Source organism: Streptomyces sp. Ncost-T10-10d (genome assembly GCF_900091955.1).
In the GTDB taxonomy this organism is placed as follows: Bacteria; Actinomycetota; Actinomycetes; order Streptomycetales; family Streptomycetaceae; genus Streptomyces.
The window spans coordinates 1-113,437 of sequence record NZ_FMDF01000049.1; the positions used below are offsets into that span (position 1 = coordinate 1).

The following is a 113,437-nucleotide window of genomic DNA, read 5'->3' on the forward strand; positions in this document are numbered from 1 at the left end:
TGTGGCAGGCAGCCCGGCGAGGTTCGATGCAACAACCCGGTTCCTCCGGCCGCCAACCGCCGGGCGGCGCAGGGACGCCACGCGAGCACCGGCCCTGGCCGGCCCCGCGGCAATGGCACAACCGATTCCTTGCGTGATTGCGCACGCGGTCAGCCGCCCGGGACGGGGCTGGAGTTTCAGCGGGCCGAAGTCGTCCCGGCTGTGGACGACCCCTGGGCTCGCCATGTGGGGTATGCCCTGGGGTCGACGTTTGTGCAGCTGTTCCGGCCGTGGCCGCGGCCGTTGACGGGGATCCTTCCGCTGATGGTTCACGGGTGATCCGACTCCGTTCACCTGCGCTGCCCAGGATTCGCCATGGGCATGTCGTACATCTTCACGGCGTGCCCTTCACCCTGCAGCGATCAGGAAGGACGGCTGCTGATGCGGCCAGCAGAGCGGCGAACACGGCCGGGTGGCAGATCGGGTGGACGACGGCTCGCGGGGGTGGCTCTCACCGCGCTGCTCCTCGTGAGCGGCAACCTGACGACGGCGTACGCCGATACCGGTGCGGAGCAGCACACACCAGGGCGGAGCGGGTCGGCGGTCGGCACGAGCCTGCCGGTCCTCACCCCGGGCGACGGGGCGTATCTGGAGGGCACGGAGAAGGCCGCGGCGACGCCGACGCTCGCCGGTGACTCCGTGACGGGGCTCGCGGTCGACGGGAAGGCGATCGACGCCGAGAGGACGGTCGGGGTGTCCCGGCTCGGCTTCGACGTCGGGTCGAACTCGACGGAGGCCCGCTACCACAACTACGTGCTCGTCAACGGCGAGTACCGGGCCGACATCGGTGACCTCGTCAACGAGCGGGGCACGATCGAGATCCCGAACCAGCACCTGGTCAAGGGCGAGAACAAGATCGAGATCCTGGCCGGCAAGGTCGACAGCTCGTGCGGCACCAATTACGACGACTTCGTCCTGTCCGACATCAGCCTGGACCTGCTCGGCGAGGTCGCGGACGGCGAGGAGAACGAGTACACCTACTCCTTCGGCGACGGCAGCTGCGGTTCCAACACCTCGCTGCTGACGAAGGCCACACTCAGCTTCTTCGTACTGGGCGACCCGCAGGGCACCACCGGCCTCCAAGCCGACCTGGACACGACGAAGTTCGCCAACGGCGAGCACGCCCTCACCACCAGGACCGTCTCGGGCAAGACGGTCAAGAACACCGTGACGGTGAACAACGCCCCGGCGGGCGCCCCCCGGCTGCTGCCCAAGGACGGCACGCTGGTGAAGGGCCGGCAACCGGTTTTCGCCAACTTCCCGGCGGGCGCCGAGGGCGACGTCGAGTCGCTGACCGTGGACGGTGACACGCCCGTCACCGATCCGCACCTCGGCAACGGCGCGGCGACCTTCTCCTTCGACGTCGGGTCGAACTCGATCGACGACCGGAACGACAACTACCTGCTCGTCAACGGCAAGCGCATCGACCTGGGCGGCACCTGGGTGAGTCAGCGGGTCGACATAGCGATCCCGGCGCGCCACCTGGTGCCCGGCGACAACACCATCACGGTCGTCACCGGCTCGTACAAGGAGAGCTGCGGCAACAACCGCGACGACTTCGACATAGCGCGGCTCGCCCTCGCCCTCGACGGCGCGACCGTCACGGGCCAGGACATCGCGGACTCGTACGCCATGGGCGACGGCACCTGCGGCAACAGCGACACCCGCCTGCGCGAGGTGGAACTCCACTACACGATCGACGCCCAGGCCGTCCGAGTTTCCGACACCCTCGGATTCGGCAACGCGACCCTCGGCTTCACCGTGGGCAGCAACTCGATCGAGGCCCGATACCGGAACCACATCCTGGTGAACGGTCAGAAGCACGTGCTGGACAGCGACTTCGTCAGCCAACACGTCGGCCTGACCTTCCCGAACGAGTGGCTGGTCCCCGGCTGGAACACGGTCGATTTCGTCGCCGGTACGTATCCGACCTCGTGCGGGGACAACCGCGACGACTTCGCCGTCTCCGACATCACCCTCACCCCGGCGAACGGCACCGCCACCGGCCGGATGCTCAAGGGCTCGTACAGCTTCGGCGACGGCAACTGCGGCGACAACGTCAATCCGCTGACCGAGGTCGACCTGGAGTTCTTCGTCGAGGGTCCGGCCCAGGGCCTCCGTGCCGATCTCGACACCACGAAGATCGACGACGGAAAGCACACCCTGGCCGCGACATCGAAGACCGGCAGGACCGCGACCCGCGTCCTGGTCACCGACAACTCGGCGCCCCAGGTTTCTGCCAGCACCCCCGCCGCCGGCCGGCGGATCACCGCGTCGGTCGTCCTCGACGTCCGGCTGGGAGACCTCTCCGGCGTGGCGGACGGCCCCGATGTGAAGCTCGACGGGAAACCGATCCAGCTCGGCGCCCCCGTGGGCCCCGGTCTGTCCGCCGGCGAGCACACGCTGTCGGTGTCCGGCACCGACAGCGTCGGCAACAGAGGCACCCGCGAAGTGAAGTTCACCTCCGCCGGTATCCCGGACACCCCCGCCGACCTCACCCCGAAGTCCGGTACGACCGACGCGGGCAGCAATGTCGAACTGTCGGCGAAGGTGGCCGAGCCCGACGGCGGCACGGTGAGCGCCACCTTCTCCGAGGCCGAGATCCTCACTCCCGACCAGGTGTACGTGGGAACGGCCACGTCCGTTCCCACGACGCTCAAGGTCAAGGGCGAGAAGAAGGTGAAGGCCGACGGCCTCGCACCCGCCGACGGCAGGACGCTCGACGCGCCGGCCGCCGAGGATGTCACGTACCAGCGGTTCGACGTCCAGGTGAAGGGCCATGTCGACGCGCCGGTGCTGCGCTGGGAGGGCGTCCTCGACCCCGAGCGGCTCGCCGCGCTGCGCGTGTGGAACACCGGGACGAAGCAATGGGATGTCCTGACCAGCGCCCGCGGCGCCGCCGACAGCGACACCGTCCTGACCGCCGTCGTCGACCGGAAATACGTCGACCGGCAGCAGGTCCACGTCATGGTGACTGGCGAGGACCCGTTCGCCGACGACATCGACGCCGGTGACCCGAACGGGTTCGCCGACCCCGACTCGTACGACTTCTCGATCGTCCACTACACCGACACGCAGTACCTCTCCGAGGGTGCGGTGGAGCAGGAGACGCCCCAGGAGCGCGCGGTCTGGGAGAAGGCGTACGGAGACGTCTCGCGCTGGATCGCGGACAACAAGGACAAGCGCAAGATCGCGTACGTCGCCCATACCGGCGACATCATCGAGAGCAACATCCGCAAGCCCGCCGACGAAGCCACCCGGCGCCAGGTCACCGGCGAGCTGGAGGTGTCATCGAAGCAGCAGAGGATCCTGGACGACGCGGGCGTGCCGAACGGTGTGATCGCGGGCAACCACGACAACCAGTCCGGCACCGAGAACGGTCCGGACGCGATCTACAACCAGTACTACGGGCCCGAGCGCTACCAGGCGCTCTCGAAGGGCTGGGAGCACGCCGAGTACGGAGGCCCCTGGCGCCAGGGCGACAACCAGAACCACTACGACCTGTTCTCCGCCGGCGGCCTCGACTTCGTCGTGGTCGGCCTGTCCTACGGGGTGACGCGCGAGGAAGCCGAATGGGCCGACTCCGTCTTCAAACGCTACCCCGACCGCAACGGCATCCTGCTCTCGCACGACTACCTCGCCCCGAGCAGCAACCCCGACGGACGCGGCGCCCAGTTCTCCGCGCCGGACGGCTCGATGCTGTACAAGACGGTGGTCCAGGACAACCCCAACGTGTTCCTGATCCTCGCCGGTCATGAGCACGGCGTCGGCACCAACGTGAAGCCGAGGATCGGCGAGGTCGGTCACGACGTCGTCGAGCTGCTCGCGGACTACCAGTTCTACACGGTGTCCGCGGACCGGCTCGGGCTCACCGAGATCGGCGGCTACCGGCCCGACGACCAGCTGCAGTTCGGCGCGAGCTTCTTCCGCATGCTCCAGTTCGACGTCGACCGGTCCGAGCTGACCGTGGACACCTACTCCCCGCTGCTCGACGAGTTCGGCGCCACCGAGTACGACACGAACCACCGTTACGACGGCACCGAGGACAACATGGTCCTCCCGATCGACCTCAGTACCCGCAAGACGACCTTCAAGACCGATTCGCTGGCGCTCTACAACCCTGTGAGCGTCATCGGGAAGACCGAGGCCGGCTCCGGTGAGGTCGCCTCGGTGACCTGGAAGGGACTCAAGCCCGGTACGACCCACGCGTGGTTCGTCACGGCACGCTCCACCGGCGGCGGCGTGACCGCCTCCGCGCCGAGCGCCTTCGTGACCAAGGACGCCCACGGCCGGCCCGGCACCTGGGGACCGGACGTGCCCGCCTACCCGTGGTTCACGTCGTCCGCCGACCGGCGGTGACCGGATGACCCGCCGGTAGCACCTGTCCGGCACCCACGCCCGCCGTCCTGGACCCGAGCGGTCCGGGACGGCGGGCCCACCACTGCCCGGCCCTTGACAACGAGAACCGAGACATCCATGCGCCCTGCCCCCTTGCCCCTGCCGGCGCCCCTGCCCTCCTCCTGGCTGTCCCGGCTCCGACGGCGCCGGCTGCCCGCCGCACTCCTCACCACCGTCGCGGCCCTGGTGACCGTGCTCGCCGCCGGCCTCGCCCACCCGGCCCCCGCCGCCGCGCACGACGCGACCTCGACCGCGTACGTCGAGGTGGAGGGCGCCGGAGCCCGCGTCGAGGCGACCCTCGACCTCGAATACGACCTGCTCATGAAGTCGGCCTGGCTGTACGCCGAGGCGTACGAGGCGAAGGGCCGCGTGGAGCAGCTGCGCCAGCTCGACACCCATGCCGAAGCGGTGACCGCGTACGTCACCGGACGCTTCGCCGTCACCCGTGACGGCACCTCCTGCACGCCCCGCCGCGTCGGCGACGCGGACATCCGCACCCGCGGCACCCGGCCGTTCGCCGTCCTCACCCTGGCGTACGACTGCACGGGCGGTGCCGACGGCACCTACACCATCTCCAGCGCCCTGTTCCCCGACGCGGAGAGCTTCGTCCACAGCACGGAGACGATCGTCCACTACGACATCGACGGGCAGCGGGGCTCCCAGGTGCTGTCCGCCGCCGAGCCCGCCCTGGAAACCGGCGGACACCACGAGTCGCACCAGATCGTGGAGTTCTTCCTGCTCGGCACCGAACACCTGCTGTTCGGCCTGGACCACATCCTCTTCCTGCTGTCGCTGCTCATCGGCGCCCGCGGCCTGCGCGACATCGTCCTCACGGCGACCGCCTTCACGGCCGCGCACAGCGTCACGTTCCTGCTGGCGGCCACGGGCGTGGTGAACGTGCCGGGATCGATCGTGGAGCCGGTCATCGCGGCCTCCATCGCCGTCGTGGCGCTCGCGGGCGTCGTCCTTCGCGACCGGGAGGGGAGCGGACGCCGGCGGCTGCCGGCCGTCTTCCTGTTCGGCCTCGTCCACGGTCTGGGCTTCGCGGGCGCGCTCGGCATCGATGAGAGCTGGTCCTGGGAGCTGCTGCTGTCGCTGCTGAGCTTCAACGTCGGCATCGAGGCGGTGCAGTTGGGCATCATCGCCGCAGTGTTCCCGCTGTTGGTCCTCCTTCGCCGGACCCCCGCACACCGCTGGGCCCTGCCCGCGATGACCGCGCCCATCGTGATCGTCAGCCTGTACTGGTTCTGGGACCGGGTAGCAGTCGCGGCGTGAGCCGAGTGTATTGATCAGGAGCGTTGTCGAAACCGGTGGCCCTTGAACATGGTCAAGGCTCCCGATGCGGTGGAGTTGTCCAGGAGCACACCGCACGGAGGCCTTCGTGTCCCACCGCTTTTCCCGCGCGACCGTTCACGGCAGACGGCATCCGTTGACCGCGTGGGTTCAGGCCGGCCCGTTTCGAACTCGCCGACCGCGACCGCCTGCTCGATACGGACCCGGACATCGAAGTGATCGAATCGCCAAAGGCTCGCATCCGCCGGTCAAGCGGGCAGTCGCGGCACGCTCTCGACGAGGCGACGCGTGTACGGGTGCGCGGGAGCGCCCAGTACCTGTGCGGTCTCGCCCTGTTCGACGATGTGGCCGCTCTCCAGGACGGCGGTGCGTTCGCACAGCGAGGCGACCACCGACAGGTCGTGGGAGACCATGACGAGAGTCAGGCCCTGCTCCTGCTTCAACTCGTTGAGCAGGTCGACCACCTTGACACGAGTGGTGACATCGAGTGCGCTGACGGGCTCGTCGGCGAGCAGCACTCGCGGGTCGCACACGGTCGCGCGGGCTATCGCGATGCGCTGGCGCTGGCCGCCGGAGAACTCGTGCGGATAGCGCTCAGCGGCGTCGGCCGGGAGTCCGACCCTCTCCAGGGCGTCGGCCACCTTGGGCCCGGCCGTGCTCCTGCTGTCGATGCCGAGGGAGCGCAGCGGCTCGGACACGATGCTGCCGACGCGCTGACGCGGGTCCAGGGACGAGTACGGGTCCTGGAAGACACACTGCACACTGCGCCTGAAACGCCGCATCTGCTCACTGCTGCGCGGTTTCAGCTCCTCGCCGTCGAACCGGACGGTGCCGGTGGTAGCCCGGGCGAGCCCGAGCAGCAGCCGCAGCAGAGTCGTCTTGCCCGCGCCGGATTCGCCCACGAGGGCGAGGCTCTGCCCGGTCTCGACGGTGAGGGAGATGTCCTCGACGACGGGCGCGGCGTGTCCTCGGTAGCTGAAGGAGGCTTCGTTCAGCTCCAGTACGGGCGTCATCGCGTGCTCCTCAGGTCCAGAGCTGATTCCAGCTGCCGCGCGCTTTCCACCAGCGCCTTGGTGTATTGCTCACGCGGGGTGCGCACGATCTCGCGGACGTCGCCCTCCTCGACGGCGCGGCCGTCCTTCATGACCAGAACGCGATCGGTGACCTTCGCGACGACCGCGAGGTCGTGGCTGACGAAGAGGACGGCCATGTCCCGTTCCCGCACGAGGGTGTCGAGCAGGTCGAGCATGTCGGACTGCACGGTGACGTCGAGGGCGGTGGTCGGCTCGTCCGCGATGAGCAGCTTCGGGTCGCAGGCCAGTGCCATGGCGAGTGCGACGCGCTGGCGCTGGCCGCCGGAGATTTCGTGCGGGAAGGCGCGGGCGATGCGGTCGGGCTCGGGTAGCTGCACCTGCTCCAGAGCTGCTGCGACAGCCCGCTTCAGTCCGGCGCCCTTCAGCCCTTGCCTTCTGCTCAGCGGTTCGGCGATCTGCCTGCCGACGCGCATCAGCGGGTCGAGCGCGGTGAGCGGCTCCTGGAAGACGATGGCGGCGTCCCGGCCGCGCACTCCCGTGAGCTGTTTCTCGCTCGCGCCCACGATCTGGGTGCCGGCGAGCTCGGCGCTGCCGGTGACCGTCATCCCGTCGGGCAGCAGGCCGAGCACGGCGAGGGTGGTCAGCGACTTCCCCGAGCCCGACTCTCCGATGAGGCCCAGGCGTTCGCCGGGGGCCATGGTCAGCGAGAGGCGGTCGACGAGGATGCGCCCGTCAGCCGTACGGATCGTGAGGTCGCGTACGTCGAGAATGTTCATGCGCGCCTCCGCCGGGCCGCGGGGTCGAGGGTGTCGCGCAGTCCGTCGGCGATGAGGTTCACGCCGATGACGAGCAGGACGAGAAGTATGCCGGGGGCCAGCGCCCCTGCCGGGGCCGTCGTGAAGGTGACCTGCGCCTCCTGGAGCATGCGGCCCCACGAGGCGTTGGGCGGCGGCGCTCCCAGACCCAGATAGGACAGGCCGGCCTCGGCCAGCACCGCGAGCCCGAACTGGAGGGCCAGGTTCACCACGAGCGTCGGCCAGATGTTGGGCAGTACGTGCCCGGCCACGATCCGCGGCCACGACGTGCCCGAGGTGCGCGCGGCCGTGATGTAGTCCTGTGCCAGGACCCGCTTGACCAGGATCCGCACCAGCCGTGCCACGACCGCGCTCTGCGCGAGGCCGATCGCCAGCACGGCGGACCCCAGCGTGGCCGAGCGGGCGGCGACGATGAGCATGGCCAGCAGCAGCGTCGGGAAAGCGATCAGGATGTCGAGGAACGCGGAAAGCGTGTCGTCGAGCCATCCCTGCGCGAACGCGGCCAGCACACCCAGCGTGCCACCGAGGGCGGCCGCGATGAGGACCGATCCCAGGCCCGCCTCGAAGGCGATACGGGAGCCGGTCATCAGCTGGGTGAAGAGATCGCGGCCGAGCTTGTCGGTGCCGAGGAGGTGGCCCGCACCGGGGCCCGTGAGCCGTCCGCCGGACGTGTCGTCGGCGGTGTACGGGAGCCAGAAGAGCGAGACCAGCGCAAGCACGGCGATCAGGCCGGCCAGGACGCATCCGACGGTCAACGTGTACGAGCGCTTCGGCGACTGCTTCATCGGGCACCTCCCGAGAGCCTGCCGCGCAGCCGCGGATCGATGATCCGCTGTGCGAAGTCGGCGGTGAAGCCGATGATCAGCACCGCGAGCGTGGAGACGAACAGCACGCCCTGGATCACCGGATAGTCGTGCTGCGCGATGCCGGTCGCGAGCAGCGAGCCGAGACCCGGCAGCGCATACACGGACTCCACGACGACCGCGCCCAGCAGCGTGGACGCCAGTTCGATGCCGAGGATCGAGATCACCGGCACGGAGGCGTTGCGCAGCCCGTGCCGCCACATGGCCTGTCCGAACGATGAGCCCATGGCTCGCGCGGTGCGCAGGTAGTCGCTGCCCAGTACGTCGAGTGCGGCCGACCTGACGTAGCGGATCAGCGAGGCGCTCATCACGAGCGCGATGGTGATGACGGGCAGGGCGAGTGAGCGGATCGCCTCCGCCGGCTGTGACCAGCCGTCCTGGGGGAAGCCGCCCGCGGGAAGCCAGCCGGCGTTCAGGGCGAAGACGGCTATGAGGATCATGCCGAGCCAGAACACGGGTACGGCGATGCCCAGTTGGGACACTCCGTTGAGCAGCGCGCCGTACCAGGTCCGGCGCCGGTGCGCGGCCACGAAGCCGACCGGAACGGCGATGAGCACTGCCAGGACGAACGCGGCCAGGGTGAGCGGGATGGTGACGTTCAGCCGAGAGGCGATCTCGGGCCCGACCGGCAGCGAGCTCACGAACGACGTACCGAGGTCCCCACTCGCCAACTGCCCGATCCAGTGGATGAACTGCTCCGGCAGCGGCTTGTCGGAGCCGATGGAGTGCCGGGCCGCCGCGATCTGCTCGGGGCTGGCGCCCACCGAGGTGAGCGCGTTGGCGGGGTCGCCCGGCAGCATCCGCAGCAGGGCGAACAGGACCACGCTCGCGAGCGCCAGCGAAACCAACAGGAAGGCGAGACGGCGCAGGAGATACCGGCCCATCAGCCCTTCTTGATGTCGTAGGCGAAGAACTGGGAGTTGAGACCGTTGACCGGGTAGCCGGACAGCTTGCTGTTGGCCACGACGATCTGCGGGTACAGGTACAGCCAGTCGCTGGCCGCGTCCTCGGCGGTCTTGCGGTTGACCTTCTTCAGGAGTTCGGTCTGCTCGGAGGTGCTGGACGCCTGCTCGGCCTCCTCGACCCACCGGGTGACCTGCTTGTTGTCGTAGCCCCAGTAGAAGTCGGGGTTGCCGTACCAGACCAGGTCGCGGTCGTTGACGTGCTCCTGGAGCGTGGCCGTGAAGTCGTGGTTCTTGTAGACCTTCGTGTACCACTCGTCCGGCGTGATCGTGTTGATCTTGACGGTGATGCCGACCTTGGCGAGCTGCGACTTGATGAAGGTCGCCGCGGTGGGGTGCGGGTCGTAGTTCGGGGTGTCGAGCGTGAAGGAGAAGCCCTTCGCGTATCCCGCCTCGGCGAGCAGCTTCTTGGCCCGCGCGGTGTCGTAGGCGTTGACCTCGGTGAGGTCCTCGTACCACGGGTCGGTGGGCGGCACCATGGAGCCGATGGGCTTGCCGTAGCCGCCCCAGACGGACTCCAGCAGCTTCTTGTCGTCGATGGCCGAGGAGACGGCCTGGCGGACCTTGACGTCCGTGAACGGCTTGGCCTTGTCGTTGAAGGCGAGCAGCAGCTTGGTCGTCGAGTTGCCGTCGTTGACCTTGTAGTTCTGATTGCTCTTGAACTGGTCGAGGGCATCGGGCGACTGCTCGCTCGTGACGACATCCACTGCGTTGGTCAGCAGCGCGTTGTTCAGCGCCGTGGCGTCCTTGTAGTAGTGGAAGACGACCTGCTTGTTGCTGGCCGCGTCACCCCAGTAGCCGGCGAAGCGGGCGAGGCTGAGAGCGGAGCCGCGGGTCCACTTGTCCAGCGTGTACGGGCCTGTGCCGTCCTCGGTCGTCTTGAGGCCCTTCGCGTCGGAGTTGATGATCCACACGTAGGAGAGGTTGTAGACGAAGGAGATCGACTTCTTCGACAGCCGGACCTGCACCGTGTGCGGATCGGGCGTCTCGACGGATTTGATGACCTCGAGATTGCTCTTGCGCGCGGACTGCGAGTCCTTCGCGATCACCTTTTCGAGGCTGTACTTGACGTCCTGACTGGTGAGCTTCTTGCCACTGTGGAACTTCACACCGTCGCGCAGGGTGAAGGTGTACGTGAGTCCGTCGCCGCTGACCTTGTAGTCCTGGGCGAGCAGATTCTCGACCTTGCCGTTGTCGGTGAGCTTGAACAGCCCCTCGTACACATTGCCGTTGAGTGCCTCGGTGACGCCCTGGCCGCCGCCCGCGGTGTTGTCGAGATTCTGCGGCTCGTAGAGCGAACCGATGTTGACTGTGGCGTTCTTGTCGTGCGCCCCGCCGGCGGCGCCGCCCGCGTTGGACCCCCCGCCGCAGGCTGTGAGGGTCAGGGCAAGGGCGGCGGCGGTGGCTCCGCCGTACAGGGAAGTCTTCTTGATGCTCATGAGGAGTACGCGCTTTCGTGCTGCGAGGCGGGGGAGTGCGGGGTTGAATCAGTGCTACGCGGCGAAGCCGTCCCGGAAGACGGGCCGCTTCTCTCCGGCCTCTACGGGCAGGTGGAAACGGTTCTGCCGCGGCGGCATCGGACAGTTGTACTGGTCGGAGAATCCGCAGGGCGGCACGAAGGCACGGTTGAAGTCGAGCAGCACGCGGCCCTCGCCGGTGTGAGTGACGAAGAGGAAGCGCCCGGCACCGTAGGTGATGTCGCCGTTGGTGGGGTCGCCGAAGACGAGCAGCAGGGTGCCGTCGTCGTCGAAGGCGCTCAGTGTGTACTCCCGGCCGTCCAGGGTGAGCTCGATGTCACCCGGCACGACGAGGTCACGGGTGCCGCCGTTGTCCCGGATGTGCTCGAACCCGACGCGCCTGGCACCCGGCACCGGGGTGTACGAGGCCTCCAGCACCCAGGCCGGGTCGTACGGGAAGACATCGGTGCGATCGAACTTCTGGATCGCGGGGGACTGCGCGTCCCAGAAACGGAGACCGTACTCGGGCTCGCCGGTGACGAAGTCGGTGCGCTCCACTGTGGTGACAGTCACAGAATCCGGCTGTCCGGCACGGGCCGCAGCGAGATCGGGGCGCTCGCCGGCCGGGGCCCAGCGGGTCTCGACGAGGGCGAGATTCCCGGCGGCCGAGGTGACGGAGCGCCGCCGCTCGGCGCGCCATGCCTCCCAGTCCCCGGCGGGGTCGGACGGCTGGTCGGGCACTACAGCGGCGTGGGACACGGCATTACTCATTCACGTAGACGTACGTCGGCTGTCACGCCTCGAATGTCACGCTGCGTGAACTTCAACCCAAAGGACCTTCTTTATCTTTCATAAGGCGAGCTAATGTCAAATTTGGCTGAATAGTGAGACCGGGGCGGGGTCGGTGGCCCGAGCCGGCCGCTGGTGGCCAGGCGGCAGCGCTCGGCCGAGCCGTGTGAAATCGGGCCGCGGCCTGCGCAGCAAGGGCCCGCTGAGCGCTCGCCCTCCTTCTTGTGGCGACGGAGCTCAGCTGGTGGAGTGCACGCACATACGAGCGGCTTCCTGACCTTCTGGCCGGGCTGAACCCGGTGTGCGTGGCGCGAGGCCTACCGGGGCGATGAACCGGCAGTCATGTCGGCGGCGATGACGTCAGGAGCCCGGCCGATTCCGGCATCGTCGCGATGGAGCTGGAGCGCAGCTCGACCGCTGCACAAGAAGACCGGGCGTGCGGAGGGCTGGACAGTCGATTCCCGATGGCGTCGCAGCCTGTGGCGATGTGGGCGTGACCTACCGGCTACGGAGCCGAGAGCGTCAGCGCCTCCTCCGGTTTCGCGAGCGTTGCCGCGTGACCGAAGAGGCTGGGCATACCGCCCGAATGCAGGAAGACCGTGCGCTGCCCAGGTAACACGTCGCCGCCCTCGACCGCCGCGATCAAGCCGGCCATCGCGCGTCCGGTGTGGATCGGGTCGAGCACGATGCCTTCGGTGCGGGCGGTCAGGATGAGGGCGGCCGAGGCGGCTGCGGTCAATGTGCCGTATCCGTCGCCGACCTGACCTCGATCCGTCGACCCCACCCGGAATCACTGGCGGCCGCACGTCGCCTCGGTACAACTCCCTCCTTTCGGGCGGGGCGACGTCCGCCCGTCCGGCATTCATGGTGACGGTGAGCTCATCGGTGTGATGGGTCCTCAGCGGCGACCGGTAGGCGGAGAGTGCGCGCAGATCTCGAACGAGGTGCCCGGCGCCTCATTCGTGGGGTGGTCCCGCCATGGCGATCCAGGTGTTGGCCCAGGCGGTCAGCTCCGGGTCACCCAGGGTGCCGACCCATAAATCGACCCGGTCCGCACCCCGCCCGGCAGGGCGGGGGCCGGCTCCCAGCACGCGTAGACCTGCGCTTCGCGCCGACTCGATACCGGTGAGGGAGTCCTCCACCGCCAGTGCCTCCTGCGGCCGCACGCCGCAGAGATCTGCCGCAGCGGCATAGACGTCCGGATGGGGCTTGGGCCGCAGTGTGTCGCCCGCGACGACGATATGGCCGAAGTATCCCAGCAGTCCGGCCCGGTCCAGGCTGGACTCCACCATGTCCAGGGGGCAGTTGCTGGCAACCGCGAGTGGTAGATGGCGAGCGGCCAGGCGGACCAGAGCTGCCGCGCCCGGCATGGTGACGGGGTCTGCGGCGACCAACGCAGTGAAGTGCTGGAGAAGTGAATGCGTCATGTCGTCGGCGAGGCCAGGCTTTCCGGTCGCCTCGGCCATGAGGCTCCCGCACTCGGTGTAATGCACCCCCTTGGCTCGCTCGGCGAATCCGGCCGGGGGCTTGAGGCCGAACTCTCTGAAGACTCTGTTGCGTGCGTCCTGCCAGTGGCGTTCGGTGTCCATCAGGGTTCCGTCGCAATCGAAGACGATTGCGGCCGGGGACCAGCCAAGGATGCGATGAGCTGTCATTTCTCTGCCGTTCTGGGAGAGTTCGCCGACTCCGTTCTGTCGCCGGGTTCGTGAGATGTCGGACTGCGGGAGAGATGCGCTCGACCGTTCAGCCTGGGATGCCGAACGGTCTTTCTTGACCGCGCGCGAAGGTGGTCGATCCGCCTGCGTGGGGCCCACCGCTCCGGAAAACGTCCGTCTCGTGGGTCGAGCCCGAAAACATCGTGGTCACTACGTTAATTTTGTCCGAAGAGGGACGCAATCACTCCTTCGAGTGTTTGACGGCAGGTCGGTCGCAGTTTAAACGCGAGGGGAGGGGCGGCCGAAGGGCAGCTCTGGAATGCCGTGCGACCGATCAACTCTGTTGTGAGGCAGGTAAGTTGCTGCAAACCCCGCCATAGCGGCCGCTGAGGGCGGTCCCGTTCTCGGAATCATCGGGATTGGGTCGCAAATTTCACCGATGTCACCCACATGCACGCACGGTCGAAGAATAATAAAAGCTCCGCGGTCAGTGGCGCAGTGCCGCCAATGCGCGGGCGCACTACCCCCCTGTACCCAACTCATTGCATGAATGAACGAAGGTGGAACATACGTGCAAGACAGGGCGAGAGCGACCCGGAGATCCCTACTGGAAGCCGCAGCGCAACTTTTTGTCGAACAAGGATACGCAGGCACCAGCATCAATGACATAAGTGGCCGCTCGGGGAAGACCAGTGGAGCCATCTACTTTCACTACTCGAGCAAGGAAAAGCTCGCCCTCGCTGTCGTCGGTGAACAGTTCGCCGCATGGCCGCAATTGGCCCAGCACTACACGGCCCCAGGCATTCCGCCGCTTGAGAAGCTCGTCGCTCTGAGCTTCGAAATCGCCAGAGTCCTGCGCGAGGACGTCGTAGCCCGCGCCGGCGCCCGCCTGTGGGCCGAGCGCCGGGGCATCGACGCGCCCGTACCCGCACCGTTTGCCGCCTGGACCGCGGCCGTCACGAGGCTTCTGGCCGAGGCCCGGTCCAGGGGAGAACTCGCCGAGGGGATCGAGCCGTCGGGCACCGCCACGACACTCGTGTGTGCGCTCTTCGGTCTGTACAGCCTCACCGACGAGGTGGCGAGGGAGCAGGAACTCGGGTCCCGGCTCGACCAGTGGTGGCTCCTGGTCCTGAACGCGCTGCAGGCGCGCCCTGACCCCGCGGCCCTGATCGCACGAGCGCGAGCACGGCTTCCCGTGAACGACCCGCCCGCCCGGGCCGATTGACAGTCCGGCGCCAGGTGGTCGGACTGCATGCTCAGCTGCCTGGTGGACCTGCCTCGTGCTGTGCTTCGGCTCTTCCCGTGTCCACGCAAAGAAGAGGCGAAATTGCAGGCCCGAGCTCCGCGGACCGGGGTGAGCCCGGTCGTGTGTCCAGATTTTGGTTCTCTACTTCTGGCTCCGGGCCACGACTTGGTGTTGCAGATCCTCGATCTGGGTCAAGATGTCCCGGGCCTCCTCGACGTCCGCCGAGTCCACCGCGCCCGTTCCGCGGTTCGACGGTAGGTGGTTCCGGTGGGCGAGCCGGCGGAGGATGTCGGCGTGGTGCTGGTGGATGACGTCCAGGAGGGATGCGGCGCAGCGCTCGGTCGCGGGTTCTCCTTGCGGAACTCCCGGGCCAGGTTCATCGCCCTCGCGGTCGTCTGCGATTGCATGACCAGCGCGTACGCCCGATGGCTGCGGCGCAGATCCTCCGGCTCATCCCCTGGGAACCGTTCCCCGGCCGCCGTGTGCGACGAGCCGAGCACCGCCTTGAGGAAGATCCCGTACGGCAGCTTCTTCCCGTCGCGCCAGTTCGACTCGTTCGCCGCGATGGCCTGTCTCTTCTCCGCGTCGGACAGCTTCTGATACGCCTGCCGGACCTCGGCCAGCGGGACGCGTCCCTTGCTGATGTGTTCCCAACTCGGCGTCCACGTAAAGCCCATGGCAGCCATACGGAGGCGGTTCGGCTGGTCAATCCCGGCCATGGCAGCCCGGATCGTGTTCTTGCCCTCCTTGTTCTCCTGCGGGTCCAGCCGTTTGTACGTATTGATGCCGATCACCACGGCCGTGCTCGCCGTCGCCAGTTCCTTCGCGTCGGAGCCCGCCCACGCCTCGTCGATATAGCGCGAGGCGATGTTCGTTCCACCTCTCCCGGCTGCGCCGCCATATTGACGACGTATCCCGTCATCGCCTCTTTCCCGAGCATGGGAATACGGATGCGGCTCGGGTTCTCGATCGGCTGCCGGGCCTTGGCGAGCTCGACCGACCCCGCCGCCTCTCCGATCTTGTACGGGAACACCTCTCCGCTCAGTGGCACGTTTCCCGTCTTCGCCGTCTCATTGGGACTGACGTTCATCGTGGTGCGGATTTCCTTGTCCTTCTCCGCCCCGGAGAACGACTCGGTGGAAATCGAGAAGCGAAGACCTCTGATCCGGCCGTCCAGACGATCCTGCTGGACCCTTTCGATCCGCCGCCCCGCCGCGATCTTCTGCTCGTAACTCGCGTGCAGATCCCCCGCGTCGTCGGAGCCGCCCGTGTCCCCGCGCAGTTCGGTGAAGGCCTCGTCCACCAGTGAACGGTTGAAAGCGGACAGATCGCGGGCCGCGTACCAGCGCTCGTTCTGCTCGCCCCGGGCGACCCAGCCCCGCCCCTCCTCGGCGGTGGACCGCTTACCGGCCTTCTCGGCGAGGGCCTTCACCCGCCAGGTGGCGCTGCTCTCGACGACGTCGAGCTTGATTCGCACCCCGTCCCGAGACTTCGCCGCGCCCTGCAGCGCCGATTCGAGGTCGTTCCCCCGCACGACCTCGTTCCTGCTCCGTTGCGCAGCCGCATTCCACCCGCGCTCAGCGGCCTGCCGGGCGGCCAGGCGCAGACCACTCGGCGCGTCGGTCCGGTCCTTGTCGCGGTCCTTCTTCTTCGGCTTGTCCTTGCCCTTGAGTTTTGCCCAGAGGGCTTTGCCCTTCTTGGCGATGAAGTCGACGATTTTGTCGATGGCGCGGTTGACGGGTTTGGCGACGGCGTGGAAGACGGATTTGCAGTACTCGGGGCAGACAGTGTTGCCCGTTCGGACAGCGGCGAGTACGCGGCACGTCCTTCTCAGGGGCCTCGTCGTGGTGCGGCAGGCCGGGTCCGGAGCACGCCGCCGTTCAACCGGGCTCCGCAAGGGGGCCGGGGTGCGGAGCGGGCGCGGATCGCGGCACCGAAGTCGCCGCCGCGGCCGGACGAGATGCCGTTCAGTCTCTCCAGCATGCCTGGTCCCGCCGGTGCGGGCCGGGCGGTCTCAGGCCCTGGCGGGCTTCCATGCCGAGGCAGCGGGCCGACAGGAGGGCGAATCGGTGGGGAGCCGCTCTCACGGCAGGCGCACAGACCGATCAGGTGATGTTCTGTCTCAGCCTCCTCTCAGCGGGCGCCGTACAGGCTGGAACCGTCCTCCCGGACCACCGGGCGTCCTTCACCCGAGCTGAGGAGGAGGTTCCCCATGACCTCCCACACCGTGGACCCGCCTGTCGTTCCGGCTGGAGACTTCGCCGACCCGAGCGCTACGAGCACGGCCCGTCGGCTGCACCACTTCTTTCAAGGCGCCTGTGACCGCACACCGTGCGCCGTCGCCCTGGAATGCGACGAGCAGCGTCTGACGTACGCCGATCTCGACGCACGCACCAACCAGGTGGCTCACTACCTGCGCCGTGTGGGCGTCGGTACGGGCACTCGCGTGGCTGTTCTGCTACCGCGTTCTGTGGGCATGTACATCTCGCTTCTGGGCGTGTGCAAGGCCGGGGCGACGTTCGTGCCGCTCGACCCCGCGTCCCCACCCGAACGCATCGCGTACATCCTGGGCGACGCAGGGGCCGGCGTCCTGCTGACCACGGGAGTTCTGATGCCGTGCACCGGGCGTGCGGAGACGGAGGAGCAGGGAGCGTGCCGGGTGATCCGGACCGACGCCTGGGCCGGTGAACTCGCTCGTCTTCCCAGGACACGGCCGCCTGCCGACACGTCCGCCGCGGGCCGGTACGAAGGCGATCCCACCGCGTACATCATGTACACCTCGGGCTCCAGCGGCAGGCCCAAGGGCGTGGAGATCGCCCAATCAAGCATTTGTAACTTCCTCGGTGTCGTGACTCCCGTGTACGCCGTACGCCCCGATGACCGGGTGTTCCAGGGCATGACCATCTCGTTCGACTTCTCCATCGAGGAGATCTGGCCGACCTGGGCGGCAGGCGCCACGCTCGTCGCCGGGCCGAGCGGACCCGCGCGGCTCGGTGACGAGCTCGCCGACTTCCTGGAGACGCGTCGCGTCACGGTGCTGTACTGCGTGCCGACGCTGCTGGCGACGATCCCGCGCGACCTGCCGCGGGTTCGCAGTGTCGTCGTGGGCGGCGAGGCGTGCCCGCAGAGGCTCGTCGAGCGGTGGAGCAGGCCGGGACGCCGCATCCTCAACACGTACGGACCGACAGAGGCCACGGTCACGGCGACCTGGCAGGAACTGCGTGCAAACCGGCCCGTCACCATCGGGCGGCCTCTGCCGACGTACTCGGTGGTGCTTCTGGACGAACAGCGGCGGCCCGTGCCCCACGGTTCGGCCGGCGAGATATGCCTGGGCGGTCCCGGCCTGGCCCGCGGTTACGTGGGCCGGCCGGACCTGACCGCCGACCGTTTCATCGAGCACCCGCTGGCTCCCCGGGGCGGCCGGCTCTACCGCACCGGTGACCTCGGCCGGATGACCGTCGACGGGGAGATCGAGTACCTGGGCCGGGCCGACGCCGAGGTGAAGATCCGGGGATACAGGGTGGCACTCGACGAGATCGACAACGTGCTGCTGGAGGACCCCGGCGTAGCTCAAGCGGTCACCGCGCTCGTCGCAGCGCCGGACACGGGCAGGTCTCCGCTGACCCGGCACGACCTGGACCCGGCCGGGCACAGCGAGACCGAGAGCGCCACGGTGCTCGCCGCCTACGTCGTACGTGCCACAGAATCTCCCGGTCCGGACGCAGCCTCCGACGGCAACCTCGCCGCCCGCCTCCACGAGCGCCTGCAACGTACTCTGCCCGCCTATATGGTGCCGTCGTTCCTGGACATTCTCGACCGCCTTCCCGCCATGCCGAGCGGCAAGGTCGACCGCCGGCTGCTACCCGCTCCGACCGGCCGCCGACTCATGGGGATCGGCCGCATGGTGCCCGTCCGTGGTGAGCTGGAGACGCGGGTGCGGGACGCCTGGGCACAGGTGCTCGGCCTCGCTCCCGACGAGGTGTCGGCCGAGGCGAACTTCTTCACCGACCTCGGCGGCCACTCGTTGCTCGCCGCACAGGCCGTATCGCTCTTGCGCGGCCGCGACGGCGGAACCGGCCCGACTCTGCGCGACCTGTACGAGCACCCGACGGTGCAGGGGTTCGCAGAGCGGATACGCGCCTCGGCGGCCACCATGGCCACCAGTCCGCCCCGCCCGTTCATCCGTCACAGCCGCTGCCGGATCGCGCTCGCCGGACTGGCCCAGGCGGGGGCCTTCTACCTCGTGCTCCTTCTGCTGACGCTGCCTGTGGCCGTCTCGTACACCGCACGCCACGGCCAGGTCTCGGGCGGGGAGGTCGTGCAGCCGACGATCGCCGTCCTGGCCGGCTACCTGGCGGTGCGCTGGATCGTTCCTCTCGCTCTGGCGCGCCTGCTGGAGAACGGCATCGCACCCGGCCGCTACCCACTGTGGGGGCTGACCTATCTGCGCCTGTGGGTGCTGAACCTGCTGCTGGAGATCAGCCCGTTGCGGGTACTCAGCGGCTCTCCCATGATGGCTCCCTACCTTCGGCTGCTCGGTGCACGCGTCGGAGCCCGCGCCACGATCGCCACCGGCCTCATCGGTCTGCCGGCTCTACTGAGGATCGGCAGCGACGCGGCGGTCGGCTACGGCGTTTCACTTCGCCCCTGGAAGGTCGCGGACGGATGGGTCACCGTCGCTCCGATCACGGTGGGCGAGCGGGCCTTCGTCGGTGCCAACGCAGTGCTTGAACCCGGTGCGTGCATGGGGCCGGGGTCCGCGCTCGGTGAGCAGTCCGTGATCGGCCAGGACGCGTCGATGGCGGCCGGAGCGCGCTGGACCGGATCACCGGCGCGCCGGGTCGAGGCCCTCGCCCCGGTTGTCGAGACGATGCTGCGCACACGTGGCGTTGCAGATCACTGGCGGCCGCGACATCTGTTTGCGGCGCTGCTCGGCCTGGTGTTCCTGGAGCTGGCTCCGCTGCTGACGGTCCTGCCCGGCATCGCGTTGTTCTGGTTCGCATGGCTGCGCTGGGGTGCGGGCTCGGGGCTGGCTGCCACCGCGCTGTCCGGCCCGGTCTTCGTGGGTACGGTGTGCTTGGTGGTCGCCGTCGGCAAGCGCGTGGTCCTGCCTGAGGTGCCCGTGGGCATCCACTCGGCGCGCTCCTCGCTCGGCGTGCGCAAGTGGGTCGTGGACAAGCTGATGGAGTACAGCCTCACTTTCACCAACGCTCTCTACGCCACCCTCTACACCGTGCCGTGGCTGCGGCTGCTCGGCGCGCGCGTGGGCCAGGGTGCCGAGGTCTCCACCGTCGCGTACGTCGAGCCGGGCCTGCTGAACCTCAAGGAAAGAAGCTTCGTCGCGGACAATGCGAGCATCGGTGCCGCAGTCTTCGCGGCCGGCCAGGTGGCCATGGGGCCCACCACGGTGGGAAGCCGGGCGTTCGTCGGTAATGCGGCGCTGGTGGCGGCCGGCACGGAGCTGGGTGCGAGCTCCCTGGTCGGCGTGGGTACGGTCCCGCCACCCGACGGTGTGCCCGACGGCACCACATGGCTCGGCTCCCCCGCGTTGCGGCTGCCGGTGCGCCAGAGCAGCGGTTCGTACCCGGAGGAGCTGACGTACCGGCCGACCCGCAGGGCGGTGCTCGTTCGTCTGGGTATCGAGTTCTTCCGTGTCACCATGCCCGCCTCGGTTCTGGCGACCAGTGCCTACCTGTACCTGCTGGCACTGTCCGGCCTCGCCCGTGGTGGCGGCCCGCTGGTCCCGGTGCTGGTGTCGCCCTTCCTGGCCATCGGCGCGGCGTTCGCGGCCATCGCCTACTGCGTGGTGGCCAAGCTCGTCGTCATCGGCAGGTACCGGCCGCGTGTCGAGCCGCTGTGGAGTTTGTTCGTACGGCGTACGGAGTTCGTCACCGGCCTTTTCGAGGCGGCCGCGGTCCCGGCGGGGGTGGGTGTGCTGGTCGGGACTCCGTTCCTGCCGGTGGTACTCCGAATGTTCGGTGCCCACATCGGCCGACGTACCTGGATCGGCACCACCTTCCTCACCGAGTTCGACCTGGTGGAGGTGGGCGACGACGTCGCGGTCGACAGGAACGTCTCACTGCAGACACATTTGTTCGAAGATCGTGTCATGAAGATGTCGACGGTGACTGTTCGGTCCGGTGCGGATATCGGCACCCGGGCCATCGTGCTGTACGACGCGGTGGTGGGCGAGCGTGTCGGGCTCGGGGCGTTGTCCCTGGTCATGAAGGGGGAACACCTGCCGCTGGGGACGAGTTGGCGAGGGCTCCCCGCCGAAGGAGTGACGAGCCGTCCCCGACCGGTTCAGGGGGACCGGTCGTGGTCGACCGCGGTGCGCGACGCATGACCACAACGCGGCGGTGAGGAGGAAGACATGGTTGAGGCCGAGACGCCCGGACCCCGCCCGCTCGCGCTCGTCTACCGGGGACCGGCATCGCTGCCCGGTTGCCCGGAGGCGGTCGCGGACCTGCTCGCCGCCGGCCCGTGGCAACTGGATGTCCGCTTCGCCGGCCCGCGCGAGGCCCTGAAGCTGTCGGCCGAGTCGCTGTCCAGGGCCCTTGTGTACGCCCAGCCGGGTGGCATGTCGCTCCGGCCGGCCTACCGGAAGCTGAGGCGGCAACGTGACGCGATCCGCGGCTTCGTCCATGGCGGCGGACGCTACCTGGGATTCTGCCTGGGCGCCTATCTGGCGGGGGCCACCCCCGGATTCGCCCTGCTGCCCGGCGACACCGACCAGTACATCCGCTCACCGGGATGCACAGTCCACGACACCGGCAACACGCTGGTCGGGGTGATGTGGCGTGGACGGCCCCGCACTGTCTTCTTCCAGGACGGACCGTACTTCGCGCTCGATGCGAACGCGGATGCGATTGTCCTGGCCACCTACGCCAATGGTGCGACCGCTGCGGTCGTGACCCGGTTCGGTGCCGGCCGCGTGGGGGTCACCGGACCGCACCCGGAGGCCGGCGACGACTGGTACACCGACAACCGCCTCCCGGTCCAACACACCCGGGACCTCGCTGTGGACCTCGTGAATGCGGTGATGGAGAGATGACCGCGGTTGAATGCCGTGATGTTGAATGCCGTGATGGAGAGATGACTGCGGTGCCCGCACCGCCAAGCCTCGATCCGACGATCGCGGTGCGACTGTGGCTCGTCCAACAGGTCTGACACGCGGGTTCTCCGTCGACGACGTCGGAACAGGGCCCGTCCCCGCTCAGAACTCGCCGGGCCGGCTGATCGCCGACATCGCGCTCGGCAGGAGCCGCGTCGCGGCGATCGCCGTCCGTCGCCGCTGACTGCGCACGGCGGCCGACCGGGTTCCCCGGCCGACCGCCGTTGCTGCCACCAAGGAGCAGCCGGTGGCTCCGGCTCCTACCTGCCGACCGGGTGGTCGGCGACACGGGAAGTGCGGATCAGGCGCTCACGCGCGTCCTCGATCTCCCTCTCCCGGTCATTCGCGGACCGCCTGTCGTCATCCGGCATCCTGTCCCGGCGCTCCCGCTCGTCACCACGCCGTGCCTGCTCTCGCGTCGTGTCGATCCCGGGTGCATCACGCTCGCCTCGCCGGACCTCATCCCTGTCCCGGCGCCTGTCTCGACTGTCTGTCATGGTTCCTCTCCCTCCTCACCTGCTTGAGGCCTCCAGCGTGTGCTGCGGGCACTGAGAGGACCCTGAGAACCCGCCACGCCCTCAGCGGCTTCTCAGGGGACAGTCCGTACGGTGCGGCACTAGGGTGGATGGAGAGGCTGCCATGCGGATGCTGATCATCGAGGACGAGCGTGGACTTGCCGCGGCGATCGCCGACGGACTCGCTTCGGAGGGCTTCGTCGCCGACACCGCATATGACGGTGTGGACGGGCTCTGGCGGGTTCTCCACGAGCCGCACGATGTCATCGTGCTGGACATCATGCTGCCCGGCCTGTCCGGGTACGAGGTCCTCAAACGGATGCGGGCAGCACATGTGTGGACCCCTGTGCTGATGCTCACGGCGAAGGACGGAGAGTACGACGAGGCGGACGCCCTGGACCTCGGCGCCGACGACTACCTGAGCAAGCCGTTCTCGTACGTGGTACTTGTGGCCCATCTGCGGGCGCTTCTGCGCCGAGGCGCACCACCCCGGCCCGCGGTGCTCGCGGTCAACGACCTCACCCTGGACCCCGCTCGTCGGCGGTGCCGTCGCGGGAGCCATGAGATCGACCTGACTGCAAGGGAGTTCACCCTCCTGGAATTCCTGCTCCGGCGTGCCGGCCAAGTGGTCAGCAAGACAGAGATCCTCACGCACGTGTGGGACGAGAACTTCGACGGCGACACCAACATTGTCGAGGTCTACGTCGGTTACCTGCGGCGCAAGATCGACACCCCGTTCGACCGCCAGACCATCGAGACCGTCCGCGGAGCGGGCTACCGGCTGCGGAGCTGAGGAGGTCAGCGGATGCACGTCGACATCCGGACTTGGTGGTCCCGCCGGTCGCTGCGGTTGCGGCTGACCGTTGCGGCTGCCCTCATGATCGCGTTCGGACTGGCCGGCGCCGCTGTGCTGCTCGTTCTGTGGCTTCAATCAAGTCTCATCAGCGAGCTCGACCAGACCGCACTGCAGGACGCCCAGGTCGTCGCAGCAACCCTTGAGGCCGAACCGCGCGGCACCGAACTGCACAACACCTTCCACGGCGAATCCGCTGTCCAAGTGGTCGACGCCAAGGGAACAGTGCGAGCCAGTTCGGCGAATCTGCGCAACAAACCCCGGTTGTTCGACTTCCCGCCGAACGCATCCGGTACCCCACACGCCCGCACCCTCCACGACGTCCCAGTGGGCGAAAGCGGTGCCTGGCGTGCTGTGGCCGTCCCGGCCGGTACCCACCACGACCCGATGACCGTGTACGTCGCCATGTCCACCGAGGACATCGACCGTGGCCAGGCCAAGCTGACGTTCGGCCTCGCCATCACCGTGCCATCGGTCGTGGCCCTGCTCACCGGCGTCGTATGGCTGCTCACCGGGCGCGCGCTGCGCCCTGTGGATTCCCTGCGCACCCAGACCGCCGAGATCACCGCCTCGGACCTGGGGCGCCGACTCGACGTGCCCCCCGCCGAGGATGCTCTGGGCCGGCTGGCGAAGACCTTCAACGACCTGCTTGGCCGCCTGGAGGCCTCGACCCGGCGGCAGCGAGGTTTCGTCGCCGACGCCGCCCACGAACTGCGCAGCCCTCTGAGTACCCTGCACACACGCCTGGAGGTCGCAGTCAGCCATCCCGAAGCCGCCGACTGGCGATCACTCGCCCCCGCCCTGCTCGAAGAGACCGAACGGCTTTCCCGGCTCGTCGACGATCTTGTACAACTGGCCCGCCTCGACGCTCGCCCACGCCTGCGCAAACGCGCCGTCGACCTGGACGAGATCGTCTTCGCCGAGGTGGGCGAGGCCCGTCAGCGTACTTCACTCGTCATCGACCAGCGCGCCGTCAGCGCCGCACGAGTCCACGGTGACAGGGATGCCCTCGCCCGCGTGGTACGGAACCTGCTGGACAACGCGCTTCGCCATGCCGCCACCCGCATCGACATCCGCCTCTACGTCGTGGACGACACCGCAAACCTGGTCGTGACCGACGACGGGCCCGGCATCCCTGCCGCCGACCGGCAACGCGTCTTCGAGCGCTTCACCCGACTCGACCACGCGCGCGCACGGGACACGGGCGGCAGCGGCCTGGGGCTGGCCATCGTCCGCGACATCGTCACCGCCCATCACGGCAACGCCCACATCGAGGCCAACCACCCAGGTGCTCGGGTCGTCGTGCGGATTCCCGTCGGTGATCGGTAGCGGCCGAGTCAGTGGGGCGCGTCCGTGGATCGTTCGGACGAACTGTGGCTGCTGATCGATCCGTTGTTGCCGCAGCCGCAGCCGCAGCCGCAGCCGCAGCCGCAGCCGGAGCCGGGGCCGAGAGGCCGGAGTGCGGGACCGGCTGCACGTCGTGCTGTCGGCCGGGCTCCGGGGGCATCGGGCGCTGCTCCTGTTGCTCGCCGGGGTAGCCGCAGCCACCTTCCTTGCACGACCCGAGGCATCCGCTTGTCGCGTGACCGCACAGCGGTACCTGGCCGACCGCGGGCCATCCGCGGTCGGCGCGTGGGTCACGGCGCTTGTGCCGCCGATAGCGTTCCTGCCTGCGGCAGGGCTGCGTCGGCTGCCGGGGCTTCGTCAGGAGTTGTGAGGTGAGGGGGCGAGGCCGTACGTGCGAGTTCCTCATCCAGGTCGTCCAGGGCGCGGCGGGCCGTGGCGATGCGCTCGTGAAGTGAGCCGCCGTCCACCGGCCTTGCGGCCACGGAGGGCGATTCCTCCGCTTTTTCCATGTCGCGGGCCTCGTCGAGCGAGGTGATGACCACACCGATCAGGACGTTCACGAGGACGAACGAGGCGAGCAGGACGTACGAGGCGTAGTAGACGATGCTCCAGCGTGAGATCTCCAGGCCCGCGCGAACCGCGTCGCCGATGCCGTCCAGAGTCATCAGGAGGAAGAGCGTGAGCACGGCGCGGCCGATGGAGCCGTAGTGCTCCGGGTCATGGCGGGCGAAGAAGACCCAGCCCACCATCGCGTAGACATACAGCAGCAGTGCTCCGACGAGCAGGAAGCTGAGTGTGCCGGGCAGACTGCGTCCGACCGCCACCAGGACGATCCGCAACTGGGGCAGAAAGCGGGCGGTGCGCAGGACACGGGCCAGGCGCAACAGCCTTAGCACGGTGGTGTTCTCGCGCACGACAGGGAGGAACGCGCTGAGGACGACTGCGAGGTCGAAGAGGTTCCACGGGTCGCGGAAGAAGTCCTTCGGACGGTCCGCGTGGGCAGCCAGGCGCAGCAGGATCTCGACGGTGAAGGCGGCCACGCAGGTGTGCTCGGCCAGGCGTAGCCAGCGCTGCCAGTCGTCGACGACCCCGGTGTACGTCTCGATCCCGAGCAGTGCCGCGTTGGCGAGGATCAGGGTGAACACGGTGACGGCGAACCAGCGCGCCTCCGTGAGGGCGCGGCAGCGCCGCGCCAGGGACAGTCGGGTTGTGGGGATGCCGTCGGTCATCCTGCTCTGTTCCTCCGTGCAGCACACTGCTCCCGGCCAACCGGGCCGGAAGGCGGGCTTGTTGAATGATCACGCTCCAGGAGAGACTTCTACAGCAATGTAGAGGACGATGTGTCACCGGTACGCCGGTCGGCCGCCGTCCGCCCCGGCAGAGAGCAGACCTGATGTTTGGCTTGAGTGAACTTGCCCTGATCCTCCTCGTCGTCGTCGTGGTCCTCGGGATCAAGAAGCTGCCCGAGCTGACGCGTTCGGCGGGCAAGGCGGCCCGGATCTTCAAGAGCGAGACCAAGGCGCTCAAGCGTGACGAGTGACGAGCCGGCCCGCCCGGAGAGGGCGGGCCGGCGCCCGCTGTTGCTCCCGGACACCCTGGCGACTTCGAGGAAGGCCGGGTGAACTGACCCGTGGACGAGGAGACGCAGAAGTTCGGCCCGGCCGACGAGCTTTATGATTCCCGGCATGGCGAAGCGCAAGGTGCGGCGACGGGCACGCGAGATCCTGGGGGAGGATCCCGTGGCTCTGGTCTGGTGCGAGGTCCACAAGCCCATACCCAAGCCGCCTGAGGAGACTCACCGAGCCGCCGGCAAGGGACGGCTCAAGCCGGGACACCACTGGCTGCTGTATGTCGGAGCCGTGGTGTTCTTCTTCGTGGTCGTCCCGGTGATCCTGATCGACAAGCTCGGCGACCGCCTCGTCCGACCGCGGTCGTCGAGGCGGTCGCGGGGACAGCAGCCGGCCGCGGCGGGGACGGCTTCCGGTGCGCGCGGGTCGGCGCGGGGCCACGACCCGGCCATGGATCCGACCAACGGCATCTTCGACGGGAACTGGGACCTGACCGCCGGCCGACTGCTCCTGCGCTGGTACGGGCACTCGCCCAATCCGAAGCGTCTCGTCATGCTGGCCCACGACCGGGTCTGCGTGGCCGCGTCTCCGCGCCGTCGGCTGTCGCCCACGAAAGCGGACGACTTCCGGATCGTCGAGGAATTCCCGTCGCACCAGGTACACGTCGACGGCGAGACCGGTCAGCCACGCGGCTTCGCCACGTTCCGACTGTGCTTCAGCGACGGCTCCTGGCTGGAAGTGGGACGCCTGGCCGAGGCCGAGGACGCCGACCACTTCCTGCGCGCCGTCGGCGCGTGACCCATGCGGGCAGCCGCTGAACACCCGGTGGTGTGCTCAGCCCTCGTCGCCCCCCTCGTCCTCGTCGGCCTCGAAGAAGTCGCCGACCTCGTCGACGACTTCGGCCGCGACCATGCCGCCGACGACACCGACGGCGAGACCCGCCGCACCGGCTGCGACCGCCGTGCCGATGCCCGGGCCCGAGCGGTGGTGGCTGTCGTGATGGTCATGATGGTGTTCTTGGTGGGTGCCGCCGTACGGATCACCGTGTACGTATGCGTCGTGTGTGCCGTACGACGCGCGGTGGTCGATCAACTCGCGGATCCATCCGTCGACTTGGGTGTTCCAGTCGCGGGTGGCGACTTCGTGATGACCGACCGTGAAGCGGGTCAGAGCGTCGTGGCCGGAGGAGAGGAGGCTGCCGCGCTTGTCGGCCTCCAGGACGACCTCCAGGCCGACGGGGGAGGCGAGCAAGGTCAGCTCGATCTCGTTGACCGCGTGCACGTACTGCGCCGACGGGGTCAGCTCGATCTCCTGGTAGAAGGGCAACAGCTGCCCCGTACCACCGATGCGGCCGTATTCGAGGTCGGCCGACTTGAAGCCGAAGCCCAGTTGGCCGAGGGCTTCGAGGATTGCCTCCTGCACGGGCAGGGGGCGCACCGCGAGCGCGTCCAGGTCGCCCTTGTCCTTGGCTCCGGCCACTGCCAGCTCGGTGCGCACGCCGAGCACGATGCCCAGCGGCTGTCCGTACAGCTCGCTGACCGGGGTTTCCCAGGGCAGGGTCACGCTGAACGGGACACTTCGCCGCTCCTCCTCGGCGAGGCGGAAGCCACCACCGACCGTGAACCGTTCGAAGACGACCAAGCCCTCGCTCTCTCCCTCCTCGTGTTCCGCCTCGACCCGGGCGACGAGTTCGAGCGTGATGTGCTCGATCTCCACGGCCGAGGAGCCGCCTTCGAGGTGGACCTGCCCGGACAGCGTGCCGCCGGGCAGCACCGCGCCGCCGGCGAGGACCGTGTCCACCGAGGGGCCGCCTACGCCGATCGCCCCGAGCAGCCGTTTGAACACCATGCTGGTGTCGCTCCTTCACTGATCTGATCACACTGGTTGTTCCGTTGCGGTCGACGCTCGCGCGACCGGCTCCGTCACAACTCCCCGGGCCGGTAAAGAAGTTCCCAAGTCACCTGATCAGGCGAGTATTTTCGGCCACGGGCTGGGAGTCCGGGCGCCCGCTGCGGCGCATGGAGCGCCGGTCTACCGCAGTGGCCGCAGCCCGGCCCGCGCCCGCTCACGGCGCCGGCCCCGAATGTCCTGCCTCGGATAACTGTGGGCATGGTGGGGCTCTGACTTGTGGTGCCTACGGTTGAATGGGACGAGCCCGCTCCTCCTGTTCCGCCGTAGGCAGCTGCCTACGAGGGTGTGCATCGCGAAGGTCCACCGATCGGATCGCCCTGGCTTTCCTGGTGGGGTGAGCCTGCAGGATCGCACTGGGTTCGGGGGCGCCGGTGCGCCGGCCTGAGCCTGCTCGTGCGATCCGGCCCGGCGCACCTGCTGCAGCACCGCCGAGCGCCTGGTGGAGTGTCAGCGCGCCGCGAGGCCGGTCCCTTCCCCCGGGTGCTCAGGAGTGCCGGGGAGTCCGAGATCACCGGATTCGGACTCGGCCGGATGATGCAGCATCCGGGCGGTGATCACCTGCGAGTGACCGGACACGACGACCGGTGCCGGCGGGCGCCCGGACCGGCCGTAGCTGAGCGGGATGCCCACCGGCTGGAACCACGGGTCGCCCCGCGCGAGCTCCGCGATGTCCGCGAGGTGCGTGCTCCGCATCCGGAAAAGAGGCCGTGCGTACGTCTTCACTGAGCTCTGGGGGCGCTGTTACATTCCGGAAAACAAGAATTCATTTCAGTCTGTGACTGGAGGCACCCATGACGGCTGTCCAAGATGCTCCTCACGTGCATGCGCCGGTTCGTCGCGAGTTGCCACCGTCGATGGTCGAGCGGGTGACGCTGATCATGGACGTCTTCGAGGGCCGTACGGCCAGGCTCTCGCTGGAGGAAGTGGCCCGGTCCACGCAGCTGCCCAGGTCGACTGCGCACCGGATTCTCGACCAGCTGGTCCGGCTGCGCTGGCTCGAACACACCGGCCTCGGGTACGGACTCGGGCGCCGCGCCCTCGGCTTCGGCGGAGGGGACGGCGCGCACGGCAGGATCCGCGAGGCCGCGGCGGCCAGGCTGCACCACCTGCAGATCCAGACCGGCCTGGTCGTCCATCTGGCCGTCCTGGACGGGGCGGAGGTGAACTACCTGGACAAGGTCGGCGGCCGCTTCGCCGCGGCCGTCCCCTCCCGGGTCGGCGGCCGGGCCCCCGCCCATTCGACCGCGCTCGGCAAGGCCATGCTGGCCTGGCTCGAACCGGAGGACGTCGAGGCCAGGGCCGCCGAGTCCATCGGCCGCCTGACGCAGCGCACCATCGCCGACGTAGGCACCCTGCACCAGGAACTCAACCGCATCCGGCGCCGCCACGGCCTCGCCTTCGAGCGGGGCGAGTGCTTCCCGGACATCGCCTGCGTCGCCGCCGCCGTCCGCGGGCCCGAGGGGCCGGTCGCCGCGATCTCGCTGGTGGGGGATGCCTGGTCCCCGCTGGAGAAGGTGGCGCCGCTGGTCGTGGACGCGGCGCGGCAGGTGTCCCGCGAGTTGTTCCCCGAGCCGGAGACGCCGGTCAGGGCGGCGCGCCGGCCGGCGGCCGTGCCAGGGGAGACGTGGTCCCCGCAGGCCATGGACCGGCTGCTCGCCGTGGGGCAGTACGGCGACTGGCAGTAGATCCCGCGGAGGAGAGGGGCTCCTGTATACGACCGGGGCCCGCCGCTCCTCACCCCCAGTGGGCGCCCCAGCTCCACGGGTCGACGGGTGCCGCCGGGCTACCGAGGCCGAAGCCGCCGCGGAAGAAGAGCATCGGCTGCCGGTCGGTCACGGTCTCCAGGGCGATGACCCGGCCCACCACCACATCGTGGTCGCCCGCGCCGTGCACGTCGTGGACATCGGCGTGCACCCGGGTCAGGACGCCGGGCAGCGAGGGTGTTCCCCAGCGGGACACCTCCCAGTCCAGCCCCTCGAACTTGCGGCCCTTGCTCGATCCGAACCGGCCGCAGATATCCGCCTGTTCGTCCGTCAGGATGTTCACGGAGAACCGCCCCGACTCCCGGATCCTCGGCCACGCGCGCCCCCGGTGGTCGGCGCAGAACAGCACCAGGGCCGGTTCGAGCGAGACCGAAGCGAACGACTGGCATGCGAAACCGGAAGGGACGCCGTCCCGGCCGATCCCCGTCACCACCGTGACCCCGGACGCGAAGGTGCCCATGGTGCGCCGCATTCGCGCAGGGGTCGGTTCGGTCTCCTCGCACACCTCGGGCGCGGACAGGGACTCTGCGGTCATCGGGTTCACCTCGACGGGGACGGTGCGGTGGTGTGCCCGGGACCGGGCAGGCGGCGAAAGTAGGACAGCGGTCCGAAGCGCCGGGGTCCTGTTCCCGATGAGTGGAACGGTTCCGGGCCGTGGGCCGCCGCAGGCCACCCGTACCCACGTGACCGTACGCATCCCGCTGACCGAGACGTCCGCCGCGAGGCCCGGCGGGCCGTGGCTACGGTCCAGGAACCGATCACACGGCACCCATGGCCGCCCGGAGGGACCACCACCCCGGCCGGCCCACCGGGTCACCAGGTCCACCGGACACCGAGGCCAACCGAGGCAGGGATGATGACGGCGCTGAGCCACGACTCCACACTGCGCGAACTCGCCACTGAACAGGGCGTGCTGCGCTACCACGAGGCCGGAGACGGCCCGCCCCTGCTGCTGTTGCACGGATCCGGGCCCGGGGTCACCGGATGGCGAAACTTCCGGCACAACCTGGGCGCGTTCGCCGAGCACTTCCGCTGTCTCGTCCTGGAGTTCCCCGGATTCGGGGTCAGCGACCCGGCCGACGGTCATCCGATGGTGACGGCGGCCTCGTCCGTGACCCGCTTCCTGGACGGGCTCGGGCTGGACCGGGTCGACATCATCGGCAACTCGATGGGTGGCATCGTCGGCACGCGCTTCGCGCTCGGCCACCCCGACCGGGTGCGCCGCCTCGTGACGATCGGCGGCATCGGCCGCAGCCTGTACAGCCCGAGCCCCGGCGAAGGCATCGAACTGCTCACCGAGTTCACCGACGAGCCGACCCGCGAGGGCCTGGTCCGCTGGCTGAACTCCATGGTGTACGACCGGTCGCTGGTGACCGAGGAGCTCATCGAGGAGCGGTGGAACCACGCCACCGACCCGGAGACGCTCGCCAGTGCCCGCCGGATGTACGGGAGCAAGGCGTTCGCGGCCGGTGCCGCCGCAGCTGCCGCGTCCGACGAGGCGCCGTACTGGGCCATGCTCCACCGGCTCCGCGCGAAGACGCTGCTCACCTGGGGGCGCGACGACCGGGTCAGCCCGGTCGACATGTCGATCGTGCCGATGCGCACCATCCCCGACGCCGAACTGCACGTCTTCCCGGACTGCGGGCACTGGGTGATGATCGAACAGAAGGCCGCCTGGGAGAGCGCGGTTCTCGCCTTCCTCACCCGTGAGGACGCGGCGTGAGCCCCGCGGCCCAGGAGACCTGGGACGAGGAGTTCGACTTCGTCGTGGTCGGCAGTGGCGGAGGCGGCATGGCCGCCGCGCTGACCGCGGCCGACAGCGGCCTGAGCACCGTCGTGGTCGAGAAGGGCCGGAAGTACGGCGGTTCGACCGGCATCTCCGGCGGCGGCATCTGGATCCCCAACAACCCGACGCTGCGGGCCAAGGGACACAACGACAGCCGCGAGTCCGTACGCCGTTACCTCGACCTGCTCACCGAGAACCGGGTACCCGCGGCCCGCCTCGACGCGTACGTCGACCAGGGACCGGCCGCGATGGAACTGCTCGGGAAGAGCCGGTGGATGCGGTTCTACTGGGTCAAGGGTTACGCCGACTACCACCCCGAGTACGACGGGGGACGCCCGCTCGGCCGGTCCATCGAGGCGCTGCCCTTCGATACCCGCAAGCTCGGCGAGGACGAGAAGTACCAGCGGCCCAACAGCCTCAAGGGTCCGCTCGGGCTGTGGATCACCTCGAAGGACTACCGGGACCTCGCCATGGTCAAGCGGACCTGGCGCGGACGCCGGGCCTCCCTGACCGCCGCCTGGCGGGTCTCGTCCAACATGATCCGCCGCCGCCACATGGCGACCGGCGGCCGGGCGCTGGTCGCGCGGATGCGCATGGCGCTGAAGGACGCGGGCATCCCCGTCCGGCTGCGGAGCCCGATGACCGAACTCGTCACCGACGCGAGCGGCAAGGTCACCGGCATCGTCGTGGAACGGGAGGGCAGGACCGTGCGGATCGGCGCCCGGCGCGGTGTGCTCCTTGCCACCGGCGGGTTCGACCACAACCGGGAGATGCGCGAGAAGTACCTGCCCGAGGGCAGTCGCGACGACCACAGCGCCGGAGTCGCCGAGAACGTCGGTGACGGCATCGTCGCCGGTCAGGCACTCGGCGCTGCCCTCGACTTCATGGACGACGCCTGGTGGATGCCGTCCGTGCACCATCCGTCCGGCGCCACCATTCCGCTGGTCTCCGAACGGTGTATCCCACCGTCGGTGATTGTCTCCGGCGACGGCAGGCGCTTCACCAACGAGTCGTCGCCGTACGTGAACTTCGTACACGACCAGATCGAGGGCGGGCACACCACCGCCTGGTTCGTCATGGACGCCAAGGCCCGCGCCCGCTACCCGTTCGCCCAGATCCTGCCCGGCATGCCGTTCCCCAAGGCGTTCTACGAGAACGGCACGGTGCACCGCGCGAAGAGCATCGCGGAACTCGCCCGGAGCATCGGCGTCCCGGCGGACACGCTCACCGAGACCGTCGAACGGTTCAACGGCTTCGCCCGGACCGGCCAGGACACCGACTTCGGGCGCGGCGACAGCGCCTACGACCGGTACTACGGCGACCCCACGATGAAGAACCCCAACCTCGACGAGCTCGTCAAGGCCCCCTACTACGCGATCCGCATCGAGGTCGGCGACCTCGGGACCAAGGGCGGCCTCGTCTGCGACGAGCACAGCCAGGTGCTGCGCGAGGACGGCTCGGTCATCGCGGGACTGTACGCCACCGGCAACACCTCCGCGGCCGTGATGGGCAACGAGTACGCGGGACCGGGGGCCACCATCGGCCCGTCCATCGTGTTCGGCTATGTCGCGGCCCGGCACGCGGCCGCGGCCACCCGCGCCGGGAGCGGGGCCGCCGGAGGCGCACCATGAGCCCGGCGCCGCTGACCGTACGCGTCGTCGAGGTGATCCGGGAGACCGCCGACGCGCACTCGCTCGTCCTGGAGCCGGCGGACGGGGACCGGGCCCGGTTCACCTACCGACCCGGCCAGTTCCTCACCGTCCGGGTGCCCTCCGAGCGCCCCGGCGGGGCGGCCCGCTGTTATTCGCTGTGCAGCTCCCCGGCGCGCGACGAGCACCTGAAGGTGACCGTCAAGCGCACGGCCGGGGGGTACGCCTCCCACTGGATCTGCGACCACATCACCGAGGGCGACACCCTGGAGGTGCTGCGGCCCGCGGGCACCTTCACCCCGGACTCGCTCGACGGCGACTTCCTGCTGTGCGCCGCGGGCAGCGGCATCACCCCGGTGATGTCGATCCTTGTCTCCGCCCTGCACGCGGGGACCGGCGCGGTGACCCTCCTCTACGCCAATCGTGACGAGCAGTCCGTCATCTTCCGCGACGAACTGATCGCCCTGGCACAGGAATACGGAGAACGGCTCACGGTCCTGCACTGGCTGGAGTCCGTCCAGGGCCGGCCCACCGCATCCGGCCTGCGCACCCTCACCGCCGCCTATGCGGGTCGCCCGGCGTTCGTCTGCGGCCCAGGTCCCTTCATGGACCTGACGACCGGAGCGCTCGCCAGGCACGGCGTACCGCCGGACCGGATCACGGTGGAGCGCTTCACCTCACTGACCGGCGACCCGTTCGCGGAACGCGAGCCCGCCCCGGAGCCGGACCGCGCAGGGCCTGTCAGCACGGCCGAGGTGGAGCTGGACGGGGTGCGCCACACCATCGACTGGCCGCGGGACACGCCCCTGCTCGACGTGCTGCTCGCCGCCGGACTGGACGCGCCGTACTCCTGCCGGGAGGGCAGCTGCAGCGCCTGCGCCTGCGTCCTCACCGAGGGCGAGGTGGCCATGGAACACAACGAGGTCCTCGACGCGACCGACCTCGCCGACGGTCTGATCCTCGCCTGCCAGGCACGCCCGCTCAGCGACCGGCTGAAGGCCACCTACGACGGCTGACCCGCCCCTCCCGCACCTGTTCTCCGTTCCCACTCGACCCGGATGAGGTTCGAACCGTGACCAAGGCGACCGCCGCGATCGTCGGATCCGGCAATATCGGCACCGACCTGATGTACAAGCTCCTGCGCTCAGCGGACATCGAGCCGCGCTGGATGATCGGCATCGACGAGCAGAGCCCCGGCCTCAAGCGCGCCGCGGACCACGGCCTGCACACGAGCGCCGACGGTGTCGACGCCCTGCTGGCCGGCCAGGAGCGGCCGGACCTGGTCTTCGAGGCCACGTCCGCGTACGTCCATCGGGCCAACGCCCCCAAGTACGCCGAACTCGGCATCCAGGCCATCGACCTGACCCCCGCCGCGATCGGCCCTGCGGTCGTGCCCGCCGTCAACCTGGGCGACCACCTCGACGCACCGAACGTCTCCCTGATCACCTGCGGCGGCCAGGCCACCATCCCCATGGTGCACGCCGTCTCCCGGGTCACCGAGGTGGCGTACGCGGAGATCGTCGCCAGCGTCGCCTCGCCGTCCGCAGGGCCCGGCACCCGGGCCAACATCGACGAGTTCACGCTCACCACCAGCCGGGGCATCGAGACGATCGGAGGCGCCGCCAAGGGCAAGGCCATCATCATCCTCAACCCGGCCGAGCCGCCGATGCTGATGCAGGACACCGTCTTCTGCGCGATCCCTGCCGACGCCGACCGGGACGCCGTCACCGCGTCCATCCACGAGACCGTCGCCCGGGTCGCCACGTACGTACCCGGCTACCGGCTGCGCACCGAGCCGCAGTTCGACCGGCCGACCGCGGTCAGCGGCGGGCTCGCCCGCGTCGCGGTCTTCATCGAGGTGGAGGGCGCCGGCGACTTCCTGCCGCCGTATTCCGGAAACCTCGACATCATGACCGCCGCCGCCACCAGGGTCGGCGAGGGCTTCGCCCAGCGGATCACCGCCCGCCGCGCCGGCGCCTGACCGCCGCTCACCGAGGAGTACACGAGCCATGCCCTACAGCTCAGAGCTGGACATCCGGGTCACCGATTCGTCCCTCAGAGACGGATCGCATGCCAAGCAGCACCAGTTCACCGTCGCGCACGTCACCTCCGTCGTCGCCGCCCTCGACGACGCGGGCGTGCCCGTCATCGAGGTCACGCACGGCGACGGACTCGGCGGATCGTCCTTCAACTACGGCTTCAGCCACACCCCCGAGCAGGAGCTCATCAAGGCCGCGGTGAAGACCGCCCGCCGGGCGAAGATCGCCTTCTTGATGCTGCCCGGCCTCGGCCTCCAGGACGACATCCGTGAGGCGGCCGGCAACGGCGCCGCGATCTGCCGGATCGCCACCCACTGCACCGAGGCGGACATCTCCGTCCAGCACTTCGGACTGGCCCGCGAACTCGGCCTGGAGACCGTCGGGTTCCTCATGATGTCGCACAGTCAGCCGCCCGAGGTGCTGGCCCGGCAGGCCCGCATCATGGCCGACGCCGGCTGCCAGTGCGTGTACGTCGTCGACTCCGCCGGCGCCCTCGTCATGGAGCAGACCAGCGACCGGATCGCCGCCCTGGTCGCCGAGCTCGGCGAAGACGCCCAGGTCGGTTTCCACGGCCACGAGAACCTCGGCCTCGGCGTCGCCAACTCGGTCCTCGCGGTACGCGCCGGAGCCACACAGATAGACGGATCCACCCGCCGCTTCGGCGCGGGCGCCGGCAACACGCCCGTCGAGGGGTTCGCCGCCGTCGCCGAGAAGCTGGGCATCCGTACCGGCATCGACGTACTGAAGATCATCGACGCGGCCGAGGACGTCGTGCGGCCCGTCATGGACGGCGAGTGCCTGCTCGACCGGCTGTCGCTGACGATGGGCTACGCCGGTGTCTACTCCAGCTTCCTGAAGCACGCCGCCCGTCAGGCCGCCGCCTACCAGGTCTCCGGGGCCGAGATCCTCATGGAGGCCGGCCGCCGCAAGCTCGTCGGCGGCCAGGAGGACCAGCTCATCGAGATCGCGGTCGCCCTTGCGGCGAAGAACCGTTCCGAGAACGCCCAGCACTCCTCGGGGAAGTGAGAACAGCCATGTCCAATCCCGTGCTCGAAGCTGTCGAGGCACGCGCCGACGAGATCCGTGCGCTCGGCCCCGCCAACGAGGCGCTCGGCCGGCTCGACGACCGGGCTGCGCAGATCCTGCGGGACGTCGGGGCGATGCGCATGCTCCAGCCGAAGACGTACGGCGGCCTCGAACTGCATCCGCGCGAGTTCGCCGAGACCGTGATGAGGATCGCGGCCCTGGACGGGGCCAGCGGCTGGGTCACCGGCGTCGTCGGCGTCCACCCGTGGGAGATGGCGATGGCCGACCCACGGGTCCAGGAGGAGATCTGGGGCGAGGACCCCGACACCTGGATCGCCTCCCCGTACGCACCGATGGGCCTGCTGAGACCCGTCGACGGCGGCTACGTCTTCAACGGCCGCTGGCAGTTCTCCTCCGGCACCGACCACTGCCGCTGGATCTTCCTCGGCGGCTTCCTCGCCGACGCCGACGGCAACCGGCTCAATCCGCCGCAGTCCGTTCACGTCATCCTGCCGCGCGCCGACTACGAGATCGTCGACGACTCGTGGGACGTGGTCGGGCTGCGCGGCACCGGCAGCAAGGACGTCATCGTCAAGGACGCCTTCGTGCCGGACTACCGCGTCATCGAGTACAACAAGGTGGTGGACGGTTCCCTGGCCGCGGAGTCCGGGCCGGCCAACCCCGCCTACCGGCTGCCGTTCTCGGCCGCCTTCCCGCTCGGCATCACCGCCGCCGTCATCGGCATCTGCGAGGGCGCACTCGCCCACCACCTCGACTACCAGCGCACCCGGGTGCAGATCACCGGCCAGGCCGTGAAGGACGACCCGTACGTGCTGTACGCCATCAGCGACGCGGCGGCCGAGATCGCGGCCTCCCGCGCGGCGCTGTTGGACAACATCTGCCAGATGTACGACGCGGTCGCCGCCGGCGAGGAGATCAGCTTCGAGCGGCGGGCCGTCGGCCGGCGTACCCAGGCCGCCGCCGCCTGGCGGGCCGTCCGCGCGGTCGACGAGGTCGTCGCCCGCTCCGGTGGCAACGCGATGCGGCTGGACAACCCGATCCAGCGCTTCTGGCGCGACGCGCACGTGGGCCTCACGCACGCCATTCATGTGCCGGGATCCGTCTTCCACGCCTCGGCCCTCACCGAGATCGGTGTCGAGCCGCCGCAGGGCCCGATGCGCTCGATGATCTGAGGCTTTCGTCCGGAGCAGGTTGGTACAGAAAGGAATTCCCATGACGCAGATCCGCGGACTCGGATATCTCCGGGTCCAGACCCGTGACGTCGCCCGCTGGCGCGAACTCACCGTGGACGCACTCGGTTTCGCCGAGGGCTCCGGGCCGGACCCGGACGGCCTGTACCTGCGTATGGACGAGCGCCGCGCCCGGCTCGTCGTCCTGCCCGGAGACAACGACCGGGTGCTGTCGATCGGCTGGGAGGTGCGGGACCAGTTCGCACTCGCCGCCGTCTGCCGCGCCGTGGAGGCATCCGGTACGGCGGTGAAACCGCTCGGTCGGCAGGAGGCCGACGACCGGGGCGTCGAGCAGGGCATCACCTTCGAGGATCCGGCCGGAGTGTCCGTCGAGGTGTTCTTCGCCCCGATCCTCGACCACAGTCCCGTACTGACCAAGCTCGGCCAGCGGTTTGTCACCGGCGGCCAGGGGATGGGACACATCGTCCTGCCCACCACCAGCCCCGACGAGACGATCGCCTTCTACACCGAGGTGCTCGGCTTCCTGCCGCGCGGCTCGATGCGGCTCGGCGGCGGGTCGCCCCGCAGGGTGCGCTTCATGGGCATCAACGAACGCCACCACAGCCTCGCCGTGTGCCCCGCCCCGCACGGCGAGGCGCCCGGCCTCGTGCACCTGATGGTCGAGGTGGACAGCCTGGACGCGGTCGGCCGCGCCCTCGACAACGTGGCCGAGCAGGGCTTCTCGCTCTCCTCCACCCTGGGGCGGCACACCAACGACAAGATGGTGTCGTTCTACGTGCGCGCACCCGGCGGCTGGGACATCGAGTACGGCTACGACGGAATGCGCGTCGACGAAGCGCACTACACCGCCGAGGAGATCACCGCCGACAGCTACTGGGGTCACGACTGGTCCGGCTCCGAACCCCTCGCCGCCTTCACTCCGCCCGGGACGGCCACATGAGAGCGGCCCGGCCGGTGACACCGGTCCCCGCCGGGACCGTCGACCACTACGACGGGGAAACCGATGTGCTGGTCGTCGGCTTCGGATGCGCCGGAGCAGCCGCCGCGTACGAGGCTGCCGCGGCGGGCGCCGACGTCCTCGTCCTGGAGCGGGCCGGCGGCCCCGGCGGGTCCTCCGCCCTGTCCGGCGGCGAACTGTATCTCGGCGGCGGAACCCCGGTGCGGCGCGCCTGCGGCTTCGAGGACAGCGCGGACGACATGTTCGCCTATCTCGACGCCGCGCTCGGGCCGCACGCCGACCAGGAGAAGCTGCGCCTGTACTGCGACGGCAGCACCGAGCACTTCCAGTGGCTCGTGGACCGCGGGCTGACCTTCGAGCCGACCCTGTGGGACGCACCGACCTGGATGCCGACCACCAAGGACGGCCTGATGTGGCTGGGCGAGAACGCCTGGCCGTACAACGAGATCGCCCGCCCCGCGCCGCGCGGCCACCGCTGCGCGACCGACTCGTTCGGCGGCTGGCTGGTGATGGAGAAGCTGATCGCCGCCGCGGAGGGCGCCGGAGCCGTCGTGCACGTCGACACCCGGGCCACGGCACTCGTCGTGGACGACGGCGGACAGGTCGTCGGGGTCGGCGCCCGCCGTCACGGCCAGGACCTCGTCTACCGGGCCCGCAAGGGGGTCGTGCTGACCACCGGCGGGTTCGTCGACAACGAGGAAATGCTCGCCGATCACGCCCCGCACCTCCTCGGCCACGACAAGGTCAGCGACGGACTGGACGACGGCAGCGGCATTCGCATGGCGGCCGCAGTCGGTGCCGCCACCCGGCGGATGGGTGTGGTCGAACTGGCGCTGACCGCGCTGCCCGCGATGGTCACCCGGGGCATGCTGGTCAACGCCCACGGCATGCGCTTCATCAACGAGGACGTCTATCCCGGACTGTTCAGCGTGGCCGCCGTGCTGACCCAGCCCGCCCCCTACTGGGTGATCATCGACGAAGAGGGATACGAGTCGATCCCCGAGCGGGAACGCTGGGGCGTGGTTCCCCGGTTCGTCACGGATACCCTGGCGGAGCTGGAGACCGAACTCGGGATGCCGCAGGGCGCCCTGGAGTCCACGGTCGGCACCTACAACACGCATGCGGCGAGGGGCCAGGACCCGTACTTCCACAAGGACCCGCGCTGGCTCAGGCCGTTGACGGGGCCGTTCGCGGCGGTCGATCCGCGGGCCGGCTTCCACCGGGGCGGCCGTCCCGGTGCGGGAGCCGGAACGGGGGCCGCCGGGTTCACTCTGGGCGGGCTGCACACCACCGTGGACGGTGCGGTGCTCGACGTGTCCGGCCGTCCCGTCCCCGGACTGTTCGCCGCGGGGCGGGCCTCGTCCGGCATCCACGGCGAGGGGTATGTCAGCGGCACGTCCCTCGGGGACGGGACGTTCTTCGGCCGCCGCGCGGGTGTCGTCGCGGCAGGCGGCGCCTGAACCGCACAGCAGAGGCCGGGTACGTGCTGTCGGCGCGTACCCGGCCTCTGCTGTGCGTTGCTGCGTGCCGAGGTCAGGCGCCGCCGCCGTCCACGAGTGCGATCGTGCCCCGCAGCGCGGCCTCGCGGATCGTGTCACGCAGGGATCCGCAGCCCTCGAAGGCCGCACCGGCTCCCTCGCGCTCGGCGCAGAGAGCCACCGCCCTGCCGTTCCACTGCACACTCGTCTGCTGCCAGCTGCTCTTGCGTACCAGCACCTGCGCGGTGCAGCGTTCGCACGCCAGCGGCCGCATCGGCGCTCCGTCGGCGAGCCGGTTGTCGACCCGCATCAGGCCGGCCGGCCCTCGGCGACGGCGGCCCTGCGGGCGAGGTTCGCCTCGACCTCCTTCTGCCATGCCTCGACGGGGCGTGTGGTGTCCAGCTCGAACTCGAAGCGGTCCGTCATCTCCGGCTTCACATCGGCCACGTCCACGTAGAACTGCTCGTACCAGCGCCGCAGTTGGTAGACCGGCCCGTCCTCTTCGCAGAGCAGGGGGTTGTCGATGCGGGCCTTGTTCTGCCAGATCCGGATGTCCTGCTCGAAGCCGAGCTTGATGAACTGGGCCATTCCCGCCGCGAGTTCGTCGGCCTCGCTGCCCGACATCGACGGTGACCGCTTGACGATGATGCCGTACTGGAGCACGAACCTGTCGGCATCGACCGGATAGTGACAGTTGATCAGGACCGCATGCTGGTCACCGGTGTCGAAGTGGTAGGTGAGGTCGTCGATCATGAAGGACGGGCCGTGGTAGGAGGCCAGCGAGTTGCTGCCGGTGGTCTTCGGCTTGTCGCCCTGTTCCTGGGGGCGGGCATCGGGACGGCCGGTCGCGCGCATGTGCTGGGTGGCGGTGTGGCCCTCGAAGACGTTCTTGAAGAACGTCGGGAAGGAGTAGTGGACGTAGAAGAAGTGGGCCATGTCCACGACGTTGTCCACGACTTCGCGGCAGTTGGCGTCGATGGTGGTCTCGTACCAGAGCCAGTCGGTCCACTCGTCGCTCGTCGCGCCCTCGATCCTGGGGATGGCCACGTCGGCGGGCGGAGGATTGCCCTCCGGGTCGTTCCAGACGAAGAGCAGGCCGTCCTGGTCCAGCGTCGTCCAGGATGCCGTGCGGGCCCGCAGCGGCACCCGCTTGGAGTACGGGATCTGCTTGCAGCGGCCGTCACCGCCCCAGCGCCAGTCGTGGAACGGGCAGGCGACCTCATTGCCCTTGACGGTTCCTTGCGAGAGGTCACCGCCCATGTGGCGGCAGTAGGCGTCCAGGACGCTGAGGGTGCCGTCGCCCGCCTGGAACACCACGAGCTTCTGGCCGAACGCCCGGACCGAGTGCGGCTTCCCGTCCCTGTACTTATCCGCGAGCCCCAGGCAGTGCCAGCCGCGCGCGAAACGCGTGGGTGCCGCTGCGGCTTCGATGGCCCTGACCTCGTCGGGTGCTGACTCGACTGCGCTCACGTTCTCTCATCCCCTTAAGGACGCATGGTTTCCAGGTTCCCGGACGGTAGGCCCGCGCGCCGGTGCCGGGCCGGGGGAGTCCCACTGACCGGAACCGGTCCTCCGGGGCCGGTCGAGGGCCCGTCCCGGTCGGTGGGACCGGGGCTTCGCGATGCCGTCGGCCGCGAGTACCGTGCCCCGCCCTGTCCACCGGCAGCCACTGCGAAGGAGCCCGTGATGAACCGATTCGACGGCGTGAAGGTCCTGCTCACCGGGGCAGGATCGGGGATCGGGCGGGCGACAGCGCTGCGCCTCGTGTCCGAGGGGGCGGCCGTGTTCGCCGTGGATCTCGCGCACGGGGGCCTGGCGGACACCGCCGCGGCGGCTGACGGGCCGGGGCGGATCGTGACCCGGGTCGCCGATGTCGCCGACGAGGACGCGGTGGTGGCGAGCGTCCGGGCCGCGGCCGAGAGCCTCGGCGGCCTCGACGTCCTGGTCAATGTGGCGGGAATCCACCGGACGACTCCGACCGCGGCCGACATGGAGCGGCTCTTCGCGGTCAACACGGTGGGCACGGCACTGTTCTGCCGGGAGGCGCTGCCCCATCTGCCGGACGGCTCGGGCGTCATCGTCAACGTCGCGTCGTCGGCCGCAGCCCACGGGAACCCGTACATGACCGCGTACGCCGCCTCCAAGGGGGCGGTCCTCGGCTTCTCGCTGTCCCTGGCCGCCGAGGTCGCGCACCGCGGCATCCGGGTCGTGCCCGTGTCGCCCGGCTCCGTCGCCACCCCGCTGGTGGGGCCGCACGTGCTGCCGCCGGATCTCGACGCCTCGTACTACGCGCGGATCCGCGCACCGTTCGGCGCCGCGCAGCCCGAGCAGATAGCCGGGGTGATCGCCTTCGCGGCGTCCCGGGACGCGGGCCACCTCACCGGGGCGGAGCTCCGGGTCGACGGCGGATCCCACATCTGACGCAGCGACCGGCCCATGGAATCGCCGGGCCACTGAGCGGGACTGACTCTTGCTTGTTTCGAGAATGAATTCTAATTTTCGATTCATCAGTGTCCCGGCCCAACGGGCCCCTCACACCCTTATGGAGAGCCATGACCGAGGCCGTCATCGTCGAAGCCGCGCGCACACCGGTCGGCCGGCGCCGTGGCGTCCTGTCGGGGCTCCACCCGGCAGAACTCCTCGGGCTCGCCCAGAAGGGCCTGCTGGCCCGGGCCGGCATGGCCCCCGACAGCGTGGAGCAGGTCATCGGGGGCTGTGTCACCCAGGCCGGTGAGCAGTCCAACAACGTCACCCGCAACGCCTGGTTGCACGCGGGACTGCCCTGCACCACCGCGTGCACCACCATCGACTGCGCCTGCGGATCGTCCCAGCAGGCCGTGCACCTGGTCGCGGGGCTGATCGCCTCCGGCGCCATCGAGGCCGGCATCGGCTGCGGCGTCGAGTCCATGAGCCGCGTCTTCCTCGGAGCCGCGCTCACCCCCGACAACGGCTCCCCGGCGCCGGACAGCTGGGAACTGGACATGCCCGACCAGTTCACCGCCGCCGAACGCATCGCCCGCAACCGGGGCATCACCAGGGCCGATGCGGACGCCCTCGGCCTCGTCTCCCAGCAGAAGGCCGCCCGCGCCTGGGCCGAGGGCCGGTTCGACGGGCAGATCATCGACGTCCGGGCCCCCGTTCTCGGCCCCGAGGGGCCCACCGGTGAGACCGCCCTCGTCAGCCGCGACCAGGGGCTGCGCGACACCACCCCCGAGGCACTGGCCGCCCTGCGGCCCGTACTTCCCGAAGGCATTCACACCGCCGGCAACTCCTCCCAGATCAGCGACGGCGCCGCCGCCGTCCTGCTCATGAGCCGGGAGCGCGCCGCCCGCGAAGGGCTGCGCCCCCGCGCCCGGATCGTGGCCTCCGCCATGGTCGGCTCCGACCCGTACTACCACCTCGACGGACCCGTCGCCGCCACCGAACGGGTTCTGCGCACCGCCGGGATGACCCTCGCCGACATCGACCTCGTCGAGATCAACGAGGCCTTCGCCTCCGTCGTCCTGTCCTGGGCGCAGGTCCACAAGGCCGACATGGACAAGGTCAACGTCAACGGCGGCGCCATCGCGCTCGGTCACGCCGTCGGCTCCACCGGTGCCCGGCTCATCACCCAGGCCCTGTACGAGTTGGAGCGCACGGGCAGGTCCACCGCGCTGATCACCATGTGCGCCGGCGGGGCGCACGCGACCGCCACCGTCATCGAACGCATCTGAGGGGCGAGCCATGACCATCGGACTCACCCAGGAACACCTGGACCTGCGCGACGCCGTACGCGCCTTCGTCAACCGGCACATCACCGAGGACACCCTCCGCGCGGCGGCCGACGCCGAGAGGGAGACCCTCCCCGCCCACTGGAGCGGCCTCGCCGAACAGGGCGTCCTCGGACTGCACCTGCCGGAGGAGGACGGCGGCGCCGGGTACGGACTCGTCGAACTCGCCGTCGTCACCGAGGAACTGGGCCGAGCCACAGCACCGGGCCCCTTCCTGCCGACGACCCTCGCCTCGGCCGTCCTGCACGCCGCCGGACACCGGACCTACCTCGCCCCGCTCGCCGTCGGCACCACCCTCGGTGCGGTGGGGCTCGCCCCCGGCACCCTCGCCCTGGCCCGTGCCGCCGACGGCGGCGTCACGGTCACCGGCACCTCGGAACTCGTGATCGGAGGACACCTCGCCGACGTGTTCGTGCTGCCCGCGTCCGACAACGGCCGGACCACCTGGCTGGTGCTGCCCCGCGCCGCCGTGGACACCACCGACGTCCGCAGCCACGACCTGACCCGGCGCTCGTCCCGGGTGACCGTGCGGTCGGTGCCGGTTCCCGCCGCCGATCTGCTGGACCTCGACCCGCGGACGCCCGGGGATCTCGCCGCGACGCTGTTCGCCGCCGAAGCCGCCGGGCTCGCCGACCGCTGTGTGACCACCGCCGCGCAATACGCCCGGGTGCGCGAGCAGTTCGGCCGCCGCATCGGCCAGTTCCAGGGCGTCAAGCACCGCTGCGCCCGCATGCTCGCCCAGGCCGAACAGGCCCGCGCCTGCGCCTGGGACGCCGCCCGCGCACACGGCGCCGGGAACCCGGAGGAGGCGACGCTGGCCGCCGCGGTCGCCGCAGCGGTCGGCGTCGACGCCGCGTTCGCCGTCGCCAAGGACTGCATCCAGGTACTCGGCGGCATCGGCTTCACCTGGGAGCACGACGCGCACCTCGCGCTGCGCCGCGCCCAGACGCTCCGGATCGCCCTCGGCCCGGCCGCCGTCTGGCGCCGCCGTGTCGCCCGCCTCGCCCTGGACGGCACCCGCCGCACCCTGGGCGTGGAGCTGCCGCCGGAGGCCGAGACCGTACGCGAGGACATCCGCGCCGAACTGCGTGCGGCCGCCGCCCTGGACGGCAAGGAACGGCTCACCCACCTCGCCGACCACGGCTACACCGCACCGCACCTGCCGGCCCCCTGGGGCAAGGGCGCCGGCCCGGTGGACCAGCTCGTCATCGCCGAGGAGCTGCGGGCCGCGGACCTCACCCCTGTCGACATGATCATCGGCGGCTGGGTGGTGCCCACACTCATCGCCCACGGCGACCCGACCCAGCAGGAACGCTTCCTCGCCCCGAGCCTGCGCGGCGACATCATCTGGTGCCAGCTGTTCAGCGAACCGGGCGCGGGATCCGACCTCGCCGGGCTCACCACCCGCGCCGAGAAGGTGGACGGCGGCTGGCGGATCACCGGGCAGAAGGTGTGGACGTCCATGGCCCGCGACGCCCACTGGGGCGTCCTGCTCGCCCGGACCGACGCGGACGTGCCCAAGCACAAGGGCATCTCCTACTTCCTCCTCGACATGACGAGCCCCGGACTCGACATCCGTCCGCTGCGGCAGATCACCGGGGACGCCGAGTTCAACGAGGTCTTCCTCGACGAGGTGTTCGTCCCCGACGACCTGCTCGTCGGCTCCCCGGGCGCCGGCTGGAAACTCGCCCGGACCACCCTCGCCAACGAACGCGTCGCCCTCTCCCACGACTCGGTCGGCTCCGGTGCCGAAGCCCTGCTGGAGATCGCCGCCGTGTCGGACGGCCTCGACGACGAACAGCTCACCACGCTCGGCGCCCACCTCTGCGACGCCCAGACCGGCGCCGTCCTCGCCCTGCGCACCACCCTGCGCACCGTCTCCGGTCAGCAGCCCGGCGCCGAGGCTTCCGTCTCCAAACTGCTCGGCGTCGAACACCAGCAGCGGGTCTGGGAGACCTGCATGGACTGGCAGGGCGCCGCCGCACTCACCGGCGAGGGCGAACGCCTGGACGCCACCTGGCAGTTCCTCAACGCCCGCTGCCTCTCCATCGCGGGCGGCACGACGGAGGTCCAGCTCAACATCATCGGCGAGCGCATGCTCGGCCTGCCCCGCGACCCCGAGCCCACCGAGAAAGGCTGACCATGCCCATCGACCGCGACAAGGCCCTGACCGCGGACCCGTCCGTCCGCGAGATCCACTGGACCACCCGCGACGTGCTGCTCTACCACCTGAGCCTGGGCGCCGGTGCCGACGCGACCACCGGTCCCGAGCTGCACCTGACCTACGAGAACGGCCTCGGCGTGCTGCCGACCTTCGCCATGGTCGCCGGCGACGGCATCTCCGCCGGCGAGTCCGGCCCACCGGGCTTCCACCTGCCCGGCATCGACATCGACCTGCGGGCCGTGCTCCACGCCGGCCAGGGCCTGCAGGTCCACCGCCCCCTGCCGGCATCGGGCACCGCCACGCTCAGCTCGCGTGTCGCCGAGCTGTGGGACAAGGGCAAAGCCGCACTCATCGTCCTGGAGTCCACGGCCACGGGGCCCGACGGCGAGCAGCTGTGGACGTCCACCACCCGCATCTGGGCGCGCGGCGAGGGCGGCTTCGGCGGCGAGCCGGGCCCGTCGGAGGACTGGACCGCTCCGGACCGTCCCGCCGACACCGTGCTCACCTCCGCCACCACCCCCCAGCAGGCCCTGTGGTACCGGCTCAACGGTGACCTCAACCCGCTCCACGCCGACCCGGCCTTCGCGCGGGCGGCCGGCTTCGACCGGCCGATCCTGCACGGGCTCGCCTCGTACGGCCTCGTCTGCAAGGCCCTCGTCGACGGCGTCCTCGACGGCGACGTCACCCGGCTCACGAGCCTCACCGTGCGCTTCGCCGGACTCCTCGTCCCCGGCGAGTCCCTCGCCACCTCCGTATGGCGCGCGGGACCGGCCGCCGACGGCACGGAGCAACTCGTGCTGCACGCGGCCTGCCCCGAGCGCGAGGGCGCGCCCGTACTCACCCACGCGACGGCGACGGTGACGGCGTGAGCATCCCCTGCGACGAGAGCACCGCAGCGGTCACCGGCCCCCGCCTGGTCGCCGAACCGCACAAGGACGGTGTCGACGCGGCAGTTGCCGCGGCCCGCCGGGTGGTCACCGCCCTGCTGCGCGCCGGCGACGGCACCGGCGCCGATATGAACGAGATCGCCGCCCGGCTCGACGCCGTCGCCGACGGACTCACCGAGAAGGCGTCCTCCATGGAGACACGCCTCGCCGAGATGTGGCGCGGCGAGGGCATCACCCGGCACGACCCCGTCACCGGCCCGGAGAACGCCCTCGCACCGCCGCTGCACCTGCACGGCAAGGAGGACGGCTCCGTCGAAGGAGTCGTCACGCTCGACCTGCCCTACCAGGGTCCGCCCGGTCATGTGCACGGCGGGATCTCGGCGCTGCTCCTCGACCACACGCTGGGTGTGGCCAACCACTGGGGCGGCCCCTCGGGCATGACGGCGGAACTGACCCTGCGCTATCTGCGGCCCACCCCGCTGTTCGAGCCGCTGACGGTCACCGGCCGCCAGATCTCCGTGGATGGTTCGCGGATCCGTACGGTCGGCGAGATCCGGGCCGGCGGCCACGCCTGCGTCACCGCAGCGGGTCTGTTCATCGACAAACAGCTACCCAGGCCGAGTTGAGGGAGGCCGAAACGATGGGAACCCTCGACGGCAAGGTCGCGGTGATCAGCGGTGCCGGACAGGGCATCGGCCAGGGCATCGCTCTGGCCCTCGCCTCCGAAGGAGCCTCGGTGGCCGCACTCGGGCGGACCGCGGCGAAGCTGGAAGCGACCTGCGAGCTGCTGCGCGAGCGGGGGGTGGTGAAGGCCGAGCCGTTCGTTCTCGACGTACTCGACACGGACCGGATCCCCTCCGTCGTGGAGGATGTCGCCGAGCGCTTCGGTGGCATCGACATCCTGGTCAACAACGCCTACACCGGATGCTACGGGCCGCTTCTCTCGCTGAGCGACGAGCAGTTCCAAAGGGGCTTCGACAGCGGCCCGTTCGCGGCGTTCGCCTTCATGAAGGCCGCGCATCCGCACCTGAAGTGCAACGGCGGCGGTTGCGTCATCAACCTCGTCACGTCCGCCATGGTCCGCTGGGACCTGAGCACATACGGGGCTTACGCGGCGGCGAAGTCCGCCCTGCGCTCGCTGACCAGGGCCGCGGCCGACGAATGGGGCCGCGACGGCATCCGGGTCAACGCGATCGCCCCGCACGCAGTGTCACCCGCCTACGCGGGCTGGCAGGCCGCCCATCCGGAGGAGGCCGCCGACTTCTGCGCGTCCATCCCCCTCGGGTACGTCGGCGACTGCGAGCAGGACATCGGCCGCGCCGTGGCGATGCTGTGCGGCCCGGACGCCCGTTACCTGACGGGCGCCACGGTGCCCCTCGACGGCGGCCAGGCCAACTTCGGCTGACCGGGCGGGACAGCCCCCGCCCGGCAGCCCTCCCGGCCAGCGGGACCGTCCGGACCGAGCCGTCCCGCCCGCGGCTAGCGTCGCCACCGGCGCGGCCCGGACCGGATCCGGCCGCGCCGCCGCCTCCGCGACCCCGCGGGCGTCACGTCCGCCATGAACCGCACCGCGGCGGCCACCACCATGAACCGCGCCGCGATCACCACGGGAGCGCCGCGCGATCCGCCCCCGTACCGACACCGGCAGACCCGGCCACCGGGTGAGAGGGACCGACGTTGCCACACGAGACGATTGCCGACCTGCTGCTCGCCCGGACCGAGGACGACCACCCGGGCCTGCTGACCCGTGACAGGTCCTGGACCTGGGGAGAAGTGGTCGAGGAGAGCGCGGCCCGCGCCGCCTGGGCCGGGAAACTGCGTACCGACGGGCCGTTCCACATCGGCGTACTCCTGGAGAACGAACCCGAATACGTCTTCTGGCTGGGGGCCGCCGCCCTCGCCGGCGCGGCCGTCGTCGGTATCAACCCGACCCGCGGCGGCGCCGAACTGGAGCGCGAAGTACGGCACACGGACTGCCAGTTGATCATCACCGACCGGGCGGGACTCACCCTGCTGGAAGGTCTGGACGTGGGGGTGGACCGCGACCGCTTCCTCGTCGTCGGCACTCCGGAGTACGTGTCCGGCATCGCCGCACACGACCGCCTTCCCGTGCGCGCCCCCGACGTCACCGCCGCCACCCGGATGCTGCTGCTCCTGACCTCCGGCACCACCGGCACGTCGAAGGCGGCGATCTGCTCGCAGGGCCGGCTCGCCGCGCTCGGCGTCTCCAACAGCGCCAAGTACGACATCACCCGCAAGGACACCTGCTACTGCCCGATGCCGCTGTTCCACGGAAACGCCCTGATGGCGCTGTGGGCCCCCGCCCTCAGCGCGGGCGCCACCATCGCCCTCACCCCCTCGTTCTCCGCCTCCGGATTCCTCCCGGACGTGCGGTACTTCGGGGCCACCTTCTTCACCTACGTCGGCAAGGCGATCGGCTACGTCCTGGCCCGCCCGGAGACCGCTCAGGACGCCGACAACCGGCTCACCCACGCCTTCGGCACCGAGGCCTCGCCCGAGGACGTGACCCGGTTCCGGGAGCGCTTCGGCTGCCGTCTCATCGAGGGATACGGCTCCAGCGAGGGAGCCGGCATGCTCAAGCGGGTCCCCGACGCGCCCACGGGCGCGCTCGGCATGCCGGCCCGCGACGGCGTCCGCATCGTGCATCCCACGAATCGGACCACCTGCCCGCCCGCCGTACTCGACTCCTACGGCCGGGTGCGCAACCCGGAGGAGGCCATCGGGGAGATCGTCGACACCGAGGGCGCCGCCCGCTTCGAGGGCTACTACAACAACGAGGCGGCGAACGCCGAACGCGTCCGGCACGGCTGGTACTGGACCGGCGACCTCGGATACGTCGACGAGGCCGGCTACTTCTACTTCGCGGGCCGCTCCGGCGACTGGATCCGCGTCGACGGCGAGAACATATCCGCCCTGCTCACCGAACGCATCCTGCGCAGGCACCCCGGGGTCGTCGCCGCCGGAGTCTTCGGTGTACCCGACCCACGCTCGGGCGACCAGGTCATGGCCGCCGTCGAGATCGCCGCCGGTACCCGCTTCGAGGACCTGGACCTGCCCGGCTTCCTGGACCGCCAGGAGGACCTGGGCACCAAGGGAGCCCCCCGCTTCGTCCGCGTCTCGCACGCGCTGCCGACCACCGGCTCCAACAAGCTGCGCAAGAAGGAGATGCAACTCGACGGCTGGCGCACCGACGACCCGGTGTACCGCTGGGCCGGCCGGGGCCGGCCCGCGTACACGCCGATGACCGACGAGGACAAGGCCGCCCTGCGCGGCGAGTTCCTGACCAACGGGCGCGGACGTTTCCTTCCCTGAGGGGACATCAGCACCCTTCCCTGCGACGACCACCGCGGCGACAACCGAGGAGAACCACACATGCAACTGCGCGAGAGCGCCGCGCACCAGGAGCTGCGGCGGGAACTGCGGGCGTACTTCTCGGGCCTGATGCCCGAGGACGAACGCCGTCGCGTCGGCGAGGAGGGCGTGGGCGGTGACCGCTTCCGCGCGGTCGTCAAACGGCTCGGCTCCGACGGCTGGCTGGGCATCGGCTGGCCCACCGAGTACGGCGGCCAGGGCCGTTCGGTCCAGGACCAGTACGTCTTCTTCGACGAGGTCCAACGGGCCGGCCTGCCGTTCCCGTTCGTCACGGTCAACACCGTCGGCCCGACCCTGATGGCGTACGGCTCCGAGGAACACAGGAAGCGGTTCCTGCCCGGCATTCTCTCCGGCGACATCGTGTTCGCGATCGGCTACACGGAGCCCGGAGCCGGCACCGACCTCGCCTCGCTGACCACCCGCGCGGTCCGGGACGGCGACACGTACGTCGTCGACGGCAGCAAGATCTTCACCAGCGGCGCCAACACCGCCGACTACGTGTGGCTCGCCGCCCGCACCGACCCGGATGCCCCCAAGCACAAGGGCATCTCCATCCTGATCGTGCCCACCGCCGACGACGGTTTCTCCTGGAGCCCCATCCGCACCGTCGGCGGCATGGTCGTCACCGCGACGTACTACAGCGGAGTGCGTGTTCCGGCCGCCGACGTGGTCGGCGACGTGGACGGCGGCTGGCGGCTGATCACCGCCCAGCTGAACCACGAACGCATCGGACTCGCCGCCCTCGGCGGCCGGATGATCCAGCTGTGGGAACGGGTCCTGGACTGGGCCAGGGAGAACGGCACGGCCGACATCCCGTGGGTGCGGCAGGAGTTCGCGCGTACGTACGCCCGGCTGGAGGCGATGCGGCTGATGAACTGGAAGATGACATCCGCCGTCGCCCGCGACGCGCTGACCGGCGCCGACGCGGGCGCCGCCAAGGCGTACGGCACCGAGACCCACATCGACGTCCAGCGCGGGCTGACCCAGATCCTCGGTGCCGCAGGCCGTATCCGGCCCGAGTCGCCGGGTGCCGTCCTCGCAGGGCAGGTCGAACAGCTCTCCCGCCAGGGCATCGTGAACACCTTCGGCGGCGGCGTCAACGAGATCCTGCGCGACATGGTCGCCACCCAGGGGCTCGGGCTGCCGCGCAAGGGGCGTGGCGCATGACCGGGCAGGGCAAGCCGTCCCGGCGGGGCGTCGAGGAGCAGCCGCAGGAGGGGTACGAGGAGCGGCTGCGGGCCTTCACCGGGCGCGAACTGCGCGCCTCCACACCGGCACAGGACCCGGTCAATCAGCCGATGATCCGGCACTGGGCCGAGGCGATGGGGGACACCAACCCGGTGTACACCGACGCCGAGGCGGCCCGGGCCACCGGCCGGCGCACAGTGGTGGCACCCGCGTCGATGGTCCAGGCATGGACGATGCGCGGTTACGCCGCCACCGTCGCCCCGCGGACCGGTGGCGCGGACGGCTTCGACGAACTGGTCGCCCTCCTCGACGAGGGTGGCTACACCTCCGTGGTGGCGACCGACTCCGAGTTCACCTTCCTGCGGGAACTGGAACCGGGCGACCACATCGCCGTACGCGAGAGCGTCGAGTCGGTCTCGGCGGAGAAGAGGACCGGCCTCGGCACCGGACGGTTCGTCACCACTCTCAAGACCTACACCGACCAGCACGGCGCGACCGTGGCCACCCAGCGGTGGCGGACACTGAGGTTCCGGCCCGCGCCCGCAGAGGCACCGGCCCCCGCCCCCGCTCTGCGACCGCGCCCCGCGGTCAATCGTGACAACGCGTTCTTCTTCGAGGGCGCGCGGCAGCACCGGCTGCTCATCCAGCGCTGCGCCGCCTGTTCCGTACTGCGTCACCCCCCGGGCCCGTGCTGCCCCGAGTGCGGCTCGCTGGAGTGGGACACCGTCGAGGCGGCCGGCCACGGCCACGTCTACAGCTTCGTCGTGAACCACCATCCGCGGCACCCGGCCTTCGGCTCGCCCTACCTCGTCGCCGTTGTCGCACTCGCCGAAGGCACCCGGCTCATCGCCAACCTGACAGGCGTCGCCCCCGACGAGGTCACCATCGGCATGCCCGTGGTCCTCGACTGGCTCGACGCCGACCCCGATCTGACCCTGCCGGTGTTCCGGCCCGCCCCGATGGAGGCGCCCTGATGGATTTCTCCCTGGGAGAAGAGCTCGAAGCAGTCCGTGACCTGGCGCGCGAGATCCTCACCGACCGCGTCACGCCGGAGCGGCTGCGTGAGGTCGAGACCTCGGAGAGCCGGGTCGACGAACAGCTGTGGGCCGACCTCGCCGCGGCCGGGCTGCTCGCGGCCGTCCTGCCCGAACAGGACGGCGGAGCGGGACTCGGCATGGCCGGGCTCTGCGTCCTCCTGGAGGAACAGGGACGGCGTGTGGCCCCGGTGCCGCTGTGGCCCGCGCTGACCGGTGCGCTCACCGTCGCCGCGTACGGAACCGGAGTGCAGCGGGCGCACCTGCTGCCGGACCTCATGGACGGCACGGCCCGGCTGACCGTCGCCCTGGAGGAGTTCGGCCCCGCAGACCCCCTGACGCCCCGCGCGGCTGCGGTCGCCGACGGACCGGGATGGCGCATCGGTGGGGTCAAGGCCGTGGTGCCCGCGCCCGCCGGTGCGCGCCACGTGTTGGTGACGGCCGCGACCGGTGCCGGGCCCGGCCTCTTCCTGGTCGCCTCGGACGCCACGGGCGTCGGATGGGAGTACGCCGAGACGACGAGCCATGACATGAGTGCCCACCTCACCCTGCATGACGCTCCGGCCGAGCCCGTCGGCACGCCGGGCGACGGGGCCGCCGCGCACCTCGTGCGGAGCGCCTCCGTCGCTCTGGCCGCCGTCCAGGCCGGCGTGGCCGACGGGGCGCTGGGCCACGCGGCGGGGCACCTGCGCGAGCGCGAGCAGTTCGGCCGCCCGCTCGCCACCTTCCAGGCCGTGCAGCACCAGCTCGCCGACTGCTACATCGACATCGAGGCGATGCGGGTCACGCTGTGGCAGGCGGTGGACGCACTGTCGGAGCCCTTCGACGAGGGGGAAGCCGACCGGGCCGCGCTGGTCGCCAAGTGGTGGGCGACCGAAGGAGGCCTGAACACCGTGCACCGGGTCCAGCATGTGCACGGCGGCATCGGCGTCGACACCGACTACCCGGTGCACCGCCACTTCCTGTGGGGCAAGCAGATCTCCACCACCCTGGGCGGCGCGGGCGCCGACCTCGAACGCCTCGGAACCCTTCTGACCGGTGCGGCGGAGGCCTCATGACCCCGCACCGGGGCACCCTCCCGCCGTCCCGCACCTACGACTCGGTCGCCGTCGGCGACGTACTTCCCGAGCTGCCGATCCCCGTCACCCGCACCCTGATCGTCGCCACCGCCCTCGCGAGCCGCGACTACCAGGACGTGCACCACGACCCCGCACTGGCCCGGGAACGCGGCTCCGAGGACATCTTCATGAACATCCTGACCAGCAACGGCCTCGTCGACCGGTACATCACCGGCTGGGCCGGACCCGCATCCGTTGTCAAGGCCATCCGGATCCGGCTCGGCGCCCCCAACCACCCCGGCGACACCATGGTCCTCACCGGCACGGTCACCGCGAAGTCCGACGCCGATCGCCGCGTCGACATCGCCGTCAAGGGCACCAACGGCCTGGGTGCCCACGTCGTCGGGACTGTGTCGGTACAACTGCCCGGGGAGGCCCGATGAGTACGGCGACCACGCGAAACCGACCGCTGTCGGGGGCCGCGGCCGTGGTCGGTATCGGCGCCACCGAATTCTCCAAGAACTCCGGGCGCAGCGAACTCCAGCTCGCCTGCGAGGCCGTGCTCGCCGCCCTCGCGGACGCGGGACTGAAGCCCTCCGACGTCGACGGGCTGGTCACCTTCGCCGCGGAGACCAACGCCGAGATCCACGTGGCCCGCAACACCGGAATGGGCGAGCTCACGTTCTTCTCCCGTATCGGGTACGGCGGCGGAGCCGGCTGCGCCACCGTGCAGCAGGCGGCCATGGCCGTGGCCACCGGGATCGCCGACGTGGTCGTCTGCTACCGGGCGTTCAACGAGCGCTCCGGCGAGCGGTACGGGCTCGGGCAGGCGGCCCGCCCCATGGACACCACCGCCGACCGGGCGGCGTACGCCTGGATGACCCCCTTCGGGCTGAGCACCCCCGCCCAGTGGGTGGCCATGTTCGCCCGACGCTATCTGCACGAATACGGCGCCACCACGGACGACTTCGGCAGGGTCGCCGTCGTGGACCGCAAGCACGCCGCGAACAACCCGGCCGCCTGGTTCCACGGCCGTCCCATCACACTCCAGGACCACCGCGACTCCCGCTGGATCGCCGAGCCGCTGAGGCTGCTGGACTGCTGCCAGGAGACCGACGGCGGCCAGGCCCTGGTGATCGTCTCCGCCGAACGCGCCCGCGATCTGCCGCACCCGCCCGCGGTGATCCGCTCGGCGGCCCAGGGACTCGGCGCCGACCAGCACATGATGACCAGCTACTACCGGCCGACGATCACCGGGATCCCCGAAATGGGTTTGGTCGGACGGCAGTTGTACGGGCAGAGTGGTCTCGGCCCCGACGACATCGACGCGGCCGTCCTCTACGACCACTTCACCCCGCTGGTCCTTCCGCAACTGGAGGAACTGGGCTTCTGCGGGCCCGGTGAGGCGAAGGACTTCATCGCCGACGGCCACCTGGAGCTCGGCGGCCGGCTCCCCTTCAACACCCACGGCGGGCAGCTCGGTGAGGCGTATCTGCACGGCATGAACGGCATCGCCGAGGGGGTCCGGCTGGTCCGCGGCACGTCGGTGAACCAGCCGGACAAGGCCGACCACGTGATGGTCACCGCCGGCACCGGAGTGCCCACCAGCGGACTGATCCTGGGAACCGACCGATGACCATGTCCCCGTGGCAGGGCCGCGAACTCGGCACCCGCACCGTCTCCTGGACCGAGCGGGACGCGATCCTGTACGCGCTCGCGGTCGGCGCCCCGGCCGACCGGCTCGACCTCGTGTACGAGGAGCGGCTGCGGGTACTGCCCACCTTCGCACTGACCCTGGCCCAGTGGGCGCCCGACGCGCTCGGAGCACTCGGCGCCTTCGACGTCACCACGGCCGTTCACGGAAGCCAACGCCTGCTCGTGCGAGGCCCGTTGGAGCCGAGCGGTGAGCTGACCACCACGGCACGGGTCTCCGCGGTCCGGGACAAGGGTGCCGCCGCCGTTTTCGACGTCGAGGTGTCCTGCGACCGTTTCACGGCCACCTGGTCGGTCTTCGCGCCGGGCTGCGGAGGATTCGGCGGCGAACGCGGCCCGTCCGTCCCGCGCCGACCGGACCGGCCGGCCGAACACGCCCTGACCGTGGCCACGCACGCCCGGCAGGCGGCCTTCTACCGGCTGCTCGGCGACCGGCACGCCATGCACATCGACCCGGAGGCGGCGAAGGCGGCGGGGATGGACCGGCCTTTCCTGCACGGGCTGTGCACGCTCGCCGCGAGCCTGCTGCCCCTGGCCGGGGTCCTCGGCGTGCACCCGGCCGAACTGGTGGAGCTGGAGGCCCGGTTCGCCGCACCGGCGTTCCCCGGCGACCGCCTCGGCCTGGCCGGCTGGGCCGAGGCCCCCGGCCCGGACAACCCCGGTGACCCGGCAGTGCGCTTCGAGGCATCGGCCGACGACGGCCGTGCGGTGCTCACCGGCGGCCGGGCCCGATTCCGCACCACCCCCGACCGGACGGAGAACACCGATGCTTGAACCCGAGCAGCGCGCCGAGGCCGCCGCGGCACTGTGGACCGCTCAGCAGGACCGCAGTCCGCTGGAGCCGCTCACCGCGACCTGGCCGGGTGTCGACGCCGACGACGCCTACGAGATCCAGCTGATCAACATCCGCCGACAGCTGGCCCAGGGCCGCACCGTCCACGGACACAAGGTCGGTCTTTCCTCGAAGGTCATGCAGCAGATGATGGGCGTCGACGAGCCGGACTACGGCCATCTGCTCTCCGACATGGTGCTGCCCGAGGGGGCACCCGTCGAGGCCGACCGCTACTGCTGCCCCCGGATCGAGGTCGAGATCGGATACGTACTCGGCCGGAGCCTGCCGGGGGAGGGGTGCACCACCGAGGACGTCCTCGCGGCGACCGAGTACATCGTCCCGAGCCTCGAACTCATCGACAGCCGGATCAAGGACTGGCGCATCGGGCTCGCCGACACCATCGCCGACAACGCGTCGTCCGCCGGGGTGATCATCGGCTCGGCCCGGGTGCGGCCCGGTGGGCTGAGCCCGGCCGACATCGACGCCGTCCTGTACCGGGACGGTGCGGAGATCGCCCGGGGCAACACCAGCGCGGTGCTCGGCGACCCCACCGAGGCCGTCGCGTGGCTGGCCCGCAAGGTCGCATCCTTCGGGGTGCGGCTGGAGGCCGGACACGTGATCCTGCCGGGTTCGTGCACCAAGGCCGTCGACGTGAGGCCCGGGGAGACCTACCGGGCCGAATTCGCGGGTCTCGGATCCGTCTCCGTCGGCTTCGTCCACTCAACGGGACAGCGCCCGGTCAAAAACTGAAATCAATACTAGTTTCGTGTGCGTGGCGCACCCCGGCGACAACCCCCGGGGTGCGCACGTGTATCCAGCGGATCGACGCAACACGGAATGAGGCAGCATGAGCGCGACGCACACCCCCTCGGAGAAGACCCTGGAGGGGCGCACCGCCGTCGTCACCGGTGCCGGAGCGGGTCTGGGCCGCGCCGAGGCACTGGCACTCGCGGCGCTCGGCGCCAACGTGGTGGTGAACGACATCGGCCCGGCGGCCGACGACGTGGCCGCCGAGATCAAGGCCCTCGGCGGCGGGGCCCTGGCGGTGACCGGTGACGTCGGCGACTGGTCCATGGGCGACAGGCTGGTGCAGGCCGCAGTGGAGAGCTTCGGCGGCCTGGACATCGTCGTCAACAACGCGGGCGTCCTCCGCGACAAGATGCTGTTCAACCTCACGGAGTCCGACTGGGACGACGTCATCCGGATCCACCTCAAGGGCCACGCCGCCGTGTCCCGCGCCGCGGCCGTGCACTGGCGCGCGACGAGCAAGGCAACCGGCGCTCCGGTCTACGGCCGCGTCGTCAACACCTCCTCCGAGGCATTCCTGTTCGGCTCGGCCGGCCAGCCGAACTACTCCGCGGCCAAGGCCGGAATCACCGCGCTGACCCTGGCCACCGCGCAGGGCCTGGGCCGCTACGGAGTGCGCGCCAACGCGATCTGCCCCCGGGCCCGCACCGCCATGACCGCCGACGCCTTCGGCGAGGGCGCGACCGCGCCGGGCGGCCTCGACATCATGGCTCCAGAGCGCGTCGCCACCCTGGTCGGGCACCTGGCGTCACCGGCCGCCGACGAGATCAACGGGCAGGTCTTCGTCGTCTACGGCGACATGGTCGCCCTGCTTGCCCCGCCCACCGTGGAGAAGAAGTTCACGGCCGCGGACGGCACCTTCACCCCGGCGGAGCTCGACGAGCAGCTGACGGGGTACTTCCGCGGCCGCGACCCGCACCGCACCTACGCCGCGTACAGCATCGCAGCACTCGACACGACGGGGACGCAGCAGACCCCCTGAACCGGCTGCCGACCCGGCCGGTGCACGGACATCGGCCGGGTCAGCCGGCGTCCGGCCCGGGCGCGAGCAGCAAGTGGCAGGCGGTGTGCAGATCGCCCTCGGCCTTCTGCGGGCTGAGCCGCTCGTTGAGCCGGGACTGCAGGACCCCGTACCACAGAAGGATCAGCAGCCGCAGCCGGGCGATGTGGTGTTCCGTGGGCTGCTCCACCTCCCAGGCCCGCAGCAGCAGATCCAGGAAACCCGAATCGATCCGGGCCAGGTCCGGCACGGTCGAGGCGCGCGCGGTGTTCGCCGAGTGGATCATCGCGGTGGCCAGCGCGGGCCGGCGCAGCAGATTACGGGTGGCGCTCCGCAGGGTCTCGAAGACGGCGTCCTCGGGCGAGGTGCCTGCCGCGCGTTCGGGCACCCGGGCCGCGAACTCCTCGATCTGGTCGGCCATCAGCGCGGTGAACAGATGGGTCTTGGACGGGAAATACCGGTACAGCGTCCCGAGCGCCACCCCCGCGGACTTGGCCACCTCCTGCATCTGGACCCGCTCCAGCCCGGCCACGGCGGCTGCGTCCGCGGCAACCTTCAGGATGCTCTGACGGCGCGCGCGCTGCCGGGGCGAACTCGGCTCGGCCCCCGGCCTGGCCTCGGCGATTCTGGGCACGCGCTCCCTCCCGGAACTCGATGGTGGCGACAACTGCTGCAGACAATACGCCGGGACCGGCCGCACGTCAGGCGTCACCCACGCCCTGTACCGGTCAGCGGGACCGGGCCCGCCGCGGCCGCCCCGCGCGGGGTCTGCTGGGACCACACACCACCGAGCGGCAGGAGGAGCACCCCATGCGGGACGGCCGGCAGGACTGGGACGCCACCCACGACGTGATCGTCGTGGGGTCCGGAGCGGGAGCGATGACCGGGGCTCTGGCGGCCGCCGGGGACGGACTCGACACCGTCGTGCTGGAACGGACGAAGCTGCTCGGCGGTACCTCCGCCTACTCCGGGGCGGCCGTCTGGCTGCCCGGCACCCAGGTTCAGGAACGCGCCGGCCTCGACGACTCCGCCGAAACGGCCGGGAACTATCTGCGGGCCCTGACCGGTGACGCAGAGGCCGAACGCCGGGAAGCGTTCCTGCGCCACGCCCCCGAGCTGGTAGCCCGGCTGGAGGCCGACCCGGCCATCGAGTTCGAATGGCGCCCCTTCCCCGATTACGTCGCCGCTCCCGGCCGCATGGACGCCGGCCGCTCCTTCGTACCGCTGGAACTGGCACCGGCGCTCCTCGGCGATCTGCTGCCGCTGGTACGCCCCGCGATCGACCGGGACCGTCTTGGCAAGGGGCACCCCGACGCTCCGCTGAGCCAGGGCCGCGCCTTGATCGGCCGCCTCCTGCTCGCCCTCACCCGCACCAGGAACGCGCTGGTCCGCATCGAGCACCAGGTCATTGGGCTGGTCAGCGAGGACGGCCGGATCACCGGAGTCGAGGTCCTGGCCCCGCACGGCAAGGTCCGGATGCGGGCCAGGCGCGGTGTGCTGCTGGCCGCGGGCGGCTTCGAGGGCGACGAGGCCCTGCGCGCCGGACACCAGGTGCCGGGCAGGGCCGCCTGGAGCATGGCACCGCGAGGGACCAACACCGGAGAGGTCCTGGAGGCCGCCGTCGCCGCGGGCGCCGCGACCGGTCTGATGGACGAGGCGTGGTGGTGCCCCGGCACCGAACTGGCCGACGGTTCGGCCGCGTTCACCCTCGGTCTGCGCGGCGGCCTCGCCGTGGACGGTTCGGGACGGCGCTTCGCCAACGAGTCACTGCCCTACGACCGCATGGGCCGGGCCATCGCCGCCGCCGGGGGAGCGGATGCGTCCTTCCACTTGATCTTCGACTCCCGCGAGGGCGGCGCCCTGCCGGCCATCACCGTGCCTCCCGCCGATCCGGCGGACCACCTGGCGGCCGGCACGTGGGTGCGGGCGGACACACTGCCGGAGCTCGCCGCGCTCATAGGCGTACCCGCCGAAACCCTGACCGAGACCGTCGCCCGGTTCAACGGCTTCGCCGCCGATGGCGAGGACATCGACCACCACCGGGGCGAGGACCCCTACGACCTGTTCTTCGCCGGCACCGAGAACGCCCCGGGGCCCAACCCCTGCCTGATCCCACTCGACCGGCCCCCGTACTACGCGGCCCGGCTGGTCCTCTCGGACCTCGGCACCAAGGGCGGACTCCGCACCGACGTCCATGCCCGCGTCCTCGACGCACAGGGGCGCCCGCTGCCGGGCCTGTACGCGGCGGGAAACACCAGCGCGTCCTTCACGGGCCGGGTCTATCCGGGCCCGGGCGTCCCCCTCGGCACGGCGATGGTCTTCGCCTCGCTGGCCGTCCGGCACATGGCACAGGGGTCCGGCGAAGCAGGCTGACCACGGCCCGGCCGGGACATCCCGGCCAGTGGGATCCCCCGGGGCGCCGCCCCGGGGGCGCGTTCTACGGTCACGGCACCGCCGGCCGGAACGAGGAGAGGCATCCGATGCTGGACAAGAATCTGTACGGGCCGTGGGCGGTCGTCGCCGGAGGGTCGGAGGGGGTCGGCGCCTCGTTCGCCCACCAGCTCGCGGACGCCGGGATCAACCTGGTCCTGATCGCCCGCAGACCCGGCCCGCTGAAGGAGACCGCCGACCTGGTGCGCGCCAAGGGCGTCGAGGTCCGCACTCTCGAACTCGACCTGCTCGCCCCCGGCGCCCTCGGCTCGGTCCGGGCCGTCACCGACGGTCTTGAGGTCGGTCTGCTGATCTTCAACGCGGGAGCCAACAGCTACGGCCACGAGTTCGTGACCGGCGAACTGGCCCGGGTCCAGGGCGTCCTGGACCTGAACATCACCGCGCAACTGGCCCTCACCCACCACTTCGGGGCCCTGATGAAGGACCGGGGCCGGGGCGGCATCATGCTCGTCGGCTCGCTCTCCGGCTACCTGGGCCAGGCGCAGATCAGCGTCTACTCGGCGGCCAAGGCGTTCAGCCGGGTGTTCGCCGAGGGGCTGTGGCTGGAACTGCGTCCGTACGGCGTGCACGTCCTGGAACTGGTCCTCGGTGTGACGAGGACCCCCGCCATGGAGCGGGCCGGGCTGCGATTGGACTTGCCGGGGCTGCGGGTCGCCGAGCCGGACGACGTCGCCCGGGAGGGGCTGGAACGCCTCGCCGACGGACCCGTGTTCGTCGCCGGCGGCAACGCCGGAGCGGCGGAGAAGCGCAGCGGCTTCCCCCGCGCCGAACTGGCCCTCGCGGCCCACGAGGCATCGCGGCGGCTCCTGCCGCCGTCGTCCTGACCGACCGCCGATGTCCGGCCCGTCCCCGGGATCCCGGGGACGGGCCCTCCCCTCCCGGAGAACAGATGAGCGAGAACGAGCACCCTCTCACCATTCCCCGCGCCCTCGACCTCGCCGCACGCCGGTACCCCGGCCGGGAGGCCGTCGTGGACGGCGATGTCCGGCTGAGCTGGGCGCAGTTGTGCGAGCGGGTGCACGCGGCCGTGAAGTCGCTGATCGCCCTCGGTGTCCGGCCCGGCGACCGGATCGCCGTCTGGGCGCCCAACGGCCACCGCTGGGTGATCGCCGCGCTCGCCGCCACCTCGGCGGGGGCCGTGCTGGTCCCCGTCAACACCCGCTACAAGGGCGCCGAGGCACGCTGGCTCCTGGAACGGGGCGGGGTGCGGCTGCTGTTCGTCGACAACGGCTTCCTGGGCAAGGACTATCTCGCCATGCTGGGCGCGGGCGGGGAGCCCGGCGGGGACGGCCCGCCGGTGCCCGGACTTCCCGCCCTGGAAAGCGTGGTGACCCTGGACGGCGCCGAGCGCCCCGGCATCCTGCCGTGGGACGGCTTCCTGCACTGCGGGGCACACCTGCCGGACACCGAGGCGACCTCCCGGACCGGGGCCGTGGACCCGGACGACCCCTGCGACCTGCTCTTCACCTCGGGCACGACCGGCCGCCCCAAGGGCGCCCTGACGACGCACCGGCAGAACCTCCGTACGTACTGGGCGTGGAGCGGGCGGACCGGGGTGATCGGTGACGACCGCTACCTGGTCATCAATCCGATGTTCCACTGCTTCGGCTACAAGGCCGGTGTGCTGGCGTGCCTGCTGCGCGGCGCCACGATGGTGCTGCAACCGGTGTTCGACGTGGACCGTGCCATGCGCGCCGTCGAGGCCGAGCGCATCACCGTGCTGCCGGGGCCGCCCACGATCTACTCCGAACTGCTGGACGCTCCGGGCAGGGACGGGTTCGACCTGTCGTCGCTCAGACTCGCGGTGACCGGGGCCGCCGTCGTGCCCGTCGCGCTCGTACGGCGGATGCGGGCCGAGCTCTTCCCCGAGGTGCTGACCGCCTACGGGCTGACCGAGACCTGTGGCACGGTCACCGTCTGCTCGGCGGACGACGACGCCGAGACGGTCGCCCTGACCGCCGGCCGCCCCCTCGACGGCACCGAGGTCCGGGTGGCCGACGACAGGGGGCGTGCGCTGCCCGCCGGGCAGGACGGCAGGATCCTGGTGCGCGGCTATCACGTGATGCTCGGCTACCTGGACGATCCGGCGGCCAGCGCAGCCGCCGTCGACGCCGAAGGCCGGCTGGACACCGGGGACGTCGGCCACTTCGACGCGCGCGGCAACCTGGTGATCACCGGACGCTCCAAGGACATGTTCGTGGTCGGCGGCTTCAACGTCTATCCGGCCGAGGTCGAGCAGGTGCTCACCGCGCACGACGCCGTCGCCGAGGCCGCCGTGGTCGGCGTCCCGGACGCCCGTCTCGGTGAAGTCGGGCGCGCGTACGTGACGGTACGGCCGGGCGCCGGGACGGGGCCGGACGATCTCGTCGGTCACTGCCGTGAGCGGCTCGCCAACTTCAAGGTCCCCCGCGAGGTGGTGGTCCTGGAGACCCTTCCGCGCAGCGCCACCGGCAAGGTGGACAAGGCCGTTCTGCGGACGACCTGACCGGCACGCTTCACCCCGCACAACGGAACGTATGGAGGACGGACCATGGGCAACGAGGTTCTGGAGTCGGTGCGCGCCCTGCTGCCGGCCATCGAGGAGCGGGCCGTCGCCACGGACGAGCGACGGCGCATCCCGGAAGCCACGGTCGGTGAGCTGGCCGCGGCGGGAGTGTTCCGGATGCTGCAGCCCGCCCGGTACGGCGGGCTGGAGGCGGATCCGGTCGACTTCTACCAGGTGGTGCGGGAGATCTCCGCGGTGTGCTGCTCCACGGGCTGGGTGGCATCCGTCCTGGGTGTGCACGCCTGGCAGTTGGGTCTGTTACCGAAGCAGGCGCAGGAGGACGTATGGGGTGAGGACCAGGACACCCGGATCTCCTCGGCGTACGCCCCGGTGGGCCGGCTGACCCCGGTGGACGGCGGCTACCGGCTCACCGGCCGGTGGAGCTTCTCCTCGGGCTGCGAGCACGCCTCGTGGGCTCTGCTCGGCGCCCTCGTTGTCGGGGCGCAGGGGCGGCCGGTCGACTTCCTCACCGTCCTGGTGCCCCGGTCCGACTACGGCATCGAGGACATGTGGGACGTCGTCGGGCTCCGCGGCACCGCCAGCAACGACGTCCTCGTCGAGTCGGCTTTCGTGCCCGCCCACCGAGTGCTCCGCAACTATGAGCAGGCGCAGTTGAAGGTACCGGGACAGCAGGTCAATCCAGGGCCGCTGTACCGGCTGCCGTTCGGCGCGATCTTCACCAGCGCCGTCACCGCACCGGTGGTCGGGGCCGTCTGTGGCGGTTACGCGTCGTACGTGTCGCGGATGAAGGAAAGGGTGCGGCTCAGCCTGGGAGGCGGCAGCTTCACCGACGACCCGTTCGCCCAGGTCGCCATCGCCCGCGCCGCCTCCGACATCGACGCGACCGTGCTCCAGATGGACCGGAACCTGCGCGAACTGTCCGCACTCGCCGCCGCCGGGCGGGAGATACCGATGGAGCTGCGGCTGCGCGCCCGGCGCGACCAGGTCCGGGGCACCGAACGCGCCGTCGCCGCGATCGACCTGCTCTTCAAGACCGCCGGCGGCAACGCACTGCGTCGCGGCAACCCCGTCGAACGTGCCTGGCGCGACGCCCACGCGGGCAGCGTCCACGTCGCCAACGACGTGGAACGCGCCCTCGCCATGTACGGCCGTGGAGCCTTCGGCCTGACGGTCGAGGACAACCTCGTCTGACCTCGCCGCCCGGGACGGGGCAGCCCTTCCGGGTGCGGAGCGCCGCCCACGCCGGGAAGGTGACGGCGAGCGGGACAGCCCTTGGGCCTGGTCCCGCCCATGCCGGTGATCTCCGTGCCGCCGAGGCGGACGGTGCCCGCCGACGCCCGGTCGAGGCCGGCGGCGCACTGCGGGAATGCGGACCTGCCGGAGCCGGACCGGCCCATGACGGCGGTGAACGTGCCGCGCGGCAGGGTCGGGCCGATGCCCGCGAGGGCGTGCACGGTGCCGCCGCCGCGGCCACGCACGCCGCGCAGTTCGACGGCGGGACCGGACGCGCCCGGCATCCCCGGCCGGTCGCCCTTCTGCTTTCCTTCACCGCCGCGCAGCCTCGTACGTCCCCTCGTGGTCCTTCGAGCCGATGGCGTCGAACGGATCACGGTGTTGACGGACCATGGCGGCTGCCGGCGGATCCGGGGTGGGGACACCCTGGGGCCGGGCAGCCGCCGATCGTCAGGTCCCGCCGTCCGCTGCGGCCCTCACCCGGGCCCGCCGGCCTCTTTCGATGCCAGATAGCGGGCGGGGAACTCCCCGCCGCCGTGCACCGCGAGGTCCGCGCCGTTGAGGTATCCGGCCAGGCCGCCGGCGAGGAACAGGCAGGCACGCGCCACGTCGTCGGGTACCGCCATCCGCGCCATCGGAATGACGCCCGCCACGGCCGCACCGCCGTCCGGGCCGTAGACCGGCGCCGCGCTCTCGGTGCGGACGAGCCCGGTGGTGATGTGGTTGACCCGGACCGCCGGTGCCCACTCCAGGGCCAGCGCCTTGGTGAGGGCCAGCAGCCCGGCCTTTGCGGCCGTGTAGGCCGCGGTACCCGGCTGCGGGTCCTGGCCGGACACGCTGCCGATGTTGATGACCGAGCCGCCACCGTCCTGGGCCCGCATGACGCGATGGGCCGCCTGCGCCACATAGAACGGCGCGAGCAGGTTGAGCGCGACGATCTTCTCCACGAAGCGCGGCGAGACGGTGGCCGCGTCGGCGTCGGGGGAGCCGCCCGCGTTGTTGACGAGTACGTCGAGCCGGCCGAAGCGCTCCACCGCGGCGTCCACCAGCGAGGACGCCGCGGCCGGATCGCGTACGTCGGCGGGGACGAAGACCGCCTCCCGGCCCCCTGCCGCGGGCAGGGTGTCCGGGGCGTTGCGTCCGCAGACCACCACGCCCGCCCCGGCGCCGAGGAAGGCCCCGGCGATGGCGGCACCGATGCCCTTGGTGCCCCCGGTGACCAGGACCACGTGCCCCGTGAAGTCCAACGGGTCGCCGATGTCCATGTGTTGCGTCCCCTTCACCCTCTGTTGGATTCCGCTCATCGGGCGGCCATGCCGAGCCCGGCGGCGAGCCGCGCCCGATGGCGGGAGGGCGGCCCGAACAGCTCACCCGCCCCGTGCGCCCGCTTGAAGTAGCGGTGCGCATCGTGCTCCCAGGTGATCCCGATCCCGCCGTGCAGCTGGATCATCTCGCCGGCCACCGCCGAGAACGCCTCGGAGCAGACGGACTTCGCGACGGCGGCGGCCCGCGGCAGCGCACCCGGGTCCTCGTCGGCGGCGAAAGCGGCACCGAGCGCCGCCGAGCGCGCCGACTCCACCAGGACGTAGGCGTCCGCCAGCCGGTGCTTGACCGCCTGGAACGAGCCGATGGGACGGCCGAACTGGACCCGGTTCCTGGCATATTCCACGGTGAGCTCCAGACAGCGCTCGGCCGCGCCCACCTGTTCCGCGGCGAGTGCCGCACAGGCCAGATCCCGCACGTGCTCCAGGTACCGTCCGCCGTCGCCGTCCACACCCACCAGGCGCCCCTCGGCGCCGTCGAGCACCCATCGGGCCTGGGCCCGGGTCCCGTCCATGGTCACGACGGGCTCCCGGCGCACCCCGGTGGCGTCGGGAGCCACCTCGAAGAGCGACACCCCGTGTGCCGTACGGGCCGCGACGAGCAGCACGTCGACGCTGTCGCCCGGCCGGTCCAGCACGTGCTCCTTGGTCCCGGTGATCAGCACGCCGCCATCGGGGGCCCGCACCGCATCGGCGCGGATCGCGTCCTGGTCCCAGGAACCCTGCTCGGCCCAGGCCAAGGTGCCCACCGAAGTGCCCTCGGCGAGTCCCGGAAGCAGCCGTTCGCAGGCATCCTTGTCGCCGGAGGCCAGCAACGCCCCCACCGTGAGCACCGCGGATCCCAGATACGGCAGCGGGCTCAGGCTGCGGCCCAGCTCCTCCATCAGCACATGGACATCGCGGGCGCCGCCCCCGCTCCGCCGTAGCCCTCGGGCACGGCCAGACCGGCCGCGCCGATCTGCTCGGTCAACGGCGCCCAGGCCGCCTCGGCCTGATGCTGCGTCAGCAACGATCGTAGTGCCGATCGCAGCTCTTCCTGCTCCTGCGTCAGTCTCATCGGGCTGCTCCCTCGGCGTACGGTCAGACGGCCATGACGCGGGCCCGGCAGTCGGCCGGGGTGCCCCACGCGTCGCGCAGGGGACGGGCCTTGCGGATCCACAGGGAAAGGTCGAGCTCGTCGGTGTAGCCCACGGCACCGTGCAACTGGAGGGCCGTGCGCGCTGCCCCGTACGCGGCTTCGCCCGCGGTGACCTTGGCGGCGGCGATGTCCCGGCCCGACCCTTCGTCGCCGGCGGCGAGCGCGAGCGCGGCGCCGTGCACCAGCGGCTCGGCGAACTCCAGGGCCAGCAGGGTGTCGGCCAGCCGGTGCTTGACCGCCTGGAAGGAGCCGATCGCCACGCCGAACTGGGTGCGCTGCGTGACGTATTCGACCGTACGGGCCAGCAGGGTCCTGCCGACCCCGAGTGCCTGGGCCGCCGTGGCGAGCGCGGCCACATCGGCTGCGTGTCCGACGGCGGCGGCCACCGCGGGGCCCCGGGCGAGGACCGTGCCCTCCAGCGGCCGCGAAAGCCGCCGCCCGGGGTCGGCCGAAGGCTGCACGGGCCCCGGCCCGGCGGCGACGCGCAGGGTGTCACCGTTCACCACGAACACCGTGTCGGCCGCGTCGGCGTCCAGGGCGTACGGGCCGAGGGCCGTCAGGCAGAGGGAGACGACCGACGAGCCCGAGGCGATGCCGGGCAGCCCTTCGGCGGCGATCCGGTCGTCGCCGAGCCGCTCCAGCAGGGCCGCCGCGGCAACCGTCTCGACCAGCGGACCCGGGACGGCGTGCCGCCCCAGTGCCTCGAAGGCGAGGACGAGTTCGAGCGGAAGCGGGCCGAGTCCGTCGTACTTCTCCGGTACGGCGAGTGCGAACACCCCTGCCTCGCCCAGCCGCGCCCAGGCGGCCCTTCCCGGGCCGTGGTCGCCGGCCGCCCAGGACCGTATCGCGGCCGGGGTGTCGCAGGAGCTGAGCAGCCCGTCGAGGGAGCGGGCGAAGTCCCGCTGCTCGGCGTCCAGGAGGAAACGCATCAGCGGCGTCCCTTCGGCAGGCCGAGCAGGCGCTCGGCGATGATGTCGCGCTGGATCTCGTTGGTGCCCGCGTACACGGGACCGGCCAGCGAGAAGGTGTACCCCTCGGACCAGCTTCCGTGGTCCGGCGATTCCGCCGCGTGGTCGGCGAGTTCGCCGTACGGGCCGAGCAGGTCCAGCGCCGTCTCGTGCAGCGCGATGTCCAGCTCGGACCAGTAGATCTTGTTGAGGCTGGAGGTGGGCCCGGCGGGCCCACCTCCGCCGTGCAGGACCTGGGAGGCGCCCGCGTAGGAGAACAGCCGGTAGGCGCGGGCCCCGATCACCGCGTCGGCGACCCGGTCGCGCAGCGCCGTGTCGGCCGGGTCGCCGTATTCGTGCCACAGGGTGGTGAGGCGGTTGGCGGCGGCCGTGAAGCGGCCCGGACTGCGCAGGGTGAGCCCGCGCTCGTTGCCGGTGGTGCTCATTGCGACCCGCCAGCCCTGGCCGGGCTCGCCGATGACGTCCTCGTCGGGCACGAACACCTCGTCCAGGAAGAGTTCCGCGAAGGCGGGCTTCCCGTCGAGCCGCCCGATGGGCCGTACGGTGACGCCCTCGGCGTCCAGCGGGAACATCAGATACGTGAGCCCCCGGTGCGGCCGGTCCGCGTCCGGGTCGCTGCGGAACAGTCCGAAGGCCCGGTCGGCGAAGGCCGCCCGGGAGGACCAGGTCTTCTGGCCGCTGAGCAGCCAGCCGCCCTCGGTCCGTACGGCCCTCGACTTCAGCGAGGCCAGGTCGGAGCCCGACTCCGGCTCGGACCAGGCCTGTGCCCAGATGACCTCACCGCGTGCCATGGCGGGCAGGATCCTGGCCCGTTGCTCGGCGGTGCCGTTCTCGAAGAGGGTCGGTGCCAGGAGACTGATGCCGTTCTGGCTGACCCGGCCGGGAGCGCCGGCGGCGTAGTACTCCTCCTCGAAGACCATCCAGTGCAGCAGGGAACTCCCGCGCCCGCCGAACTCCTCGGGCCAGGAGATCACCGACCAGCGGTCGGCGGAGAGGGTGGCCTCCCACTCCCGGTGGGCGGCGAAGCCTTTGGCGGTCTCCAGGGACGGCAGGGGAGCTGCTGGGACGTGAGCGGCCAGCCAGTCGCGTACCTCGGTACGGAACGCCTCGTCGGCGGCGTCGAAATCGAGGTCCATCAGGCGCCCGCCTGCTTCATCGCCCGGATGTCCATGCCGCCGAGCGCGTCCGGTGCGGTCTCGGCGTTGTGCGCGTGCGCCAGATGGTGCAGGCCGAACACCGAGTCCATCCCGGTGTGCATGCCCTGCAGATCCTCGGCCTGGTTGACCGCGCGCTTCGTCAGCGCCAGCCCCATGCGCGGCATCTCCGCGATGCGCAGCGCCAACTCCTGGGTACGATCGGCCAGTTCCTCCCGGGGGACGACCCGGTTGACCATGCCGACCTCGTATGCGCGCTGTGCGCTCATCCGGTCACCGGTGTAGAGGAACTCCTTGGCGATCCGGGGCGGCATCACCCACGGGTGGGCGAAGTACTCGACGCCGGGTATGCCCATGCGGACCACGGGGTCGGCGAAGAAGGCGTCCTCCGAGGCGACGATCAGGTCGCACACCCAGGCCAGCATCAGACCGCCCGCCACGCAGGCGCCCTGAACGGACGCGATGACCGGCTTGGGCAGTTCCCGCCAGCGGCGGCACATTCCCAGATACACCTCGGACTCGCGGGCGAAGCGGCTCTCCGCACCCTTCTTGTCCGAGTGGTCCCACCACAGTCCCGCCCGGCGCTCGAACGGCAGATGCGCGTCCCGCTCGGGGGTTCCGATGTCATGGCCGGCGGAGAAGTGCTTGCCCGCCCCGGCCAGGACGACGGTCTTCACCTCGTTGTCCTCGGCCGCGCGGTAGAACGCCCGGTCCAGGGCGTAGGTCATCGCGGAGTTCTGCGCGTTGCGGTAGTCGGGCCGGTTCATGGTCACGGTCGCGACCGGGCCCCGCTTCTCGTAGCGCACCGGTTCGTCATGGGCAGCGGACATCAGCCCCTCCTTCCCTAACAAGTGTTTGGTAGATTAACGTACCCCCATGAGCAGCGTCGAGGAGTTCCGCACCGAGATCCGCGGCTGGCTGGCCGCCAACCTCACCGGCGCCTTCGCGGGCCTGCGTGGCCGCGGCGGACCCGGACGTGAGCACGAGGCCTTCGCCGAACGGCTCGCCTGGGAACGGCACATGGCGGCCGAGGGCTGGACCTGCGTGGGCTGGCCCGTGGAGCACGGAGGCCGGGGCGCGACCATCGAGCAACAGGTCGCCTTCCATGAGGAGTACGCCCTGGCCGACGCCCCCGCCCGGGTCAACCACATCGGCGAGCAGCTGCTCGGCCCGACCCTGGTGGCCTTCGGCACGCCCGAGCAGCAGGCCCGCTTCCTGCCGCCGATCGTCGCCGTCCAGGAGCTGTGGTGCCAGGGCTACAGCGAGCCGGACGCCGGGTCCGACCTGGCGAACGTACGGACCAGGGCCGAGCGGGACGGCGAGGACTGGGTGGTCACCGGGCAGAAGACCTGGACATCACTCGCCCACGACGCCCAGTGGTGCTTCGTCGTCGCCCGCACCGAGGCCGGCTCCACCCGCCATGCCGGCCTGTCCTACCTCCTGGTCCCGCTCGATCAGCCCGGTGTGGAGGTCCGGCCCATCCAGCAGCTGACCGGCACCTCCGAATTCAACGAGGTCTTCTTCGACGGCGCCCGCACCCGCGACGCACACATCGTCGGCGAACCCGGCGACGGCTGGCGGGTGGCCATGGCCACCCTCGGCTTCGAACGCGGCGTCTCCACCCTCGGCCAGCAGGTCGGCTTCCGGCGCGAACTGGAAACCCTGATCGACCTGGCGCGGCGCAACGGCGCCGCCGACGACCCGCTGATCCGCGACCGGCTCGCCCGCGCCTGGACGGGCCTGGAGACCATCCGGTGCAACGCCCTGCGCATGCTCGACGGCGTGGCGGCCGGTGCCCCCGGTCCCGAGGCGTCCATCGGGAAGATCTTCTGGGCCACTTGGCACCGGGAACTCGGCGAGCTGGCCATGAGCGTCCTGGGCGCCGGCGGCATGGCCGCCCCCGAAGCGCCCTACGAACTCGACGACTGGCAGCGGCTGTTCCTCTTCTCCCGCTCCGACACCATCTACGCCGGATCCAACGAGATCCAGCGCAACATCATCGCCGAGCGCGTCCTCGGCCTGCCCAAGGAGATCCGCCCGTGACCCCGCAGCCGCCCTATGTACCGGGCCACTCCCTCCTGGCCGGACGCACCGCGGTGATCACCGCGGCCGCCGGCGCCGGCATCGGTGGAGCGACAGCCCGCAAGTTCCTGGAAGAGGGCGCCCGGATCGTCATCGGCGACGCCCACGAACGCCGCCTGAAGGGGAGCGCCGCCACCCTCGCAGAGGAGTTCGGCGCGGACAAGGTCGCCGCACTGCCCTGCGACGTCACCGACCAGCAGCAGGTCGACGCCCTGTTCGCGCTTGCCGCCGAACGCCACGGCGGCCTCGACATCGTCGTCAACAACGCCGGACTCGGCGGCACCGCCGATCTCGTCGACATGACCGACGACCAGTGGTCCAAGGTCCTCGACGTCACCCTGAACGGCACCTTCCGCTGTACCCGCACGGCTCTGCGGCACTTCAAGGAGCAGGACACCGGCGGCATCGTCGTCAACAACGCCTCCGTCATCGGCTGGCGCGCCCAGCGCGGCCAGGCTCACTATGCCGCTGCCAAGGCCGGTGTGATGGCTCTCACCCGGTGTGCCGCCCTGGAGGCCTCGGACTTCGGTGTGCGCGTCAACGCCGTCGCCCCGAGCCTGGCCATGCACCCGCACCTGGTGAAGGTCACCACCCCGGAACTCCTCGCCGAGCTCACCGAGCGTGAGGCCTTCGGCCGGTACGCCGAGCCGTGGGAGATCGCCAACGTCATCGTCTTCCTGGCCAGCGGCTACTCCTCGTACATGACCGGGGAGACCATCTCCGTCAGCAGCCAGAGGGCGTGACGGCGATCACCCCGAACCCCAACGCCGAGCGACGCGCCGAACTCCTCGCAACCGCCGCAGGGGTGTTCGCCGACCAGGGCTACGACGCCACCACCGTCCGCCGCATCGCGGACACCGCCGGAATGCTCGCGGGCAGCCTCTACTACCACTTCGACTCCAAGGAGTCGATGCTGGACGAGATCCTCTCGGCTTTCCTGGACGAACTGTGGACGTGCTACGACACCGTCCTGGCCGCCGGGCTCGGGCCCCGGGAGACCATCGCGGCACTCGTCACCCAGTCCTTCCGGCAGATCGACCGGCACGGCCCGGCCGTCGCCATCTACCAGCGAGAGTCCAGGCACCTCTCCGCCCAGGCGCGCTTCGCCTATCTCGCCGACTCCCAGCTGAAGTTCGAGAACGCCTGGCTGCGCACGCTCGAACGCGGCGTCGCCCAGGAGGACTTCCGCAGCGACCTGGACGTCCGGCTCGTCTACCGGTTCGTCCGCGACACCGTCTGGGTGGCCGCCTCCTGGTACCGCCCCGGCGGTACCCACAGTCCGGAGGAGATCGCCCGCCAATACCTGTCCATGGTCCTCGCCGGCATCACCACGCGGACCTGACACCCGGAACACCACCCCAACCAAGGAGCAGTCATGGCCGAGGCCTACATCGTCGAAGCGGTACGCACCCCGGTCGGTCGGCGCAAGGGCGGGCTGTCGGCCGTCCACCCCGCCGACCTCGGGGCCCATGTCATCAAGGCGCTGGTCGAGCGCACCGGGGTCGACCCGGCCGCGGTGGAGGATGTCGTCTTCGGCTGCCTGGACACCGTCGGCCCGCAGGCCGGGGACATCGCCCGCACCGCCTGGCTCGCCGCGGGCCTTCCCGAGGAGGTGCCCGGCACCACCGTCGACCGGCAGTGCGGCTCCTCCCAGCAGGCCGTCCACTTCGCCGCCCAGGGCGTCCTGTCCGGCACTCAGGACCTGGTCGTCGCCGGCGGCACCCAGAACATGTCGATGATCCCGATCGCCTTTGCCAGCCGCCAGGCCGCCGAACCCCTCGGCCTCACCGACGGCCCGTACGCGGGCTCCGTCGGCTGGCGCGCCCGTTACGGCGACGCGCCCGTCAACCAGTTCCACGGCGCCGAACTCATCGCCGAGAAGTGGGGCATCTCCCGTGAGGACATGGAGCACTTCGCACTCCGCTCGCACCAGCGGGCGCTGCGCGCCATCGACGAGGGCAGGTTCGCCCGCGAGACCGTCGCGTACGGCGAGGTGACGGTGGACGAGGGACCGCGCCGGGACACCTCGCTGGAGAAGATGGCCGGCCTCAAGCCGGTCGTCGAGGGCGGCCGGCTGACTGCCGGGGTCTCCTCGCAGGTCTCGGACGGCGCCTCCGCGATCCTCGTCGCCTCCGAGCGGGCCGTCGCCGAGCACGGTCTCACGCCTCGGGCCCGCATCCACCACCTCTCGGTGCGCGGCGAGGACCCGATCCGGATGCTGTCGGCGCCGATCCCGGCGACGGCTTACGCGCTGAAGAAGACCGGCATGTCCATCGACGACATGGACCTGGTCGAGATCAACGAGGCCTTCGCCCCGGTGGTCCTGGCCTGGCTGAAGGAGACCGGCGCCGACCCGGGCAAGGTCAACGTCAACGGCGGCGCCATCGCGCTCGGCCACCCGCTCGGCGCCACCGGCACCAAGCTGATGACGACGCTCCTCCACGAGCTGGAGCGCACCGGGGGCCGTTACGGCCTCCAGACCATGTGCGAGGGCGGCGGCCAGGCCAACGTCACCATCATCGAACGCCTCTGAGCGCGGGGCCCGGAGGCTGACCCGGTGGCCCCGCAATCGGGCGGGTCACCGGGACCGGTGCCGAAACCCGCTCCCCGTGTCACCGCCCGCCCCGGCCCCGGTCCGTCGGGGGAGTCCGGGCAGCCGTCGGTTCGTCAGGAGAAGGCGGCACCGGCCACTTCACCGGGCCGGGACCAGGACCCCGGCCCGGTGAAGTGGCCGGTGCCGCTGTACTCGGTGGAGTCGGAGATGACGACGACCAGGTCGGCCTCGGGGCCTTGGCGGCGTAGGAGGCGACCTGGCCGATGCCGGCGCAGATCCGTCGCCCGTTCTCCGAGCACCAAAAGCAGCTGCCGAGCGCGGTGTCCCTGGTGACGTCGGCGGTGGGGTCACCCGTGATGCCGTGTGCGGCGGACACCGCGTCGACGGTCCACACGCCCGTCAGGCCCTGACCGCTGGAGCAGGGATCGATGCCGGTGACGGCCGCCCACTTCGTGGCCGCCGCGGTGTGGAAGGCGTCCTGCCGGCCGGCGGTGTGACCGTCGGCGACCATCACCACGTCGAGCCGGCCGGCCGAGGGGCCGGGCAGCTCGACGGTGACGCGAGGGTTCTGGGCGGGTTCCGGGTGCCGTCGTGGGCGCGTCCCTGGGGGTCAGTCCGCCCCGGGCAGGGACTTCAGCGCCGCCCGCGCCTCGTCCATGATCCGCTCGACCAGCTCCGAGCAGGACGGCAGGTCCTCGATCAGGCCCGCCACCTGGCCCGAGGCCATCACCCCGATGTCCGTACGCCCCTCGACCAGCGAGGCCTTCAGGAGCATCGGTGTGTTGGCGGCCAGCAGTACCTGGCTCCAGGTCAGTTCCTTGCCGTGCTTCATCGCCAGCCCGTCGCGGACCAGCCGGCGCCAGCTCGCACCGGACTCCTTCCGGAAGGCCGAGGCGTGCCGCAGCGCCCGCAGCAAGGAGGTGGCGCGGCCGGAACGCTCCAGCGAATCGACCATGGCGGTACGCAGCATGCGGTGCGGCAGACCGTCCACTCGGGTGGTGACTGTGACGTCCTTGACGGTGGCGGCCAGGTACTTCGCCTTCACCGCGTCGGGGACGGTGCTGTCCGAGGTGAGCAGGAAGCGCGTGCCCATGCCGATCCCGGCCGCCCCGTAGGCGAGTGCGGCGACCAGGCCGCGCCCGTCGTGGAAGCCGCCCGCCGCGATCACCGGAATGCCGACGGCGTCCACCACCTGGGGGAGCAGCACGGTGGTGGCCACGTCGCCCGTGTGGCCGCCGCCCTCGCCGCCCTGCACCATCACCGCGTCGGCTCCCCACGCGGCGACCTTCTCCGCGTGCCGACGGGCGCCGATGGAGGGGATGACGACGACGCCGGCGTCCTTGAGCCGGGCGATCAGGTCCTTGGAGGGAGCCAGTGCGAAGGACGCCACCCGCACCTCCTCGTCGATGATGATCCGCACCCGCTCGCCCGCGTCGCCCGCGTCCGCCCGCAGATTGACGCCGAACGGCGCGTCCGTACGGGACTTGACCTCGCGGACCGCCGCGCGGAGTTGCTCGACCGTCATCGTCGCGGAGGCCAGGATGCCGAGCGCCCCCGCGTTCGCGGAGGCCGACACCAGCCGGGGACCGGCCACCCAGCCCATTCCGGTCTGCACGATCGGGTACCGCACCCCGGTCAGCTCGGTGAGTGCGGTGGGGAACGGCGCGGGGCCGGTCATGCCGGGACCTCGTGTTCGCGGAGCCCCTTGGGGTCGATGACCTCGCGGATGAGGCGGAGTTCGGCCTCCGTGGGTTCCCGGGTGAACGGCACCTCGTCAGGCACGGTGAGGGCGAAACCGGTGGCCTCGGTGACCTGCTCGACGCTCACGCCGGGGTGCAGGGAGCGCAGCCGCATCGTGCGGTCGGGGGTCTCGAAGTCGAAGACACCCAGATTGCTGACGACTTCGGGGATGCGGTGGTAGCGGGTCGCGGAGGGGCCGGCCTCGGCCGCCCGGTCGTACCCGACCCCGCTGACCATGTCGACGTGCTCCACGAACACGCGCGACGAATGCTTGGGCACCCAGTAACTGGTCCGGTTGTTGAGGGTGTTGACCGGGGCGCCGCGCACCCCGAGCAGCTGACGCGTGGGCCTGGCCCAGTCGCCGATGCAGGAGATGTTCTGGTTGCCGTACCGGTCGATCTGGCTGGCGCCCATCATCACGTGCCGGCGGCCCGTGGCGGTGAGTGCCAGGTGCTGGCGGAACGGCAGCCAGCCCTCGATGCTCCCCGGCTTCACTCCCACCGCCGGAGTGTCGGCCATCATCAGCGCCTCCCCGTCGGTCAGCAGCAGTTCGGGGGAGAAGGTCAGCCTCGCCAGACGTGCGCCGATGGCGGGGACGGTGCCCATGGGGCTGGCGAGGATCTCACCCGCGTCCCGCCAGGCCTCGGCGCAGGCCACCACGCAGTACTCGGCGCGGCTCGCCGTCCTGATGCCGGTGGTCTCGGTGCCGCTCATGCTTCCTCCTGGTGGAACGCGGCGACGGCGGCCTGGTAGGCGGCCTCGTCCCCGGACAGGAACCGTTCGACGAAGGCGGGCCAGGCCTCGGGGGCGCGGGCCGCCCGGACGTAGGCGCGCTGGAAGGCCTCGTCCCGGTCGTGGTCGGGCACACAGGAAGTGAAGTGCGCGCCGTTCGGTGTCTCGACGACTCCGTCCACGAACATCCGCTTGATCAGCAGTGTCTGCGGCCCGTGCTCCTTCAGCAGGTCCGCCGTCTCCACGATGCGCTCGCAGGAGACGAACCCTTGGTCGGCGGCCTCGCAGAACAGGTCGTCGAAGTACGGGTCGGGGCCCAGGTACTGGCCGTTGCCCTGCGCATCGGAACGGTTGAGGTGGACCAGGGCCGCGTCCAGGCGCAGCGCCGGGGCCGCGACCAGCTTCTCCCCGTCCTCGTACGGAGAAGTGACCGTACGCAGCGCGGGGTTGACCTCCATCAGGTCCGAGCCCAGACCGGCACGTACCGGCATGAACGGCAACCGCTGCGCGCCCGCCGTCAGGCCCCACATCATCATTGCCTCGTCCATCTCGACCATCTCGAAGGCGCCGCGCTGCCGGGCCGCCGTGAAGTGCGGCTCCAGCGGTATCGAGTCGAGCGTCCCGAAGGCCGCGACCAGCTTGCGGATCTTTCCCGCCGCCGCGAGCAGGCCCACGTCGGGGCCGCCGTACGACACCACGGTCAGGTCGGTGATGTCCGAGCGCAGTAGCGCCCGCACCAGAGCCATCGGCTTGCGGCGCGAACCCCAGCCGCCGATGCCGATCGTCATGCCGCTCTCCAGCCGGCGAACGACGTCCTCGGCCGTCATCGTCTTGTCCTGTGTCACGTCTATTGCTCCTTGTCCGTGCCGAAGGTGCCGCGCACACGGTCGGCGACGCCACTGAGGTTGGCCTCGAAGGTGAAGCCCTGCTCGAAGCGGTAGCTGCGGCGTACGTCGACGGGGTCGATGCCGTTGATGGCGGCCTTGGCCAGCCGGATGAGACAGCCGTCCTTGGCGGCGATCTCCCCGGCCAGTTCCAGGGCGGCCCCCGTCAGCCGCTCACGCGGCACGACGTCGAACACCGAGCCGTGCCGGTGCAGTTCCTCGGCCGACACGGTGCGTGAGGTGTAGTACAGGGTCCGCATCAGGTGCTGCGGGACGAGCCGGGCCAGGTGCGTGGCCGCGCCGAGCGCGCCGCGGTCGAGCTCCGGCAGGCCGAAGGACGCGTCGTCGGAGGCCACGATCGCGTCCGCGTTGCCCGCCAGGCCGATGCCGCCGCCGAGGCAGAAGCCGTGCACAGCGGCTACCACCGGGACCTCGCACTCGTAGACCGCGGCGAACGCCTCGAAGCAGCCCCGGTTGGCGCCGATCAGCGCCTCTGGTCCGTCGGCGCGCTGCATCTCCTTGATGTCCACGCCCGCGTTGAAACCGCGCCCCTCGGCGGTGAGCACCACGCAGCGGATGCCCGGGTCGGCCCCGGCGGCGCGTACCGCCGCGGCCAGGTCGTACCAGCCCTGCACGGGCAGAGCGTTGACCGGGGGGTAGTCCACGGTGACGACGGCGACGCCCTCGCGTGGGGCGGAGGTGGAGACACCCATGAGCAGATCAGCTACCTTTCCACCAAACGTTTGTTAGGCCCAAAAGGTAGCAGCGATACGGACGCCGCGGGAGGTGTCGTGCCACTCAGCGGAACCGGCGCCCTGTTCTCCGCGCATCGCAGGTCGGATGTCCCACGTCGTACGCCGTTCCTTGCTCGTCGTTGTCGCCCGTCGAAAGGACACTCGTCATGACCTCACCGACCGCCCTGTGTGCCGGACGCGTCGCCGTCGTCACCGGCGCCGGCCGTGGACTCGGCCGCGCCCATGCCCTGGCCCTCGCTGCCGAGGGCGCGAAAGTCGTCGTCAACGACCTGGGTGTGGGGCTCGACGGCTCCGGCTCGGGCACCGGACCGGCCCAGCAGGTCGTGAAGGAGATCCGCGCGGCCGGGGGCGAAGCGGTCGCCAACAACGGTGACATCGCCACGTCCGAGGGCGCGGCCTCTCTCGTCGCCACCGCACTCGACTCCTTCGGCCGGCTCGACACGCTCGTCAACAACGCCGGATTCCTCCGCGACAGGATGCTGGTCAACCTGGACGAGGACGACTGGGACACCGTGATGCGCGTCCACCTCAAGGGGCACTTCCTGCCGCTCAAGCACGCGGCGGCGCACTGGCGCGCCGAGGCGAAGGCCGGCCGGACGCCCGCGGCCCGGGTCGTCAACACCACCTCCGGCGCCGGGCTGCTGGGCAGTGTCGGCCAGGGCAACTACGCGGCCGCCAAGGCCGGCATCGTCGGCCTGACCCTGGTGGCCGCCGCCGAGATGGGCCGCTACGGGGTCCAGATCAACGCGATCGCCCCGGCAGCCCGGACCCGGATGACCGAGGCGACGTTCGCCGAGACGATGGCGGCGCCCGGCGAGGGGGCCTTCGACGCGATGGCCCCGGAGAACGTCTCGCCGCTGGTCGTCTGGCTGGGCTCCGCCGCATCCGCCGGGGTGAGCGGCCGGGTCTTCGAGACCGAGGCCGGACGGATCACCGTGATGGAGGGCTGGCGGCCCGGCCCCACCGCCGACAAGGGCGCCCGCTGGACTCCGGCCGAGGCCGGAGCGGCGGTGACCGGTCTGCTGGCGGCGGCCGAGACCCCGCAGCCGGTGTACGGCGCCTCCTGACCCGCCGCCGCACGGGGTGGTGATCAGGCGTCACCACCCCGTGTCGCAAAGGCTGTTCAGGCTCCGGCCGGCTCGCCCCGTACCCCGGCCACCAGCAGCGCGGGGGACTCCGCGCGGCCGTCCAGGATGCGATTGGTCCGGGTGACCACCTCCCACCCCGATGGCATGCGGCGCAGCCGCCAGTGGTTGGCCGTCGCCCGGCGCACCACGTAACGGCCCGCCTCGTGCACCACCATCAGCGAATGGCACACCGCCACGGCCTCGTCGCCCTCCACCGTGATGTGCGGCGGGCCCACGACATGGGCACAGCCCTGCCGGATCCAGCCCTGGTGCGCGGGGGAACGGACCATCTCACGGATCTGCTCCCGGCCCGCGAGGAAGATCTCGTCGATGTCGTACACCCCGTCCGGTGCCCAGAGCGCGGCCACCGCCCCCGCGTCGCCTCCGTCCACCAGCGGCCCGTACGAAGCCATCGTGCGCGCGATGTCGCGCTCGTCCTCCAGCAGCGCGAGCCGTGCCTCGACCGCGGCGAGGCGATCCTCGCTCATGCTCGTGCCTCCGCGGCCGTCGTGATGCCCGCGATCGCGGCGAGGGCCTCCACCTGCTCGACGTAATGGCCGGCCGAACCGGCAGTCAGGGACACGCTGACCAACGTGGCACCGGCCTCGGACACCTTCCGTAGCGCCTCGGCGGCGCCGTCCGGGTCGCCTGACGGGTCGAGCGGACGGCCGGCGCTCAGCACCACTTCGAAGCCGTCGGGGAGCGAGGCGTCGCGGACCATCTCGCGGAGCCGGTCGAGCGGCAGGCCGAACGGCACCCAGCCGTCGCCATGTGCCAGTGCCCGGCGCAGCGAACGCGGTGTCCGGCCACCGATCCACAACGGCACCCGGTCCTGCACGGCGTGCGGCTCCACCACGAGACCCTCGTAGTCGAAGTGCTCGCCGCGGTAGGCGGGTTCACGCCGGGACAGGGATGCCCGCAGGGCCGCGAGGGCGTCGTCGGCGATCGCGCCCCGGCCCTCGAAGGCGGCGTCGAGCAGCCGGAACTCCTCCTCCAGGCTGCCCACACCGAGGCCCAGGACGACCCGCCCGCCCGAGATGCGGTCCAGGGTTCCGTAGCGCTTCGCGATCTCCAGCGGGTGGTGGTAGCCGAGCACCAGGACCTGGGTGGCGAACCGGATCCGACGGGTGCGGGCAGCCAGATAGCCGAAGGTGGACAGCGGATCCCAGTAGGTGCCGCCGCGCTGCCCGGCGATCTTCACGGGCACCGCCACATGTTCCGAGCAGGTCAGATGGTGGAAGCCGAACCGGTCCGCGGCCTCGGCGACCGCTCCCAGCTCCTCGATACCGGCGGTGCGTTCCCAGGGGGAATGGACGCCGGGGACGGCTGTGACGACGGGACTGTTGATGCCGAGCCGCATGGGGCACCTCTCTCGGGCAGAACGGGATGGGACGGAACGGAAGAGGCCATCCAAGTGCCCCGCCCCAGCTCGCGTCGGCCGTGTCCCGGTGGGCGGGAAGCCGGCCCGGCGACGGCCTCGGGACGGATCCCACTCAACGGAACGGAGCGCACGTGCCCGTGCGGGACACGAGATCATCGGCGGCCGGCGGAAGGACGTCCGGCGACTGCTCGCAGCGGTGCCGCGCGGACGGGACCGGCCCCCACGCGTCAGCAGCACCGACCCACCCGAGGAGCACTCATGCCGCGCAACGTCGTCGTCACCGGATCCAGTTCGGGGATCGGTGCCGCCCTCACCGCCCTGTTCCGCGCCCAGGGAGACCGCGTGATCGGCGTGGACCTCCGCGGCGGCGAGGTCGAGGCCGACCTGTCCACGCCCGAAGGCCGCTCCGCCGCCGCGGCGGCGGCCGTCGACGTCGCAGGCGGGGTGGTGGATGCGGTCGTCACCTGCGCCGGCGTCGCAGAACCGGGAACCGCGATGGTGACGGTCAACTACTTCGGCACCACCGAGTTCCTGACGGCGCTGCGACCGGCTCTTGCCGCGGCCGAACGGCCCCGTGTCGTGGCCATCGGCTCGATCTCCGGCACCCAGACCCACGACCCGGAGGTCGTCGACGCCTGCCTGGCGGGCAACGAGGCCACGGCCCTGGAACACGCCGAGCGGGCCGTGGCCGACGGCCGCGCCCGTCAGCTGTACCCCTCGTCCAAGGCGGCGCTCGCGCAGTGGGCGCGGCGCACCGCCGCCTCCGAGGGCTGGGCCGATGCCGGGATCCCCGTGAACGTCGTCGCGCCCGGCATCGTCCTCACCCCGATGAGCGCGGGACTCTTCGACGACCCGGAGATGAAGAAGATCATGGACGCGGCGGTCCCCATGCCGCTCAACGGCTATCTGGAGCCCGAGGACGTCGCGCGGGCCGTACTCTTCCTGGTCTCCGACGAGAACAGCCACATCACCGGGCAGGTGGTGTACGTCGACGGAGGCGCCGAGGCGACCCTGCGCGGGCCCGCCCATTTCTGAGCCGTCGCAGGAAGGTGCCCCGGCCGCGTCACGCGGCCGGGGCACCTTCGCCTGTGCGCCGGGGGAGCGGGCGTCAGACACGCACCTCGGTCCGGATCACCTTGCCGGTCGCATTGCGCGGCAGCGCGTCGGCGGTCAGCCGCCACTGCTTGGGCACCTTGAAGTACGCCAGTTCGGCAGCCGCGTACTCCCGCAGCGCCTCCTCGGTGACGGTCGAGCCCGCCGCGAGCACCACGACCGCGGCTACCTCCTGGCCGAGGTCGGGATGCGGCACCCCCAGCACGAGGCATTCACGGACGTCCGGGTGATCGACGAGCACCGTCTCGATCTCGGCCGGGTAGATGTTCTCGCCACCGCGAATGATCAGGTCCGAGCGGCGGCTGCTGAGATACAGCCGTCCCTCGCGCAACTGTCCCAGGTCCCCGGTGCGCAGCCAGCGGTCCGCGCCGATGGCGCCGGCGGTGGCCGCGGAGTCACGCCAGTAGCCCAGCATGTTGAACTGACTGCGGACCCAGACCTCGCCCTCCTCACCCTCGCCGAGCACCTCGCCGGCGGGGTCGCGAATCTCCAGACGCACGCCGGTGACGGGCCGGCCGAGAGTGCCGGGAGCTTCCGCCAGGTCCTGCGGGTTCGCGGCCGCGACAGCCGTACACGTCTCGGTCAGCCCGTAGCTGTCCACCAGCGAGTTCTTCGCGAACGGCAGGCCTTCGCGCAGCCGTTCCTTGAAGGCGATCGACGACGGTGCGGAGGCCAGGGCGAAGGACGTCAGCGAGGACGTGTCGTACCGGTGGGCCCCGCCGTGTTCGAGCATCCGGTGGGCCATGGTCGGCACCGCGCCCCAGTTGGTGACCCGCTCCCGCTCGACCATGCCGAGCACGGCGTCCACGTCGAACGCGCCCTGGTGCAGGGCGATCCGGCTGCCGGTGGCGAGCCGCGGCACGGCCAGGTTGTGCAGGCTGGCGATGTGGAACAGCGGCAGCGTCAGCAGATAGACGCGGTCCTGCGGGCGCAGCGGGTCGCCGAATATCTGGAGCAGCGCGTCGTTCAGACGGTGGTACTCGACGACGGCGAGCAGATTGCGGTGTGTGTGTACGGCCCCCTTGGGACGGCCCGAGGTGCCGGAGGTGTAGAGGATGACGGCCGGGTCGTCCTCGGCGACGTCCGCGGACGGCAACGGCGCATCGGGGTGGGCCGTGACGAAGCGGCTGATGTCGTCCTCCACGGACAGCACCGGAACCGGGCAGTCGGCCAGTTTCGCCGACTGCCTGGCATCGGCCACCACCAGCGCGGGTTCGGCGTTGTCGATGCCGTGTGCCATCTCGCGCGGCGACCACCAGGCGTTGAACCCGACCGCCACCGCGCCGATCGACACCGTGGCCCAGAACGTCGTGATCCACTCGGGGCAGTTCGCGGCGGCGATGGCCACTCGGTCACCCTTGGCGACGCCGTACTGCTCACGCAGCACCTGGGCCAGTGACGCGACCTGCGCCGCGTGCTCGGCGAAGGTGATCCGGCGGTCCGCCGTGACCACGAAGTCGCGGTCGGCGTGGGCGACGGACGCGTGCAGCACCTCGTGCAGGGCCCGCTGCCGGTGGGTGAACACCGGCAGCGGGGTACCCAGAACGTCGTCGTCGGCAAGCTCGAACCGGCCGCCCGGGCCGGTGAGCGCGGCTGCCTGGACGAGGGCTGCTGCGCGGTGATCCGTTTCGCTGGGCATCGGGGACTCCTGGGCGTCGTGAACTCCACTGGGATGGCGGTCGACGCAAGTGTCGGCAGTCCGGGCCCCTCATCCACCGGATGTTTCCGGTCACTGGGACACCGTGGCACAGGCGGCAGGAACAGGGAACACCGCGGCGGCGACCGTGGGGACGGGACGTCAGCGGGCTCCCGGTGAGTGGGATACGTCACGTCGGCCGGATTTCGTCGGTCATAGCGTCCCTCCACCTGCTCCGGCCCCGGGCCTTCTGCCCCGGTGCCACCTGCCTTCCGGCACCCGTTTTCCCACCTTCCGGCGCCGGTCCGACCGGCCTCGGGCTCATGGAGGACGAAATGACGCGAGCACCACGGCACAGAGCCCGCTTTGCCGCCACCCTGGCCGTCGCGGTGACGCTCACCTCCGCGTGCGTATCGTCCGACGCCGGGGAAACCGGCAGCGGCAAGACGCAGAAGGCCGAACGAGGCCGCTACACCTTCGGCCTCGTCGGCGCACAGCCCGACGGCGGATCGCCCGTCGAAGGCGGCACGCTGCACATCGCCGACTACGGCGAGGCCCGCAGCCTCAGCCCCGCCGTCACCTACGCCACCGGAGCCTCCGGCGGATCCGCGCTCGCTGCCGTGTACGACGTACTGATGCGGTACGACACCGCCGCGAAGAAGTACGAACCCCAGCTGGCCAAGTCGCTGCGCAGCAGCGACGACCTGAAGACCTGGACGCTGCAGCTCCGTGACGGGCCGGCGCTGACCGTGGCCCTTGCCGAACTCGCCATGTTCACCCGGGTACTGCGCGGCGACCTGATTGTGACCCTGCGGGAGGACTACATCCTCGCCGCCCGCGCCAAGGGCATGAACCCGCTGCGCATCCTGTTCACCGACGCCCTGCGCCCCTCCTCCTTCTCCCTGGTCACCCTGCTCGGCCTCAGCCTCGGGCGGCTCATCGGCAGCACCGTCGTCGTCGAGTACCTCTTCTCGCTGCCCGGCATGGGAACCGTCGTCGTCGACGCCGCCGGCCAGGGTGACTACCCGATGGTTCAGGGCGCCGTACTCACCATTGCCTTGATCTACGTGGTGATCAACGCCGCCATCGACCTCTCCTACGGCTACCTCGACCCGAGGACGCGACGTGTCCATGTCTGACATCGCCCCGCGCACGCGGGCCGCCTCCCCGCCGCCCCTGCTCACCGCCCTGACCCTCACCGTCGTCGGCCTCGTCCTGCTGGGGTTCGGCGCGACGACACCCCAACTCGTGACGCCCGCCAAGGCAGCCCTCGTCCTCCTCGGCCTCGGCATGACGTTCGCCGGAGCCCCCAGGCTCGGCAAGCGCTGGGCCGGCCCCGGCTTCGACCTGGTGTTCTGGTTCGGCGCGGGCTGGCTCATCCTGCTCGGCCTCGCGATCCTGCTCGCCCCGTGGCTGCCGATCGGCGAGGACCGCGACGTGGCGAGCACCGTCCTCGAACCGGTCTTCGCCACCCCGACCTTCACCGGGGACGACCCGCTCGGCACCAACGCCTTCGGCCTCGACCTGCTCGCCCGGTCCCTGTACGGCGCCCGGTCCTCGCTGATCATCTCGCTGTCCGCGGTCGGCGTCGGCACCGTCGTCGGCGGTGCGATCGGCATGGTGGCCGGCTACTTCCGCAAGAGCGTCGACCGCGCGGTGGGCCTCGCCACCAACTCTCTGCTCGCCGTGCCCCCGCTGATCCTGCTCATCGCACTCGCCACCGTGCTCGAACCGCGTCTGCGCAACGTCGCCCTCTCGCTGGCCCTGCTCACCATCCCCGGCATGGTGCGCCTCGCCCGCGCCACGACCATGGCCTGTGCCAACCGGGAGTTCGTCGTCGCGGCCCGCGCCATGGGTGCGACCCGCTCCCGGGTCCTGCTGCCCAACGTGCTGCTGCCCCTGCTGTCCCTGGCCGTCGTGATGATCTCGGTCCTCATCGTCGCCGAGGCATCTCTCAGCTTCCTCGGACTCGGTATCCAGCCGCCCGAACCCACCTGGGGAAACATGATCGCCGAGGGCGAGGGCCGGGTCTTCGAGGAGCACCCGCACATCATGCTCGTGCCCGGCGCATTTCTCTTCCTCACCGTCTTCGCCTTCAGCATCGTCGGCGAGAAGGCTCGCGGGCGATGGGACTCCCGGAGCGTGAAACTGTGACCACCGGACCACTCCCCCAGGCAATCGAACCCACCACGGGCGCGCCCGCGCTGCTGACCGCCACCGACATACGCACCGTCTTCCACACCTCCCGTGGCCCGGTGCGGGCGGTCGACGGCGTCAGCCTGTCGCTGTCCGAGGGCGAGACCCTCGGCATCGTCGGCGAGTCCGGATCGGGCAAGTCCGTGCTCGGCCGCACCCTCATGGGCCTGATCACCGACGGACCGGGCACCACCGTCTCCGGAACCGTCCTGCTCGGCGGCCGGGACGTCCACGCCCTGAGCCCCGCGTTGCGGCGCTCCCTGTGGGGCACCGAGGTCGCCATGGTCTTCCAGGACCCGATGACCTCCTTGAACCCGGTCAAGAAGGTCGGCGCGCATCTGTCCGAGAGCGTGCGCCTGCACCAGGGCCTGAACCGCGCCAAGGCCCGGGAACGGACCGTCGACCTGCTCCGGCAGGTCGGCATCCCCGAACCGTCCCGGCGCGCACGCCAGTACCCGCACGAACTCTCGGGCGGAATGCGGCAGCGCGTCGTCATCGCCATGGCCCTCGCCTGCGAGCCACGGCTGCTCATCGCCGACGAACCCACCACCGCGCTCGACGTCACCGTACAGAAGCAGATCCTCGACCTGCTCCAGTCGCTGGCGCGGGACCTGCGCATGGCCACCGTCCTGATCAGCCACGATCTCGCCACCGTCGCCGGCCGTACGGACCGGGTCGCGGTCATGTACTCCGGCAGCCTCGTCGAGTACGCTCCGTCCGCTTCCGTCTTCGACCGCCCCCGACACCCGTACAGCAGCGCCCTGATCGCCTCCGTCCCCCGGCTCGACCTGCCGCCGCACACGCTGCTCCCGACGATCGAGGGCCGGCCGCCCAACCTGCTGAACCCGCCCCCCGGTTGCCGGTTCTCTCCCCGCTGCGGCACGGCGACCGACCGCTGTACCACCGAATCGCCCCAACTCGCCGGATACGCCGGCGAGCGCGACTCCGGCGGCGGCCTCGTCGCCTGTCACCACCCCCTGGGCGCAGCCGAGGAGACCGCCGTATGACGACGACCCGCACCACCGGCCGGGACGCGCGGCCGCCCGCACTGAGCGCGCGGAACCTCGTCGTGGAGTTCCCGGCCGGCCGCGGCCGGAAGGTGCACGCCGTCTCCGGAGTCTCACTGGACGTCGCGGAGGGCGAGACGCTGGGCATTCTCGGCGAGTCCGGCTGCGGCAAGTCCACCGTCGGCCGCTCCTTGATCCAGCTGCCGCCCCCGGACTCGGGCACCGTACGCCTCGCCGATGTGACCCTCACCGGCCTCGCCCCGGAGGAACTGCGCCGCGCCCGCGCGAGGATACAGATCATCATGCAGGACCCGATCGCCGCCCTGAATCCCCGCCGCAGGGTCAAGGACCTGCTGTGGGAGGGGCCGTCGATCTGGGGGAGCGGCGACGACACCCACGGCAAGGACGCCCGGATCGACGAGGCGCTGCGCGACATCGGCCTCGACCCGGCGACCGTACGGGACCGCAGACCGCACGAACTCTCCGGCGGCCAGTGCCAGCGGGTCTGCATCGCCCGCGCCCTGCTCCTCGACCCAGCGGTGCTGATCTGCGACGAGCCCGTCTCCAGCCTCGACGTGTCCGTGCAGGCGCAGATCCTCAACCTCCTGGAGGCGACGAAGCGTCGACGCGGACTGAGCATGGTCTTCATCGCCCACGACGTCTCCGTGGTGAAGAACATCAGCGACCGCGTCATGGTGATGTACCTCGGCAAGGTCTGCGAGGTCCTGCCCTCCGACGGGATGCACCACGAGGCCGTCCACCCCTACACACGGCTGCTGCTCGCTTCTCTCCCCGAGCCCCGGCGCAGCCCCGACACCGGCCTCTCCGACGGCGGGGAGCCCCTCGCACCCGCCGGTCCGGCCGCCGATCTCCCGTCCCCGCTGAACCCGCCGTCGGGCTGCCGCTTCCGTACCCGCTGCCCGTTGGCCACCGCACAGTGCTCCGACGAGGAGCCCCCGCTCAGAGACATCCGGCCGGGACACCTGGTCGCTTGTCACCACGTCGAACCGAGGAGGAACCACCCGTGACCGCCACCGAGACCCCGGACGTTCTCGCCCCCGCCCAACTGGGCCCGGTCAAGCTCCGCAACCGCGTCATCAAGGCCGCGACCTACGAGGGGCTCAGCCACAAGTCCCTGGTGACCAAGGACCTCGTCGACTTCCACGTCGCCTATGCCCGGGGCGGCGTCGGCATGACGACCGTCGCCTACTGCGCCGTCGCCAAGGAAGGGCGGACCGACCGGCACCAGATCTACTGGACCGACGAGGCGATGCCAGGGCTGCGGACCCTCACCGAAGCCGTGCACGCCGAGGGCGCCGCGGTCGCCGCCCAGATAGGCCACGGCGGCCCCGTCGCCAGCCCCAAGGCGAACGGAGCCCCGGCCCTCGCCCCGTCCAAGCACTTCCACGCCACCGCGATGAGCTGGGCCCACGAGACGTCCGTCGCCGACATCGGGCGCATCACCGAGGCCCACGCCGAGGCCGCCCGCCGCGCCGCATCCGCAGGCTTCGACGCCGTGGAGGTCCACCTGGGCCACAACTACCTGGCCAGTTCCTTCCTCAGCCCCCGCATCAACCACCGCACCGACGAGTACGGCGGCAGCCTGGAGAACCGGGCCAGGTTCGCCCGGGACATCATGCGGGCCGTCCACGACGCGGTCGGCGGCCGGATCGCCGTCGTCGCCAAGATGAACATGGACGACGGAGTGCCCGGCGGGTTCTGGCTCGATGAGGCCATCCCAGTGGTGCAGTGGCTTGAACAGGACGGCACTGTCGACGCCCTGGAGATGACCGCGGGCAGCTCCCTGCTCAACCCGATGTACCTCTTCAAGGGCGACGCCCCGCTCAAGGAGTTCGCCGACGTCATGCCGCAGCCGATCAAGCTCGGCGTGAAGATGGTCGGCAAGCGGTTCCTGCACAGCTACCCCTACCGGGACGCCTACCTCCTCGAGGACGCCCGGCAGATCCGCGCCGCCGTGAAGCTCCCGATGATCCTGCTCGGCGGCATCACCGGCAAATCCGTCATGGACCTCGCAATGCGTGAGGGCTTCGAGTACGTGGCCATGGCCCGGGCCCTGCTGCGCGAGCCGGACCTGATCAACCGCCTGCGCGACGACGAAGCCACTCCATCCCTGTGCATCCACTGCAACAAGTGCATGCCGACCAACTTCACCGGCACCCGCTGCGTGCTGGTCGACCGCACCACCACCCGCCACGCGACGTGGGGCACATCCGCCGGATACGTGGGATGAGGGGTCCCGACGCCGTCGCCACGGCCGCGGCCGTCAGAAGCGGCGAGACCGACGCCCGCACGGTCACCGCGGAGGCGATCGCCCGTGTCGAGCGGCTCGATCCCGCCCTCGGTGCGGTGGTCGGCACCCGGTTCGCGCAGGCTCACGCCGAGGTCGCGCCGGGTCTGCCCGACGGGCCGCTGCACGGTGTCCCGCTGCTCGTCAAAGATCTGGGCACCGACGTTGCGGGCCTGCCGGCGACGGGCGGCAGCCGCCTCTTCGCCGACGGGACCGCACGGCACGACAGCGACCCCTTCGGAGGGTGCTGCGTAGGCTTGTGCAGTCGTCGCGGTGGGGTCCAGGAGGGCGGAGGGAGTCCCCCTGTAATTGCCCGACGATGCGTCAGAAAAGTCAGCAAGTGGTCAGCATGAGTCCTGAAAAACCTGGGGAATGCTGCCCGGACATGCGACTCGTTGTAGGGTAGGAAAACCGCCCTTGACCTGCAAAAACGCAGGCAGGGAGCCTATGTCCAGGAGTACCTCGATGATGCGTACCATGTTCAAATCCAAGATCCACCGCGCCACCGTGACCCAGGCCGACCTGCACTACGTCGGCTCGGTCACCGTCGATGCCGAGCTGATGGAAGCCGCGGATCTACTGCCCGGCGAGCTGGTGCACATCGTCGACATCGACAACGGCGCCCGCCTGGAGACGTACGTCATCGAGGGCGAACGCGGCTCCGGCGTCATTGGTATCAACGGCGCCGCCGCCCACCTCGTCCACCCCGGTGACCTGGTCATCCTGATCAGCTACGCCCAGGTCGACGACGCCGAGGCCCGTGGACTGACCCCGCGCATCGTGCACGTCGACGCCGGCAACCGCATCGTCGCGCTCGGCGCCGACGCCTCCGCGCCCGTGCCGGGCACCGCCACCGAGCGGAGCCCGCACGCAGTCCCCGCGGCGCGCTGAACCGGCTCGACCATCGAGGGAGCACCCGTCATGGCAGAACAGACCGACCCGATCGAGTTCGACATCCGCGACGACCGCGCGAGCGGCAACCTGCTCGCGTACGAGAACGGCAAGGCCGTCGGAGTCATCGCGTACTTCGTGATGGACGGCGACCCCGCGGCCCTCGTGGCCGTGCACACCGTCGTCGAACCCGGCCACGAGGGCAGGGGCATCGCAGGCGCCCTCGTTCAGGAGTTCTACGCCATGGCGGGCCTTGAGGGTGTCCCCGTCGTCCCGCTCTGCCCGTATGCCGCGAAGTGGGCGCAGCGCCATCCCGAACAGGCTCCCGAAGCCCCGGTCGAACTGGTGGAGCAGGCGAAGGTCCAGCTCAAGTCCCATCCCGAACTCTAGTGATCCCACCGGCCGGGAGGTGTACCGTTCGGCCGATGGTCCTCGCCCTGTTGCACACCTCCCCGGTCCATGTCCCGGTCTTCGACGCGCTCCGGGACACGGACCATCCCGGACTCGGGCTGCGTCATCTCGTGTACGAGGACCTGCTCACCCGGGCGAGGGAATCGGGCCCGGAGGCGGTGTCGGGCGAGATCAGGGCGCTGCTCGCGGGCGCCGTCGCCGAGGGTGCTTCCGCAGTGCTCTGTACCTGTTCGACGATCGGCGGGGTCGCGGAGTCGGCCGCGGCGACGATCGGCGTTCCCGTGCTGCGTGTCGACCGCCCGATGGCAGCCGCTGCTGCGGAACGGGACCGCCTGGTGGTACTCGCGACCCAGTCCGCGACCCTGGGGCCGACCCTCGCGCTGCTCGCCGAAGAGGCGGGGGACCGGCCCGTGGAGGTCCGTACCGTGCTGGTCGACGGTGCCTGGGCGCGCTTCGAGGCCGGTGACCGTGACGGCTATCTGGACCTGGTCGCGGCCGCGGTCGATGCGGTGACGGACGCCGATGTGATCGTGCTGGCGCAGGCGTCCATGGCCGATGCGGTCACCCGTACGGCCACTCGGATCCCGGTGCTCTCCAGCCCCCGGCCGGGCCTCGCCGCCGCGGCTGCCGCCGCGCGCTGACCTGCCGTTCGGGTTCCGGACCTGCGCGGATCATTCGGAACCTGTACGTATGGACTCACCAGGCGAGGGCAGCCGCTCCGAGGGACGGTGGAAGGAGATCCACCCCGAACCGCTCGGAGGCCCCCGATGACCAACCCGTACCCCGACCCCGTGGCACCGGCGCCCACCCCGGGACCGATGCCGGGGCCTCCGGCGCCGCTGCCGGAGCCACCGCCCCCGCCGCCGGGCCCCGTCCCGCCCGGCCCGTCCCCGGATCCGATTCCGCAGCCGCCCACACCCGAGCCGGCGCCGGCGCCGGAACCGTCACCCCGGTCGGCCGGATGACCGCTGCCAGGTGCGCTGCGCGGGCTCTGTCCCCTCGGGCGGTACGCCTCAGGCCCCGGCCAGGACGGCGTTCGCCCGCGCGGTGACCTCGGTGAGTACGCGGCCTGCCGCTGCCAGGTCCTCGGCCGGCAGATCCGCGTACAGCCGGGCCGTGATGTCCGCGATGCCGGTGCTGTTCGCATGCCGGCGGTCACGGCCTGCGGGCGTGAGGCCGACGCGGGCTGTGTTGCCCGGGACCTCCTCCAGCAGCCCCGCGGCGGACAGCTCGGCCAATGTCGCTTCGGCGGCCTCCGCGTCGATCTTCAGCGTTCCGGTCATACGGTCGACGAGCCGGACGCGTTCGATCGTCTCGCCGCTGTCCGCGATGACGTTCAGTGCCACCGACTGATGGAACGTGGTTCCGGTGGTCGCCAGCAGCCGTTCGAGAACGGCCCGGGTGGCGTAGTGGGCCTGGCCGATGACCTGGCCGTTCACGGTCGGTGTGACAGACATGGCTACTCCTTGATCGATGTGGTGGATGTGGTCGATGAACGTGGAATCGTGGGAATCGGTGCGTCGAGAAGAGCTGTCAACGTGCGGGTGAATGCCTCGGTGTCCGCACCGTCCAGGCCGCCCAGCGGGGCCAGTTGCTGATCGAGGAGTTCTCGTACGACATCGACCGCGCGGAGCGTGACCGCGTGCCCCTCATCGGTCAGTGAGAGCTGGACGGCCCGGGTGTCGCCGGGATCGGTGGTGCGCTCGATGAGGCCGGCGGTCTCCAGGGTGCGGGCCAGCTTCGACACGTAGAGGGGTTCGAGTCCGGTGTGGTCAGCGAGCCGGCGCTGGCTGGGCCGCAGCCCCGACTGCTGCATCCCCAGCAGGGATCCGAGCAGTGAGTACTGCGCATGTGTCAGGCCGAGCGGCCCGATCGCCCGGTCCACGGCCACCCGCCACTTCATCGACAGGCGCCAGACCAGGAAGCCGGGGGTCGGTCCCTGAGGTGCGTTGCTCATGAACAGATAGAGTACATGGCTACTATGTACATGGCTATTGTTTTCATCACTGCTGAACTGCGCTCGCGGGAATGGTGATTGTGTGGGAAACGAGCTCCTTGGCGTGGCGGCCGCGTGGCGATGAGGACTGCGCCATGCCTTTCTTCACTGCCCCTGGCGGCACCGGCGCTCGTCTACCGCGTCGTGGGTGAGGGCGAGCCGCTGCTCCGCCTTCCCGGTGGGCCCATGCGTGCCGGTGCCTACCGCGGTGATCTCGGTGCACTGTCGAAGCGGCGCCGGCTGATCACGCTCGACCTGCGGGGCACCGGTGACTCCTCCGCTCCCGCCGGCCCGGCCGCGTACCGCTGCGATCGACAGGTCGTCGACGCCGAGCACTCCGTGATCATCTCGGTCTCGGCCGCGTCGACGTGCTCGCGCATTCGGCGGGCGGCGATCTCGCCCTTCTGCATGCGGCTCGGCACCCGCGGCGCCCCCGCACCCTGACCCCGATCACCGCCCGTGCGTGAGCCCTCGATGCCGACTTCACCCACGAGCACCGCCGGGAGGCGGCTGCCCTGCGCAAGGCCGAGCCGTGGTTCGGGCCGCACGCGACGCCTACGAACGAATCCGGACCGGCGCCGACTCCCCCCTGGCTCGACGCCCCCGCCGATTCCCCCACCGTAGAGGCGTTCCTCACTCATGGGTGCGGCGGGCAGGCGGTCCGACTCGACCGGACGGAACTCAGGCGGTGGACGGCCGAACCGGCGCCGGTCCCAGTGTGGTGCTGCCGGGAGAGGCCCGATGCCCGAGCCCGGTCCGGTACGCGTCCATCGCCGCCTCGGTCCGCCCCAGGCGTCGTAGCAGATCGCCCAGGAGCCGGCAGATGTCCGCGAGATCACCTGCGGCGCCCGCCCGCTCCAGCATGGCCAGCGCGGTGACGTAGTGCTCCTCGGCGGAATCGAGGTTGCCCTGCTCCTCGTGGATGAGGCCGAGAAGCCGGTGCGCGCCGCCGGCGTGGACCGATCCCCGGTCGGGGTGCAGTTCGCCCAGGAGCCGATGCAGCAACTCCTGGGCCTGGGAGGCCTTGCCGCGCCTGCGCAGTACGTCCGCCAGCTCCACCTCGACCTGCGCCGTGTACAGGGGGGCCCGTTTCGACGCCAGCATGTCGCGGGCGGCGCGCAGCTCGGTCTCGGCGCCGGACAGGTCGCCGTCCTGTGCGTGGACGTAGCCCCGCATCCAGTGGCAGTGCGCCAACTCCGTGCGGATCTGCAGCTGTTGGTAGATCTCGGCCGCCTTGGCGAGGGAAGCGTCGGCTTCCGTGGTGCGGCCCGCTGCGATGAGCGTGCGCGCGACGCTCCGGTGCAGTCCGGCGACCAGCTCCGGATCGGACACCTGCGGTGCGAGAGCCAGTGCCAGCTCGCCCGCCTGTGCGGCGCGGGCATGGGCGCCCATGTCCATGTACGGCGCGATCACGGCCGTGTACAGCAGCAGGAGTGCGCCGGGGTCCTGCAGGCCGGAGGCGTTGAGCTCGTCGATGGCACTCTCCAGCAGGTAGCAGGCGTACCGGAGTTCACCTGCCAGTAGATGGGCGACCGCCCGGCCGCGGACGGCCGGGGCGCGCAGGGGGAGCGGTGCGTCGGCGAGCAGCCTCTCCGCGGCCTCGAAGTGGCCGCGGGCCGCGGGCAGATCGCCCGTCTCCAGGGCGCACTGGCCGAGCCCGAGCAGGGCTGCGGCGTGTTCGCTGTCGAGTCCGTGTCCATCGGCCTCGGCGAGCAGCCGGGTGTAGGTGGCGGCGGCGTCCTCGGCGGCCCCGGTGGCCAGTGTTCGTTGGGCCTCGACGAGCTTCAGCCGCAGCTCGGTGGCGAGATGGGCGGGGCGTCCGGTCGCCATTTCCTCGTACGTCACGCCCAGCCGGTCCGCGAGGTGGCGTACGGCCGCCTCCGACGGGCGGACCCGGCCCGCCTCCAGGGTGGAGATATAGGCGGGGGTGTAGGAAGGCTCGGCGAGCTGTCGCTGGGTCAGTCCGCGTTCGGCACGCAGCCGTTGTACGCGCCGACCGATGGCTCCGGGGTCGTCGTAGCCCGGGCCGTGCGCGTCGTCCGGCCCGTGGCCGGAGCCCGCTCCGGTGCCTCGTCCCGTTGTGCGCTTCTCGTTCATCGCGCCGCCCCTTCTGCCTCGCACGGCCTCGAAATGCGGCCCATACATCGTAAATGCCCGGTTACGAGCCTCAACCACGCGACTCCTGGGCCTTGTTCGGAGCCCCGCACCCTTCTAGGTTAAGCATCGCATTAAATCCATTTAACCAGTGAGTTACATGCTGGTCGTGTCCCGGAAGTGCCCCGGAAATCACAGGAGTCGTCCATGCGTATACGCCCCCACACGCGCCGAACAGCAGTATCGGTGTCGGGACTTGCTCTCGTCGGCCTTCTGGCGGCGACCGCCGCCACCACCCCCGCGTCAGCCGCCCCCACGGGCACTGATGGTGGCCGGCGCGTCGAGGCCGAGTACTTCCCCGACCCCGGCGGCCCGGGCAGGACCGTGGAGGTCCCCGTCGCCTCCCCCACGCAGAGGGGCAGAGGCGCCGCCGCCCCGCTGAGCACCGCCGAGGCCGCACTCGACGGCACGGTGGGCAAGCAGGCCGTGACCGGTCCCACCGACGACCGCCTGGACATCGTGATCATCGGCGATGGCTACACGGCCGGCCAGCAGGACGACTTCCACGCGGACGCCACCGCCAAGTGGGCCGACATCGCCGCCCTGGAGCCGTACAAGAGCTACCAGGGTCTGTTCAATGTCTGGACCGTCGATGCCGTCTCCAACGAGTCCGGCGTCAGCGGAGACCCCGGAGCGGACACCGTCAAGGACACCGCACTCGGCAGCTACTTCTGGTGCTCGGACACCGAGCGGCTGATCTGCACCGACATCGACAAGGTGGCCGCCTACGCCGCCAAGGCCCCGGCCGCGGACCTCGTGGTCGTCATCGCCAACTCCACCAAGTACGGCGGCGCGGGCTACTCCGGACTCCAGGCCGAGGGTTACCCCTTCAACGGAGTCTCCACGCTCTCCTCCGACCACGCCTCGTCCAGCCTGATCGCCGCGCATGAGATCGGGCACTCGGTGGGCCTGCTCGACGACGAGTACACCTACGAGGCGTACGGCACCTGGACCGGAGGCGAGCCGGGCGGAATCAACTCCACCACCTATACGCCCGCGCAACTCACCGAGAAGCGAGCCAAGTGGTACCGCTGGCTGGGGCAGAGCGACCCGGCGGGCGGTACCGTCGGCACGTACGAGGGCAGCGCCTACTACCCGTTCGGCATCTACCGCCCGACTGCCTCATCGATCATGCGCGAGCTGAGCAACACCGCGTTCAACCTGCCGGGACGCGAGGCGATGATCGCCGGGTTCTACCGCGGGGGCAACGCACTGAGCAGCACCGTCGACACGGACGACACCGTCGGACCGGGCCGCCGTATCGCGGTGACCCTGGCGGACCTCACCACCGTCGGCGTCGAGCCCCACACGCACGGGCGCCCCGATGCCACCACCGGACTCGCCAGGACCGATCTGCGCTGGTACGTCGACGGCGTCGAGAAGGTCGCAGCCCGGGGACGTACTTCTGTCACCCCGGCCTCGCTCGGAGTTCACGCGGACGGTCGCAGCCACAGGGTGACCGCCGAGGCCGTGGACCGTACGGACGCCATCCGCGACCCCGCCGTCCGTGCCCTGGCCACCGACACCCTCACCTGGCGCGTCAGGCCGACCGGACACCGGTAGCGGTTCCTCAGGCGATGATCGGGACGACGGCCTCGGGCGTCAGCATCCGGAAGGTGAACGCCTGGTGGAAGTAGAGCCGGATGGTGGTCGCGTCGTGGTCCTGATAGCCGATCGACAGATCCTGGCCCAGGCACAGTTCGAAGTCGCCGCCACGGGTGGACAGAAGTACACCACCCGCGACGGCGGGCGCCCAGAGGATCTGGTCGTCGAGCAGCCGGGCCAGATGGGTCGCCACCGGATATCCGTGGTCGGAGGTCTCGGTCGCCTCGGTGAAGGCGTCGGCACCGAGCAGCAGCCGGTACGGCCCGTCGACACCGGCCAGCCGCAGTTGGGTGAGTGCCTGGCTGACGGCGGCCGGGTAGTCGCGGGCGTCGGCCGGCAGCGGCAGCGGGGAGTGCGAGGAGCCGTCCCGAAGTCCGGTGATGCCGGCCGACGCGTACCCGTCGATGATCGCCATGTCCTCGGCGAACGCACAGGTGCGGGCCGCGTCCTTGACGGGTTGCCAGTCGCTGTCGTCGGAACCGCGCTCGACGTCGTCCACGGCCGACCGGGTCACCGTGAACGGCACCCGCCAGTCGATGACGGGCACCGAGGTGCGGGCCCGGGCGATCACGTCCGGCGTGGGGGGATCGATGTTGCGTAGATGACCGTCGCTGATGGCCGCCAGCTCGGGGCCGTCCGGGCCGGTCACATCGACGACACGGCGGCCCGCCACATGGCGGCTGAAGGTGCGCCGGGCCTCTTCTTCGATCTGGTCCCAGGCGGCTTCCGTGACAGGGGCGAGTTCGCGGTGGAGGTTGTTCATCACTGGGCGCTTTCTTGCAGGCTGCCGATGTGCAGCGAACCGTCGTCCGAACGGACCGGGGCCGGGTCCTGCGCCACCGCCGGCGCGGACGCCGGCTCCGGCAGGGCCTCGGTCGCGGTCACCGCGGGCGACGGCGGCGGGGCGTCGAAGAAGTCGGCGCTGGGGACGTAGAAGAGCGTGCCGGTGACCGCCGTCGAGAAGTCGAGGATGCGGTCGTACGTGCCGGTCGGATTGCCGAGGAACATATTGCGGAGCATCTGTTCGGTCACGCCCGGGTCGGCGGCATATCCGATGAAATACGTGCCGAACTCGCCCTGTTCGAAGCTGCCGAACGGCATGTTGGCCCGCAGGATCTCGCGTTCCGTGCCGTCCGGGTCGGTGATCGTATTGAGGGCGACATGCGAGTCGGTGGGCTTGACGTCGTCGGACAGCTCGATGTCGGCGAACTTCGTACGGCCGATGACCTGCTCCTGCGCCTCGGTGCTCAGCGTGTTCCAGGACGCGAGGTCGTGCAGATACTTCTGCACGATGACATAACTGCCACCCGCAAACCCCGGATCCTCGGCGCCGACCAGGGCCGCCGACCGCGCACCCGCCCCCACGGGGTTCTCGGTGCCGTCGACGAAGCCGAGCAGATCCCGGTGGTCGAAGTAGCGGAACCCCTGCGTCTCGTCGACGACCTTCACCCCGCCTCCGAGCCGGTCGAGGAACTGCGCCGCCCACTCGTAACACACGTCCATCCGCTCGGCCCGGATATGGAGCAGCAGGTCCCCCGGAGTGGCGGGGGCATGATGCCGGGCACCGTGCAGCTCCTGGAACGGGTGCAGCCTCGCAGGGCGCGGCCCCGCGAACAGCCGGTCCCAGGCGTGGGAACCGAAGCCGATCACAGAGACCAGGTCGGTGCCCGGGAACCGGAACCCGATGGAGCGGGCGATCGCCGCCAGATCCGGCAGCACCTTGCGCACGACGGCCTCACCACCGGGCTCGATCGTGGCAACCAGGATCAGGGCCGCGGTGGTCAGCGGCGTGACGACGGGCTGGGCCGCGACCGGTTCCGGCGTGGCGTCGGGCATACGGGGGCTCCATGGGGCGTCAGCGATGCGGAACGACAGCGGGCCAGCCGCGCGGGGGCGACAAATGGGCCCGCTGCTACTTACGCACACGCACGGCGACGCCGCACCCCGGGGCACGCCGACCGGGCGACCGTGCGCGGGGACCTGGGATCGCCCTGGTCTCCGCCGTGCTTCCGGCTCCGCTCGCGGCGCAACTGCTGAAGAAGCCGGCCTGACGAGGGGCGCCCGCACCTTCGGGGTGCACGGCGGCACAGCCAGGGCATGGAGGCCGGCGGTCTTGGATCCGGGCGAGGCCATCTCGAAGGCCGTTCGCGAGCCGTGGTCGTGGAGCGCGCACCGGCGCCCCTCGCATCAGCCCGCTTCGATCTCGGAGCGATCGCCGCCCCAGAGCGTGTGGAAGGAGCCCTCGCGGTCGGTGCGCCGATAGGTGTGCGCGCCGAAGAAGTCCCGCTGCCCCTGGGTGAGCGCCGCGGGCAGCCGGCCCGCGCGCAGCCCGTCGTAGTACGAGAGCGCGGCCGCGAACCCGGGCGTCGGCACCCCCTGCCGCACCGCCTCGGCGACGACCGCGCGCCAGTCGTCCTGCGCCCCGCCGATCTCCTGGGCGAACTGTTCGTCGGAGAGCAGACTCAGCAGGTCGGGGCGGGTGTCGTAGGCCGCCCTGATCCGGTCCAGGAACGCGGCCCGGATGATGCACCCGGCCCGCCAGATCGCCGCCACGGCGCCGAGGTCGATGTTCCAGTCGTACGTCTCGCTGCCCGCCCGGATCTGGTGGAACCCCTGCGTGTACGAGACGATCTTGGACGCGTACAGCGCCTGCTCCACCCGGTCGGCGAAGGCGGCGGCCTCCGTCTCGCCGAGCGCCGTGGCCGACGGGCCCGCCAGACCCTTCGCCGCCTGGCGCAGATCCGCGTGGCCGGACAGCGAGCGGGCGAAGACGGCCTCCGCGATACCGGAGACGGGCACCCCCAGATCCAGCGCGATCTGCACCGTCCAGCGGCCCGTGCCCTTCTGCTCCGCCCGGTCCTGCACGATGTCGACGAAGGGCTTCGAGGTCGCCGCGTCGGTATGGGCGAGGACCTCTGCCGTGATCTCGATCAGATACGAGTCGAGACGCCCGGTGTTCCAGCTGCGGAAGGTCTCGGCGATCTTCGCGGGGGAGTAGCCCGCCACCGTACGCAGCAGGTCGTACGCCTCCGCGATCAGCTGCATGTCGGCGTATTCGATGCCGTTGTGGACCATCTTCACGAAGTGCCCGGCACCGTCGGGACCGATGTGAGTGGTGCACGGGGAACCGTCCTTGGCTTTGGCGGCGATCTTCTCCAGCAGCGGCCCCAGCGATTCGTACGACCGGGACGAGCCGCCCGGCATGATGCTCGGCCCGTTCAGCGCGCCCTCCTCGCCGCCCGAGATGCCGACGCCCACGAAGTGGATGCCGCGCTCGCGCAGCTGCTTCTCACGGCGACGGGTGTCCTCGAAGTGCGCATTGCCGCCGTCGATGATGACGTCGCCCTCCTCCAGGAGCGGGGCGAACTCCTGGATCACGGCATCCGTCGGATCACCCGCCTTCACCATGATGATCAGCCGACGCGGACGTTCCAGCGCCGCGACGAACTCCTCCGGCGCACGCGCGGCCACGAAGGAGCCCTCGTCGCCGAACTCCTCGATCAGGGCGTCCGTCTTCGAGGCAGTCCGGTTGTGCACGGCGACCGTGAAGCCGTTGCGGGCGAAGTTACGAGCGAGATTGCGGCCCATGACCGCGAGTCCTGTGACGCCGATCTGCGCAGTGCCGCTCATCTGTGTGCTCTGCAATCTGTCGGGAATGACGGGATCTCCAGTATGGATTCGGGGCGCGGGGACGGCCTGTTCGGGATGGGCCGTATGGGCGCCCCGCGAGCGACGCCGGAACGTTGCGTGGCCTGTTGTCGGGCACCGAGATCGGCAAGAGCGGGATCACCGCGCTCGCCCGGTGCGTCGGGATGAGCCCGGCCGGCCGTCTGTGGGTGCGGTCGGTCCTCGGCCGCGCCGCCACGCGCCAGGCAACTCTCCTCCGGCGAAGGCCGGATGACCGGCGCAGTCGTCAGCCCTCGTACCCGATGCACGGTACGAGGGCTGACGAGTGCACCGGCCACGGACCTCGGGCGGCGGTGTCCCCTGGGCCGTCCGTGACGGGTGAGCCGCTGTCGCTCCCTTGTCATCGGCCTTTGTCTGCCCATAAGTTGGGCGCTTGCGACGTGTCCTACTGCCAGTGGGGGAGCCAAGTCATGGCCGCAAACGGACGGCACCGCAGATATCAGCCCAGCCGGCTCAACCGTGCCTCGCTCACGGTGACCGCCGGCGGTGCGGGCATTGCCCTCCCGCTCATCGCAGCCGCCTCGGCAGGCGCCGCTTCGACGGATGTCTGGGAGAAGGTGGCCGCCTGTGAGTCCACCGGCGACTGGCACATCAACAGTGGCAACGGCTACTTCGGTGGTCTTCAGTTCACCCGGTCGACGTGGGCGGCCTACGGCGGCACGGTCTACGCCCCGCGCGCCGATCTGGCCACCAAGGACCAGCAGATAGCCATCGCCGAGAAGGTGCTCGAAGGGCAGGGACCCGGCGCCTGGCCGGGCTGCTCGACACGGGCGGGGCTGACCAGTGGCGGGGAAGCCCCCGGCATCAACCCGCAGTCGGAGCGGACCAGCCACTTACAGGCGCCCGGGAAGGCTGCTGCCGGGAAGCCGGAGACGAAGCGGACGTCCACGCCCGCCAAGCCGACCACTGTCCCCGGCAAGCGCGAGTCGTACACCGTGGCCCATGGTGACTCGCTCTCCGCGATCGCTGCGACCGAGCATGTCCGGGGCGGCTGGCAGCACCTGTACGCGGCGAACCGCACGGTCGTGGGGGACGATCCGGATCTCATCCTTCCCGGACAGCGCCTGAGCCTGGATGTGGCCCAGGCGCCGAAGGCGGGTTCCAGGACGGGCTCGACATCCGCCGCGCAGCCGAAGACCGCACCGAGCCAGAAGGCGAAGCCGCGGCACCGGACCGCCGAGCCGAAGCAGCAACCGGCCACGTCGCACCATCAAGCCACGAAGCCGCAGCACCGGACGACCGAGCCGAAGCAGCACCCGAAGAAGGCCGAGAGCCACAAGCCGCAGCGGGCGGAGAAGCACTCCTACACTCTCGTCGCCCCGGTTGCGGCAGGTATCGGTACCCCGTACCACCGGGCCGGTTCCTGGGCCAGTGGCTATCACACCGGTGTCGACTTCCCCGTCCCGACCGGCACTTCGGTGAAGGCGGTCGGCTCCGGCACCGTCGTCTCGGCGGGCTGGGCGGGGGCGTACGGATACCAGATCGTCATCCGGCACAGCGACGGCAAGTACAGCCAGTACGCGCATCTGTCCGCGCTTCATGTGCGTGAGGGCCGGCATGTCTCCGCAGGCCAGCGGATTGCGCGCTCGGGCTCCACCGGGAACGTCACCGGCCCGCACCTGCACTTCGAGATCCGTACCGGCCCCGGTTACGGCTCGGACATCGACCCGCTGGGCTACCTCAGGGCGGGCGGCGTCAGCGTCTGAACGACCCTCTGGGTCCCGGCTGCGTCAGCCGGCGCGGCAGGCTCCGCGGACACACCGCCCCGCCGTGCTGGGGTGCCGGTGCGCGACGACCGCCCGGGCCCGAACTCCACCTGCCCGAGACGACGCTCCAGAGGCATCATCAGAGGCATCACAGGGGCTGCCGAGAACGTTTCCGCGATCGTCTCGACGGCTGTGGCGGGCGTCGGCGGTGCGGGCTCGGGAAGAATGACGACCTTCTGCGTCTCAGCCGGCAGGGCCGGAGCCGGCTCCACTGCCGGTTCCGCAATACCCTCGGTGCCGGGTTCCGCGTCCGCCCTGTGCCCCGGAGCATCCGGGTATTCGCTCCCGGCCGGCTGCCCGGCGCGGTGCTCCGCGCCCAGCCGCTCCGTCGTGAGGAGTATCAGCCCGCCCGCGGCGACCACCCCGCAGGCCAGCGCGAGCGTGGTGCCCGCCGTACCGTGCCGGAACTGCTCATCGAACATGGTGATGCCGACAACCGCAGCTATCACCGGGTTCACCACGGTCACCGTGGCCAGCGGCGCGGTCAGCCCGGCGCCCCGGTACGCGGCCTGGGAGAGCAGCAGCCCGGCGCCCGCGAACGTGCCTATCGCCAGCAGCGCCGGCATTCCGGCCCCTGCCGCACCGGAGGTCCACTGCACGGCCACCGTCTTCGTGAACACGGAGGCGATCCCGAAAGCGACGCCCGCGGCCCCGGCCAGGATCACGCTGCGTACCACCGGCCGGTGCAAGCCCCTGGAGATCAGGAACAGCGCTGCGACCGCACCGAGCGTCACGCCGGCGACGGTCAGCTGATCCTGGCCGCTCAGGGTGTGCGACTCGGCGTTCCCGGTGAGCGCGAGCAGACCCGCCAGACCGACGGTCGCCATGATCGCGCCGCGCCATGCGATGGCACCTGCCCGGCGGCGTACGAAGAGCGCCGCCATGGGCAGGGCGAAGACGATGGTCAGCGCACCGAGCGGCTGGACGAGACTGAGCGGACCGTAGGCCAGCGCCACGACATGCAGCACCGCGCCCAGGCCGTTCAGCGCCACGGCGGCCCACCAGACACGGTTGCGCAAGGGTGCGAGCGAGCGGCCGTCTCCAGCCGTGGCCACGCGCTCCTGGACGATCGCCCCGGCCGCGTAGGCGACCGCGGAGACCAGGGACAGAAGCACGGACAGCGCAAGGGAACTCATGTACACCACGATGTCCTTTCAAAGCCGCTGCGTCGTCGTCCTTGAGGCGGCAATCCTGCGTACTGCTTTGGTAGTACGTGAGTACTCTCAGTGTCCTCCTACGGACGGTAGTCCTTCCTCCGCGGAGCCCCGGAGCGATCACCCCGAGGGGTTACGGTGAACGGTGGGTCGCGGTACTCCGGGTGCCCGCGATGTCACCGGTGGCGGCCGGGGGGCCGAGAAGGAGCAGGGCGATGGACGAGTCGGCAGCGGCCTCTGTGGGCGGATTCTTCACACTGCGTACCGCTTCCCCGCCTGACGGAGCGCACCGTCCGCTGGCACTGTTGTACGCGGGGGAGTCCGCACCGCTCACGGCCCGTATCGACACGGTCGCCACCCGGCTCCGTACCCCTGAGCGCAGAGTCGCCGCCTCCGTCGCACACCTGGGGCTGGCCTCCCGCCTCTGGTCGATCGCACTCGGCCCGGCGGCCCTGACCGGCCGTTTCCCCGATCTCTCGCCCGATTCCCTGTACTGGGACCCACAGCACACCACCCCCGACGACCTGTGGCTGAGCACCGCCGAATCGCTGCCCGCCACCGCCGCCCGGATCCGGGAAGCCGTGCAGTACGACCATCTCGTGCCCCTCGCCGAGGCGATCCACCGCGACGGCCCCCTGTCGAACGGGCTGCTGTGGGGCAACGCGGGGTCGGCGCTGGCGGGAGCCCTGCGCGAACTGGTCACCTGGGCCCGTACGCACCGCCGCCCCGACGTGTCGGGCCGGGCCCGCGCCCTGGCCGCCGAACTGCTCGACCACCCGGACCTCCGGAACACCGGTGCCCCGCACGACCCGGCGTTCCGCCGCCGCAGTTGCTGCCTGTACTACCGCTGCCCGGCCGGTGGCCTGTGCGGTGACTGCGTCTTCGTCCGACGCCCGGACGCGCCGGAGCCGGGCGCGGGGCCGGGTCACCCGCCGGGCACCACCTCGACGGAGCCGATGTACTCCTGGGTCTCCTCGTCGGGGAGCCGCACGGCCTGGGCCCAGAAGTAGATCACCAGGCTGAACGCGGCGATGAGCACGATGTCCCACCACAGCGGCACGGCATCGGTCGCACCGCAGGACGCCGACGACGCCGGGCCGGTGCTGCAGAAGCCGCCCTGCCACGAGATCAGCCCCATGCCCACGAGGTACACCGGCAGCCACTGCGCGGACCGCCAGTCCATGTGCGGAACCTTTGGGTTGAGCTTGAGCAGCGCGGAGCCGCCCAGCAGCAGATAGCCGAGCACGATGGCCACACCCAGCCGCCACAGGGTGTCCCAGCCCGCCCAGTAGATGATCAGGTTCGCGACGATGAAGGCCACGGGCGCCCAGAACATCCCGCCGGGCAGCCGGTACGGTCGAGGCCGGTCCGGGTCCTGCTTGCGCAGGCACCCGAAGGCGAGCGGCGCCCCCGCGTACATGAGCACACTCGCGGACGTGACGAAGCCGACCAGCTTCTGCCACGTGGGGAACGGCAGGAACACGATGAGGCCGGCCACGAACGCGAAGAGCAGGCTGAACCACGGGACGCCGCGCTTGGTGGTGCGCTCGAAGACCGCAGGGACGTAGCCGTTGCGGGACAGGCCGTAGGAGACCCGAGAGGTGGCGGTGGTGTAGATCAGGCCCGTACCGGACGGTGACACGACCGCGTCGATGTACAACAGCGTGGCGAGCCAGCCGAGTCCGACGGAGGCGGCGAGCCCGGCGAACGGGCCCGCCTTTCCGCTGAAGGAGAGATTGGCCCAGCCGTGGGCGAACGCGCTGTGCGGCAGGGCGGCGATGAAGACGACCTGAAGCGCCGCATAGACGAGGACGCCGATGAGGATGGAACCGATCACCGCCCGAGGGATGTCCCTGGCCGGGTTACGGCTCTCGCCCGCGAGCTGGTCGGCCTGCTCGAAGCCGAGGAGCGCGAAGATGATGCCGCTGGTGCTGATGGCGGAGAGCACGCCCCTGGCGCCGAAGGGGGCGAAGCCCTGGTAGCCGAAGTTGCCGCTGTGAAAGGTGGTGGTGGCGAGCACGATGATGGTGAAAACGGGGACGGCCACTTTCCACCACGTCGCCACGCTGTTGGTATGGGCGAGCCATTTGATGCCGAGAAAGTTGACGACGACGAAGAACGCCATGAACGCGACAGCCAGCCCGTACCCCGCGGGTGTCAGCTGATTCTTGCCGGTCTGGACCCAGGGGGCGTGGACGCTGAGATAGTTGAGCGACGCCATGACCTCGATCGGCGCCACGGTGACGGCCTGCAGCCACGAGAACCACCCGAAGGACGCGCCGGCGGCACTGCCGAAGGCATAGTGCGGGAAGCGGGCGGTGCCGCCCGCCACCGGGTACATGGCCCCCAGTTCGGCGTGGACGAACGCCAGCACAATGATGGCGAGTGCCCCGATTCCCCAGGAAATGAGCGCCGCCGTGCCGGCTGCCTGCGCGGCGAGCAGGGCGCCGAACAGCCAGCCGGACCCGATGATGGACCCCTCCGAGGTCCAGATGAGACCGATCAGCCCGATTTCCCGCTTGAGGCCCGGATTCGTGGGCGCCGCGGGTACGACCGGCTTGGACATCCGCATGCTGCATGCACCCCTTGTTCCGGTGGGGATGAGGCGTGGGGTGTAGGTCTGCGTCCAGGAGGACCTCAACAGGATGCCCCGATCTTCGTGAATCGTTCCCGGAGCACGCGGAAGTTGCGCCAGTCGGTTCCCACCTGAGGCCGTCGCCCGATGGTGGATTCGAACGGCCCGGAGGGGATGTCTCAGTCGTTGTGCGGCGTGGACGGCACCGATCCGTCGATGCGGCCGGTCTGGATGACCGGCCCGTACTGGACGCCACCGCTAATCACGTTGTGCACGGGTGACGCCTGGTTCCGGGGCGGTTCACCGAGCGAGCCGAGCAGCGAGCGGAGTTCCGCGCGCGCCGATGGATCGGCGCGCAGGAGGGTGTGGAGCCTGTCCCGCCACTCGGCGTCGACACAAGATGCTGTCCTGCGCCCCTCGACGACCCGCACGACCGGAATCCCGCACTCGAACGCCTCAAGGATTTCCCGGCGAAGGGTGGTGTTGCCCGTTTCCCGTTCCGAAGGCAACCGGATGCGGACCCGCTTGTCGAGAGCGCCTCCATAGGACCCGAACACCGGTGCGGGACCGGTTGCGGAGGGGAATTCGGACGCCTGAATCAGCTCGGGGTCAGGGCGCGCCAAGGGCCGGCGCGGCGGCCGGTCCGGTGGGTGCGGTGTCTGTGGATCTCGGCGGGCGGGGCGGGCCTTTCGGGGTTTGTCATGCACCTGGACACCAGAGCGGGTGTCGTGCTGTCATGCCAACTGCCATTCCTTCCAACGTTGTACATCCTGTTGCAACGAGCCGCCACCCTTCCTCAGCAAGGAGGATCCGTGCGCATCAGAAAGAAACTGGTTCTACTTCTCGCTGCCGTTCTCGGTACCGCCGGTCTGTCCGCCATGCCCGCCGCTTCGGCCGCCCCGGCCCCCGGGAACGCCGACGAAGTGCATGGTCTGAAGGGCGAGTACTACACCCAGTCCGCCCCCGGGGCCTTCGACTTCGGGCAGCTCAAGGCCACCGGATTCGACCAGGCCATCGACTTCCCGACGCTCGAGTCCCGGCTGAGTTCGGCCACCGGACAGAGCGACGACGTCAGCGTCCGATGGACCGGGAAGATCGTGCCGGAGAAGACCGGCGCCCATGTCTTCTCGATGATCGGGGACAACGGGTTCCGTCTCTGGATCGACGGGAAGCCGGTCATCGACCACTGGGTCGACGACTGGGAGAAGGAGCAGACGTCGCAGCCGGTCGAGTTGACCGCGGGCAGGGCGTACGACCTCAAGGTCGAGTTCTTCGAGCACTGGGGAGGCTCCAACCTCCATCTGAAGTGGACCGAACCCGGCGGAAGCAAGGTGCCGGTACCGCAGTCCGCCTTCCGGCTGCCGGACGACTTCGCGTACGACGGAGCCATCGCCGCCACCGTGCTCGCCGATGGTCGTTCCCTCAAGCTGGACTTCGCGCAGAAGCTCGCGCCCCTGCCTGCCGGGCTCGTGAATCATCTCGACGCAGTCATCGGCGGTGCCAAGTGGCCGCTCGGCGCCGTCAAGGCCGACCCCGCCGACCCGCGCAGCCTCACCGTCGCGCTCAAGGAACCCGTCGTCGGCAACAAGGGCGGGGACGCCGGGGGGCTCGCCGATGTCCGGTACGACGGTGCGGGGGCGCTGGCCGGGGAGGACGGGAAGGCGGTGGGGGCCTTCTGGTCCAGCGGGCCCAACCGCTCCACGTACGAGCTCCGTACGAAGTGGGCCGATGAGGTGGGTCCGCGCAACGCGCTGCCCGCGTACCCGCGACCCCAGCTCACCCGTGACAACTGGCAGAACCTCAACGGCTCCTGGGAGTTCGCCGCGGCGAAGGCGGGGGAGCAGCCCCCGGTCGGCAAGAAGCTCGGTGAGAAGATTCTCGTACCGTATCCGGTCGAGTCGCAGCTCTCCGGGGTCGAGCGGCACGAGGACCGGATGTGGTACCGCCGCACCTTCACCGTTCCCAAGGACTGGAAGGTCGGTTCCGGCAAGCGTCTGCGGCTGAACTTCGGGGCCGTCGACTGGCAGTCCGAGGTATACGTCAACGGCAAGAAGGTCGTTGAACACAAGGGCGGATACGACAAGTTCAGTGCCGACATCACCGATGCGCTCAAGCCCGGACGCACCCAGGAGCTGATCGTCGGCGTCTACGATCCGACCGACGCGGCGAACGGCGAGAATCCGCCGATGGGCAAGCAGCGCCTCGACCCGAGCGGCATCTGGTACACCCCGTCCTCCGGGATCTGGCAGACGGTGTGGATGGAGCCCGTCGCCGCCGACCACGCAGACTCGCTGAAGCTCACCCCCGACGTCCAGGGCCAGAAGCTCGCCGTCGAGGTGCGCGGCGTACGGGACGGGGTTCCGGTCACGGCGACCGCGTACGACGGGAAGCGCAAGGTCGGGAGTGTCAGCGGACACACGGGGGCCGTGCTGAACCTGCGTGTGCCGGATCCGCATCTGTGGTCCGCGAAAGATCCGCATCTGTACAAGTTGAAGGTCGGCGTCGGATCGGACCGGGTCGGCAGCTACTTCGGGATGCGCTCCGTCGCCGTCGAAAAGGTGAACGGCACCCCGCGCACCGTCCTCAACGGCAAGCCGGTCTTCATGATGGCCACCCTCGACCAGGGCTTCTGGCCCGACGGGCTGCACACCGCGCCCACCGACGAAGCCCTCGCGTACGACCTGAAGATGCACAAGGCGATGGGGTTCAACTCCGTCCGCAAGCACATCAAGGTCGAGCCCGATCGCTGGTTCTACTGGGCCGACAAGCTGGGCCTGCTGGTCTGGCAGGACATGCCGGCGATGAACACCGTCAACCCGTCCACGGCCGCCCGGGCCGAGTACGAGCGCGAGATGAAGGAGATGATCGACGAACACTCCAGCCATCCGTCCGTCGTCATGTGGGTCACCTTCAACGAGGGCTGGGGTCAGTACGACCAGGCGCGCATCGCCGACCAGGCCAAGTCATGGGACCCGACCCGGCTGGTCAACAACATGAGCGGCCTCAACTGCTGCGGCGCGGTGGACGGCGGCAACGGTGACATCGCCGACGCGCACGGCTACCCGAGCCCCGCGCTTCCGCGGCCCGACGGGAAACGCGCCCTGGTCAGCGGGGAGTACGGGGGGCTCGGGCTGGCCGTGCCGGGGCATGCCTGGGCCGTACAGCAGTCGTACATCGCGGTCGACCCGGCCACGTACACCGACGACTATCTGGCCAAGCTCGACGAGGTGCACAAGCTCGCCTGCAAGGGCGGCAACGGCGCCGTCTACACCCAGATCTCGGACGTCGAGGGGGAGTTGAACGGGCTCCTCACGTACGACCGCCGGATCGTGAAGCCCGACGTCGAGCGGATCAAGGCAGCACAGGACGCGCTCGTCCGCGATGCGTCGAACCCGGTCGTGGCCGGGTGCCCCACCGCCTGACCTGTCACGGCGCTCCGGCCCGTCCCGCCCGGGACGGGCCGGAGCGTGTCCGTCCGAACCCTTGACGCGCATCACCCGGGAACCAAGAATGATCGCGCTCTGACAACGTTGTCCAAGGAGGATTGCCCCATGCACCGGACCCCACGGCCGCGACTTCGCGGCCCGGCGGCCGTACTCGCCGCCGCAGCGCTCCTCGGCGGTTTCCTCACCACCGGGGCCACGGCCCAGGCCGCGCCCCGCGCCGACGAACAACTGACCGACCTGGTCAACCCGTTCATCGGCACCCAGAACGAGGGCAACACCTACCCCGGCGCCTCCGTGCCGTTCGGCATGGTGCAGTTCTCCCCGGACACCGGCCACAACACCGGCTACGACTACGGCGAGAACCACATACGCGGCTTCTCCGCCATCCATCTCTCCGGTGTCGGCTGCGGCCTGGGCGGCGATCTGCCGACCCTGCCCACCACCGGAGACGTCACACAGACCGACTACGCCAAGTACGCGGCGGAGTTCAGCCACGACGACGAGAAGGCGAGCCCCGGCTACTACAAGGTCGGGCTGAAGACCGGGATCGACGCCGAACTCACCGCGAGCAAGCGCACCGGCGTACAGCGCTACACGTTCCCGGCCACCGACAAGGCCAACGTCCTGCTCAACGCGGGCCAGTCGCTGCACCGGACACTCTCGTCCGAGGTCGAGATCCTCGACAACCGGACGGTACGGACCGCGATCACCGGCAGCGGCTTCTGCCAGGACACCAAGCCGTACACGCTCTACACGATCACCCGCTTCGACCGGCCGTTCACCACCTCCGGCACCTGGAACGGCGACACCGTCACCGAGGGATCCAAGGAGTCCTCGGCCGCCGGCGCCCGCAACGGCGCCTGGCTGCGCTTCGACACCACGAAGGACCGCACCGTCGAGGCCACCACCGCCCTGAGCTACGTCGACGCCAAGGGCGCCGCCCTCAACCTCCGTACCGAGGGCGGCCGCAGCTTCGACCGGGTCGAGCGCGCCGCTCAGCAGGCATGGGAGGAGCGGCTCGAAGGCGTGAAGGCGCAGGGCGGCAGCGAGCAGCTCCGCCGCACCTTCTACTCCTCCCTCTACCGGTCCTTCCTCGCCCCCAACATCGGCAGTGACGTCGACGGCCGCTACACCGGCTGGGACCAGAAGACCCACCGCGCCGTCGCTGCCGACGGAGCCTTCACCTACTACCAGAACTGGTCTCTCTGGGACACCTACCGCACCCAGGCCCAGCTCCTTTCGCTCCTCGCCCCGCGCGAATCACGCGACATGGCGATCTCGGTCCTGCGTATCGACGCCGAGAGCGGCTGGCTCCCCAAGTGGGGCTACGGCACGGTCGAGACGAACATCATGACGGGCGACCCCGTCACCCCGTTCCTCACCAACGCCTATCAGCAGGGGCTGCTGAAGGGGCACGAGGAAGAGGCGTACCGGGCCCTGAAGAAGAACGCCGACGGCGTCCCGCCCACCGACTCCGCGCCCGTCGGCCGCGAGGCCAACGTGCAGTATCTGAAGGACGGGTTCGCCCCGTACATCAAGGACCGTCAGCACGCCAAGCCCGGTGACTCGGACTTCGACCACGGCGCCTCCGCCACCCTCGAGTACGCGCTCTCCGACGCGATGCTCGGCGAGATGGCCCGCGATCTCGGCCACGACGCCGATGCGAAGCGGTACGAGGACCGAGCTCAGAACTACCGGAAGATCTTCGACCCGTCGACCGGCTTCTTCCGCGCCCGCGACGCCGCCGGGGCCTTCACCGGACCCGCAGACCCGGCCCGGAGCGAGGGGTTCCACGAGGGCACGTCCTGGCAGTACCAGTGGCTCGTCCCGCACGACCTGCCCGGCATGGTCGGACTGATCGGCGGGAAGGACGCCGCCAACCAGCGGCTCGACTCCTTCTTCGCGTACGACAAGCTGCTCGCCGACCCGGCGAAGACCGCCCGTGAGGTGTGGGTCAACGGCCCGTACGCGTACTACAACGCAGACAAGTACAACCCGCAGAACGAGCCCGACCTCATCGCCCCGTACACCTATCTCTCCACCGGCCAGCCGTGGAAGACCACCGATGTGGTGCACGCGGCCCTGACCCTGTTCACCGACACCCCGACCGGCATGACGGGCAACGACGACCTCGGCACCATGTCCGCATGGATGGTGCTCTCCTCCATCGGTGTCTTCCCGGTCCAGCCGGGCACCGACACCTGGGGTCTGTCCACGCCCGCCTTCGAGCGCGTCGACATCGAGCTCGACCGCCGCTACTACCCGCGTGGATCGCTCACGGTCAGCGCACCCGGCACCTCGGACACCGACCGCTACATCCGGTCCGCCCGGCTCGACGGGGCCGCGCAGTCCCGCACCTACCTCACCACCGACGACATCCGCTCGGCGCGTTCGCTCTCCTTCACGGTGGGCAGCGAGCCGTCGGACTGGGGCACTTCGGCCGCGGACGCGCCGCCCGCACTGGGCTGACCGTGGCCGTGGGGCGGGCGGCGTCCCGCCCGCCCCACGGCTCAGCTGCTCAGCTCGAACTCGGCCCGGATACGCTTGCCCACCGGCACGCGCTCGGCGGTCAGCCGGTCGCACAGCGCCACCACGATCTCCATGCCGTGGCCGCCGGGGCGCGTCGGGTCGGGTGAGTAGAACAGCGGCAGGGCCGTGCTGCTGTCGTACACCGTGACGCTGACGCGTTCCGCGGTGCCCTCCAGCTCCAGCAGATACGGGCCCTGGCTGTAGCGGTCCGCATTGGTGACCAGCTCGCTCACGGCCAGCATGAGATCGCTGCGGGTGTGCTCGCCGAGCACCGCGAGCCACTCCGCGGCCAGCCGGACCAGAAAGCGGTCGGCCAGGGCCCGCGCCTGCGCGATGCAGCCGGGCTCGCCGTCGAACACCTCGGCGCTGTGCAGAACGTCCGTGAGCCGGTCTCCGCCGGGGCGGCCGGCCGGTCGCGAGGTGACCTGTTCGTTCATGTGCTCCAGCCAGGGCGACGCAGGGGTGTTCGATGACAGCTGTTCGACGTTCGCCTACCCACGACGAACGGTCCCACTCCGGGGAAAACGGGGCAGATCTCAGCCATGGCCGGCCCGTCCGACGACGGATTCCGCGACGAGTGGTTCAACAGGGGTGTGCGCGGGCCCGGCGGGGGCGACCGGCAGCGTGAAGCGGATGCAGGTGCCTTCGGCGGCCTCCGGCTCCAGCCAGATCCGGCCTCCGTGGAACTCCACGATCTTCCGGCACAGGGCCAGACCGATGCCCGTTCCCTCGTACTGCTCCCTGCCGTGCAGACGCTGGAAGATGACGAACACCTTCTGGGAGAACTCCGGCGCGATACCTATCCCGTTGTCCGCAACGGAGAAGTGCCAGTCGTCGCCGTCCCGTACACAGCCGACCGTGACCCGGCACGGTACGTCGGGGCGGCGGAACTTCACCGCGTTGCCGATCAGGTTCTGCCAGACCATGGAGAGCGCCGTCGCGTCCCCGGCCGGTTCGGGCAGCGGGCCCTCCCGGACGACCGTCGCACCGGACTCCTCGACGACCAGCGCGAGATTGGCCAGGGCACGGTCGAGGGCGCCGTCGAGGTCGACCGGCTTCCACTTGTCGTGCACCCGCCCCATACGGGAGAAGGTGAGCAGATCGTTGATCAGCACCTGCATCCGCTTGGCGCCGTCGACCGCGTAGTCGATGTACTGCCGCGCCCGGTCGTCGAGCTCGGCGGCGTACCGCTGCTCCAGAAGCCGGCAGAACGAGGCGACCTTGCGCAGCGGTTCCTGCAGATCGTGCGAGGCGACATAGGCGAACTGCTCCAGTTCGGCATTGGACCGGCGCAGCTCCTGTGCCTGTTCCGCCAGCAGCGTCCCGCGCTCCTGGGATTCGGCGAGCTCCTCGACGATGCGGCGGCGCATGTCCTCCACAGCCGCCGCGACCGCCCGCACATCGGATGGTCCGTCGACCTCGATCCGGTTACGGAATGCCCCCGAGCTGACCGTGTCCGAGGCGGCGGTCAGCCGGCGCAGCGGCCGGCCCACCATCCGGTTCAGCAGCAGACTCAGCGAGACGACCGCCAGCAGAAAGCCCACGACCAGCGAGATGAGTACCTGGTCACGGGTGATGCGGGCCGCGCTCAGTTCGGCGCGGGCCCGGTCGCGTGCCACATCGAGATGCGCCTGCTGTGCCGTGTACAGCCGCCGCAGAGTGTCGAACTCGCCCTTGCTCCGCCGGATCGGGGCCGAGGACTCGGACGCCGGGCCGTCCCGGCGGACCGCGGCGACCAGCGGCTCGGCGTGCCGGCTGCGCCACTCCCGCGCGGCTGCGGCGATCCGGTCGAGATCGCGGGCGAAGGGCTGCTCGTCCCCGACGAGCGCACGCACCTTGGCCAGCCGCAGCTTCTCGTCCCGCATCCCCGCCTCGTACGGCCGCAGGAAGGTCGAGTCACCGGTGAGCGCGTATCCGCGGACCCCGGTCTCCTGGTCGAGCAGGGCGTTCTGCAACTGGAAGGACGATGAGCGGGCGGGCTGGATGCGGTCCACCAGCTCGGTGGTGCGGTCGGATATCCGGGCCAGCACCATGCCCCCGAGGGTCAGCCCGGCGCAGACGACCAGAACGAAGACGGCGAGAATCAGATGGACCCAGTTCTGGACCGACAAGCGTGAAGCGAGGCCGCGCCGACGGGTCGGCGATGCGTCCCGGCCGCTCATCGCGGCTCCCCCCGTCCCCAGCCCAGATGGAGCACGGCCACGTCGTCGGCGAGACCGCCGTACGGGGCCGCGGCCCCGGCGGCCTCGTCGACCAGGGTGTCCACAAAGGCACGGGCCGCCAGGGCCCCGTGCCTTCGGGCCATGGCGAGCAGCCCGTCCTCGCCCAGCCGGGAACCAGGCCCCGTGCGCCCCTCGAAGAGGCCGTCCGTGAAGAGGACGATCCGGCCGTCCCTGGGCAGGGACAGCTCCGAGGTGCTCCACCGTCCTGCCCCCGGGAGCAGCCCCAGGGCCGTCCCGGGCTCGGGCTCGACCCAGCTCACCCGGGCACCGCTGCGCAGCAGCAGCCCGGGGTGACCGGCCCGCACCACCTGCACCCGACGGCGGTCCGGCGCGCAGGACAGTGCCGTGAGGGTGGCGAAGACATGCGGATCGGAGCGTTCGGCGACCAGGATCTCCTCCAGCAACCTGACGCGTTCGAGCTGGCCGGTGGCGCACAACACCGCGCTGCGCCAGGCCACCCGCAGACAGACACCCAGCGCCGCCTCCGCCGCCCCGTGCCCCGACACATCGCCGATCACCGCGTGCACCGTGCCGTCGGACGTCTGCACCACGTCGTAGAAGTCACCGCTGAGCAGGGCGTGCGCCCGGCCCGGTGCGTATCGCGCCACCGCTTCGAAGGAGTCGTCGCGCAGCAGGGGTACGGGCAGCAGCCCGCGTTCGAGGCGGGCGTTCTCCTGCGCCATCAGCCGGTTGGCACGCAGCGCCGCGGCGGCCCGCTCGACCTGCTTGCGCTGGAGCGCGTACCGGACCGAGCGACCCAGCGCCTCCGGATCCAGCCGCCCCTTGACCAGATAATCCTGGGCGCCGGTCGCCACGGCCGACAGGCCCGTATCGGCCTCGGCCCTGCCGGTCAGCACCACAATGGCCGCATCCGGCGCCGACTCGACGATCTGGGTGACGACGTCCAGGCCGTACACATCGGACAGGTGCAGATCGAGCAGTACGCAGCACGGGGTCCGGCAGTCGGCCAGGAACCGTCGCGCCTCCGCGAGCGTCCGGCACCAGGTCAGTGCGGAGTCCAGCTCGCTGTCCGCGAGCATCTCCTCGACGAGGAGCGCATCACCGGCGTCGTCCTCGACCAGCAGGATCACGGCATCGA

General features: G+C 70.6%; 101 protein-coding genes and 1 pseudogene (1 of these 102 cut by a window edge). 58 read left to right on the forward strand and 44 right to left on the reverse strand.

All coding sequences use genetic code 11. The features are described 5' to 3' along the window. Positions 1-483: 483 nt before the first annotated feature. Together GA0115254_RS06270 and GA0115254_RS06275 are read left to right on the forward strand one after the other, a co-directional pair. Entirely contained in the window at positions 484-4,398 is a 3,915-nt protein-coding gene (locus GA0115254_RS06270; RefSeq protein WP_107451303.1) for a metallophosphoesterase, read from the forward strand. Positions 4,399-4,515: 117 nt separating this feature from the next. Continuing rightward, a complete protein-coding gene (locus tag GA0115254_RS06275; RefSeq protein WP_093894286.1) occupies positions 4,516-5,712 on the forward strand; it encodes a HupE/UreJ family protein in 1,197 nt (398 codons plus the stop codon). Positions 5,713-5,978: 266 nt separating this feature from the next. Here GA0115254_RS06275 and GA0115254_RS06280 read toward each other — a convergent pair whose 3' ends face one another. The 8 genes from GA0115254_RS06280 to GA0115254_RS06315 all read right to left on the reverse strand — a co-directional run bounded on the left by GA0115254_RS06280 (position 5,979) and on the right by GA0115254_RS06315 (position 13,305). Next, complete coding sequence (locus GA0115254_RS06280; RefSeq protein ID WP_093894287.1) at positions 5,979-6,743, reverse strand: ABC transporter ATP-binding protein; 765 nt, start codon at positions 6,741-6,743, stop codon at positions 5,979-5,981. After that, positions 6,740-7,540 carry an ATP-binding cassette domain-containing protein gene (locus tag GA0115254_RS06285; protein ID WP_093894288.1) on the reverse strand — a complete coding sequence of 267 codons (801 nt, stop codon included), beginning with the start codon at positions 7,538-7,540 and terminating at the stop codon, positions 6,740-6,742. The genes GA0115254_RS06280 and GA0115254_RS06285 overlap by 4 nt, the downstream gene beginning before the upstream one ends. Next, positions 7,537-8,364 (reverse strand): ABC transporter permease, encoded by an 828-nt coding sequence (locus GA0115254_RS06290; RefSeq protein ID WP_093894289.1) that lies wholly within the window; start codon positions 8,362-8,364, stop codon positions 7,537-7,539. The genes GA0115254_RS06285 and GA0115254_RS06290 overlap by 4 nt, the downstream gene beginning before the upstream one ends. Continuing rightward, positions 8,361-9,326, reverse strand: coding sequence for an ABC transporter permease (locus tag GA0115254_RS06295; protein WP_093894290.1), 966 nt, complete (start codon positions 9,324-9,326; stop codon positions 8,361-8,363). The genes GA0115254_RS06290 and GA0115254_RS06295 overlap by 4 nt, the downstream gene beginning before the upstream one ends. Next, positions 9,326-10,843, reverse strand: a complete 1,518-nt coding sequence (locus GA0115254_RS06300) for an ABC transporter substrate-binding protein (RefSeq protein ID WP_093894291.1) — start codon at positions 10,841-10,843, stop codon at positions 9,326-9,328. The genes GA0115254_RS06295 and GA0115254_RS06300 overlap by 1 nt, the downstream gene beginning before the upstream one ends. 54 nt (positions 10,844-10,897) lie before the next feature. Beyond that, positions 10,898-11,632 (reverse strand): DUF1684 domain-containing protein, encoded by a 735-nt coding sequence (locus GA0115254_RS06305; protein ID WP_093894292.1) that lies wholly within the window; start codon positions 11,630-11,632, stop codon positions 10,898-10,900. 523 nt (positions 11,633-12,155) lie between these two features. Then, positions 12,156-12,389: a hypothetical protein gene (locus tag GA0115254_RS06310; RefSeq protein WP_176740002.1), complete on the reverse strand. Its 234-nt coding sequence runs from the start codon at positions 12,387-12,389 to the stop codon at positions 12,156-12,158. A gap of 217 nt (positions 12,390-12,606) precedes the next feature. Further along, entirely contained in the window at positions 12,607-13,305 is a 699-nt protein-coding gene (locus GA0115254_RS06315; protein ID WP_093894293.1) for an HAD family hydrolase, read from the reverse strand. Between the two features lie 550 nt (positions 13,306-13,855). Between GA0115254_RS06315 and GA0115254_RS06320 the strand changes: the two genes are divergently transcribed. Then, the gene (locus tag GA0115254_RS06320) at positions 13,856-14,530 is read left to right on the forward strand and encodes a ScbR family autoregulator-binding transcription factor (protein ID WP_093894294.1); all 675 of its coding nucleotides are present in this window, start codon (positions 13,856-13,858) and stop codon (positions 14,528-14,530) included. A gap of 212 nt (positions 14,531-14,742) precedes the next feature. Here the strand turns inward: GA0115254_RS06320 and GA0115254_RS06325 are convergent, their stop codons facing one another. Next, positions 14,743-15,345 carry a hypothetical protein gene (locus GA0115254_RS06325; protein ID WP_141720770.1) on the reverse strand — a complete coding sequence of 201 codons (603 nt, stop codon included), beginning with the start codon at positions 15,343-15,345 and terminating at the stop codon, positions 14,743-14,745. Beyond that, entirely contained in the window at positions 15,342-16,448 is a 1,107-nt protein-coding gene (locus tag GA0115254_RS06330) for a hypothetical protein (protein ID WP_093894296.1), read from the reverse strand. The genes GA0115254_RS06325 and GA0115254_RS06330 overlap by 4 nt, the downstream gene beginning before the upstream one ends. A 315-nt stretch (positions 16,449-16,763) precedes the next feature. Here GA0115254_RS06330 and GA0115254_RS06335 point away from each other — a divergent pair, with 315 nt between their 5' ends. From GA0115254_RS06335 to GA0115254_RS06355, 4 genes are all read left to right on the forward strand, one after another. Further along, on the forward strand, positions 16,764-20,897 hold the full coding sequence (locus GA0115254_RS06335; RefSeq protein WP_093894297.1) for a Pls/PosA family non-ribosomal peptide synthetase: 4,134 nt from the start codon (positions 16,764-16,766) through the stop codon (positions 20,895-20,897). A gap of 27 nt (positions 20,898-20,924) precedes the next feature. After that, positions 20,925-21,605 carry a BPL-N domain-containing protein gene (locus GA0115254_RS06340; RefSeq protein WP_093894298.1) on the forward strand — a complete coding sequence of 227 codons (681 nt, stop codon included), beginning with the start codon at positions 20,925-20,927 and terminating at the stop codon, positions 21,603-21,605. Positions 21,606-22,304: 699 nt separating this feature from the next. Further along, positions 22,305-22,973, forward strand: a complete 669-nt coding sequence (locus tag GA0115254_RS06350) for a winged helix-turn-helix domain-containing protein (RefSeq protein WP_093894300.1) — start codon at positions 22,305-22,307, stop codon at positions 22,971-22,973. Between the two features lie 12 nt (positions 22,974-22,985). Beyond that, positions 22,986-24,362, forward strand: a complete 1,377-nt coding sequence (locus GA0115254_RS06355) for an ATP-binding protein (RefSeq protein WP_176740003.1) — start codon at positions 22,986-22,988, stop codon at positions 24,360-24,362. 308 nt (positions 24,363-24,670) lie between these two features. Here GA0115254_RS06355 and GA0115254_RS06360 read toward each other — a convergent pair whose 3' ends face one another. Beyond that, on the reverse strand, positions 24,671-25,609 hold the full coding sequence (locus GA0115254_RS06360; RefSeq protein WP_093894301.1) for an ion transporter: 939 nt from the start codon (positions 25,607-25,609) through the stop codon (positions 24,671-24,673). A gap of 164 nt (positions 25,610-25,773) precedes the next feature. On the opposite strand from GA0115254_RS06360, the gene GA0115254_RS06365 reads away from it, so the two are divergent. After that, positions 25,774-25,920 (forward strand): twin-arginine translocase TatA/TatE family subunit, encoded by a 147-nt coding sequence (locus tag GA0115254_RS06365; protein ID WP_093894302.1) that lies wholly within the window; start codon positions 25,774-25,776, stop codon positions 25,918-25,920. 145 nt (positions 25,921-26,065) lie between these two features. Next, positions 26,066-26,746, forward strand: coding sequence for a hypothetical protein (locus tag GA0115254_RS06370; protein ID WP_093894397.1), 681 nt, complete (start codon positions 26,066-26,068; stop codon positions 26,744-26,746). A 36-nt stretch (positions 26,747-26,782) separates the two neighbouring features. Here the strand turns inward: GA0115254_RS06370 and GA0115254_RS06375 are convergent, their stop codons facing one another. Together GA0115254_RS06375 and GA0115254_RS06380 are read right to left on the reverse strand one after the other, a co-directional pair. Further along, entirely contained in the window at positions 26,783-27,796 is a 1,014-nt protein-coding gene (locus GA0115254_RS06375; protein WP_093894303.1) for a sporulation protein, read from the reverse strand. Between the two features lie 510 nt (positions 27,797-28,306). After that, positions 28,307-28,552, reverse strand: coding sequence for a hypothetical protein (locus GA0115254_RS06380; RefSeq protein WP_093894304.1), 246 nt, complete (start codon positions 28,550-28,552; stop codon positions 28,307-28,309). 161 nt (positions 28,553-28,713) lie between these two features. Between GA0115254_RS06380 and GA0115254_RS06385 the strand changes: the two genes are divergently transcribed. Beyond that, positions 28,714-29,544 carry an IclR family transcriptional regulator gene (locus tag GA0115254_RS06385; RefSeq protein ID WP_218105514.1) on the forward strand — a complete coding sequence of 277 codons (831 nt, stop codon included), beginning with the start codon at positions 28,714-28,716 and terminating at the stop codon, positions 29,542-29,544. Between the two features lie 49 nt (positions 29,545-29,593). Here the strand turns inward: GA0115254_RS06385 and GA0115254_RS06390 are convergent, their stop codons facing one another. Then, complete coding sequence (locus tag GA0115254_RS06390) at positions 29,594-30,157, reverse strand: flavin reductase family protein (protein WP_093894306.1); 564 nt, start codon at positions 30,155-30,157, stop codon at positions 29,594-29,596. Positions 30,158-30,478: 321 nt separating this feature from the next. Here GA0115254_RS06390 and GA0115254_RS06395 point away from each other — a divergent pair, with 321 nt between their 5' ends. From GA0115254_RS06395 to GA0115254_RS06430, 8 genes are all read left to right on the forward strand, one after another. Continuing rightward, positions 30,479-31,345, forward strand: coding sequence for an alpha/beta fold hydrolase (locus GA0115254_RS06395; protein ID WP_256102423.1), 867 nt, complete (start codon positions 30,479-30,481; stop codon positions 31,343-31,345). Then, positions 31,342-33,039, forward strand: coding sequence for an FAD-binding protein (locus GA0115254_RS06400; protein ID WP_093894308.1), 1,698 nt, complete (start codon positions 31,342-31,344; stop codon positions 33,037-33,039). The genes GA0115254_RS06395 and GA0115254_RS06400 overlap by 4 nt, the downstream gene beginning before the upstream one ends. Then, positions 33,036-34,073: a ferredoxin--NADP reductase gene (locus GA0115254_RS06405; protein WP_093894309.1), complete on the forward strand. Its 1,038-nt coding sequence runs from the start codon at positions 33,036-33,038 to the stop codon at positions 34,071-34,073. The genes GA0115254_RS06400 and GA0115254_RS06405 overlap by 4 nt, the downstream gene beginning before the upstream one ends. A gap of 110 nt (positions 34,074-34,183) precedes the next feature. Continuing rightward, positions 34,184-35,038: an acetaldehyde dehydrogenase (acetylating) gene (locus GA0115254_RS06410; protein ID WP_370740837.1), complete on the forward strand. Its 855-nt coding sequence runs from the start codon at positions 34,184-34,186 to the stop codon at positions 35,036-35,038. Positions 35,039-35,066: 28 nt separating this feature from the next. Further along, complete coding sequence (gene dmpG, locus GA0115254_RS06415) at positions 35,067-36,122, forward strand: 4-hydroxy-2-oxovalerate aldolase (RefSeq protein WP_093894311.1); 1,056 nt, start codon at positions 35,067-35,069, stop codon at positions 36,120-36,122. An 8-nt stretch (positions 36,123-36,130) separates the two neighbouring features. Further along, positions 36,131-37,315, forward strand: a complete 1,185-nt coding sequence (locus GA0115254_RS06420; protein WP_093894312.1) for an acyl-CoA dehydrogenase family protein — start codon at positions 36,131-36,133, stop codon at positions 37,313-37,315. Positions 37,316-37,355: 40 nt separating this feature from the next. Further along, entirely contained in the window at positions 37,356-38,273 is a 918-nt protein-coding gene (locus GA0115254_RS06425) for a VOC family protein (RefSeq protein WP_093894313.1), read from the forward strand. Next, positions 38,270-39,751: an FAD-dependent oxidoreductase gene (locus GA0115254_RS06430; protein ID WP_093894314.1), complete on the forward strand. Its 1,482-nt coding sequence runs from the start codon at positions 38,270-38,272 to the stop codon at positions 39,749-39,751. The genes GA0115254_RS06425 and GA0115254_RS06430 overlap by 4 nt, the downstream gene beginning before the upstream one ends. A gap of 73 nt (positions 39,752-39,824) precedes the next feature. On the opposite strand, the gene GA0115254_RS06435 is transcribed toward GA0115254_RS06430, so the two are convergent. Then, positions 39,825-40,079, reverse strand: a complete 255-nt coding sequence (locus tag GA0115254_RS06435; protein ID WP_256102424.1) for a ferredoxin — start codon at positions 40,077-40,079, stop codon at positions 39,825-39,827. Continuing rightward, positions 40,079-41,239, reverse strand: a complete 1,161-nt coding sequence (locus GA0115254_RS06440) for a Rieske 2Fe-2S domain-containing protein (protein ID WP_093894315.1) — start codon at positions 41,237-41,239, stop codon at positions 40,079-40,081. Before GA0115254_RS06440 ends, GA0115254_RS06435 begins: the two co-directional genes overlap by 1 nt. Positions 41,240-41,455: 216 nt before the next feature. Between GA0115254_RS06440 and GA0115254_RS06445 the strand changes: the two genes are divergently transcribed. From GA0115254_RS06445 to GA0115254_RS06515, 15 genes are all read left to right on the forward strand, one after another. Next, entirely contained in the window at positions 41,456-42,190 is a 735-nt protein-coding gene (locus GA0115254_RS06445) for an SDR family NAD(P)-dependent oxidoreductase (RefSeq protein WP_093894316.1), read from the forward strand. A gap of 131 nt (positions 42,191-42,321) precedes the next feature. Beyond that, a complete protein-coding gene (locus GA0115254_RS06450; protein WP_093894317.1) occupies positions 42,322-43,482 on the forward strand; it encodes a steroid 3-ketoacyl-CoA thiolase in 1,161 nt (386 codons plus the stop codon). A gap of 10 nt (positions 43,483-43,492) precedes the next feature. After that, entirely contained in the window at positions 43,493-45,679 is a 2,187-nt protein-coding gene (locus GA0115254_RS06455) for an acyl-CoA dehydrogenase (RefSeq protein ID WP_093894318.1), read from the forward strand. Between the two features lie 2 nt (positions 45,680-45,681). Next, complete coding sequence (locus tag GA0115254_RS06460; protein WP_093894319.1) at positions 45,682-46,572, forward strand: MaoC/PaaZ C-terminal domain-containing protein; 891 nt, start codon at positions 45,682-45,684, stop codon at positions 46,570-46,572. Beyond that, positions 46,569-47,216, forward strand: coding sequence for a PaaI family thioesterase (locus GA0115254_RS06465; RefSeq protein ID WP_093894320.1), 648 nt, complete (start codon positions 46,569-46,571; stop codon positions 47,214-47,216). Before GA0115254_RS06460 ends, GA0115254_RS06465 begins: the two co-directional genes overlap by 4 nt. 14 nt (positions 47,217-47,230) lie before the next feature. Then, positions 47,231-47,995, forward strand: a complete 765-nt coding sequence (locus tag GA0115254_RS06470) for an SDR family NAD(P)-dependent oxidoreductase (RefSeq protein ID WP_093894321.1) — start codon at positions 47,231-47,233, stop codon at positions 47,993-47,995. 272 nt (positions 47,996-48,267) lie between these two features. Then, a complete protein-coding gene (locus GA0115254_RS06475; RefSeq protein WP_093894322.1) occupies positions 48,268-49,923 on the forward strand; it encodes a steroid-22-oyl-CoA synthetase in 1,656 nt (551 codons plus the stop codon). Between the two features lie 60 nt (positions 49,924-49,983). Next, positions 49,984-51,150 carry an acyl-CoA dehydrogenase family protein gene (locus GA0115254_RS06480; RefSeq protein ID WP_093894323.1) on the forward strand — a complete coding sequence of 389 codons (1,167 nt, stop codon included), beginning with the start codon at positions 49,984-49,986 and terminating at the stop codon, positions 51,148-51,150. Beyond that, positions 51,147-52,145: a bifunctional MaoC family dehydratase N-terminal/OB-fold nucleic acid binding domain-containing protein gene (locus GA0115254_RS06485; protein WP_093894324.1), complete on the forward strand. Its 999-nt coding sequence runs from the start codon at positions 51,147-51,149 to the stop codon at positions 52,143-52,145. The genes GA0115254_RS06480 and GA0115254_RS06485 overlap by 4 nt, the downstream gene beginning before the upstream one ends. Beyond that, positions 52,145-53,263, forward strand: coding sequence for an acyl-CoA dehydrogenase family protein (locus GA0115254_RS06490; protein WP_093894325.1), 1,119 nt, complete (start codon positions 52,145-52,147; stop codon positions 53,261-53,263). The genes GA0115254_RS06485 and GA0115254_RS06490 overlap by 1 nt, the downstream gene beginning before the upstream one ends. Beyond that, positions 53,260-53,706, forward strand: a complete 447-nt coding sequence (locus GA0115254_RS06495; protein ID WP_093894326.1) for a MaoC family dehydratase — start codon at positions 53,260-53,262, stop codon at positions 53,704-53,706. Before GA0115254_RS06490 ends, GA0115254_RS06495 begins: the two co-directional genes overlap by 4 nt. Further along, on the forward strand, positions 53,703-54,899 hold the full coding sequence (locus GA0115254_RS06500) for a lipid-transfer protein (protein WP_093894327.1): 1,197 nt from the start codon (positions 53,703-53,705) through the stop codon (positions 54,897-54,899). Before GA0115254_RS06495 ends, GA0115254_RS06500 begins: the two co-directional genes overlap by 4 nt. After that, entirely contained in the window at positions 54,896-55,750 is an 855-nt protein-coding gene (locus GA0115254_RS06505) for a MaoC/PaaZ C-terminal domain-containing protein (RefSeq protein ID WP_093894328.1), read from the forward strand. The genes GA0115254_RS06500 and GA0115254_RS06505 overlap by 4 nt, the downstream gene beginning before the upstream one ends. Next, positions 55,743-56,558, forward strand: a complete 816-nt coding sequence (locus tag GA0115254_RS06510) for a 2-keto-4-pentenoate hydratase (RefSeq protein WP_093894329.1) — start codon at positions 55,743-55,745, stop codon at positions 56,556-56,558. The genes GA0115254_RS06505 and GA0115254_RS06510 overlap by 8 nt, the downstream gene beginning before the upstream one ends. A gap of 97 nt (positions 56,559-56,655) precedes the next feature. Beyond that, positions 56,656-57,597: a 3-oxoacyl-ACP reductase gene (locus tag GA0115254_RS06515; RefSeq protein WP_093894330.1), complete on the forward strand. Its 942-nt coding sequence runs from the start codon at positions 56,656-56,658 to the stop codon at positions 57,595-57,597. Positions 57,598-57,637: 40 nt separating this feature from the next. Here GA0115254_RS06515 and GA0115254_RS06520 read toward each other — a convergent pair whose 3' ends face one another. Next, positions 57,638-58,249 (reverse strand): TetR/AcrR family transcriptional regulator, encoded by a 612-nt coding sequence (locus GA0115254_RS06520; RefSeq protein ID WP_093894331.1) that lies wholly within the window; start codon positions 58,247-58,249, stop codon positions 57,638-57,640. 176 nt (positions 58,250-58,425) lie between these two features. Between GA0115254_RS06520 and GA0115254_RS06525 the strand changes: the two genes are divergently transcribed. The 4 genes from GA0115254_RS06525 to hsaA all read left to right on the forward strand — a co-directional run bounded on the left by GA0115254_RS06525 (position 58,426) and on the right by hsaA (position 63,763). Further along, the gene (locus tag GA0115254_RS06525) at positions 58,426-59,988 is read left to right on the forward strand and encodes an FAD-dependent oxidoreductase (RefSeq protein ID WP_093894332.1); all 1,563 of its coding nucleotides are present in this window, start codon (positions 58,426-58,428) and stop codon (positions 59,986-59,988) included. Between the two features lie 107 nt (positions 59,989-60,095). Further along, positions 60,096-60,890, forward strand: coding sequence for an SDR family NAD(P)-dependent oxidoreductase (locus GA0115254_RS06530; protein ID WP_093894333.1), 795 nt, complete (start codon positions 60,096-60,098; stop codon positions 60,888-60,890). 65 nt (positions 60,891-60,955) lie between these two features. Beyond that, positions 60,956-62,551 (forward strand): FadD3 family acyl-CoA ligase, encoded by a 1,596-nt coding sequence (locus GA0115254_RS06535; protein ID WP_093894334.1) that lies wholly within the window; start codon positions 60,956-60,958, stop codon positions 62,549-62,551. A 45-nt stretch (positions 62,552-62,596) separates the two neighbouring features. Further along, complete coding sequence (hsaA, locus tag GA0115254_RS06540; protein WP_093894335.1) at positions 62,597-63,763, forward strand: 3-hydroxy-9,10-secoandrosta-1,3,5(10)-triene-9,17-dione monooxygenase oxygenase subunit; 1,167 nt, start codon at positions 62,597-62,599, stop codon at positions 63,761-63,763. Between the two features lie 95 nt (positions 63,764-63,858). Here hsaA and GA0115254_RS45680 read toward each other — a convergent pair. From GA0115254_RS45680 to GA0115254_RS06570, 7 genes and pseudogenes are all read right to left on the reverse strand, one after another. Further along, positions 63,859-64,089: pseudogene (locus tag GA0115254_RS45680) on the reverse strand (ABC transporter ATP-binding protein); the annotation flags it as partial. Between the two features lie 192 nt (positions 64,090-64,281). Further along, a complete protein-coding gene (locus GA0115254_RS06550) occupies positions 64,282-65,070 on the reverse strand; it encodes an SDR family oxidoreductase (RefSeq protein WP_093894336.1) in 789 nt (262 codons plus the stop codon). A 35-nt stretch (positions 65,071-65,105) separates the two neighbouring features. After that, a complete protein-coding gene (locus GA0115254_RS06555; protein ID WP_256102425.1) occupies positions 65,106-66,011 on the reverse strand; it encodes an acyl-CoA dehydrogenase family protein in 906 nt (301 codons plus the stop codon). Further along, entirely contained in the window at positions 66,011-66,184 is a 174-nt protein-coding gene (locus tag GA0115254_RS45685) for a hypothetical protein (RefSeq protein ID WP_256102426.1), read from the reverse strand. Before GA0115254_RS45685 ends, GA0115254_RS06555 begins: the two co-directional genes overlap by 1 nt. Positions 66,185-66,207: 23 nt before the next feature. Next, entirely contained in the window at positions 66,208-67,194 is a 987-nt protein-coding gene (locus tag GA0115254_RS06560; protein ID WP_093894337.1) for an acyl-CoA dehydrogenase family protein, read from the reverse strand. Then, the gene (locus GA0115254_RS06565) at positions 67,194-68,369 is read right to left on the reverse strand and encodes an acyl-CoA dehydrogenase family protein (protein ID WP_093894338.1); all 1,176 of its coding nucleotides are present in this window, start codon (positions 68,367-68,369) and stop codon (positions 67,194-67,196) included. The genes GA0115254_RS06560 and GA0115254_RS06565 overlap by 1 nt, the downstream gene beginning before the upstream one ends. Next, on the reverse strand, positions 68,369-69,217 hold the full coding sequence (locus GA0115254_RS06570; RefSeq protein WP_093894339.1) for an enoyl-CoA hydratase: 849 nt from the start codon (positions 69,215-69,217) through the stop codon (positions 68,369-68,371). Before GA0115254_RS06570 ends, GA0115254_RS06565 begins: the two co-directional genes overlap by 1 nt. Positions 69,218-69,263: 46 nt before the next feature. On the opposite strand from GA0115254_RS06570, the gene GA0115254_RS06575 reads away from it, so the two are divergent. From GA0115254_RS06575 to GA0115254_RS06590, 4 genes are read left to right on the forward strand one after another with little or no spacing between them, the layout of a single operon-like run. After that, entirely contained in the window at positions 69,264-70,430 is a 1,167-nt protein-coding gene (locus GA0115254_RS06575) for an acyl-CoA dehydrogenase family protein (protein WP_093894340.1), read from the forward strand. Beyond that, the gene (locus tag GA0115254_RS06580) at positions 70,427-71,212 is read left to right on the forward strand and encodes an SDR family oxidoreductase (protein ID WP_093894341.1); all 786 of its coding nucleotides are present in this window, start codon (positions 70,427-70,429) and stop codon (positions 71,210-71,212) included. The genes GA0115254_RS06575 and GA0115254_RS06580 overlap by 4 nt, the downstream gene beginning before the upstream one ends. A gap of 5 nt (positions 71,213-71,217) precedes the next feature. Beyond that, positions 71,218-71,811: a TetR/AcrR family transcriptional regulator gene (locus tag GA0115254_RS06585; RefSeq protein ID WP_093894399.1), complete on the forward strand. Its 594-nt coding sequence runs from the start codon at positions 71,218-71,220 to the stop codon at positions 71,809-71,811. A gap of 33 nt (positions 71,812-71,844) precedes the next feature. Then, positions 71,845-73,002 carry an acetyl-CoA C-acetyltransferase gene (locus tag GA0115254_RS06590; RefSeq protein WP_093894342.1) on the forward strand — a complete coding sequence of 386 codons (1,158 nt, stop codon included), beginning with the start codon at positions 71,845-71,847 and terminating at the stop codon, positions 73,000-73,002. A 79-nt stretch (positions 73,003-73,081) separates the two neighbouring features. On the opposite strand, the gene GA0115254_RS06595 is transcribed toward GA0115254_RS06590, so the two are convergent. From GA0115254_RS06595 to GA0115254_RS06615, 5 genes are all read right to left on the reverse strand, one after another. Further along, complete coding sequence (locus GA0115254_RS06595) at positions 73,082-73,534, reverse strand: M64 family metallopeptidase (RefSeq protein ID WP_256102430.1); 453 nt, start codon at positions 73,532-73,534, stop codon at positions 73,082-73,084. Positions 73,535-73,633: 99 nt separating this feature from the next. Continuing rightward, complete coding sequence (locus GA0115254_RS06600) at positions 73,634-74,701, reverse strand: NAD(P)H-dependent flavin oxidoreductase (protein ID WP_093894343.1); 1,068 nt, start codon at positions 74,699-74,701, stop codon at positions 73,634-73,636. Continuing rightward, entirely contained in the window at positions 74,698-75,477 is a 780-nt protein-coding gene (locus GA0115254_RS06605) for a CoA-transferase subunit beta (protein ID WP_093894344.1), read from the reverse strand. Before GA0115254_RS06605 ends, GA0115254_RS06600 begins: the two co-directional genes overlap by 4 nt. Further along, positions 75,474-76,322, reverse strand: a complete 849-nt coding sequence (locus GA0115254_RS06610) for a CoA transferase subunit A (RefSeq protein WP_093894400.1) — start codon at positions 76,320-76,322, stop codon at positions 75,474-75,476. The genes GA0115254_RS06605 and GA0115254_RS06610 overlap by 4 nt, the downstream gene beginning before the upstream one ends. Positions 76,323-76,342: 20 nt before the next feature. Beyond that, a complete protein-coding gene (locus tag GA0115254_RS06615; RefSeq protein ID WP_093894345.1) occupies positions 76,343-77,092 on the reverse strand; it encodes an enoyl-CoA hydratase family protein in 750 nt (249 codons plus the stop codon). A 188-nt stretch (positions 77,093-77,280) separates the two neighbouring features. On the opposite strand from GA0115254_RS06615, the gene GA0115254_RS06620 reads away from it, so the two are divergent. Further along, entirely contained in the window at positions 77,281-78,201 is a 921-nt protein-coding gene (locus tag GA0115254_RS06620; protein WP_093894346.1) for an SDR family oxidoreductase, read from the forward strand. Between the two features lie 56 nt (positions 78,202-78,257). Here GA0115254_RS06620 and GA0115254_RS06625 read toward each other — a convergent pair whose 3' ends face one another. Next, the gene (locus GA0115254_RS06625; RefSeq protein WP_093894347.1) at positions 78,258-78,749 is read right to left on the reverse strand and encodes a nuclear transport factor 2 family protein; all 492 of its coding nucleotides are present in this window, start codon (positions 78,747-78,749) and stop codon (positions 78,258-78,260) included. After that, positions 78,746-79,621, reverse strand: coding sequence for a TIGR03619 family F420-dependent LLM class oxidoreductase (locus GA0115254_RS06630; protein WP_093894348.1), 876 nt, complete (start codon positions 79,619-79,621; stop codon positions 78,746-78,748). The genes GA0115254_RS06625 and GA0115254_RS06630 overlap by 4 nt, the downstream gene beginning before the upstream one ends. Positions 79,622-79,900: 279 nt before the next feature. Here GA0115254_RS06630 and GA0115254_RS06635 point away from each other — a divergent pair, with 279 nt between their 5' ends. Continuing rightward, positions 79,901-80,677: an SDR family oxidoreductase gene (locus tag GA0115254_RS06635; protein ID WP_093894349.1), complete on the forward strand. Its 777-nt coding sequence runs from the start codon at positions 79,901-79,903 to the stop codon at positions 80,675-80,677. A gap of 73 nt (positions 80,678-80,750) precedes the next feature. Here GA0115254_RS06635 and GA0115254_RS06640 read toward each other — a convergent pair whose 3' ends face one another. After that, on the reverse strand, positions 80,751-82,394 hold the full coding sequence (locus GA0115254_RS06640; protein ID WP_093894350.1) for a steroid-24-oyl-CoA synthetase: 1,644 nt from the start codon (positions 82,392-82,394) through the stop codon (positions 80,751-80,753). A 332-nt stretch (positions 82,395-82,726) separates the two neighbouring features. On the opposite strand from GA0115254_RS06640, the gene GA0115254_RS45690 reads away from it, so the two are divergent. The 9 genes from GA0115254_RS45690 to GA0115254_RS06685 all read left to right on the forward strand — a co-directional run bounded on the left by GA0115254_RS45690 (position 82,727) and on the right by GA0115254_RS06685 (position 89,845). Continuing rightward, positions 82,727-83,530, forward strand: a complete 804-nt coding sequence (locus GA0115254_RS45690) for an ABC transporter permease (protein ID WP_256102427.1) — start codon at positions 82,727-82,729, stop codon at positions 83,528-83,530. Next, a complete protein-coding gene (locus GA0115254_RS06650; RefSeq protein ID WP_093894351.1) occupies positions 83,523-84,545 on the forward strand; it encodes an ABC transporter permease in 1,023 nt (340 codons plus the stop codon). Before GA0115254_RS45690 ends, GA0115254_RS06650 begins: the two co-directional genes overlap by 8 nt. Beyond that, on the forward strand, positions 84,542-85,594 hold the full coding sequence (locus GA0115254_RS06655; protein ID WP_256102428.1) for an ABC transporter ATP-binding protein: 1,053 nt from the start codon (positions 84,542-84,544) through the stop codon (positions 85,592-85,594). Before GA0115254_RS06650 ends, GA0115254_RS06655 begins: the two co-directional genes overlap by 4 nt. Next, positions 85,591-86,622: an oligopeptide/dipeptide ABC transporter ATP-binding protein gene (locus tag GA0115254_RS06660; RefSeq protein WP_093894353.1), complete on the forward strand. Its 1,032-nt coding sequence runs from the start codon at positions 85,591-85,593 to the stop codon at positions 86,620-86,622. The genes GA0115254_RS06655 and GA0115254_RS06660 overlap by 4 nt, the downstream gene beginning before the upstream one ends. Further along, positions 86,619-87,845, forward strand: coding sequence for an NADH:flavin oxidoreductase (locus tag GA0115254_RS06665; RefSeq protein WP_093894354.1), 1,227 nt, complete (start codon positions 86,619-86,621; stop codon positions 87,843-87,845). The genes GA0115254_RS06660 and GA0115254_RS06665 overlap by 4 nt, the downstream gene beginning before the upstream one ends. Continuing rightward, on the forward strand, positions 87,842-88,255 hold the full coding sequence (locus GA0115254_RS06670; protein ID WP_107451305.1) for an amidase family protein: 414 nt from the start codon (positions 87,842-87,844) through the stop codon (positions 88,253-88,255). Before GA0115254_RS06665 ends, GA0115254_RS06670 begins: the two co-directional genes overlap by 4 nt. A 112-nt stretch (positions 88,256-88,367) precedes the next feature. Further along, positions 88,368-88,793, forward strand: a complete 426-nt coding sequence (gene panD / locus GA0115254_RS06675; RefSeq protein ID WP_072485184.1) for an aspartate 1-decarboxylase — start codon at positions 88,368-88,370, stop codon at positions 88,791-88,793. 30 nt (positions 88,794-88,823) lie between these two features. Next, entirely contained in the window at positions 88,824-89,183 is a 360-nt protein-coding gene (locus GA0115254_RS06680) for a GNAT family N-acetyltransferase (protein ID WP_093894355.1), read from the forward strand. A 35-nt stretch (positions 89,184-89,218) separates the two neighbouring features. Beyond that, entirely contained in the window at positions 89,219-89,845 is a 627-nt protein-coding gene (locus tag GA0115254_RS06685) for an aspartate/glutamate racemase family protein (protein ID WP_093894356.1), read from the forward strand. Positions 89,846-90,217: 372 nt separating this feature from the next. On the opposite strand, the gene GA0115254_RS06695 is transcribed toward GA0115254_RS06685, so the two are convergent. After that, on the reverse strand, positions 90,218-90,661 hold the full coding sequence (locus GA0115254_RS06695) for a winged helix DNA-binding protein (RefSeq protein ID WP_093894358.1): 444 nt from the start codon (positions 90,659-90,661) through the stop codon (positions 90,218-90,220). A 2-nt stretch (positions 90,662-90,663) separates the two neighbouring features. After that, positions 90,664-91,161 carry a MarR family winged helix-turn-helix transcriptional regulator gene (locus tag GA0115254_RS06700; RefSeq protein WP_093894359.1) on the reverse strand — a complete coding sequence of 166 codons (498 nt, stop codon included), beginning with the start codon at positions 91,159-91,161 and terminating at the stop codon, positions 90,664-90,666. Positions 91,162-91,281: 120 nt separating this feature from the next. Here GA0115254_RS06700 and GA0115254_RS06705 point away from each other — a divergent pair, with 120 nt between their 5' ends. Then, on the forward strand, positions 91,282-91,644 hold the full coding sequence (locus GA0115254_RS06705) for an alpha/beta fold hydrolase (protein ID WP_370740835.1): 363 nt from the start codon (positions 91,282-91,284) through the stop codon (positions 91,642-91,644). A 237-nt stretch (positions 91,645-91,881) separates the two neighbouring features. Here the strand turns inward: GA0115254_RS06705 and GA0115254_RS06710 are convergent, their stop codons facing one another. Further along, complete coding sequence (locus tag GA0115254_RS06710) at positions 91,882-93,297, reverse strand: helix-turn-helix domain-containing protein (protein ID WP_093894360.1); 1,416 nt, start codon at positions 93,295-93,297, stop codon at positions 91,882-91,884. 204 nt (positions 93,298-93,501) lie between these two features. On the opposite strand from GA0115254_RS06710, the gene GA0115254_RS06715 reads away from it, so the two are divergent. Further along, a complete protein-coding gene (locus tag GA0115254_RS06715) occupies positions 93,502-94,917 on the forward strand; it encodes a M64 family metallopeptidase (protein ID WP_093894361.1) in 1,416 nt (471 codons plus the stop codon). A gap of 7 nt (positions 94,918-94,924) precedes the next feature. Here GA0115254_RS06715 and GA0115254_RS06720 read toward each other — a convergent pair whose 3' ends face one another. The 3 genes from GA0115254_RS06720 to gndA form a co-directional block, all read right to left on the reverse strand. Further along, a complete protein-coding gene (locus GA0115254_RS06720; RefSeq protein ID WP_093894362.1) occupies positions 94,925-95,722 on the reverse strand; it encodes a family 1 encapsulin nanocompartment shell protein in 798 nt (265 codons plus the stop codon). Beyond that, positions 95,722-96,795 carry a Dyp-type peroxidase gene (locus tag GA0115254_RS06725; RefSeq protein WP_093894363.1) on the reverse strand — a complete coding sequence of 358 codons (1,074 nt, stop codon included), beginning with the start codon at positions 96,793-96,795 and terminating at the stop codon, positions 95,722-95,724. Before GA0115254_RS06725 ends, GA0115254_RS06720 begins: the two co-directional genes overlap by 1 nt. Positions 96,796-97,146: 351 nt before the next feature. Then, a complete protein-coding gene (gndA, locus tag GA0115254_RS06730) occupies positions 97,147-98,589 on the reverse strand; it encodes an NADP-dependent phosphogluconate dehydrogenase (protein WP_093894364.1) in 1,443 nt (480 codons plus the stop codon). A gap of 467 nt (positions 98,590-99,056) precedes the next feature. Here gndA and GA0115254_RS06735 point away from each other — a divergent pair, with 467 nt between their 5' ends. Continuing rightward, positions 99,057-100,352: a transglycosylase family protein gene (locus GA0115254_RS06735; protein ID WP_093894365.1), complete on the forward strand. Its 1,296-nt coding sequence runs from the start codon at positions 99,057-99,059 to the stop codon at positions 100,350-100,352. On the opposite strand, the gene GA0115254_RS06740 is transcribed toward GA0115254_RS06735, so the two are convergent. Further along, complete coding sequence (locus GA0115254_RS06740) at positions 100,322-101,548, reverse strand: DMT family transporter (protein WP_370740836.1); 1,227 nt, start codon at positions 101,546-101,548, stop codon at positions 100,322-100,324. The genes GA0115254_RS06735 and GA0115254_RS06740 overlap by 31 nt on opposite strands. A gap of 233 nt (positions 101,549-101,781) precedes the next feature. Here GA0115254_RS06740 and GA0115254_RS06745 point away from each other — a divergent pair, with 233 nt between their 5' ends. Then, positions 101,782-102,576 (forward strand): (2Fe-2S)-binding protein, encoded by a 795-nt coding sequence (locus GA0115254_RS06745; RefSeq protein WP_093894367.1) that lies wholly within the window; start codon positions 101,782-101,784, stop codon positions 102,574-102,576. Here GA0115254_RS06745 and GA0115254_RS06750 read toward each other — a convergent pair. Then, positions 102,492-104,138 carry an APC family permease gene (locus GA0115254_RS06750; RefSeq protein WP_093894368.1) on the reverse strand — a complete coding sequence of 549 codons (1,647 nt, stop codon included), beginning with the start codon at positions 104,136-104,138 and terminating at the stop codon, positions 102,492-102,494. The genes GA0115254_RS06745 and GA0115254_RS06750 overlap by 85 nt on opposite strands. A gap of 182 nt (positions 104,139-104,320) precedes the next feature. Beyond that, the gene (locus GA0115254_RS06755; RefSeq protein WP_141720771.1) at positions 104,321-104,698 is read right to left on the reverse strand and encodes a hypothetical protein; all 378 of its coding nucleotides are present in this window, start codon (positions 104,696-104,698) and stop codon (positions 104,321-104,323) included. A gap of 255 nt (positions 104,699-104,953) precedes the next feature. Here GA0115254_RS06755 and GA0115254_RS06760 point away from each other — a divergent pair, with 255 nt between their 5' ends. Both GA0115254_RS06760 and GA0115254_RS06765 read left to right on the forward strand, forming a co-directional pair. Further along, complete coding sequence (locus tag GA0115254_RS06760) at positions 104,954-107,563, forward strand: PA14 domain-containing protein (RefSeq protein ID WP_256102429.1); 2,610 nt, start codon at positions 104,954-104,956, stop codon at positions 107,561-107,563. Between the two features lie 129 nt (positions 107,564-107,692). Then, a complete protein-coding gene (locus tag GA0115254_RS06765; RefSeq protein WP_093894371.1) occupies positions 107,693-110,056 on the forward strand; it encodes a GH92 family glycosyl hydrolase in 2,364 nt (787 codons plus the stop codon). Positions 110,057-110,097: 41 nt separating this feature from the next. Here GA0115254_RS06765 and GA0115254_RS06770 read toward each other — a convergent pair whose 3' ends face one another. The 3 genes from GA0115254_RS06770 to GA0115254_RS06780 form a co-directional block, all read right to left on the reverse strand. After that, entirely contained in the window at positions 110,098-110,553 is a 456-nt protein-coding gene (locus GA0115254_RS06770; RefSeq protein ID WP_093894372.1) for an ATP-binding protein, read from the reverse strand. Between the two features lie 99 nt (positions 110,554-110,652). Further along, positions 110,653-112,278, reverse strand: coding sequence for a sensor histidine kinase (locus tag GA0115254_RS06775; RefSeq protein ID WP_093894373.1), 1,626 nt, complete (start codon positions 112,276-112,278; stop codon positions 110,653-110,655). Further along, positions 112,275-113,437 carry the 3' portion of a PP2C family protein-serine/threonine phosphatase gene (locus GA0115254_RS06780; RefSeq protein WP_256102431.1) on the reverse strand. Its footprint extends 67 nt past the window's final position, so only the last 1,163 of its 1,230 coding nucleotides appear in the window; its start codon lies beyond the right edge, outside the window; it ends in the stop codon at positions 112,275-112,277. The genes GA0115254_RS06775 and GA0115254_RS06780 overlap by 4 nt, the downstream gene beginning before the upstream one ends.

Excerpts from the sequence above, each read along its gene's own strand:
- GA0115254_RS06745 (WP_093894367.1), top strand. The coding sequence starts at position 101,782 with ATGGACGAGTCGGCAGCGGCCTCTGTGGGCGGATTCTTCACACTGCGT.
- GA0115254_RS06505 (WP_093894328.1), top strand. The coding sequence starts at position 54,896 with ATGACCATGTCCCCGTGGCAGGGCCGCGAACTCGGCACCCGCACCGTC.
- GA0115254_RS06770 (WP_093894372.1), bottom strand. The coding sequence starts at position 110,553 with ATGAACGAACAGGTCACCTCGCGACCGGCCGGCCGCCCCGGCGGAGAC.
- GA0115254_RS06280 (WP_093894287.1), bottom strand. The coding sequence starts at position 6,743 with ATGACGCCCGTACTGGAGCTGAACGAAGCCTCCTTCAGCTACCGAGGA.
- GA0115254_RS06750 (WP_093894368.1), bottom strand. The coding sequence starts at position 104,138 with ATGCGGATGTCCAAGCCGGTCGTACCCGCGGCGCCCACGAATCCGGGC.
- GA0115254_RS06390 (WP_093894306.1), bottom strand. The coding sequence starts at position 30,157 with ATGACCGCAGAGTCCCTGTCCGCGCCCGAGGTGTGCGAGGAGACCGAA.
- GA0115254_RS06430 (WP_093894314.1), top strand. The coding sequence starts at position 38,270 with ATGAGAGCGGCCCGGCCGGTGACACCGGTCCCCGCCGGGACCGTCGAC.
- GA0115254_RS06550 (WP_093894336.1), bottom strand. The coding sequence starts at position 65,070 with ATGGACATCGGCGACCCGTTGGACTTCACGGGGCACGTGGTCCTGGTC.
- GA0115254_RS06615 (WP_093894345.1), bottom strand. The coding sequence starts at position 77,092 with ATGGGTGTCTCCACCTCCGCCCCACGCGAGGGCGTCGCCGTCGTCACC.
- GA0115254_RS06285 (WP_093894288.1), bottom strand. The coding sequence starts at position 7,540 with ATGAACATTCTCGACGTACGCGACCTCACGATCCGTACGGCTGACGGG.
- GA0115254_RS06435 (WP_256102424.1), bottom strand. The coding sequence starts at position 40,079 with ATGCGGGTCGACAACCGGCTCGCCGACGGAGCGCCGATGCGGCCGCTG.
- panD (WP_072485184.1), top strand. The coding sequence starts at position 88,368 with ATGATGCGTACCATGTTCAAATCCAAGATCCACCGCGCCACCGTGACC.
- GA0115254_RS06670 (WP_107451305.1), top strand. The coding sequence starts at position 87,842 with ATGAGGGGTCCCGACGCCGTCGCCACGGCCGCGGCCGTCAGAAGCGGC.
- GA0115254_RS06275 (WP_093894286.1), top strand. The coding sequence starts at position 4,516 with ATGCGCCCTGCCCCCTTGCCCCTGCCGGCGCCCCTGCCCTCCTCCTGG.
- GA0115254_RS06715 (WP_093894361.1), top strand. The coding sequence starts at position 93,502 with ATGCGTATACGCCCCCACACGCGCCGAACAGCAGTATCGGTGTCGGGA.
- GA0115254_RS06510 (WP_093894329.1), top strand. The coding sequence starts at position 55,743 with ATGCTTGAACCCGAGCAGCGCGCCGAGGCCGCCGCGGCACTGTGGACC.
- GA0115254_RS06350 (WP_093894300.1), top strand. The coding sequence starts at position 22,305 with ATGCGGATGCTGATCATCGAGGACGAGCGTGGACTTGCCGCGGCGATC.
- GA0115254_RS06740 (WP_370740836.1), bottom strand. The coding sequence starts at position 101,548 with ATGAGTTCCCTTGCGCTGTCCGTGCTTCTGTCCCTGGTCTCCGCGGTC.
- GA0115254_RS06525 (WP_093894332.1), top strand. The coding sequence starts at position 58,426 with ATGCGGGACGGCCGGCAGGACTGGGACGCCACCCACGACGTGATCGTC.
- GA0115254_RS06320 (WP_093894294.1), top strand. The coding sequence starts at position 13,856 with ATGAACGAAGGTGGAACATACGTGCAAGACAGGGCGAGAGCGACCCGG.
- GA0115254_RS06555 (WP_256102425.1), bottom strand. The coding sequence starts at position 66,011 with ATGGAGGAGCTGGGCCGCAGCCTGAGCCCGCTGCCGTATCTGGGATCC.
- GA0115254_RS06485 (WP_093894324.1), top strand. The coding sequence starts at position 51,147 with ATGACCGGGCAGGGCAAGCCGTCCCGGCGGGGCGTCGAGGAGCAGCCG.
- GA0115254_RS06425 (WP_093894313.1), top strand. The coding sequence starts at position 37,356 with ATGACGCAGATCCGCGGACTCGGATATCTCCGGGTCCAGACCCGTGAC.
- GA0115254_RS06635 (WP_093894349.1), top strand. The coding sequence starts at position 79,901 with ATGCCGCGCAACGTCGTCGTCACCGGATCCAGTTCGGGGATCGGTGCC.
- hsaA (WP_093894335.1), top strand. The coding sequence starts at position 62,597 with ATGGGCAACGAGGTTCTGGAGTCGGTGCGCGCCCTGCTGCCGGCCATC.
- GA0115254_RS06420 (WP_093894312.1), top strand. The coding sequence starts at position 36,131 with ATGTCCAATCCCGTGCTCGAAGCTGTCGAGGCACGCGCCGACGAGATC.
- gndA (WP_093894364.1), bottom strand. The coding sequence starts at position 98,589 with ATGAGCGGCACTGCGCAGATCGGCGTCACAGGACTCGCGGTCATGGGC.
- GA0115254_RS06765 (WP_093894371.1), top strand. The coding sequence starts at position 107,693 with ATGCACCGGACCCCACGGCCGCGACTTCGCGGCCCGGCGGCCGTACTC.
- GA0115254_RS45690 (WP_256102427.1), top strand. The coding sequence starts at position 82,727 with ATGACGCGAGCACCACGGCACAGAGCCCGCTTTGCCGCCACCCTGGCC.
- GA0115254_RS06725 (WP_093894363.1), bottom strand. The coding sequence starts at position 96,795 with ATGCCCGACGCCACGCCGGAACCGGTCGCGGCCCAGCCCGTCGTCACG.
- GA0115254_RS06375 (WP_093894303.1), bottom strand. The coding sequence starts at position 27,796 with ATGGTGTTCAAACGGCTGCTCGGGGCGATCGGCGTAGGCGGCCCCTCG.
- GA0115254_RS06775 (WP_093894373.1), bottom strand. The coding sequence starts at position 112,278 with ATGAGCGGCCGGGACGCATCGCCGACCCGTCGGCGCGGCCTCGCTTCA.
- GA0115254_RS06680 (WP_093894355.1), top strand. The coding sequence starts at position 88,824 with ATGGCAGAACAGACCGACCCGATCGAGTTCGACATCCGCGACGACCGC.
- GA0115254_RS06495 (WP_093894326.1), top strand. The coding sequence starts at position 53,260 with ATGACCCCGCACCGGGGCACCCTCCCGCCGTCCCGCACCTACGACTCG.
- GA0115254_RS06305 (WP_093894292.1), bottom strand. The coding sequence starts at position 11,632 with ATGAGTAATGCCGTGTCCCACGCCGCTGTAGTGCCCGACCAGCCGTCC.
- GA0115254_RS06720 (WP_093894362.1), bottom strand. The coding sequence starts at position 95,722 with ATGAACAACCTCCACCGCGAACTCGCCCCTGTCACGGAAGCCGCCTGG.
- GA0115254_RS06480 (WP_093894323.1), top strand. The coding sequence starts at position 49,984 with ATGCAACTGCGCGAGAGCGCCGCGCACCAGGAGCTGCGGCGGGAACTG.
- GA0115254_RS06610 (WP_093894400.1), bottom strand. The coding sequence starts at position 76,322 with ATGACGGCCGAGGACGTCGTTCGCCGGCTGGAGAGCGGCATGACGATC.
- GA0115254_RS45685 (WP_256102426.1), bottom strand. The coding sequence starts at position 66,184 with ATGAGACTGACGCAGGAGCAGGAAGAGCTGCGATCGGCACTACGATCG.
- GA0115254_RS06705 (WP_370740835.1), top strand. The coding sequence starts at position 91,282 with ATGAGGACTGCGCCATGCCTTTCTTCACTGCCCCTGGCGGCACCGGCG.
- GA0115254_RS06560 (WP_093894337.1), bottom strand. The coding sequence starts at position 67,194 with ATGCGTTTCCTCCTGGACGCCGAGCAGCGGGACTTCGCCCGCTCCCTC.
- GA0115254_RS06500 (WP_093894327.1), top strand. The coding sequence starts at position 53,703 with ATGAGTACGGCGACCACGCGAAACCGACCGCTGTCGGGGGCCGCGGCC.
- GA0115254_RS06595 (WP_256102430.1), bottom strand. The coding sequence starts at position 73,534 with ATGGTCGCCGACGGTCACACCGCCGGCCGGCAGGACGCCTTCCACACC.
- GA0115254_RS06565 (WP_093894338.1), bottom strand. The coding sequence starts at position 68,369 with ATGGACCTCGATTTCGACGCCGCCGACGAGGCGTTCCGTACCGAGGTA.
- GA0115254_RS06455 (WP_093894318.1), top strand. The coding sequence starts at position 43,493 with ATGACCATCGGACTCACCCAGGAACACCTGGACCTGCGCGACGCCGTA.
- GA0115254_RS06685 (WP_093894356.1), top strand. The coding sequence starts at position 89,219 with ATGGTCCTCGCCCTGTTGCACACCTCCCCGGTCCATGTCCCGGTCTTC.
- GA0115254_RS06295 (WP_093894290.1), bottom strand. The coding sequence starts at position 9,326 with ATGGGCCGGTATCTCCTGCGCCGTCTCGCCTTCCTGTTGGTTTCGCTG.
- GA0115254_RS06600 (WP_093894343.1), bottom strand. The coding sequence starts at position 74,701 with ATGACCGGCCCCGCGCCGTTCCCCACCGCACTCACCGAGCTGACCGGG.
- GA0115254_RS06395 (WP_256102423.1), top strand. The coding sequence starts at position 30,479 with ATGACGGCGCTGAGCCACGACTCCACACTGCGCGAACTCGCCACTGAA.
- GA0115254_RS06365 (WP_093894302.1), top strand. The coding sequence starts at position 25,774 with ATGTTTGGCTTGAGTGAACTTGCCCTGATCCTCCTCGTCGTCGTCGTG.
- GA0115254_RS06640 (WP_093894350.1), bottom strand. The coding sequence starts at position 82,394 with ATGCCCAGCGAAACGGATCACCGCGCAGCAGCCCTCGTCCAGGCAGCC.
- GA0115254_RS06650 (WP_093894351.1), top strand. The coding sequence starts at position 83,523 with ATGTCTGACATCGCCCCGCGCACGCGGGCCGCCTCCCCGCCGCCCCTG.
- GA0115254_RS06405 (WP_093894309.1), top strand. The coding sequence starts at position 33,036 with ATGAGCCCGGCGCCGCTGACCGTACGCGTCGTCGAGGTGATCCGGGAG.
- GA0115254_RS06355 (WP_176740003.1), top strand. The coding sequence starts at position 22,986 with ATGCACGTCGACATCCGGACTTGGTGGTCCCGCCGGTCGCTGCGGTTG.
- GA0115254_RS06620 (WP_093894346.1), top strand. The coding sequence starts at position 77,281 with ATGACCTCACCGACCGCCCTGTGTGCCGGACGCGTCGCCGTCGTCACC.
- GA0115254_RS06460 (WP_093894319.1), top strand. The coding sequence starts at position 45,682 with ATGCCCATCGACCGCGACAAGGCCCTGACCGCGGACCCGTCCGTCCGC.
- GA0115254_RS06700 (WP_093894359.1), bottom strand. The coding sequence starts at position 91,161 with ATGAGCAACGCACCTCAGGGACCGACCCCCGGCTTCCTGGTCTGGCGC.
- GA0115254_RS06710 (WP_093894360.1), bottom strand. The coding sequence starts at position 93,297 with ATGAACGAGAAGCGCACAACGGGACGAGGCACCGGAGCGGGCTCCGGC.
- GA0115254_RS06385 (WP_218105514.1), top strand. The coding sequence starts at position 28,714 with ATGGTCGAGCGGGTGACGCTGATCATGGACGTCTTCGAGGGCCGTACG.
- GA0115254_RS06300 (WP_093894291.1), bottom strand. The coding sequence starts at position 10,843 with ATGAGCATCAAGAAGACTTCCCTGTACGGCGGAGCCACCGCCGCCGCC.
- GA0115254_RS06340 (WP_093894298.1), top strand. The coding sequence starts at position 20,925 with ATGGTTGAGGCCGAGACGCCCGGACCCCGCCCGCTCGCGCTCGTCTAC.
- GA0115254_RS06470 (WP_093894321.1), top strand. The coding sequence starts at position 47,231 with ATGGGAACCCTCGACGGCAAGGTCGCGGTGATCAGCGGTGCCGGACAG.
- GA0115254_RS06360 (WP_093894301.1), bottom strand. The coding sequence starts at position 25,609 with ATGACCGACGGCATCCCCACAACCCGACTGTCCCTGGCGCGGCGCTGC.
- GA0115254_RS06450 (WP_093894317.1), top strand. The coding sequence starts at position 42,322 with ATGACCGAGGCCGTCATCGTCGAAGCCGCGCGCACACCGGTCGGCCGG.
- GA0115254_RS06315 (WP_093894293.1), bottom strand. The coding sequence starts at position 13,305 with ATGACAGCTCATCGCATCCTTGGCTGGTCCCCGGCCGCAATCGTCTTC.
- GA0115254_RS06530 (WP_093894333.1), top strand. The coding sequence starts at position 60,096 with ATGCTGGACAAGAATCTGTACGGGCCGTGGGCGGTCGTCGCCGGAGGG.
- GA0115254_RS06290 (WP_093894289.1), bottom strand. The coding sequence starts at position 8,364 with ATGAAGCAGTCGCCGAAGCGCTCGTACACGTTGACCGTCGGATGCGTC.
- GA0115254_RS06410 (WP_370740837.1), top strand. The coding sequence starts at position 34,184 with ATGTACAAGCTCCTGCGCTCAGCGGACATCGAGCCGCGCTGGATGATC.
- GA0115254_RS06570 (WP_093894339.1), bottom strand. The coding sequence starts at position 69,217 with ATGTCCGCTGCCCATGACGAACCGGTGCGCTACGAGAAGCGGGGCCCG.
- GA0115254_RS06575 (WP_093894340.1), top strand. The coding sequence starts at position 69,264 with ATGAGCAGCGTCGAGGAGTTCCGCACCGAGATCCGCGGCTGGCTGGCC.
- GA0115254_RS06630 (WP_093894348.1), bottom strand. The coding sequence starts at position 79,621 with ATGCGGCTCGGCATCAACAGTCCCGTCGTCACAGCCGTCCCCGGCGTC.
- GA0115254_RS06370 (WP_093894397.1), top strand. The coding sequence starts at position 26,066 with ATGGCGAAGCGCAAGGTGCGGCGACGGGCACGCGAGATCCTGGGGGAG.
- GA0115254_RS06515 (WP_093894330.1), top strand. The coding sequence starts at position 56,656 with ATGAGCGCGACGCACACCCCCTCGGAGAAGACCCTGGAGGGGCGCACC.
- dmpG (WP_093894311.1), top strand. The coding sequence starts at position 35,067 with ATGCCCTACAGCTCAGAGCTGGACATCCGGGTCACCGATTCGTCCCTC.
- GA0115254_RS06625 (WP_093894347.1), bottom strand. The coding sequence starts at position 78,749 with ATGAGCGAGGATCGCCTCGCCGCGGTCGAGGCACGGCTCGCGCTGCTG.
- GA0115254_RS06445 (WP_093894316.1), top strand. The coding sequence starts at position 41,456 with ATGAACCGATTCGACGGCGTGAAGGTCCTGCTCACCGGGGCAGGATCG.
- GA0115254_RS06605 (WP_093894344.1), bottom strand. The coding sequence starts at position 75,477 with ATGAGCGGCACCGAGACCACCGGCATCAGGACGGCGAGCCGCGCCGAG.
- GA0115254_RS06335 (WP_093894297.1), top strand. The coding sequence starts at position 16,764 with ATGACCTCCCACACCGTGGACCCGCCTGTCGTTCCGGCTGGAGACTTC.
- GA0115254_RS06695 (WP_093894358.1), bottom strand. The coding sequence starts at position 90,661 with ATGTCTGTCACACCGACCGTGAACGGCCAGGTCATCGGCCAGGCCCAC.
- GA0115254_RS06735 (WP_093894365.1), top strand. The coding sequence starts at position 99,057 with ATGGCCGCAAACGGACGGCACCGCAGATATCAGCCCAGCCGGCTCAAC.
- GA0115254_RS06490 (WP_093894325.1), top strand. The coding sequence starts at position 52,145 with ATGGATTTCTCCCTGGGAGAAGAGCTCGAAGCAGTCCGTGACCTGGCG.
- GA0115254_RS06660 (WP_093894353.1), top strand. The coding sequence starts at position 85,591 with ATGACGACGACCCGCACCACCGGCCGGGACGCGCGGCCGCCCGCACTG.
- GA0115254_RS06535 (WP_093894334.1), top strand. The coding sequence starts at position 60,956 with ATGAGCGAGAACGAGCACCCTCTCACCATTCCCCGCGCCCTCGACCTC.
- GA0115254_RS06590 (WP_093894342.1), top strand. The coding sequence starts at position 71,845 with ATGGCCGAGGCCTACATCGTCGAAGCGGTACGCACCCCGGTCGGTCGG.
- GA0115254_RS06380 (WP_093894304.1), bottom strand. The coding sequence starts at position 28,552 with ATGCGGAGCACGCACCTCGCGGACATCGCGGAGCTCGCGCGGGGCGAC.